Origin of the sequence: Capnocytophaga sp. ARDL2, from assembly GCF_041530365.1 — a bacterium.
Lineage (GTDB): Bacteria > Bacteroidota > Bacteroidia > Flavobacteriales > Flavobacteriaceae > Flavobacterium.
The window spans coordinates 2,358,311-2,473,653 of sequence record NZ_CP168034.1; the positions used below are offsets into that span (position 1 = coordinate 2,358,311).

The 115,343-nt window shown below is 35.1% G+C and carries 107 protein-coding genes, 9 tRNA genes and 1 pseudogene (2 of these 117 running past the window's edge); 45 read left to right on the forward strand and 72 right to left on the reverse strand.

What is annotated here, in order from left to right; genetic code table 11:
- The 7 genes in view from AB4865_RS11925 to purH are tightly spaced (at most 52 nt apart) and all read right to left on the reverse strand, a layout consistent with a single transcriptional unit that may run on beyond the window.
- Positions 1–569, reverse strand: partial view of a hypothetical protein gene (locus tag AB4865_RS11925; protein ID WP_372473519.1) — the 5' portion only. The gene continues 316 nt to the left of window position 1, outside the view; the window shows 569 of its 885 coding nt (coding positions 1–569); its start codon is at positions 567–569; the stop codon falls past the left edge of the window.
- A 52-nt stretch (positions 570–621) separates the two neighbouring features.
- On the reverse strand, positions 622–1,878 hold the full coding sequence (rodA, locus tag AB4865_RS11930) for a rod shape-determining protein RodA (protein WP_372474915.1): 1,257 nt from the start codon (positions 1,876–1,878) through the stop codon (positions 622–624).
- Between the two features lie 20 nt (positions 1,879–1,898).
- Positions 1,899–3,794 (reverse strand): penicillin-binding protein 2, encoded by a 1,896-nt coding sequence (gene mrdA / locus AB4865_RS11935; protein WP_372473520.1) that lies wholly within the window; start codon positions 3,792–3,794, stop codon positions 1,899–1,901.
- 3 nt (positions 3,795–3,797) lie between these two features.
- Positions 3,798–4,301, reverse strand: a complete 504-nt coding sequence (locus AB4865_RS11940) for a rod shape-determining protein MreD (protein ID WP_372473521.1) — start codon at positions 4,299–4,301, stop codon at positions 3,798–3,800.
- Positions 4,294–5,124, reverse strand: coding sequence for a rod shape-determining protein MreC (gene mreC, locus AB4865_RS11945; protein ID WP_372473523.1), 831 nt, complete (start codon positions 5,122–5,124; stop codon positions 4,294–4,296). The genes AB4865_RS11940 and mreC overlap by 8 nt, the downstream gene beginning before the upstream one ends.
- 3 nt (positions 5,125–5,127) lie before the next feature.
- Positions 5,128–6,156 carry a rod shape-determining protein gene (locus AB4865_RS11950; RefSeq protein WP_372473524.1) on the reverse strand — a complete coding sequence of 343 codons (1,029 nt, stop codon included), beginning with the start codon at positions 6,154–6,156 and terminating at the stop codon, positions 5,128–5,130.
- A 21-nt stretch (positions 6,157–6,177) separates the two neighbouring features.
- Positions 6,178–7,704 (reverse strand): bifunctional phosphoribosylaminoimidazolecarboxamide formyltransferase/IMP cyclohydrolase, encoded by a 1,527-nt coding sequence (gene purH / locus AB4865_RS11955; protein WP_372473525.1) that lies wholly within the window; start codon positions 7,702–7,704, stop codon positions 6,178–6,180.
- Positions 7,705–7,961: 257 nt separating this feature from the next.
- On the opposite strand from purH, the gene AB4865_RS11960 reads away from it, so the two are divergent.
- Together AB4865_RS11960 and AB4865_RS11965 are read left to right on the forward strand one after the other, a co-directional pair.
- Positions 7,962–8,582, forward strand: coding sequence for a bifunctional nuclease family protein (locus AB4865_RS11960; protein ID WP_372473526.1), 621 nt, complete (start codon positions 7,962–7,964; stop codon positions 8,580–8,582).
- 1 nt (position 8,583) lies between these two features.
- Complete coding sequence (locus AB4865_RS11965) at positions 8,584–9,408, forward strand: thymidylate synthase (RefSeq protein ID WP_372473527.1); 825 nt, start codon at positions 8,584–8,586, stop codon at positions 9,406–9,408.
- 40 nt (positions 9,409–9,448) lie between these two features.
- On the opposite strand, the gene AB4865_RS11970 is transcribed toward AB4865_RS11965, so the two are convergent.
- From AB4865_RS11970 to rlmD, 4 genes are all read right to left on the reverse strand, one after another.
- Entirely contained in the window at positions 9,449–10,093 is a 645-nt protein-coding gene (locus AB4865_RS11970) for a protein-L-isoaspartate(D-aspartate) O-methyltransferase (protein ID WP_372473528.1), read from the reverse strand.
- A gap of 38 nt (positions 10,094–10,131) precedes the next feature.
- Positions 10,132–10,632, reverse strand: a complete 501-nt coding sequence (tpx, locus tag AB4865_RS11975) for a thiol peroxidase (RefSeq protein ID WP_372473529.1) — start codon at positions 10,630–10,632, stop codon at positions 10,132–10,134.
- Positions 10,633–10,716: 84 nt separating this feature from the next.
- The gene (locus AB4865_RS11980) at positions 10,717–11,382 is read right to left on the reverse strand and encodes a YceI family protein (protein WP_372473530.1); all 666 of its coding nucleotides are present in this window, start codon (positions 11,380–11,382) and stop codon (positions 10,717–10,719) included.
- Between the two features lie 142 nt (positions 11,383–11,524).
- On the reverse strand, positions 11,525–12,946 hold the full coding sequence (gene rlmD, locus AB4865_RS11985; protein ID WP_372473533.1) for a 23S rRNA (uracil(1939)-C(5))-methyltransferase RlmD: 1,422 nt from the start codon (positions 12,944–12,946) through the stop codon (positions 11,525–11,527).
- A 407-nt stretch (positions 12,947–13,353) separates the two neighbouring features.
- Between rlmD and AB4865_RS11990 the strand changes: the two genes are divergently transcribed.
- Complete coding sequence (locus tag AB4865_RS11990) at positions 13,354–14,676, forward strand: DUF58 domain-containing protein (RefSeq protein ID WP_372473534.1); 1,323 nt, start codon at positions 13,354–13,356, stop codon at positions 14,674–14,676.
- Between the two features lie 21 nt (positions 14,677–14,697).
- On the opposite strand, the gene AB4865_RS11995 is transcribed toward AB4865_RS11990, so the two are convergent.
- Genes AB4865_RS11995 through ribD form a run of 4 tightly spaced genes read right to left on the reverse strand, consistent with a single transcriptional unit; the run spans position 14,698 to position 18,048 of the window.
- A complete protein-coding gene (locus AB4865_RS11995; RefSeq protein ID WP_372473536.1) occupies positions 14,698–15,486 on the reverse strand; it encodes a TrmH family RNA methyltransferase in 789 nt (262 codons plus the stop codon).
- A 2-nt stretch (positions 15,487–15,488) separates the two neighbouring features.
- Positions 15,489–16,394, reverse strand: coding sequence for a site-specific tyrosine recombinase/integron integrase (gene xerA, locus AB4865_RS12000; protein ID WP_372473537.1), 906 nt, complete (start codon positions 16,392–16,394; stop codon positions 15,489–15,491).
- 11 nt (positions 16,395–16,405) lie between these two features.
- Complete coding sequence (locus AB4865_RS12005; protein ID WP_372473538.1) at positions 16,406–17,008, reverse strand: YigZ family protein; 603 nt, start codon at positions 17,006–17,008, stop codon at positions 16,406–16,408.
- Positions 17,005–18,048 (reverse strand): bifunctional diaminohydroxyphosphoribosylaminopyrimidine deaminase/5-amino-6-(5-phosphoribosylamino)uracil reductase RibD, encoded by a 1,044-nt coding sequence (gene ribD / locus AB4865_RS12010; protein WP_372474916.1) that lies wholly within the window; start codon positions 18,046–18,048, stop codon positions 17,005–17,007. Before ribD ends, AB4865_RS12005 begins: the two co-directional genes overlap by 4 nt.
- A gap of 348 nt (positions 18,049–18,396) precedes the next feature.
- Between ribD and prmC the strand changes: the two genes are divergently transcribed.
- From prmC to AB4865_RS12025, 3 genes are all read left to right on the forward strand, one after another.
- The gene (gene prmC / locus AB4865_RS12015) at positions 18,397–19,236 is read left to right on the forward strand and encodes a peptide chain release factor N(5)-glutamine methyltransferase (protein ID WP_372473539.1); all 840 of its coding nucleotides are present in this window, start codon (positions 18,397–18,399) and stop codon (positions 19,234–19,236) included.
- 86 nt (positions 19,237–19,322) lie between these two features.
- Positions 19,323–20,069, forward strand: coding sequence for a hypothetical protein (locus AB4865_RS12020; RefSeq protein WP_372473541.1), 747 nt, complete (start codon positions 19,323–19,325; stop codon positions 20,067–20,069).
- A 24-nt stretch (positions 20,070–20,093) separates the two neighbouring features.
- Entirely contained in the window at positions 20,094–22,214 is a 2,121-nt protein-coding gene (locus AB4865_RS12025; RefSeq protein WP_372473542.1) for a prolyl oligopeptidase family protein, read from the forward strand.
- A gap of 140 nt (positions 22,215–22,354) precedes the next feature.
- Here the strand turns inward: AB4865_RS12025 and ctlX are convergent, their stop codons facing one another.
- From ctlX to AB4865_RS12070, 9 genes are all read right to left on the reverse strand, one after another.
- Positions 22,355–23,302, reverse strand: a complete 948-nt coding sequence (ctlX, locus tag AB4865_RS12030) for a citrulline utilization hydrolase CtlX (protein ID WP_372473543.1) — start codon at positions 23,300–23,302, stop codon at positions 22,355–22,357.
- A 17-nt stretch (positions 23,303–23,319) separates the two neighbouring features.
- On the reverse strand, positions 23,320–24,234 hold the full coding sequence (locus tag AB4865_RS12035) for a dimethylarginine dimethylaminohydrolase family protein (RefSeq protein ID WP_372473544.1): 915 nt from the start codon (positions 24,232–24,234) through the stop codon (positions 23,320–23,322).
- A 66-nt stretch (positions 24,235–24,300) separates the two neighbouring features.
- The gene (locus AB4865_RS12040; protein ID WP_372473545.1) at positions 24,301–24,777 is read right to left on the reverse strand and encodes a thermonuclease family protein; all 477 of its coding nucleotides are present in this window, start codon (positions 24,775–24,777) and stop codon (positions 24,301–24,303) included.
- 166 nt (positions 24,778–24,943) lie between these two features.
- Positions 24,944–25,738 (reverse strand): SPFH domain-containing protein, encoded by a 795-nt coding sequence (locus AB4865_RS12045; RefSeq protein ID WP_372473548.1) that lies wholly within the window; start codon positions 25,736–25,738, stop codon positions 24,944–24,946.
- Positions 25,739–26,047: 309 nt separating this feature from the next.
- Positions 26,048–27,934, reverse strand: coding sequence for an LTA synthase family protein (locus AB4865_RS12050; RefSeq protein ID WP_372473549.1), 1,887 nt, complete (start codon positions 27,932–27,934; stop codon positions 26,048–26,050).
- 16 nt (positions 27,935–27,950) lie between these two features.
- The gene (locus tag AB4865_RS12055) at positions 27,951–29,810 is read right to left on the reverse strand and encodes an ABC-F family ATP-binding cassette domain-containing protein (protein WP_372473550.1); all 1,860 of its coding nucleotides are present in this window, start codon (positions 29,808–29,810) and stop codon (positions 27,951–27,953) included.
- Between the two features lie 60 nt (positions 29,811–29,870).
- A complete protein-coding gene (locus tag AB4865_RS12060) occupies positions 29,871–30,104 on the reverse strand; it encodes a hypothetical protein (RefSeq protein WP_372473552.1) in 234 nt (77 codons plus the stop codon).
- Positions 30,105–30,214: 110 nt separating this feature from the next.
- Entirely contained in the window at positions 30,215–31,612 is a 1,398-nt protein-coding gene (locus tag AB4865_RS12065) for an MATE family efflux transporter (RefSeq protein ID WP_372473553.1), read from the reverse strand.
- Positions 31,613–31,875: 263 nt separating this feature from the next.
- Positions 31,876–32,136, reverse strand: a complete 261-nt coding sequence (locus tag AB4865_RS12070; RefSeq protein WP_372473554.1) for a hypothetical protein — start codon at positions 32,134–32,136, stop codon at positions 31,876–31,878.
- Between the two features lie 164 nt (positions 32,137–32,300).
- Between AB4865_RS12070 and mutS the strand changes: the two genes are divergently transcribed.
- Positions 32,301–34,901 (forward strand): DNA mismatch repair protein MutS, encoded by a 2,601-nt coding sequence (mutS, locus tag AB4865_RS12075; protein ID WP_372473556.1) that lies wholly within the window; start codon positions 32,301–32,303, stop codon positions 34,899–34,901.
- Between the two features lie 50 nt (positions 34,902–34,951).
- On the opposite strand, the gene panB is transcribed toward mutS, so the two are convergent.
- The 4 genes from panB to hutH all read right to left on the reverse strand — a co-directional run bounded on the left by panB (position 34,952) and on the right by hutH (position 39,558).
- The gene (panB, locus tag AB4865_RS12080; protein WP_372473557.1) at positions 34,952–35,770 is read right to left on the reverse strand and encodes a 3-methyl-2-oxobutanoate hydroxymethyltransferase; all 819 of its coding nucleotides are present in this window, start codon (positions 35,768–35,770) and stop codon (positions 34,952–34,954) included.
- 114 nt (positions 35,771–35,884) lie between these two features.
- Positions 35,885–37,306: an L-serine ammonia-lyase gene (locus AB4865_RS12085; RefSeq protein WP_372473558.1), complete on the reverse strand. Its 1,422-nt coding sequence runs from the start codon at positions 37,304–37,306 to the stop codon at positions 35,885–35,887.
- 23 nt (positions 37,307–37,329) lie between these two features.
- Complete coding sequence (locus tag AB4865_RS12090; protein WP_372473560.1) at positions 37,330–37,890, reverse strand: hypothetical protein; 561 nt, start codon at positions 37,888–37,890, stop codon at positions 37,330–37,332.
- 171 nt (positions 37,891–38,061) lie between these two features.
- Positions 38,062–39,558: a histidine ammonia-lyase gene (gene hutH / locus AB4865_RS12095; protein WP_372473561.1), complete on the reverse strand. Its 1,497-nt coding sequence runs from the start codon at positions 39,556–39,558 to the stop codon at positions 38,062–38,064.
- A gap of 261 nt (positions 39,559–39,819) precedes the next feature.
- On the opposite strand from hutH, the gene AB4865_RS12100 reads away from it, so the two are divergent.
- Positions 39,820–40,455 (forward strand): hypothetical protein, encoded by a 636-nt coding sequence (locus tag AB4865_RS12100; RefSeq protein ID WP_372473562.1) that lies wholly within the window; start codon positions 39,820–39,822, stop codon positions 40,453–40,455.
- A 288-nt stretch (positions 40,456–40,743) separates the two neighbouring features.
- On the opposite strand, the gene AB4865_RS12105 is transcribed toward AB4865_RS12100, so the two are convergent.
- The 20 genes from AB4865_RS12105 to AB4865_RS12200 all read right to left on the reverse strand — a co-directional run bounded on the left by AB4865_RS12105 (position 40,744) and on the right by AB4865_RS12200 (position 57,596).
- A complete protein-coding gene (locus AB4865_RS12105; protein ID WP_372473564.1) occupies positions 40,744–41,595 on the reverse strand; it encodes a glycosyltransferase family 2 protein in 852 nt (283 codons plus the stop codon).
- The gene (locus AB4865_RS12110; RefSeq protein ID WP_372473566.1) at positions 41,595–43,052 is read right to left on the reverse strand and encodes a polysaccharide biosynthesis C-terminal domain-containing protein; all 1,458 of its coding nucleotides are present in this window, start codon (positions 43,050–43,052) and stop codon (positions 41,595–41,597) included. Before AB4865_RS12110 ends, AB4865_RS12105 begins: the two co-directional genes overlap by 1 nt.
- A gap of 11 nt (positions 43,053–43,063) precedes the next feature.
- On the reverse strand, positions 43,064–44,065 hold the full coding sequence (lpxK, locus tag AB4865_RS12115; RefSeq protein ID WP_372473568.1) for a tetraacyldisaccharide 4'-kinase: 1,002 nt from the start codon (positions 44,063–44,065) through the stop codon (positions 43,064–43,066).
- A gap of 6 nt (positions 44,066–44,071) precedes the next feature.
- A complete protein-coding gene (gene bshC / locus AB4865_RS12120; protein WP_372473570.1) occupies positions 44,072–45,661 on the reverse strand; it encodes a bacillithiol biosynthesis cysteine-adding enzyme BshC in 1,590 nt (529 codons plus the stop codon).
- Positions 45,662–46,525: 864 nt separating this feature from the next.
- Positions 46,526–48,325: a translational GTPase TypA gene (gene typA, locus AB4865_RS12125; RefSeq protein ID WP_372473572.1), complete on the reverse strand. Its 1,800-nt coding sequence runs from the start codon at positions 48,323–48,325 to the stop codon at positions 46,526–46,528.
- Between the two features lie 72 nt (positions 48,326–48,397).
- Complete coding sequence (gene rpsT / locus AB4865_RS12130) at positions 48,398–48,649, reverse strand: 30S ribosomal protein S20 (RefSeq protein ID WP_372473574.1); 252 nt, start codon at positions 48,647–48,649, stop codon at positions 48,398–48,400.
- 157 nt (positions 48,650–48,806) lie between these two features.
- Positions 48,807–48,878, reverse strand: a tRNA-Glu gene (locus AB4865_RS12135).
- Positions 48,879–48,908: 30 nt separating this feature from the next.
- Positions 48,909–48,983 (reverse strand) — tRNA-Glu (locus tag AB4865_RS12140).
- A 31-nt stretch (positions 48,984–49,014) separates the two neighbouring features.
- A tRNA-Glu gene (locus AB4865_RS12145) sits at positions 49,015–49,089 on the reverse strand.
- A gap of 30 nt (positions 49,090–49,119) precedes the next feature.
- Positions 49,120–49,194: transfer RNA gene (locus AB4865_RS12150), tRNA-Glu, on the reverse strand.
- A 31-nt stretch (positions 49,195–49,225) separates the two neighbouring features.
- Positions 49,226–49,300 (reverse strand) — tRNA-Glu (locus AB4865_RS12155).
- Positions 49,301–49,855: 555 nt separating this feature from the next.
- A tRNA-Thr gene (locus AB4865_RS12160) sits at positions 49,856–49,929 on the reverse strand.
- Positions 49,930–49,993: 64 nt separating this feature from the next.
- A tRNA-Thr gene (locus AB4865_RS12165) sits at positions 49,994–50,067 on the reverse strand.
- Between the two features lie 62 nt (positions 50,068–50,129).
- A tRNA-Thr gene (locus AB4865_RS12170) sits at positions 50,130–50,203 on the reverse strand.
- 63 nt (positions 50,204–50,266) lie between these two features.
- Positions 50,267–50,340: transfer RNA gene (locus tag AB4865_RS12175), tRNA-Thr, on the reverse strand.
- Positions 50,341–50,901: 561 nt separating this feature from the next.
- Positions 50,902–52,293, reverse strand: a complete 1,392-nt coding sequence (gene lpdA, locus AB4865_RS12180) for a dihydrolipoyl dehydrogenase (protein ID WP_372473576.1) — start codon at positions 52,291–52,293, stop codon at positions 50,902–50,904.
- Between the two features lie 85 nt (positions 52,294–52,378).
- Entirely contained in the window at positions 52,379–53,914 is a 1,536-nt protein-coding gene (locus AB4865_RS12185; RefSeq protein ID WP_372473578.1) for a YifB family Mg chelatase-like AAA ATPase, read from the reverse strand.
- Positions 53,915–54,054: 140 nt separating this feature from the next.
- Positions 54,055–56,700, reverse strand: a complete 2,646-nt coding sequence (locus tag AB4865_RS12190; RefSeq protein WP_372473579.1) for a valine--tRNA ligase — start codon at positions 56,698–56,700, stop codon at positions 54,055–54,057.
- A 164-nt stretch (positions 56,701–56,864) separates the two neighbouring features.
- Positions 56,865–57,140: an NINE protein gene (locus tag AB4865_RS12195; protein ID WP_372473581.1), complete on the reverse strand. Its 276-nt coding sequence runs from the start codon at positions 57,138–57,140 to the stop codon at positions 56,865–56,867.
- A 138-nt stretch (positions 57,141–57,278) separates the two neighbouring features.
- Positions 57,279–57,596: a PadR family transcriptional regulator gene (locus AB4865_RS12200; RefSeq protein ID WP_372473582.1), complete on the reverse strand. Its 318-nt coding sequence runs from the start codon at positions 57,594–57,596 to the stop codon at positions 57,279–57,281.
- A gap of 98 nt (positions 57,597–57,694) precedes the next feature.
- Between AB4865_RS12200 and AB4865_RS12205 the strand changes: the two genes are divergently transcribed.
- Positions 57,695–58,729 (forward strand): 2Fe-2S iron-sulfur cluster-binding protein, encoded by a 1,035-nt coding sequence (locus AB4865_RS12205; protein ID WP_372473583.1) that lies wholly within the window; start codon positions 57,695–57,697, stop codon positions 58,727–58,729.
- Positions 58,730–58,880: 151 nt separating this feature from the next.
- Here the strand turns inward: AB4865_RS12205 and AB4865_RS12210 are convergent, their stop codons facing one another.
- Entirely contained in the window at positions 58,881–59,219 is a 339-nt protein-coding gene (locus AB4865_RS12210) for a hypothetical protein (protein ID WP_372473584.1), read from the reverse strand.
- A gap of 471 nt (positions 59,220–59,690) precedes the next feature.
- Between AB4865_RS12210 and AB4865_RS12215 the strand changes: the two genes are divergently transcribed.
- The 3 genes from AB4865_RS12215 (at position 59,691) to AB4865_RS12225 (ending at position 63,655) form a co-directional block, all read left to right on the forward strand.
- Positions 59,691–60,017, forward strand: a complete 327-nt coding sequence (locus AB4865_RS12215; protein WP_372473585.1) for a PadR family transcriptional regulator — start codon at positions 59,691–59,693, stop codon at positions 60,015–60,017.
- Between the two features lie 6 nt (positions 60,018–60,023).
- Positions 60,024–61,505, forward strand: coding sequence for a PspC domain-containing protein (locus AB4865_RS12220; protein WP_372473587.1), 1,482 nt, complete (start codon positions 60,024–60,026; stop codon positions 61,503–61,505).
- 86 nt (positions 61,506–61,591) lie between these two features.
- Positions 61,592–63,655 carry an outer membrane beta-barrel protein gene (locus AB4865_RS12225; protein ID WP_372473588.1) on the forward strand — a complete coding sequence of 688 codons (2,064 nt, stop codon included), beginning with the start codon at positions 61,592–61,594 and terminating at the stop codon, positions 63,653–63,655.
- A 74-nt stretch (positions 63,656–63,729) separates the two neighbouring features.
- Here the strand turns inward: AB4865_RS12225 and AB4865_RS12230 are convergent, their stop codons facing one another.
- Positions 63,730–64,536, reverse strand: coding sequence for a M48 family metallopeptidase (locus AB4865_RS12230; protein ID WP_372473590.1), 807 nt, complete (start codon positions 64,534–64,536; stop codon positions 63,730–63,732).
- Positions 64,537–64,578: 42 nt separating this feature from the next.
- On the reverse strand, positions 64,579–66,057 hold the full coding sequence (gene proS, locus AB4865_RS12235) for a proline--tRNA ligase (RefSeq protein WP_372473591.1): 1,479 nt from the start codon (positions 66,055–66,057) through the stop codon (positions 64,579–64,581).
- A gap of 320 nt (positions 66,058–66,377) precedes the next feature.
- On the opposite strand from proS, the gene AB4865_RS12240 reads away from it, so the two are divergent.
- Positions 66,378–67,202, forward strand: coding sequence for a hypothetical protein (locus AB4865_RS12240; protein WP_372473592.1), 825 nt, complete (start codon positions 66,378–66,380; stop codon positions 67,200–67,202).
- Positions 67,203–67,224: 22 nt separating this feature from the next.
- Positions 67,225–68,754, forward strand: a complete 1,530-nt coding sequence (locus tag AB4865_RS12245; RefSeq protein WP_372473593.1) for an OmpP1/FadL family transporter — start codon at positions 67,225–67,227, stop codon at positions 68,752–68,754.
- 50 nt (positions 68,755–68,804) lie between these two features.
- Here the strand turns inward: AB4865_RS12245 and AB4865_RS12250 are convergent, their stop codons facing one another.
- From AB4865_RS12250 to AB4865_RS12260, 3 genes and pseudogenes are all read right to left on the reverse strand, one after another.
- Positions 68,805–69,233 (reverse strand): hypothetical protein, encoded by a 429-nt coding sequence (locus AB4865_RS12250; protein ID WP_372473595.1) that lies wholly within the window; start codon positions 69,231–69,233, stop codon positions 68,805–68,807.
- 83 nt (positions 69,234–69,316) lie between these two features.
- Positions 69,317–69,777 (reverse strand): annotated as a pseudogene (locus AB4865_RS12255) (hypothetical protein).
- A gap of 145 nt (positions 69,778–69,922) precedes the next feature.
- The gene (locus AB4865_RS12260; protein WP_372473597.1) at positions 69,923–71,536 is read right to left on the reverse strand and encodes an MFS transporter; all 1,614 of its coding nucleotides are present in this window, start codon (positions 71,534–71,536) and stop codon (positions 69,923–69,925) included.
- A 313-nt stretch (positions 71,537–71,849) separates the two neighbouring features.
- Here AB4865_RS12260 and AB4865_RS12265 point away from each other — a divergent pair, with 313 nt between their 5' ends.
- The 23 genes from AB4865_RS12265 (at position 71,850) to frr (ending at position 90,192) form a co-directional block, all read left to right on the forward strand.
- Positions 71,850–72,785, forward strand: a complete 936-nt coding sequence (locus AB4865_RS12265) for a hypothetical protein (protein ID WP_372473598.1) — start codon at positions 71,850–71,852, stop codon at positions 72,783–72,785.
- 48 nt (positions 72,786–72,833) lie between these two features.
- Positions 72,834–73,799, forward strand: coding sequence for a Gfo/Idh/MocA family protein (locus AB4865_RS12270; RefSeq protein WP_372473600.1), 966 nt, complete (start codon positions 72,834–72,836; stop codon positions 73,797–73,799).
- 4 nt (positions 73,800–73,803) lie between these two features.
- Positions 73,804–74,301, forward strand: coding sequence for a DUF6452 family protein (locus AB4865_RS12275; RefSeq protein ID WP_372473602.1), 498 nt, complete (start codon positions 73,804–73,806; stop codon positions 74,299–74,301).
- On the forward strand, positions 74,267–74,968 hold the full coding sequence (locus AB4865_RS12280; RefSeq protein ID WP_372473604.1) for a DUF6048 family protein: 702 nt from the start codon (positions 74,267–74,269) through the stop codon (positions 74,966–74,968). Before AB4865_RS12275 ends, AB4865_RS12280 begins: the two co-directional genes overlap by 35 nt.
- 148 nt (positions 74,969–75,116) lie before the next feature.
- Positions 75,117–75,560: an RNA polymerase sigma factor gene (locus tag AB4865_RS12285; protein ID WP_372474917.1), complete on the forward strand. Its 444-nt coding sequence runs from the start codon at positions 75,117–75,119 to the stop codon at positions 75,558–75,560.
- A 299-nt stretch (positions 75,561–75,859) separates the two neighbouring features.
- A complete protein-coding gene (locus AB4865_RS12290; protein WP_372473606.1) occupies positions 75,860–76,093 on the forward strand; it encodes a hypothetical protein in 234 nt (77 codons plus the stop codon).
- Positions 76,094–76,132: 39 nt separating this feature from the next.
- Complete coding sequence (locus AB4865_RS12295; RefSeq protein WP_372473607.1) at positions 76,133–76,405, forward strand: hypothetical protein; 273 nt, start codon at positions 76,133–76,135, stop codon at positions 76,403–76,405.
- Positions 76,386–76,574, forward strand: coding sequence for a hypothetical protein (locus tag AB4865_RS12300; RefSeq protein WP_372473610.1), 189 nt, complete (start codon positions 76,386–76,388; stop codon positions 76,572–76,574). The genes AB4865_RS12295 and AB4865_RS12300 overlap by 20 nt, the downstream gene beginning before the upstream one ends.
- A 217-nt stretch (positions 76,575–76,791) precedes the next feature.
- On the forward strand, positions 76,792–77,307 hold the full coding sequence (locus AB4865_RS12305) for a nucleotide exchange factor GrpE (protein ID WP_372473612.1): 516 nt from the start codon (positions 76,792–76,794) through the stop codon (positions 77,305–77,307).
- Positions 77,308–77,328: 21 nt separating this feature from the next.
- Positions 77,329–78,453: a molecular chaperone DnaJ gene (gene dnaJ / locus AB4865_RS12310; protein WP_372473614.1), complete on the forward strand. Its 1,125-nt coding sequence runs from the start codon at positions 77,329–77,331 to the stop codon at positions 78,451–78,453.
- Positions 78,454–78,667: 214 nt separating this feature from the next.
- Positions 78,668–79,141: a 23S rRNA (pseudouridine(1915)-N(3))-methyltransferase RlmH gene (gene rlmH / locus AB4865_RS12315; protein ID WP_372473616.1), complete on the forward strand. Its 474-nt coding sequence runs from the start codon at positions 78,668–78,670 to the stop codon at positions 79,139–79,141.
- A gap of 1 nt (position 79,142) precedes the next feature.
- Positions 79,143–79,628 (forward strand): 2-amino-4-hydroxy-6-hydroxymethyldihydropteridine diphosphokinase, encoded by a 486-nt coding sequence (gene folK / locus AB4865_RS12320; RefSeq protein ID WP_372473617.1) that lies wholly within the window; start codon positions 79,143–79,145, stop codon positions 79,626–79,628.
- A 74-nt stretch (positions 79,629–79,702) separates the two neighbouring features.
- Positions 79,703–79,882, forward strand: a complete 180-nt coding sequence (locus tag AB4865_RS12325) for a hypothetical protein (RefSeq protein ID WP_372473618.1) — start codon at positions 79,703–79,705, stop codon at positions 79,880–79,882.
- 277 nt (positions 79,883–80,159) lie between these two features.
- Entirely contained in the window at positions 80,160–80,306 is a 147-nt protein-coding gene (locus AB4865_RS12330; protein ID WP_372473619.1) for a hypothetical protein, read from the forward strand.
- A gap of 92 nt (positions 80,307–80,398) precedes the next feature.
- Positions 80,399–81,145, forward strand: a complete 747-nt coding sequence (locus AB4865_RS12335; protein WP_372473620.1) for an electron transfer flavoprotein beta subunit/FixA family protein — start codon at positions 80,399–80,401, stop codon at positions 81,143–81,145.
- A gap of 20 nt (positions 81,146–81,165) precedes the next feature.
- Complete coding sequence (locus AB4865_RS12340; protein ID WP_372473621.1) at positions 81,166–82,131, forward strand: electron transfer flavoprotein subunit alpha/FixB family protein; 966 nt, start codon at positions 81,166–81,168, stop codon at positions 82,129–82,131.
- A 92-nt stretch (positions 82,132–82,223) separates the two neighbouring features.
- A complete protein-coding gene (locus tag AB4865_RS12345; protein WP_372473623.1) occupies positions 82,224–84,362 on the forward strand; it encodes a M3 family metallopeptidase in 2,139 nt (712 codons plus the stop codon).
- A gap of 130 nt (positions 84,363–84,492) precedes the next feature.
- On the forward strand, positions 84,493–85,422 hold the full coding sequence (locus tag AB4865_RS12350) for an ABC transporter ATP-binding protein (protein WP_372473624.1): 930 nt from the start codon (positions 84,493–84,495) through the stop codon (positions 85,420–85,422).
- Positions 85,423–85,426: 4 nt separating this feature from the next.
- Positions 85,427–86,734: an ABC transporter permease gene (locus tag AB4865_RS12355; RefSeq protein WP_372473625.1), complete on the forward strand. Its 1,308-nt coding sequence runs from the start codon at positions 85,427–85,429 to the stop codon at positions 86,732–86,734.
- 15 nt (positions 86,735–86,749) lie between these two features.
- Positions 86,750–87,925 carry a sigma-54-dependent transcriptional regulator gene (locus tag AB4865_RS12360; RefSeq protein ID WP_372473626.1) on the forward strand — a complete coding sequence of 392 codons (1,176 nt, stop codon included), beginning with the start codon at positions 86,750–86,752 and terminating at the stop codon, positions 87,923–87,925.
- Positions 87,926–88,203: 278 nt separating this feature from the next.
- Complete coding sequence (locus AB4865_RS12365) at positions 88,204–88,833, forward strand: DEAD/DEAH box helicase (RefSeq protein ID WP_372473627.1); 630 nt, start codon at positions 88,204–88,206, stop codon at positions 88,831–88,833.
- Positions 88,834–88,912: 79 nt separating this feature from the next.
- Positions 88,913–89,617 (forward strand): UMP kinase, encoded by a 705-nt coding sequence (pyrH, locus tag AB4865_RS12370; RefSeq protein WP_372473628.1) that lies wholly within the window; start codon positions 88,913–88,915, stop codon positions 89,615–89,617.
- An 11-nt stretch (positions 89,618–89,628) separates the two neighbouring features.
- Positions 89,629–90,192: a ribosome recycling factor gene (gene frr / locus AB4865_RS12375; RefSeq protein ID WP_372473629.1), complete on the forward strand. Its 564-nt coding sequence runs from the start codon at positions 89,629–89,631 to the stop codon at positions 90,190–90,192.
- Between the two features lie 90 nt (positions 90,193–90,282).
- Here frr and AB4865_RS12380 read toward each other — a convergent pair whose 3' ends face one another.
- From AB4865_RS12380 to hemE, 3 genes are all read right to left on the reverse strand, one after another.
- A complete protein-coding gene (locus AB4865_RS12380; protein WP_372473630.1) occupies positions 90,283–91,239 on the reverse strand; it encodes a M20/M25/M40 family metallo-hydrolase in 957 nt (318 codons plus the stop codon).
- A gap of 55 nt (positions 91,240–91,294) precedes the next feature.
- Positions 91,295–92,290 carry a porphobilinogen synthase gene (gene hemB / locus AB4865_RS12385; RefSeq protein ID WP_372473632.1) on the reverse strand — a complete coding sequence of 332 codons (996 nt, stop codon included), beginning with the start codon at positions 92,288–92,290 and terminating at the stop codon, positions 91,295–91,297.
- A gap of 273 nt (positions 92,291–92,563) precedes the next feature.
- Positions 92,564–93,589, reverse strand: coding sequence for a uroporphyrinogen decarboxylase (hemE, locus tag AB4865_RS12390; RefSeq protein ID WP_372473633.1), 1,026 nt, complete (start codon positions 93,587–93,589; stop codon positions 92,564–92,566).
- 147 nt (positions 93,590–93,736) lie between these two features.
- Here hemE and AB4865_RS12395 point away from each other — a divergent pair, with 147 nt between their 5' ends.
- The gene (locus tag AB4865_RS12395) at positions 93,737–94,255 is read left to right on the forward strand and encodes a HugZ family protein (protein WP_372473634.1); all 519 of its coding nucleotides are present in this window, start codon (positions 93,737–93,739) and stop codon (positions 94,253–94,255) included.
- A 45-nt stretch (positions 94,256–94,300) separates the two neighbouring features.
- Here the strand turns inward: AB4865_RS12395 and AB4865_RS12400 are convergent, their stop codons facing one another.
- The 5 genes from AB4865_RS12400 to AB4865_RS12420 form a co-directional block, all read right to left on the reverse strand.
- On the reverse strand, positions 94,301–95,143 hold the full coding sequence (locus AB4865_RS12400; protein ID WP_372473635.1) for a DUF3078 domain-containing protein: 843 nt from the start codon (positions 95,141–95,143) through the stop codon (positions 94,301–94,303).
- Between the two features lie 264 nt (positions 95,144–95,407).
- Complete coding sequence (locus AB4865_RS12405; RefSeq protein ID WP_372473636.1) at positions 95,408–95,914, reverse strand: DUF2480 family protein; 507 nt, start codon at positions 95,912–95,914, stop codon at positions 95,408–95,410.
- Between the two features lie 3 nt (positions 95,915–95,917).
- Positions 95,918–96,241, reverse strand: coding sequence for an SUF system Fe-S cluster assembly protein (locus AB4865_RS12410; RefSeq protein WP_372474918.1), 324 nt, complete (start codon positions 96,239–96,241; stop codon positions 95,918–95,920).
- A gap of 4 nt (positions 96,242–96,245) precedes the next feature.
- The gene (locus AB4865_RS12415; RefSeq protein ID WP_372473637.1) at positions 96,246–96,671 is read right to left on the reverse strand and encodes a SufE family protein; all 426 of its coding nucleotides are present in this window, start codon (positions 96,669–96,671) and stop codon (positions 96,246–96,248) included.
- A 79-nt stretch (positions 96,672–96,750) separates the two neighbouring features.
- Positions 96,751–97,968, reverse strand: coding sequence for an aminotransferase class V-fold PLP-dependent enzyme (locus tag AB4865_RS12420; protein WP_372473638.1), 1,218 nt, complete (start codon positions 97,966–97,968; stop codon positions 96,751–96,753).
- A gap of 121 nt (positions 97,969–98,089) precedes the next feature.
- On the opposite strand from AB4865_RS12420, the gene AB4865_RS12425 reads away from it, so the two are divergent.
- Positions 98,090–98,821 carry an SIMPL domain-containing protein gene (locus AB4865_RS12425; protein ID WP_372473639.1) on the forward strand — a complete coding sequence of 244 codons (732 nt, stop codon included), beginning with the start codon at positions 98,090–98,092 and terminating at the stop codon, positions 98,819–98,821.
- A 120-nt stretch (positions 98,822–98,941) separates the two neighbouring features.
- Here the strand turns inward: AB4865_RS12425 and hpf are convergent, their stop codons facing one another.
- From hpf to AB4865_RS12445, 4 genes are all read right to left on the reverse strand, one after another.
- Positions 98,942–100,153, reverse strand: a complete 1,212-nt coding sequence (gene hpf / locus AB4865_RS12430) for a ribosome hibernation-promoting factor, HPF/YfiA family (protein ID WP_372473640.1) — start codon at positions 100,151–100,153, stop codon at positions 98,942–98,944.
- A gap of 166 nt (positions 100,154–100,319) precedes the next feature.
- Positions 100,320–100,514 (reverse strand): 30S ribosomal protein S21, encoded by a 195-nt coding sequence (gene rpsU / locus AB4865_RS12435; RefSeq protein ID WP_372473642.1) that lies wholly within the window; start codon positions 100,512–100,514, stop codon positions 100,320–100,322.
- A gap of 553 nt (positions 100,515–101,067) precedes the next feature.
- Positions 101,068–102,213, reverse strand: coding sequence for an acyl-CoA dehydrogenase family protein (locus AB4865_RS12440; protein ID WP_372473643.1), 1,146 nt, complete (start codon positions 102,211–102,213; stop codon positions 101,068–101,070).
- A gap of 29 nt (positions 102,214–102,242) precedes the next feature.
- Positions 102,243–103,103, reverse strand: coding sequence for a ComEA family DNA-binding protein (locus tag AB4865_RS12445; protein ID WP_372473644.1), 861 nt, complete (start codon positions 103,101–103,103; stop codon positions 102,243–102,245).
- Positions 103,104–103,205: 102 nt separating this feature from the next.
- On the opposite strand from AB4865_RS12445, the gene AB4865_RS12450 reads away from it, so the two are divergent.
- Positions 103,206–104,009 (forward strand): hypothetical protein, encoded by an 804-nt coding sequence (locus AB4865_RS12450; RefSeq protein ID WP_372473645.1) that lies wholly within the window; start codon positions 103,206–103,208, stop codon positions 104,007–104,009.
- A gap of 711 nt (positions 104,010–104,720) precedes the next feature.
- Here the strand turns inward: AB4865_RS12450 and AB4865_RS12455 are convergent.
- On the reverse strand, positions 104,721–106,073 hold the full coding sequence (locus AB4865_RS12455) for a pyridoxal-phosphate dependent enzyme (RefSeq protein ID WP_372473646.1): 1,353 nt from the start codon (positions 106,071–106,073) through the stop codon (positions 104,721–104,723).
- Positions 106,074–106,226: 153 nt separating this feature from the next.
- On the opposite strand from AB4865_RS12455, the gene argS reads away from it, so the two are divergent.
- The 5 genes from argS (at position 106,227) to purL (ending at position 113,645) form a co-directional block, all read left to right on the forward strand.
- Positions 106,227–108,002, forward strand: a complete 1,776-nt coding sequence (argS, locus tag AB4865_RS12460) for an arginine--tRNA ligase (RefSeq protein WP_372473647.1) — start codon at positions 106,227–106,229, stop codon at positions 108,000–108,002.
- Positions 108,003–108,097: 95 nt separating this feature from the next.
- On the forward strand, positions 108,098–108,409 hold the full coding sequence (gene rplU / locus AB4865_RS12465; protein ID WP_372473648.1) for a 50S ribosomal protein L21: 312 nt from the start codon (positions 108,098–108,100) through the stop codon (positions 108,407–108,409).
- Between the two features lie 45 nt (positions 108,410–108,454).
- Positions 108,455–108,721, forward strand: coding sequence for a 50S ribosomal protein L27 (gene rpmA, locus AB4865_RS12470; protein WP_372473649.1), 267 nt, complete (start codon positions 108,455–108,457; stop codon positions 108,719–108,721).
- 134 nt (positions 108,722–108,855) lie between these two features.
- Entirely contained in the window at positions 108,856–109,848 is a 993-nt protein-coding gene (gene dusB, locus AB4865_RS12475; protein WP_372473650.1) for a tRNA dihydrouridine synthase DusB, read from the forward strand.
- A gap of 131 nt (positions 109,849–109,979) precedes the next feature.
- Complete coding sequence (gene purL, locus AB4865_RS12480; protein WP_372473651.1) at positions 109,980–113,645, forward strand: phosphoribosylformylglycinamidine synthase; 3,666 nt, start codon at positions 109,980–109,982, stop codon at positions 113,643–113,645.
- A gap of 398 nt (positions 113,646–114,043) precedes the next feature.
- On the opposite strand, the gene AB4865_RS12485 is transcribed toward purL, so the two are convergent.
- The 5 genes from AB4865_RS12485 to AB4865_RS12505 all read right to left on the reverse strand — a co-directional run.
- Positions 114,044–114,217: a hypothetical protein gene (locus AB4865_RS12485; protein ID WP_372473652.1), complete on the reverse strand. Its 174-nt coding sequence runs from the start codon at positions 114,215–114,217 to the stop codon at positions 114,044–114,046.
- Positions 114,218–114,375: 158 nt separating this feature from the next.
- Entirely contained in the window at positions 114,376–114,744 is a 369-nt protein-coding gene (locus tag AB4865_RS12490) for an ATP-binding protein (protein ID WP_372474919.1), read from the reverse strand.
- 71 nt (positions 114,745–114,815) lie between these two features.
- Complete coding sequence (locus AB4865_RS12495; protein ID WP_372473654.1) at positions 114,816–115,049, reverse strand: hypothetical protein; 234 nt, start codon at positions 115,047–115,049, stop codon at positions 114,816–114,818.
- 63 nt (positions 115,050–115,112) lie between these two features.
- Complete coding sequence (locus AB4865_RS12500; protein ID WP_372473655.1) at positions 115,113–115,304, reverse strand: hypothetical protein; 192 nt, start codon at positions 115,302–115,304, stop codon at positions 115,113–115,115.
- Positions 115,273–115,343, reverse strand: partial view of a hypothetical protein gene (locus AB4865_RS12505; RefSeq protein ID WP_372473656.1) — the 3' portion only. The gene runs 115 nt beyond the window's last position; the window shows 71 of its 186 coding nt (coding positions 116–186); the start codon falls outside the window, past its right edge; it ends in the stop codon at positions 115,273–115,275. The genes AB4865_RS12500 and AB4865_RS12505 overlap by 32 nt, the downstream gene beginning before the upstream one ends.

The window sequence follows — 115,343 nt, forward strand, 5'->3', positions numbered from 1 at the left end:
TCAGCTGCTTTTGCTTCTTCTTTTGCTTTTTTAACTTTTGCTTTTTCTTGCTTTGCCAACTCCTTTTCTCTTTTCAAAGCTTCTTTTTCTTTTTTAGCTTCAGCTTCAGCGATTTTTTGTTGGGCTTTTTCTCTTTGCTTAGCAACCTCTTGCTCTGCTTTTATTCTTGCTTGCTCTGCTTTTATTCTTGCTTGTTCTTCATTTGCTTTAGTTTGCTCTGCTTTTATTCTTGCTTGTTCTGCTTTTATTCTTGCTTGTTCTTCATTTGCTTTAGTTTGCTCTGCTTTTATTCTTGCTTGTTCTGCTTTTATTCTTGCTTGTTCTTCATTTGCTTTAGTTTGCTCTACTTTCAAACGTGTTTGCTCTGCATTATATTCTTCAGACGAATGTGTTTGTACAGATGGTGACGTTTGAGTATCTTCTGACAAATATGCCTCGATAGTTTCAATTTCCTTTTCTTGACCTGTAACGTCTTTAACAATTACTGTTTGTGATTGCGTTGTTACTTCTTGTGCATTTACCATTCCTACCGCAAACAAGGTACATAAACTTACAACTATTTTTTTCATGTTACTTTTTTATTATTTTTTATAAAAGTTTGTTTTCAAAAACTATACCAAACTACCACTCATTCACTTTATTTGCATCTAATTTTAAAAAGATAAACAACATAATCGTAAATGCTATCAAACTCGAACCTCCGTAAGAAAAAAACGGTAAAGGCACTCCAATCGTCGGAAACAATCCTATCAACATGGTGATATTTAGGAAAAAGTGCATAAACAATATAGAGGCGACACTATAGCCATATACTCGAGAAAATACACTTCGTTGTTTTTCGGCTAAATAGACGATGCGTAAAAGCAATCCTGTAAATAATACTACTACAACCAAACTTCCGACAAAACCAAACTCCTCTCCTACTGTGGTAAAAATATAATCTGTGTGTTGTTCTGGAACAAATCCGCCTTTTGTTTGTGTACCTTCAAGCCATCCTTTTCCTAACCAAGCCCCCGAACCTATAGCTATCATCGACTGATTGAGATTGTATCCCTCCTTTTTCATATCGACATTTTCGCCCAATAATACATTGACACGATCTTTTTGGTGTGGTTCTAATACATTTTCAAATACATATTCTACTGAAAAAATAAAAGTTGCCGTTGCTATTGCCAATCCTGCATAGACAAATATATTTCTTGTGATTTTTTTATTTCGCCAATAATGTATTCCAAAACACACAAAAACCAAAGGCAATAATATAGACAAAGGTACTATCAATGCCAATATAAATGCCAAAATTGCTATGGCTCCAGTCCACAAATACCAAGTAGGAAATTCTTCTCTATTCAAGGCTAAAAATAAGCTAAAGAATATCATTGCCGACCCCGCATCGGGTTGCAACAAAATAAAAAATACAGGGATAAAAATAATCGCCAAAGCAGCAATTTGCTCTTGTATTTTGACAAATGTTGGTTGCACATCTGAAATATATTTTGCCAACAACAAAGCGGTTCCGATTTTGGCAAACTCAGAAGGTTGCATACTGATTCCTCCAAATTGATACCAGTTGGTCTGTCCTTTACTTGTTTTACCAAAGACAAATAACCCCATCAATAATATGATTCCGATTATGTAAAAAATCAGAGAATATTTATCAAAAATCTTTGCATCGACAAACAACAATATCGATATTACAGGAACACACAATCCCATAAACAATAATTGCTTTCCAAAAATTTGATTCAAATCGAAAATTGAACTTGGTTCTAACGGCAATGAAGCTGAATAAATACTCATCCAGCCAAAAAACACTAAACAAATATAGATAAAAACAGACAGCTTATCAATATTTGCCAGTACACTTTGATTTTGCATTTGGTTGTTCGTTGCCATGTTTACTTTATATTTTTCAACTTTTCTTGTTCTCTTTTCAATCGCTCTCTTTCTGCTTTTTGTCTCTCAGCCTTGTCTTTGGTTACATAATTTGCACTCAAATTTGCATTGAGCATACGCGTTTCTAAATCGGTACGCGAGATTTCTTTTTTCAAATATTTTTCTATCATCAACGAGGCAATAGGCCCTGCGTAAGATGCTCCCCAACCTCCGTTTTCGATAAACACAGCAATTACAATTTTTGGATTTTCTTTCGGTGCAAATGCCAAAAACGAAGAGTGATCGGTGAGTTTCACTCGATTTCCATCTACATTTACAAAATTTTCTACCGTTCCTGTCTTACCACAAATATTAATTCCTGGCACTCTCAATCTACTCGCAGTACCTGATTGATACACTTCCAACAATCCTTCGATTACAGGTTTGAAATGTCGTGAATCAATCGTTGTTTGTTTTTTCTGAACGAATGATTTATCAATTTCTTCTCCTTCGATTTTTTTGATGATATGAGGAGTGTAATAATATCCTTCATTGGCTACAGCACACATAACATTTGCCAATTGTATAGGCGTCATTTCCACCTCTCCCTGACCAATGGAGTTGGAGACAATCGTTGTACTACTCCATCCTCCATTTGGAAACCATTTTTGATAAAACGTCGAATTGGGTATTCTTCCTTTTTGTCCCGAAGGTAAATCGTACCCCATATAATTATCCAATCCAAAACTTGCCAAATGTTTGTACCAAGCATCAACACCTTGAGCTGGCGTTGGATATTTATTGACAGTCTTCATAAAGGTTTGTGCAAAATAAGTATTGCACGATTTGGCAATCGCTGGATGTAAATTCCATGCACCTACATCGTGGCATCCCATAAACCCTCCTCGTGAATAATAAAATCCTCTTGCACACGAAAATCTCGTTTGTGTATCGATTACGCCTTCCTGCAATCCTACCAATCCAGTGAGAATTTTGAACGGAGAACCAGGAGAAAACTGCCCTTGTAATACTTTGTCAAAAAACGGTTTCCCAGGGATACTATCGATCGCTATATAGTTTTTTGAACGATTTTTTCCTACCAACAACCCTGGATCATAACTCGGAGCCGTAACTAAAGCGAGAATCTCCCCTGTTTTGGGTTCGATAGCAACGATACCCCCTCGTTTGTTTACCATCAACTGTTCGCCGTATTTTTGCAATTCGGCATCGATGGTTATGGTCAAATCTTTTCCTTTTTTTGCTAAAGTGTCATATTTCCCCTCTTTGTACGACCCAATTTCTTTGTTGTGTTTATCACGCTGAATGTAAAAAACGCCACGCACACCTCTCAACTGTTCTTCATACGCCTGCTCTACTCCACGAATACCAATCAATTCACCCGATTTGTAATAGGGTCTTCGCTCTAATTCTGCCTCGTTAATTTGTCGAATATAACCAAAAACATTGGCTGCATAATCGACTTGATAATCTCGAAGACTACGTTTTTGAATATAAAAACCTTTGTAATGTCGTTGTTTTTCTTGAAAAGCTGCAAATTCTTTTTTTGACAATTGAGCCATAAAAAGCGATGGTAATCTCGGTGAATACACCTTTGCTTTTTCTATTTTTTTGATAAAATCTTCTTTGGTTATTTCCAATATTTTGCAGAGTTCCAAAGTATCGATATTTTTTACTTCACGAGGTATCACCATGATGTCATAACTCGGCTGATTGGCTACCAACAATTCGCCATTTCTATCAAAAATATACCCTCGTTCAGGATATTCATAAACGATTTTGATGGCGTTGTTTTCCGATTTAATCAAATACGAACCGTCAACTATTTGCAAATAAAATAGTCGAGCAATGATGATGATAGCACCAACAATAATTAATGATGGAAAAAATAATTTTCTCATTGTCTATCGGTCAGATTTTGATAAAGCAATCAACAATAGTGAAAATAAAAAGGTTACTGCCAATGAAGAAACCGTTTTTAGCAAAACATCTATTATCAATAATAAGCTAAATGCTTCTAATGTGTAAAATACTAAATGATGAAAAAGAATCGATACAAATAAATAGCTAATCAATTCTTTTGAAATTTTACTAGATATTTTGAGCATGTGGTATTCATAACTGATACCATAAGATATTTTGATAAAATATTCTCTAAAATATGCTACTGATAGACAGGCTGTTGCATGCACACCACCCGAATCATTGAAAATATCCAAAATAATTCCCATACAAAAACTGGCAATCAACAACCATTTTCTATTGACTTGTAAAGGAAACAAAAGGATAAATAAAATGTAAGGATATGGCACGGCATATCCTAGAAAATGTATATAATTGAACAGCACTACTTGCAAAATGAGCAATGATACAAATCTAAAAAGTGCCAATAAGGTTGTATTATTCATCTTGAGTAGTTTCTTCTAATTCTTTAATTTCTTGATAGTTGATATTTTCAATCACATACACTTGATTGATACGCGTCATATCATTGAACAAACGCACATTGATGGTGTAAAAGTTTGAGGCTTTTGATGTATAAACTTTATCCACCACTCCGATTGGAATATTTTCAGGAAAAATGGTCGATATTCCTCCTGTAACTATCGAATCTCCTTTGGTCAAATTTGCCAATTTTGGTATATCTGTCAATTGTACAAAACCTGCGTTCTTTGCATCCCAAACGATCGTACCAAAATGTTCGGTATTTTTTACTTTGGCAGTAATCTTTGTTTTTGTATTCAAAATACTTTGAACTGTAGCAAAATTTTTAGACACATTTTCTACTATACCTACTACTCCTTTGTCATTGATTACCCCCATATCTTTTGTAAACTGCTGATTTACACCACCTCTTATTGTCAAATAGTTGTTTCTTTTGCGATAACTATTGTTGATAATGTGTGTATTAAAGACTTTAAATTCACTAATAGGTACACGAGTTGATTGTGCATGAAAAGCCGAGTCAATAGTATTTTGACTATTGTACAACAATTCTTTCAATCGAGCATTTTCTTCTGCAAGTAGTTCGTTGTCTTTTCGCAAATGCAAATATTCTTCCATTGCATGCGTTTTTTCATATACCGAACCGCTCATTTGATTGGCGGACGAAAGGAATTTACTACGATGGTACGAATGATTTTGAATGGTCAACGAAACCGAAACTATTAAAAGCACCAAAAACAGTAACCTCGTACTGTTTTTAGATAAAAAATAAAATATTTGTTGCATCGCTTATTTAATAAGGATGTTTTTGTATTTTTCCAAGTTTTTGATCACAATACCTGTACCTCTTACTACTGCTCTCAATGGATCTTCGGCAATAAATACTGGTAAATCTGTTTTTTGTGAAATACGCTTGTCCAAACCTCTCAACATAGAACCTCCACCTGCAAGATAAATACCTGTATTGTAGATATCTGCTGCCAATTCTGGTGGTGTTTGAGAAAGTGTTTCCAATACAGCATCTTCAATTCGTTGGATCGATTTATCCAATGCTTTTGCAATCTCGCGATAAGAAACTGATACCTGTTTTGGTTTTCCTGTCAACAAATCACGACCTTGTACCAACATATCATCTGGTCCTTGCTCTAAATCGTCGATTACAGCACCAATTTCTATTTTGATTTTTTCTGCTGTAGTTTCTCCTACAAATAAATTGTGTTGCGAACGCATGTAGTAAACGATATCATTGGTAAATACATCTCCCGCAATTTTCACAGATTTATCACAAGCAATATCTCCCAATGACAATACAGCAATCTCTGTAGTACCGCCACCGATATCAATAATCATATTTCCTTTTGGTTGCAAAATATCAATACCGATACCGATAGCCGCTGCCAAAGGTTCGTGAATCAAATATACTTCTTTACCGTTTACACGCTCACATGATTCTTTTACGGCACGCATTTCCACCTCTGTAATACCAGAAGGAATACACACTACCATACGCAATGAAGGTGTAAACAATTTCTTTTTCAATGCAGGGATGCTTTTGATAAACAAGTTAATCATTTTTTCAGAAGCATCAAAATCCGCAATTACTCCGTCTTTTAAAGGACGGATGGTTTTGATATTATCATGAGTTTTTCCTTGCATTAGAGCTGCTTCATGCCCTACTGCAATTACTTTCCCAGTTTTTCTATCTCTTGCTACAATAGAAGGGCTATCTACCACCACTCTACCGTTGTGAATGATTAGAGTATTCGCTGTACCTAAGTCCATCGCGATTTCCTCTGTCATAAAATCAAAAAATCCCATAGCCTATTTATCAGTTTTTTTTTAGTGTTTGAAATGGCGAACTCCAGTAGTTACCATTGCAATATTGTTTTCGTTACAATAATCGATTGTCAATTGATCTTTCAAAGATCCACCTGGCTGAATTACCGCTTTGATTCCTGCTTTGTGTGCGATTTCTACACAATCTGGGAATGGGAAAAATGCGTCACTCGCCATTACAGCACCGTTCAAATCAAAATTGAAACTGTTTGCTTTTTCTATCGCTTGTCTCAACGCATCTACACGCGAAGTTTGTCCAGTACCTGACGCACACATTTGACCACCTTTTACTAAAACAATCGTATTTGATTTGGTGTGTTTACAGATTTTTGAAGCAAACAACAAGTCTTCGATTTGAGCATCTGTTGGCACTTCGTTCGTTGTGCTTTTCAAAATATCTTTGCTATCTGTGATGTTGTCTTTGTCTTGAACCAACACACCATTTAAACAAGTACGCAATTGCTGAGCAGGTAATTCTACCTCGTTTTGTACCAAGATGATTCTGTTTTTCTTTTCTTTCAAAATTTCAACAGCATTTTCATCATAAGCAGGAGCGATTACAATTTCACAAAACAATTGATTGATTTCTACTGCTGTAGCTTCGTCAATTGTACCATTTGCAATCAATACTCCACCAAAAGCTGAAGTTGGATCACCAGCCAAAGCGTCTAAATAAGCCTCTTTCATCGTTGGTCTTTGAGCCACACCGCAAGCATTGTTGTGTTTCAAAATAGCAAATGTAGGAGCCTGACCTTTGAACTCATTCATCAAATTTACAGCGGCATCAACATCCAACAGGTTGTTGTAAGACAATTCTTTTCCGTGCAATTTGTCAAACATTTTGTCTAAATCTCCAAAGAAAGTTCCTTTTTGGTGAGGATTTTCACCATATCTCAAGGTTTGTCCTTGGGCAATGCTCACTTTCAACACATTTTCGTCTTGGTTGAAATAGTTGAAAATTGCACTGTCGTAGTGAGAGGATGTATGGAATGCTTTGGTAGCCAAAGTTTTCCTTTGCTCTAAAGTAGTAGCTCCATTACCTTCTACCAAATAAGACAAAAACAAATCGTATTCGTTTACTGAAGCTACAATTACCGTGTCTTTAAAGTTTTTAGCAGCTGCACGAATCAAAGAAATACCACCGATATCGATTTTTTCGATAATCGCGACCTCATCAGCACCTGAAGCAACTGTTTTTTCAAAAGGGTATAAATCTACGATAACCAAGTCGATTTGTGGGATTTCAAATTCTTTCATTTGTTCCACATCCGATGGATTGTCTTGTCTGTTCAAGATACCACCAAAAATTTTTGGGTGTAATGTTTTTACACGACCTCCCAAAATCGAAGGGTATGAAGTAACATCTTCTACCGCCACTACAGGAATTCCCAAGTCTTTAATAAAAGTTTCGGTACCACCTGTCGAATATATAGTTACCTGATTTTTATGCAATTCTCTAACAATTGGCTCCAAACCCTCTTTGTCAAAAACCGAAATTAATGCCGATTGAATTTTCTTTGTTGTGCTCATTATTTTTACTACTTGTTTTTTAAGCTACAAAAGTACTATATGTATTTGAAATTTGAAAATATTATTTAGATAAATTATTCAACAAACTGTAAACATTTTTTCAAGGCAAAAAGTAATTTAGCTGTTGATAAAAATATTTTCCTTATAGTTAAATATTTCTACATGGTAAAAAATGATTTTACCTAAAAATTTATCAAAAAAGCATACAATTTCAATACAAATAAAATTGTATCTTTGTCGTTAAATTGATTTTTATCATGAACTTAATCGAATTATTTGTACAAGGAATTTCATATACCCATACACAAAATAGTGCGTATGCATTACTTTTGTCAACAGTAAAAACCAACAGAAAATTACCAATAATCATTGGTGCTTTCGAGGCTCAATCAATTGCTTTGGCTATGGAAAAAGACTTGGTAGCTTCAAGACCGTTGACGCATGATTTGTTTAAAAATTTTGCAGAATCATTTTCTATCAATGTAGAAAAAGTAATCATTCACAAACTAATAGATGGTGTATTTTATGCCAATGTGGTTTGCGAATCCTTTGAAAGACAAGTAATTTTAGACGCTCGTACAAGTGATGCAATTGCTCTTGCTTTGAGATTTAAAGCCCCTATTTTTACATACGCACACATTTTGGAAAAAGCGGGAATTACTTTGGATGAAACGGAATTTATGGAAGATGAAAACGAAAGTATCGATGAAATCAATAAAGAAATCGACGATATACTTGACAATCTTTCAAATAAATCGACCAACCCTTATGCAAACTATTCGATAGAACAACTAAACGAATTGATTGAAAAAGCAATTTTGGACGAAAATTATGACGAAGCTGCAAAAATTCAAGAAGTAATCAACCAGAAAAAATAACATGAAACAATATAAAGATTTGGTCAACAGAGTTTTGACCGAAGGTGTTGACAAAGCAGACCGCACGGGTACAGGTACTCGTAGTATCTTTGGACACCAAATGAGATTTAATCTTCAAGAAGGATTTCCATTAGTAACAACAAAAAAAGTACACCTAAAATCGATTATTCACGAATTGTTGTGGTTTATCAAAGGAGAGACCAACATCAAATACCTTAAAGACAATAACGTACGCATCTGGAACGAATGGGCAGATTCCAATGGAGACTTAGGACCCGTTTATGGTCATCAATGGAGAAATTGGAATAGTGAGGACATCGACCAATTGAAAGAAGTGATACAATCTATTAAAAACAACCCTGATAGTAGGAGATTATTGGTTTCTGCTTGGAATCCATCTGTTTTACCAGACACATCAATTTCGTTTGCAGAAAATGTTGCCAATGGAAAAGCTGCTTTACCTCCCTGTCATACTTTTTTTCAATTTTATGTAGCTGAGGGCAAACTTTCATGTCAACTATATCAACGTTCGGCAGATTTGTTTTTAGGAGTACCTTTCAATATTGCCTCTTATGCACTTTTGACACAAATGATAGCCCAAGTGTGTGATTTGAAAGTAGGTGATTTTGTTCATACTTTTGGAGATGTGCATATTTACAAAGACCATTTCAAGCAAATCGAAGAGCAACTTTCGAGAGAGCCACGTACCTTGCCTACAATGAAAATCAATCCGAATGTAAAAGACATCGACGCATTTGTTTTCGAAGATTTTACTTTAGAAAACTACGACCCGTATCCTGAAATCAAAGGAAAGGTTTCGGTATAACAAAAAAAACTCATTTTCAATTGAAAATGAGTTTTTTTTGTTATCTACTTTTGTTTTCCAACATAGGTACAAATCGAAAATCACCTAATTCGTGTTGCTGAAATCGTGTTTCAGAAACTCTAATAATCAGATTCATTACTTGCTTATCTTCGCCAACTGGAATAACCAATCTACCTCCTACTTTTAATTGAGCCAACAAAGGCTTTGGAACAAACGGAGCACCTGCCGTAACGATTATTCCGTCAAAAGGTGCATCATTTTCCATTCCTTTATATCCATCTCCATAGGTCATGAGTACAGGTTTGAATCCTAATTTGGGTAAAAGTACAGAAGTGGTTTTATACAACTCTATTTGTCTTTCTACTGTATATATCTTTGCACCCATTTTACACAAAACAGCCGTTTGATAACCAGATCCTGTACCTATTTCTAAAATTTTTTGATTAGGTTTTACTTCCAACAATTGCGTCTGATAGGCAACAGTATATGGATGAGAAATGGTCTGACCTGCTCCAATAGGAAACGCCTTGTCTTGATAAGCGAAATTTTCAAAACTCGAATCCAAAAACAAATGTCTTGGTATTTGAGATATTGCATTTAATACCGTTTTATCTGAAATTCCTTTTTTAATGAGTTCTTGTACCAAATGATTGCGTAGTCCTTGATGTTTTGCTGTATCTTTCACGTTTAAAATGTTTTTTACTAATTGACAAATAATCGAAACTATTTTTTCAATACGTCCAAAACATTTTGATAATTAGGTTCATCTTTTATTTCAGGTACTTGTTCTGTATAAACTACTTCATTATTTTCGTTTACAACAATAATTGAACGGCTCATCAAACCTTTAATAGGACCATCCACCATTTCTACTCCCACTTGTTTTGAAAAATCAGTTCTAAAATCAGATAAATTAACCACATTTTTCAATCCTTCTGCAGCACAAAAACGAGAGAGTGCAAAAGGCAAATCTTTTGAAACATTAACTACAATAGTGTTTTCAAGAGCAGATGCCTCTTCATTGAAACGTCTTACAGAAGCTGCACACGTCCCTGTATCTACACTTGGAAAAATATTAAAAACTACTTTTTTTCCTGCAAAATCATTATTAGTTTTCACGGACAAATCTTCTGCTACCAAATTAAAATCTACTAATTTTTCACCATTTTGTGGTAGAGTACCTACCGTTTGGATTGGATTTCCTCCTAAAGTTATCGTTGCCATATTATGAATAATTTATTTTTTAGTAAAGATAAAAAAAGCTGTTCAAAAATCGAACAGCTTTTATAGTTATTTATGAAACAATTATTATTTCGTAGCTTTTACAGACAATTTTACTTTTACCTCATCTTTGATAACTTTGTCACCTAAGTCTTGGAAAAGTTTTCCAGAGTTGTAGTTTACGCCAAACTCAGTTCTATCAAAAGCAAATTCTTCTGTTGTGATTAATACATCATTATCAGTTACAGTAACTACTGCGTCAAATTTTACTGGTTTAGTAGTTTCTTTCAAAGTCAAGTTTCCTTCGATGGTTACTTTACCTTCGTTTTCAGTTTCAGTTACATTTGCGATTTCAAATTTAGCTGTTGGATATTTTGCTACATTGAAAAAGTGATCTTGGTTTTCTTCGTTGCTACCTTTCAAGTGTCCAACCAAATATCCGTTGTTTTCGTCATCAGCAGGAATATCAGTAACTGTGATAGAGTTCATATCGATTACAAACACACCGTTTGTCAATTTTCCATCAACTACAGAAACAGCACCTTCGCTCAATTTCAAATCTCCTGTATGGTTGTCTCCAGACATTTTTTCACCTTTCCAGTTGATTACAGACTCTTCAGTTGCTAGATTATAGCTTACTGCGTTTTGTGGAGTTTCAGAAACCTCTGTTGGGTTTGAAACAGGAGCGTCTTTTTTACAAGAAGCAAAAGTCAAAGTGGCTAAAGCCAATACTGCTAATACATTTTTTTTCATGGTATTATTTTTTATTTAAAATTTTGAATGGCAAATGTACATTAATTAATTTAATATTTTGCCAAATTTCAGATTTTTATTAAATTATTTAGAATGATTTAACAATGAAATATGGGGTGATTCCAACAAGTCAATTTGCAATTTACTCCCCCTTTCTCTTCTCCAACAACACCACATTTTCTACATGGTGTGTTTGTGGAAACATATCTACTGGGCGAACTTTTACAACTTGATACATTTCGTCCATCAAAGCCAAATCTCTGGCTTGTGTTGCGGAATTACAACTTACATACACCACTCTTTTGGGTGCAATTTTCAAGATTTGTGCTACCACATCTTTGTGCATTCCATCTCGAGGTGGGTCGGTAATAATCACATCGGGTTGACCGTGAGTGGCTATAAATTCGTCGTTGAAGACATTTTTCATGTCGCCCACAAAAAACTCACAATTGGTAATATTGTTGTGTGCAGCGTTGATTTTTGCATCGGCAATCGCTTCTGGCACCGCCTCTACACCGATAACTTTTTTGGCTTTTTTAGACACAAATTGTGCAATCGTTCCTGTACCTGTGTATAAATCATATACCAATTCCTTGCCTGTCAATCCTGCAAAATCTCTGGTGATACTGTACAACTGAAACGCCTGTTCCGAATTGGTTTGATAAAATGATTTGGCATTGATACGGAATTGCAAACCTTCCATCTCTTCCAAAATATAATCTCTACCGTGGTAGCAAATCACTTCTTGATCGTAAATGGTATCGTTAAACTTTTCATTGATTACATATTGTAATGAGGTAATTTGTGGAAATTTTTCCAAAATATGATTCAACAATAATTCTCGTTTTTCTTTATCTTCCTTAAAAAACTGAATCAATACCATCGTTTCGCCAATCGAAGTCGTACGAATCATCAAAGTTCGCAACAATCCACTGTTTTCTCTCGGGTTGAAAAACTCCATATTGTGAGCATTGGCAAACGCACGGATTTCGTTTCTCAACTGATTTGAAGGGTCTTCTTGCAACCAGCATTTTTTGATATCCAAAATTTTATCCCACATTTTCGGAATATGGAAACCAAGAGCATTTTCTTTACCCAATTCTTTGCCCGAGCTGATTTCTTCTGGCGTAAGCCAACGAGCATTAGAAAACGAAAACTCCATTTTATTGCGGTAAAACAATTGTTTCTCTGACCCTAAAATAGGCTCAAATTCTGGAAGTTCGATTTTTCCTATGCGTTTCAAGTGATTATAAACCTCTTGTTGTTTGTAGTGCAATTGCTGACTGTATTGCATATTTTGCCATTTGCAACCACCACATGCACCAAAATGTTCGCACACCGCATCGGTTCTATGAGGAGAATAACAATGAATTTTTGTAGCACGCCCTTCGTAGTAGGCTTTGCGTTTTTTTACGGTTTGCACATCTACCACATCGCCCGGAACCACATTAGGAATAAAAATCACTTTCCCATCAGGAGCTTTTGCTACACATACACCTTTAGCACCCGCATCGAGTACTTCTATATTTTCAAATACGATTTTTTCAGATTTTTTTCTTGCCATAATGCAAAAGTACAACTAAAGACGCAAAAGAATAACACTTAAAATAATTTGGAAAGAGTGTAAATAAAACAATCTATTTTACTTTACAAATACAACTCTTGTTCAACTCATTGGTAAGTATTTTCAAAATAATCGTTACTTTTAAACCTTGTTTAAAAACAACTTCTGTAATAATTACTGTTATTGACAAATTTTATGAAACAATAAAAAGAAATTGAAAATTTTGAATTGTTTGAATCCCTTTTTTAATTGATGAGATTAATAGACATCAAAATTGATATACGTTAGTTAGGTGGCAGACAATCCCTTTTTCAAACTACCTTTTCCGTAAATAAATCTAAATTTTGAAAATTATAATGTACTTTTGTGGTTAATTACTACTGATTTTTCCTTTTAAATTTTAACCTATGAAAGAACTCTACATAAATCATCGATTTTATTTTACACTCTTTTTAGTGGGTGTGTGCTATGTTTTGGCGTTTTTTTTCCAATCACTTTTACCTTTAGCACATATCCTTTTGTTGCTTACTACTTTGGTGTTTGCTCTTGATTTTTTATTTCTTTTTGTTCAGAAAAATGGAATAAAAGCTGAGCGATTGCTTCCTGAAAAATTGTCAAACGGAGATGAAAATCTTATTCAAATTCGCATAAAAAATCATTATCCTTTTTGGGTTACTGTCGATGTGATAGACGAAATCCCTTTCCAATTTCAAAAGAGAGATTTTTTAATAAAACAAAGAATAAAACCTTCAAAAGAAATACTTTCAAATTACCAACTAACTCCAAAGGAACGAGGCGAGTACAGTTTTGGCGGACTGAATATTTTTACCAAATCTCCCATTGGTTTTGTTTCAAAAAGATATGCGTTTCAAAAAGGAGTAACACTTCCCACTTATCCTTCGTTTATTCATTTAAGAAAGTATGAATTGATGGCGTTGCAAAACGAATTTCTCTTGGGCGGGGTAAAAAAAATCCGTCGATTGGGACACACAATGGAGTTTGAACAAATCAAGGAATATGTGCAAGGCGACGATATTTGCACGATTAATTGGAAAGCAACTTCTAAACAAAACAAACTGATGGTCAATCAGTACCAAGACGAAAAATCGCAACGCATCTATATTCTCATAGACAAAGGTCGCACGATGCAAATGCCTTTTGATGGGTTGAGTTTGCTGGATTATTCCATCAATGCGGCAATGGCTCTTTCTCACATTATTTTAAAAAAAGGCGACCGTGTGGGGATTATGACATTTTCTCGAAAAACAGAAAACAAGGTTCCTGCCGACAATAAAAATGCTCAGTTGAGAAAAATTTCAGAAGCTCTCTACAATGTGCAAACCGATTTTGCAGAAACCGATTTTGGCAGGGTATATCAAGATGTAAAAATGCAGATTACACAGAGAAGTTTGGTTTTGCTTTTTACCAATTTTGAAACCTTAGATGCTGTAAAACGACAGTTGAATTATTTGAGAGGAATCGCTCGAAATCATTTATTGGTAGTAATTTTCTTTAAAAACTCGGAATTGCAATCAATGATACAATCTACCCCCAACAATCTACAAGGAATCTATGACAAAATCATTGCAGAAAAATTTGAATTTGAGAAAAACCTCATCATTCAAGAACTGAAAAAATACGGTATTTATTCGGTTTATACCGCTCCAGAAAATCTCAATACCAAAGTAATTAATAAATATTTACAAATTAAAACACGAGGAATTTTATAAACCATAAAAAAGAGGAACGTTTTACTCTCTCCTCTGTCTTTTGGCTTCAAATAGCAAAACTGCTGCGGCTACAGAAACATTCATAGAATCAATTTCTCCTTCCATAGGAATGATGATGTTTTTGTGAGAATGTTCTCTCCATACTTGTGTCAAACCTGTAGCTTCTGTTCCTACAACTATTGCCGATGATGAAGTATAATCTTGCGTGTAATACGGTACTGCCTCTTGTAAAATAGCACTATAAATAGAAATGTTGTTTTTCTTTAAATATGCAATTACCTCATCAGTTGTTGCTATTGCAATTTTATTGGTAAACACACAGCCTACACTACTTCGTATCACATTGGGATTGTACAAATCAGTTGTGGGATTTGCAATGAGTACTGCATCAATATTTGTTGCATCTGCTGTACGTAGTATGGCTCCCAAATTACCTGGCTTTTCTATCGCTTCTACGACCAAAACCAATGAATTTTCTGGTAATTTCAAATCGTTTAACTGATGTGATTTTTCCTCTACTAAAGCAATAATTCCCTCTGTAGTATCTCTGTAAGCCAATTTTTGATAAATTTCTTTAGAAATCAAAATCAATTCCTTTGCAATTTGAGAAAATTTAGTAATTTCTCCTTCAGAATGATATTCCTCACATATAAAAATTTTTTCAATTTGATAGTTTCCTTTTTGAGCTAAAAACACCTCTCTTTTTCCCTCAATTATAAAACGTTTAAGTTGTTTTCGTTTACGAGATTTTTCATGCAATTGTATGAGCTCTTTTATCAATGGATTTTTCAAACTTTCTATTTTTTTCATTTTTATTCTTGATTTTTAATATTCCATGGATGAAAATTTTCTATCACATTTTTCAAAGCAGATTGCTCTATATGGGTATAAATTTCAGTCGTTGTAATCGACTCATGTCCCAACATAGCCTGAATAGCAAACAAATTGGCTCCATTTTCCAATAAATGTGTGGCAAATGAATGTCGAAATGTATGCGGACTTACCTCTTTGGTAATTCCTGCCAGCTGTGCATATTTTTTTACTAAGATAAATATCATCGCGCGTGTCAAAGGTTTTCCTCTTCGATTGAGAAACAATACATCTGTTGAAAATAATTGATTGACCATTTTTCCTCTTAATTCGCTCAAATAATAAAAAATTGCCTCTTGAGTATGTGGTGCAATAGGTACCAATCGTTGTTTATTTCCCTTTCCTATCACTCTGACAAAGCCTTCGTCAAAAAACAAATCAGAAATTTTTAGACTTATCAGCTCTGAAACACGAAATCCACAGCTGTAAAGAGTTTCCAACATTACCTTATTACGTTGTTCTTCAAGAGTTGTATCTGGTATAGTATCTATGATTTTATATATTTCATCCAAAGTTAGTACAACGGGTAATTTACGTTCCATTTTTGGATGTTCGATAAATTTTACTGGATTGTGTCTGATTCGTTCTTCCAATTGTAAGTATGTAAAAAACGAATTTAACGAAGCCAAAAATCTCGCTTGTGTGGCTGTACTATAAAAATTTCCTATTGAATAAATAAACGCTCGTACTTCCTCCTCCCCTACTTGATCAATGGATTGAATTTCTACGGCTAAAAAATTGAGAAATTTTTCAATATCTAATTGATAATTAATCAATGTGTTTTCTGACAATCCTCTTTCCAATCGCAAATAGACCGAAAAATCTTTGATTAATTTTTCTTTATCCATCGTTTCTTACTTTAAACTTCCTCTATTTTCACCTCAAACAAAGGTTCGAATGCCGCCAAAGTTTGCGGAATGTTTTGCAATCGAACACGAATTTCTATCTGACAATTCATTTCCATTTTTTGATTGACAATGCTTATATTTTTTTCCTTTAACACACGCATCACCTTATTCATATCCTTATAATTAAATGAAATCAAATAATGTTGGTCGATCGTTTCTTCTACAATTTCTGCTACTTCCAAAGCCATCTGTGCTGTCTGACGATATGCGGTAATCAAGCCACCAACGCCCAATTTTATTCCGCCAAAATAGCGAACGACAATCACCAAAACATTGGTCAAATCAAACGATTGAATCTGTCCATAAATCGGCATTCCCGCAGTATTGTTGGGTTCGCCGTCGTCATTGGCACGGTACTGAATGTTTTTTGTACCTATTTGATAGGCATAGCACCAATGTCTCGCTGTGTGATGTTGCTTTCTGATCTCTTCCAAATGTTGTTTGATTTCTTCCTCTGAAATTACAGGAAAGGCATAACCAAAAAATTTGCTGTTTTTTTCCTTAAACAACACTTCTTCTGTGGGAAACGCTATCGTTTTGTACGTATCTTTCATAGATTGGGTTGAAATATCGTGAGAAAATTATCTTCTATGGTCAATCGTTTTTCTATTGCAAAATTGGTCAATTGGGGAGCTTTTATTCCGTTTTTCCAACGAATATTAGAGAAAAAAACTCTTGCTTCGTCCCAATAATTTGCTTGAATAAATTGTTCCAAAACCGTGGTTCCGCCCTCGATGATGATAGATTGCAAACCGTGTTTCAAGCATACACGAGCCACTTCGCTGGGCAATTTATTTTTGTCAATCAATTCGTAAATTACGGCTGGGATAGGATTTTTGGGTAAAGACTCTGTCAAACAAATGGTAGGAGCTATTCCGTTTGTAATTGCAAATTTTTCATCAATTTTATGCGAAAAATCTATATACAATCTCGTCGGATTTTTTCCGTACCAATTTCTTGTCGTAAGGTATGGATTGTCCTGTAAAACGGTGTTTGTGCCAACTAAAATCGCTGCTTCTTCGCTTCGCCATTTGTGCGTAAGTTGCAATGAGTACTGATTGGAAATCCATACTGGTTGCTTGGTATCTTTTTCCGCAGGAGCAATAAAACCATCGGCGGTTTCTGCCCATTTTAGTATGATATACGGACGATTTTTGGTCTGCTGAGTAAAAAATCGGCGATGACTCTCTATGCATTCTTTTCCCAAAACACCTACAATCACTTCAATACCGTGATTTCGCAGATGTTCAATACCTTTTCCAGCCACTTCTACAAACGGATCAGTACAGCCTACCACTACTTTTTTGATACCACTTTCTACTATCAAATGAGAGCAAGGTGGCGTTTTTCCAAAGTGATTGCACGGCTCGAGTGTTACATAAAGTGTACTCTCCGACAGCAATTCTGGGTTTTGAACCGAACGAATCGCATTTACTTCGGCGTGATTTCCACCAAAGGCACTTGTAAAACCTTCGCCAATTATCGTATCTTTACACACCAAAACAGCACCTACAGAAGGATTGGGGATCGCGTATGGCAAACCGATTTGTGATAATTGCAAAGCTCGTTGCATATATTTTTCGTCTGTAATCATCATTTTTGAAATATTTTATCACTTTCCCCTTCCTTTTAGAAAACCCTTTAGGGTTCATCGAATCCATATTCTAAAAATAAACACGATGAGATAATGGGTGCCTTAAGTCTGGGGTAGGTTTTTCACGCAGATTTTCAGAGATTTTTTCTAAAATGAATTTTAAGAAAACTGCACTAAAATAACGATTAAACCTACGGTTTAAAGCTGATTACCGCATTTTTTTTTGATAAATCAAAAAAAATCATCACAATCAATAATATCCGCGTCATCTGCTAAATCAAAGTAAGCGTAACGAAGATAATGAATAAAATCTACGTGAAACAATAAAAACACAAAAATACTAAAATTATGACCGTATCCGAATACAAAAAGAAATTTATACAAGAGCTCTCTCCGATTTATGGACAAGAGGAAACACTTTCTCTCTATTATTGGGCAATGTCTGAAAAGGGATTTTCCAAAACTGATTTGATTTTGAAAGAAAATGAAGAGTTTGTAAAAGAAATTGAAAATGATTTATTAGCAATTATCAATCAATTGATTGCTCAAAAACCTTTACAATATATTTTTGAAAAAGCCTATTTTTTTGGATACGAATTCAAAGTTTCTCCAGCTACTTTAATTCCGAGAACCGAAACCGAAGAATTGGTTGAATGGATTTTACAAATACTTCGTTCACAACCTCACAAAAAATGGAAAATCCTCGACATAGGGACGGGTTCGGGCTGTATTCCCATTACGTTGAAAAAAGAATTTCCCAATGCCACGATTCACACGATAGACATTTCAGCGGAAGCAATTGCGATTGCAAAGGAAAATGCACAGCATTTACAAGCCGATATACATTTTATTCATCAAGATATTTTACAAACCGAAACCTTAGAAACTTATGATTTGATTGTGAGCAATCCACCGTATGTGAGAGAATTGGAAAAAGCTGAAATTCAAAAAAATGTATTGGAATACGAACCCCATTTAGCGTTGTTTGTTTCAAATAAAGATCCGTTGATTTTTTATCGTAAAATCACACAATTGGCAAGTAAATATTTAGCAGAAAACGGTTATTTATTCTTTGAAATCAATCAATATTTAGGAAAAGAAACAGTGGAAATGATCCAAAATTATTTTTCAGCTATAGAATTGCGAAAAGATTTGAAAGGAAATGAAAGGATGGTTAAAGTCTATTAACTTGGTACAATATTTGATGTTTTATACTTAATTTGTTTAACTTTAAACAAATTAGTATTTTTGTGGCTTAAATAATTATTTTAACAATGAAAAAGAACATTTTAGCATTAGTAGCTATTGCATCAAGTATGATGATAGCTTGTGATGAAAACAACAATGGTGGATCTGATACTACACCTATTCAAGGAACAGTATTTTTGCCGAAGAAAATGGTTGAAAAAAATGGAGGAGACACCATAACATACACTTTTACTTATGATAACGAAAACAGATTAATTAGCGAAAAATCAGAAGAGGTAAAAACTGGTCAGCCAACGGAAATCACTGAAAAAACTTTTTCCTATTCTGGGAATTTCTTGACAGGTTTTGTTGAAAAAACGACGATTAATGGAAATGTAACTACAAAAAATTACTCATTTGAAAAACAAGGGAATAGTATAATAGCAAAAGAAGATGGTATTTATGATTTTTCATTAAACATCAATGATAAGAACCAAGTTGTTTCTATCGGAGTAACCAATTTCACTTATGACACATACGGAAATATTACAACAATCGAAAGTAATAGTGATAAAACGACTTTTACTTATGATAATAAAAATGGTATTTTCAAAAATGTCGCAATGCAACCATGGATGAATGTTATTATAGACGATTCCTTTTACCCTTTTTATATGATAAACAATATTATAAAAGTTCATTTTTTAGAAAAAGACGATAATACAGAAGAAACACGAAACATATCTATTCAATACAATACAAATGGTTATCCTGTAAAAATGACTCTGATTGAAGAAAATAGCACAGTTGAAATCGAATATCAAGTAAAATAATAATAATAATAATAATAAGACAAAATGAACAGAATAGCACTGAGTTTTGTGGCTGTATCGTCGTTGATTTCTTGCAATCAATCGGCTACAAACACAAACGAACCTATCAATTACCCTGAGACAAGAAAAGATTCTGTAGTTGACACCTATTTTGGCGAACAAATCAATGATTATTACCGTTGGTTGGAAGACGACCGTTCGGAAGAAACCGCAGCTTGGGTAAAAGCTCAAAACGAGGTGACTTTTGCTTACTTAGACAAAATTCCTTTCCGTGAAAAATTGAGAAAACAATTGGAGGAAAAATGGAATTATGAAAAAATCGGTGCTCCTTTCGTAGAGGGCGATTATACTTACTATTACAAAAACGACGGATTACAAAATCAATCGGTATTGTATAGAAAAGATAAAGATGGAAAAGAAGAGGTTTTCTTAGACCCTAATACTTTCTCGAAAGATGGTACTACTTCGCTTTCGTCGGTTTCTTTTACAGAAGACGGAAATTTAGTGGCTTATTCTATTTCGGAAGGTGGTAGCGACTGGAGAAAAATCATCGTTTTGAATGCTAAAGATAAATCGGTAATCGGTGAAACTTTGGTTGATGTGAAATTCTCTGGAATTTCTTGGTACAAAAACGAAGGTTTCTTCTATTCTAGCTATGATAAACCTGAAGGTAGCGAATTGTCTGCTAAAACGGATCAACATAAATTGTATTACCACAAATTGGGTACTTCACAAAAAGAAGACAAAGTGATTTATGGTGATAAAGTAAAACGCAGATATGTAGGTGGATATGTTACAGACGACCAAAAATATTTGGTGATTACTGGAGCCAATGCCACTTCTGGAAATGAATTATCTATCAAAGATTTGACAAATCCAAACGCTTCTATTCAAACAATTGTTACAGGATTTGACAACGATTACAGGATCGTAGATTCTAAAGATGGTAAATTTTATATCGTAACCAACTACAATGCTCCTAATCAAAAATTGGTAGTAGCAGATGCTGCAACTGTTGCCAATAGAAGTACTTGGAAAGATGTAATCCCTGAAACTGAAAATGTATTGTCATTGTCAAATGCAGGTGGTTATTTCTTTGCTCACTATATGAAAGATGCGGTTTCTATGGTAAAACAATACGATTACGACGGAAAACTCATCCGTGAAATCGAATTACCAGGATTGGGAACAGCTTCTGGTTTTGGAGATAAAAAAGAGGCGAAAGAATTGTACTATTCTTTTACCAATTACATTACACCAGGTTCTATTTACAAAATGGATATTGCTACGGGTAAATCTGAAATCTATCAACAGCCAAAAGCAAAATTCACCCCAGAAGATTATGAGTCAAAACAAGTATTCTATACTTCAAAAGACGGTACAAAAGTTCCAATGATTATCACTTACAAAAAAGGTATCCAATTGGACGGAAACAACCCTACAATGTTGTATGCTTACGGTGGATTTAATGTATCATTGACACCAACATTTAGCATTGCCAACGCGGTATGGTTGGAAAACGGTGGTGTATATGCCGTACCAAACTTGAGAGGTGGTGGAGAATACGGAAAAGAGTGGCACAAGGCAGGTACACAAATGCAAAAACAAAATGTATTTGACGATTTTATCGCTGCAGCTCAATATTTAATTGACAACGGATATACTTCATCTGAAAAATTGGCGATCAAAGGAGGGTCAAACGGTGGATTATTGATAGGTGCTACCATGACACAACGACCAGATTTGATAAAAGTAGCGTTGCCAGCGGTAGGTGTATTGGATATGTTGAGATACCACACATTTACAGCAGGTGCTGGTTGGGCGTATGACTACGGTACAGCCGAAGATTCGAAAGAAATGTTCCAATATTTGAAAGGATATTCACCATTGCACAATGTAAAATCAGGAGTTTCGTATCCGGCAACTATGGTAACTACTGGAGACCATGACGACCGTGTAGTACCGGCTCACAGTTTTAAATTTGCCGCAGCTCTTCAAGCCAACAACAGCGGAAACAACCCAATGTTGATTCGCATTGATGTAAACGCAGGTCACGGAGCTGGTAAATCTGTACAACAAATCATCAACGAAAACGCCGATATCCAAGCGTTTACACTTTGGAATATGGGAATTAGTAAGTTGTAGTACAGGAAAGCGTTAAGTACAAAGTATTAAGTACGAAATAATAAGTACTAAGTGTTAAGTAAAAATCCCGAGAAACTCGGGACAGGGTATAAATGAAATAAGGCTGTCCGATTGGACAGCCTTATTTATTTACTCTATAATTATTCTGCTTTTGGTAAAAACACTTCTGCAAGCATACATCTTGCACTTCCTCCCCCACATGCTTCGATGGTGTAAAGCGGTGCGTGAAGTATTGCACAATGCGACTCGATTTGCTTGATTTGAGCATCCGTCAAACTTTCATAAGCCTGTGTACTCATTACCAAATACAATTTTCCTTCAGCTCCTTCTACTTGCAACATATTTCCTGCAAAGTGATTTACTTGCTCTTCGGTAATGTAAACAATGTCTTTTCCATCTTCTTTCAACTTGTTGAGCACCAATTTTCTCTCAGCCTTATCGTCGATACTATCTGCACAAATCACTGCAAATGTTTCTCCAATACTCATCATCACATTAGTATGATAAATAGGCAATCGTTCTCCATCTGCTGTGGTTTGATATGCCTCGAAAATCACAGGGTCTAAATCGTTGTCTTCGCAAAACTCTATCACTAATTCTTCGTCTGCACGAGGCGAAAGTGCCACATAACAACGATCGTTTTCTCTGTCTAAAATCATACTTCCTGTACCTTCCAAAAACACATTGTCTTCTTCTGCCGAAGTATAATCCAAAATTTCGTCATTGATATGAAATCCCGCGTCTTCCAAAATATCAAACACATCTTCTCGACGTTCCAAACGACGATTTTCGGCAAACATTGGATACAATACTACCGTTCCGTCTTCGTGAAACGAAATCCAATTGTTTGGAAAAATACTATCTGGAGTATCAGTGTCTTTGGTATCTTGTACCACTACTACATTTACTCCTACCGAACGCAAGCGTTCTACAAAACCATCAAATTCTTCAACAGCTTTTGGGTTTACATTTTCTGGAGTTAATCCCTCCAATTTCTTTTGATAATAATTATTTACTGCCGTTTGTTCGTTCATGCGAAACTGCACAGGACGAATCATCAATACGGTATTAGATGCTTGTTGGCTCATGATTTTTTTGTTTTTACTTACTTCTCTCTAATCAACGGTAAAGTTGAACATCTCAACAATCCTTCTTGTTTTGCGATTTCTGCATAAGGTATTTCCTCTACGATAAATCCTTGTTCTCTCAACCAATTGTTCAATCGAGTGAAATTTTTCTCAGAAACCACCACATTTTTATCAATTGAAAACACATTTGAATTCATATGATACATTTCTTCTCTTTCAATGTGGAATAAATTTTCTTTTCCAAACAAATTTACCAAATACATATAATCGGATTCTTCTCTAAAACCTGATTTGTAAATGATCCCTTTATTTTTTCCTACAGGTTGAAAACAACAATCTAAATGCAAAGCGTTGTCTCTTGGTTCTATTTTCGATTTTACCAAGTCAAATTCTTTTACAGTCTTGTGAGGAAACAATTCTTTGATAAATTGTACTCCTGCCATATTGGTACGAGCCGTTAAATATTCTTTATAATCGCTCCCTTTGTATGTTCCGATAAAAATATGGTCGCCCCAAAGCATCACATCTCCCCCTTCGATATGTACTTCTTCTGGTGGAGTTACTACTTTTTCAGGATCCATTTGATCGATTACATACTGAATAGCGGTCAATTCTCTGGCTCTATCTGGTAAAATATTGGCTTTGATAAAAATATCATCAATCACAAAACCAATATCTCTACTAAAAATTTGATTGTAATCTTCGATTATTTCAGGACGATATACTTTCACACCGTATTTTTCAAATACTTTATTGAAAGCTTCCATTTCCTCAACCATATCTTTTTCAACAGGATATGTTCCTGCTTTTATATGTTCTAATGACTTTGGATCATACGCTTCTTCGACAGTTGGAGTTGGTCCATTGCTCACAGCAGTTCCCAACACTACAGCTTTTAAACGAGAAGTTTCATCTGTTACATGTAAATTCATAAAATTGAAATATTTTTAATAACCTTGCAAAGGTACAAAAGAAAAAACTATTGACACATATTTTCGTTAATATCTCACACCCTTTCTCCAATCCCAAGGTGCAATGGGATTTTTCATACTCCAAACACCTACTTTTCTTATTTGGGCATTTTCTTCCAATAGGGAGTAATCTGTATCCTTTGAAAATTTTTTGTAATGCCATGCCAATCCTTCTTCCACCAGTATTTTATTTACATTCCATCGGTTGTTGACAATGATTTCGCCCAATATCCTACCATTGCGGTCTTTTTTTCCATTGCTTTGCACCCAAACGGTTTTTTCAAAGCACAAATCAGAAGTTCGTTGTTTGGCTTTTGTTCCGAAATCTTGCTTTTTTTCAGGACAATCGATATGAGACAGTCGCACAGTGTATTCTTGTTTTTCGTACAAAACTTTTACCGTATCGCCGTCTTTTACTGCGGTTACTTTGGCATAAAAATCTTTCGGTTGAGCAAAGATTGTCAATGAAAGCAATGAGAAAAATAATAAAATCGCTTTCTTCATTGTTTGAGCGATTTATAATCCCATTTTAATAAAAATAACAAATGTACACTTAGCGTAAATATGGTGATAATAGGTTGGTATTGAAATGCCCAACGATGCAACACAATCAAGCAAATATTGAGCAATATGAAAAGAATTAATCTCTTAGTTGGATTTTTCATAATCTTTATTGTGTAAGCATTATAGGTGTTTTACCATCGGTGATGATTACTTTATTGTTGGTATTTCTAATAGCCTCAATCCATTGTTCTTGTAAAATACGATTGTCCAAACCTTGTGATTTTACACGATTGGCTTCAGCTTCGATTTTAGCTTTTTCCAATTCCATTTTGGCTACATTTAGCTCGTTTTTTACTCTTTCGGCTTGTTGTATGGCATTGTTTCTATCTTCAATTGCCTGTGCCATACTTTTAGGAGGCTTTAATCCCGATGTAAGATTTTTCAAAGTAAAGAATTTCGCCTCGAATTCCTCCGACAATCGCCTTTCAACTTGTTTTTCAAAAGTATTTAAATTGTTCATTAAGCTATCGGTTGAGTAGTTTCTCGCTTCTTCTCGAAATGCATTGATTACCAAACGATTTAAGATAGCATTTTCTACATTATCCATCATAACGGTTGGCTCATTAATACCCAAGTGTTTGTAGTTGAATACAATATCTACACCTTTTCCTCTTATCGGTTGGTATTGATACGATGGATCTACGGTAAATTCACCCGCATCTTTTGCATTTACCATCACAGCTGACGGATCTCCACTGGTTTCGTACATAGGCACTTGATACAATTCCACCCCAGGAAACAAAACCCATTGTCTTCCCGTTACAGTTTTGAAATCGTCCTTCCCATTTCTACCGTAATTTTCCATCAATACTCCTTCAAAGTTTGGTTCTACTCGCGAACAGTTGAACATTGAAAGTCCTGCAATAGCCATAAAAGCGATAGGTAAAAATCTTTTTCTCATATATTTTTCATTTTTTTTGTGAAAATAATAAAAATTTTTGATAAAAACAAATAATTTTGTAAAAATTTCTACGAGATTTAATAAAAATATTGAAATTTTTACAGATAACCACAAATTACACCCCCAGTTTTTACTACAAAGCATCTCAATTTTGTTTTTAAACGATGTGGAGATTTATTGCATACAGTTCACTTAGCTTGAGTTCTTTGGAGTGACAAGGATTGCGTACTGTTTTTAAAATAATTTTAAAAAACTTATTGGTATAACTATACTTGTGGTATAATTAATTCGTGAAAGATCCTCAACCTACTACATCAAATTTCCCAATTGAATACTGTGTTTCGACAGTTGATAATTGGCTCTAAAATATCGATTCATTTCCTTTGCCAATTCTGGATAATCTGAAAGATAATTGTTTGTGTCTTTGGTGCGGTATTTATACAACGCCTCACTGCCGTCTTTTTTGTAGATGTAATAAAATTCCTCATTGATTACTCCCACTTTGTCATTGGCTGAAAAATAAGCAAATGGTCGAGTGTTTTTCCATAAATCAATTCCCATATTTTGTTTGGTATAATCAATGGAAGTTAGCCCCAAAATACTTGGCATTACATCGATTTGTTGGGCAAAATCTGACTTTATTTCTGATTTTGTAAAAAGTTTTGGAGCATAAAAAATCAGTGGTACGCTGTGGTAACTCAAAGACATTTCATAAGTTGTATCCCATGCATTGCCATGATCGCCAATAAAAACAAAAATCGTATTGTCAAACCAAGGTTGTTTTTCGGCTTCTTGCAAAAACTGTCCAATTGCCCAATCTGAATATTCAATGGCTTGTAGTTGAATTTCTTTTTGCTTAGGTGAAAAATGTTCTGGAATGATAATAGGTGCATGATTACTCGCCGTCATCAATGTACAGAAAAACGGTTGATTGTTTTTGTGTAATTCGTTCATTTTTTCTATGCTAAACGAAAACAAATAATCATCAACAACTCCTAAATTGCTTTTTACTTCACTCGTAGGATAATCTTTCTGAGAATATACTTTTTGAAAATCATTCAACAAAAGAAACCCCTCTACATTGTCGAATTGTGAATCGTGGGTAGTAAAATAAATCGTTGAATAGCCATTTTTATTCAAGGCAAGAATCGTATTATTGGGATATGATTCCATTTGCTTCAAGGCGTGTTTGTTCCACAAAGCGGGATAGGAATACAATGAACTAAAAATCCCATTATGCGTATGAATTCCAGCGGAATACGCATTTTCAAAATAAATACTTTTTTCTATCAACGCATCTAAATTGGGCGTGAGTTGTTGTGTATTGCCGTGATGTTTTAGATTTTGAGTAGTCATCGACTCCATCAACACTAAAACAATGTTGGGTTTTCCGAAATTTTCAGCTTTGGCATATAGCTGAGTTTGTACGCTAAAGTTTTCAGAAACAGGTAAATCCATATATTTACTCACTTCGACAAAAGCTTCTTTATTTGTCATCAAATCAATCCAAAAATCTTTTTTTGAAGTAAGGCTATTTAGCAAGGTAAAATTGGGGTTTAAGCCTAATTTATTGTAAAAAGCATGATTGCAAAAAAAGGCAGTTCCTACTCTTATGGGAGATTTTCCTTCGATTCTTCCTCTTATTCCTAAAAATGTTCCACCTAAAATCAAAACAGCAATTACCGATTTGACAGACCAATGAAATGAAGGAAAATCAATTTTTTGATTAAAAATTTTTCGCAATACTACATGAAAAACAATCATCAAAACAATAAAAGGAATCGCATATCCCCACAATCTAAAATCTTTCACCGCCATTTCTACAACAAACGCAGGATTTTCTATCCATTGAAAGGCAGTTGCATCCAATCGGTTGAAAAATTGATTGAAAAACGGAATGTCAAATGCACTCACGGTATATGCCAATGTGAAAAATACGGCACAATACCAATAAGTAAACTTTTGAATCATCTGATTGTTTTTTCCAACGACAAAAAGTATCATCCTCTGCAAAGTAGGCAATGCCAAAATGTATCCATTGATTACCGTATCAAAGCGAATTCCCATCACAAAGGCTTGAAGTAATTCTGATGAAAAACCTGTCCAATGTTCGGTATTGGAAAACAAAAGTAACAATCTGAATATAAAGAAAATACTTAATGAAAGTAGATGTATTTTTAGTAATTGTTTGATCATTTTCTACACCATTTGATTATTCTTCCATCTTTGCTGATAGTTCGAACCAGCGTTCCTCTTTAGTTTCTATTGATTGCAAAATATCTTGCAATTCGTTGGCTTTGGTTTCGATTTCCTCTGCGGAAACTTCACCATTGGAAAAAGCATTTTCTATTTCCACTTTTTTAGCTTCCAAATCTTTCAATTCTCTTTCGAGTTTTTGCAATTCCTTTTGTTCTTGAAAACTCAAGCCGTTTTTTACTTGCTTTTCTTTCCAGTTGTTTTTTTCTTTGGGCGTGTCGTCTTTTTCTGGCAGAACCGAATCTTCGTACGCTCTGAAATCACTGTAATTTCCTGGGAAATCTTCTATTACACCCTCACCTCTAAACACAAACAAATGATCGACGATTTTGTCCATAAAATAGCGGTCGTGCGACACCACCAACAAACACCCTGGATAATCGAGTAAGAAATTTTCCAACACATTCAGGGTTACAATGTCCAAATCATTGGTTGGCTCGTCGAGTATCAAAAAGTTGGGATTTTGAATCAAAACGGTACACAAATACAAGCGTTTTAGCTCTCCTCCACTCAGTTTTTCTACAAAATCGTATTGTTTTTTGCGGTCAAACAAAAAACGTTCGAGCAACTGAGCCGCAGAGATGGTTCGCCCTTTAGTCAGTGGAATGTATTCACCAAATTCTTTGATGACATCGATTACCTTTTGTTCAGGCTTTGGCGTAATACCGTTTTGGGTGTAATAACCGATTTTTATAGTATCACCGATGACAACTTTTCCAGTATCTGGTTGAAGATTTTTGGTCATAAGATTGAGAAAAGTAGATTTTCCTGTTCCATTTTTCCCAATAATACCGATGCGTTCGCCACGGTTGAAAATGTAGTTGAAATTTTTCAAAATCACCTTATTTCCCCACGAAAGCGAAAGATTGTGCATCTCCACAATTTTAGATCCCATGCGTTCCATGTTGATTTCCAATTCCAACTGATGCTCTTTTCTACGCGAATGGGCTTTTTCTTTGATTATATAAAAATCGTCTTGACGCGATTTGGATTTGGTTGTACGAGCTTTGGGCTGACGACGCATCCAGTCGAGCTCTTTTACATAAAGGTTTTTCGCCTTGTCGATAGAGGCGTTTTCTGCAGCAATTCGCTCTTCCTTTTTCTGCAAATAGTAGGAATAATTCCCTTTGTATTGATAAATTTTACCGTTTTCGAGTTCGATGATTTCGTTGCATACACGTTCGAGGAAAAAACGGTCGTGCGTAACCATAAACAGCGTAATATTTTCTTTTATAAAATAGTCTTCCAACCACTCAATCATCTCCAAATCAAGATGATTAGTAGGTTCGTCGAGAATCAAAACATCGGGTTTGTTGATGAGTACAATTGCTAATGCTAAACGCTTTTTTTGTCCCCCCGAAAGATTTTTCACCTTTTGTTTTAGGTCTTCCAATTTCAGTTTGAACAAAATCTGCTTGTATTGAGTTTCAAAATCCCAAGCATTGAAAAGCTCCATTTGTTCAAAAGCCTTTTGATATTCTTCGATATCCTCTGGATTTTGCAAAGCCGCTTCGTAGCGTTGAATAACTTTCAACACTTCGTTGTCCGATGCAAAAATACTTTCCTCTATCGTAAGGCTGTCTTGTAAATTGGGGTCTTGTGAAAGAAACTCCAAACGCAAACCTTTACGCATAACGATTTGTCCTTGATCAGGAAAATCTTTTCCCGTAAGGATATTGAGCAAAGTAGTTTTTCCTGTTCCGTTTTTGGCTACAAAGGCTATTTTTTGGTCTTTGTTGATTCCAAAAGAAATCCCTTCGAATAGCGTTCTCGCTCCGAAGGATTTTGCAATATTTTCAATTGAAAGATAGTTCATATAGCTACTATTTTGCACTTTGTGCGTTTAATGTTTCCCTTCAGAAGGGGCTAGTAAATATTATTCCTCAGAAAGAGCATCGATTTCGGCATTGTAAAATTTCTCAGCCATATCGATGAGTTTTTCCATTTCTTCTTTCAATTCTACTTCTTCAGATTCGTCGATTTCTTCCAAAAACTCCAATCCTTCTGGGTCTTCTAAATCGATAATAAATCTTGGATACTCTAAGTGTATCACAAATAAACTGTCTGGATATTGGCTATTGTCTGCCAATACAAATTTTGGTAATATCATTTTTTAGATGTTAGATGTTTGTATTGAGATATTAGAAATTTTCAAATTCTGAAATTAATCCATTTTCAAATTATAAAAGATTTCTCCTTTCGTCGAAATAACAAAATTTTTCAAATCTCCAAATTAGTTCCCCCTTCGGGGGTTAGAGGGCTTCTCAATCTTTTAATTACAATCGCATACCTCCAATAAAGCAAAGATGCAGCTGTGGTGAGTCCTCCTACCAATCCGTACCAGATCCCTTCGATTTTTAGTGGTGTGTAAAATGCTAAAAATATACTCAAGCCAAAGCCTACCACCCAATAGGAAACAAAGGTAATATACATTGGGATTTTCATATCTTGTAATCCTTTTAAAATTCCTAAAATGACTACTTGCACTCCGTCAACAATCTGAAAGAGCGAACCTATCAGTAATAATTTAGCTCCGATGAATACCACTTCTTCGTTCATTGCCCATTTACTTGTATCGTTTTTATCTAAAAACCACCAAGGTATATCGTAGCAAAACAAAAACAACAATAGTGCAAAAAACACATACATTCCCAAAGTCAAAATCAACGAAGATTCTGTGACCAATTGTATTTTTTCATAGTCTTTTTTTCCCATCAAACTCCCCACGCGTATTACCCCAGCAATACTCAATCCAAAACCAAACATAAAGGGAAACGAAACTATAGACAAAGCTACTTGATTGGCGGCTTGTGACTCGGCTCCCAACATACCCGAAAGCCACACAGTACCTGTAAACAACCCTACCTCAAACAATGACTGCATAGAAGCGGGGAAACCTAAATTGAAAACCTTTTTCATCCATAAACTGTCCCATAAACGACGAGAAATATTTTGTACATATATTCTGAATTTTTCTTGCGAAAACAACACAAATACTATATATGCCAACATGACAAATCGAGAAAGTAATGTACCATAAGCGGCCCCCATCATTCCCATTTTTGGTAAAAACCAAATACCGTAAATCAATACATAGTTGAAAAATACATTGACTACATTGGAAATCAAAGTAGCATACATAGAATATTTGGTCAAAGACAATCCTTCAAAAAATTGTTTAAACCCTTGAAAAACACCCAACGGAATTAATGAAAATGCAATTACATCAAGAAAAGGAAGTGCTAATTCTTCCACCTCTTTTGTTTGATTCATCACATACATAAATGGTTTGAATCCGTAGAGCAGAGCAAACATCAAAAGTCCAGAAAGCGTACACAAAATTACCGAATTGTACAATATTTTTTGATTTTCATCAGCATCTCCTTCCGCGTGTGTTTTGGCTACCAAGGGTGTAATTACCGATGAAAATCCTGCAATCATCGACACACCTAAAAACACCATACTACTTGCGAATGAAGCAGCTGCTAATTCCTGAGCTCCTACTTTTCCCACCATTATACTATCTATAACACTAACGAGCGTATGCCCCAACATCGACAAAACGATCGGATACGCCAATTGAATGTTATACTTGAACTCAGGTAGATATTTTTTCATAAAATATGATTTTTTGAAACAAAGGGCAAAGGTACGGTTTTTAAAGTTAAATTTTCATTGAAATATTTTTGATGTATCAATAAAAATACCGCCCAAAACAAAAGTGGGCGGTATGCATTAATAATTTTTTTTCTTTTTTCTAAATAATAAATTGTATCTTGAACTGAATTAGAAATCATTGCTTTGGATTCGTCAAAATTGAAAATAACGAGAAAAGATTTATTGGTTTCATTGATTTTCATTTGATAAAAATCACCATTATCCTACAAAGTAAATGTTTGTTTTTCTTCAATAAAATTTCCATTTTTTGTCTTATAAAACACATTCCTTTTAAAATGAAACATAATCGTTTCGGGCGGAATATGACCTAGAGGAGGAGGCAATTCCAATATTGAAAACTTTTCGCCAATATATGTCTCTATTAAAAACCAATCCCCTTCCAAAATGGTTTTATTAGCATCATCATCACTATTACAACTTGCAAAAATGAAAAATGTGTTAATAAATAAGAATAGATTTTTCATAGTTTAATGTTTTTACAGATTCATAACAATCTAATTTACAAATAAATACAATAAAAATAAAAAATCATTCTCGAAAAAAATTATTCTTTTACTCTTACCTGTCGGATTTCATCATATTGCGTATCTTTGCAACTTATCATTTTTAAATAAAAAATAGAGAAACCATGGCAAAAGAAAAAGCGAAAAAAGAAACCCCTTTGATGCAGCAATACAATCAAATCAAATCGAAATATCCCGATGCTTGTTTGTTGTTTCGCGTAGGAGATTTTTACGAAACTTTTGGTGATGATGCTGTGCGTACTGCCAAAATCTTGGGGATTACTCTTACCAAAAGAGGTGCAGGTTCGGATAGCGAAACCGAACTCGCTGGTTTTCCTTACCATTCGCTGAATGTCTATTTGCCAAAATTGGTTCGTGCGGGACTTCGCGTGGCGATTTGCGACCAACTCGAAGACCCAAAATCTGTAAAAGGTATTGTAAAAAGAGGCGTTACCGAATTAGTTACTCCCGGGGTTGCTATTAACGACGAAGTACTGCAATCTAAAAGCAATAACTTCCTCGCTTCTTTGCACTTTAGTAAAAAACTAATCGGTATTTCTTTTTTGGATATTTCCACTGGGGAATTTTTAACTTCGCAGGGAAATGAGGAATATATTGATAAATTACTTCAAAATTTTAAACCAAGCGAAATTCTTATTCAAAAGGGAAACAAACCTCTTTTTGAAAACGCCTTTGGAAAGGATTTTAACTTATTTTTTCTCGAAGATTGGATTTTCAAGGAAGATTATGCAAATGAAAGTTTACAAAATCACTTCAAAACCAATTCATTAAAAGGTTTTGGAATTGACGATTTATCAGAGGGAATCATCGGTTGTGGTGCTATTTTATATTATTTATCAGAAACACAACACAATCGTATTCAACACATTACCAATATTCAACGCATATCAGAAGAATCGTATGTGTGGATGGATCGCTTTACCATTAGAAACTTAGAATTGTACGCTTCTTCCAACGAAAATGCGGTTACTTTATTGGATGTTATCGACAAAACACTTTCACCAATGGGAGGACGATTGCTCAAACGCTGGTTGGCTTTGCCGTTGAAAGAACGAGATGCTATCAACAAACGCTATGATGTGGTGGAAGAATTTATCCAAAATCAAGAGGAATTACAATTTTTCCAACAGCAAATCAAGCGAATTTCTGACTTGGAGCGATTGCTTTCAAAAATGGCTACCAACAAAATTGTTCCCAGAGAATTTATCATTTTAAAGGAAAGTTTAGATGCCATATTACCTATAAAAGGAAAAGCACTTTCGGCAAAAAACGAGGCTTTGAAAATCATTGGAGACAACCTAAACAGCTGTGATTTACTCCGTGAAAAAATTACTCAAACCATAAACGAAGATGCTCCTGTGGCATTGGCAAAAGGAAATGTAATTGCTGCAGGTATTAATGCCGAATTGGACGAATTGCGTTCGATTTCTACTTCTGGAAAACGCTATTTAGAGGAAATCGAGGCTCGTGAAAGTGAAAATACAGGCATTCCTTCGTTGAAAGTGGCTTTCAATAATGTATTTGGATATTATATTGAGGTTCGCAATACGCACAAAGACAAAGTGCCAGAATCGTGGATTCGTAAACAAACTTTGGTAAGTGCCGAGCGATACATTACCCAAGAACTCAAAGAATACGAAACCAAAATATTAGGTGCGGAAGAACGCATAGCCAAAATCGAAGCCGAATTGTACGAAAAATTTGTTGCTTGGTGTTCGCAATATATTCAACCTGTGCAATTAAACGCTCAGTTGATTGCTCAGCTCGATTGTTTGCAATCTTACGCTCAATTGGCAATAGACAATCAATATGTGCGACCAGAATTGGAAGACAATTTTGTTTTAGATATAAAAAATGGTCGCCACCCTGTGATTGAAAAACAATTGCCCGTAGGTGTGCCGTACATTGCCAATGATGTTTATCTCGATAACGAAACCCAACAAATCATCATGATTACAGGTCCGAATATGTCGGGTAAATCTGCTATTTTACGTCAGACAGCATTGATTGTTTTATTGGCTCAAATGGGAAGTTTTGTTCCTGCTGATGCGGTAAGAATGGGTGTTATCGACAAAATTTTTACCCGAGTAGGTGCTTCGGACAATATCTCTATGGGAGAATCTACTTTTATGGTAGAAATGAACGAAACCGCCTCAATCCTCAACAATTTGACCAACCGTAGTTTGGTACTTTTAGACGAAATCGGACGCGGAACTTCGACTTACGACGGTATTTCCATCGCTTGGGCAATAGCCGAATACATACACGAACATCCACAAAAAGCAAAAACCCTATTTGCTACACATTATCACGAATTGAATGATATGTATCAAAATTTTGCAAGGATAAAAAATTACAATGTATCGGTAAAAGAAACCAAAGATAGCGTATTGTTTTTAAGGAAATTAGTTCCTGGAGGTAGTGCTCATAGTTTTGGTATTCATGTAGCGAAAATGGCAGGAATGCCACAAATGGTTATCAATAAAGCTCAAAAAGTTTTGAAAAAATTAGAAAGTACAAGCAAAGCCGAAACTACCCAAGATGCTCTGAATAAAGAAGATGTGCAGTTGAGTTTTTTTCAATTAGACGACCCAATTTTAGAAGATATTCGCGAAGAAATCTTACACATAGACATCAACACACTCACACCTGTTGAAGCCTTAATGAAGCTCAATGAGATACAAAAAATGGTGCGAAAGAAATAACAAAAAATCTCCCTTTGCTCGATGCAAAGGGAGATTTTGCTTATTGTAGTTTAATACCTCTCATTTTCATTTGGAAAATCTTTCGATTTCACATCCGAAACATATTGACCGATAGCATTGGTCATATCTTCATACAAATTCATATAGCGACGCAAAAATTTAGGACTAAACTCATGCGTCATTCCTATCATATCGTGTACAACCAACACCTGACCGTCCACCTCTGCTCCTGCCCCAATTCCGATTACTGGAATCGAAACTTCTTTGGCAACTCTTTCGGCTAATTTTGCTGGTATTTTTTCCAAAACCAAAGCAAAACAACCTATTCTTTCCAACATTTTGGCGTCTTCCAATAGTTTTGCAGCTTCTGCATCTTCTTTGGCACGCACGGTGTAAGTTCCAAATTTGTAAATCGATTGTGGTGTCAATCCCAAATGCCCCATTACTGGAATCCCTGCTTCCAAAATACGCTTGATTCCTTCTTTGATTTCTTTACCACCTTCGAGTTTTACCGCATGTCCTCCACTCTCTTTCATAATACGAATGGCAGAGTTCAACGCCTTTTTCGGGTCGGATTGATAGGTTCCAAAAGGTAAATCTACCACCACCAACGCTCGTTGAACGCCACGCACTACACAAGATGCGTGATAAATCATTTGGTCTAAGGTAATAGGTAAAGTCGTTTCGTGTCCTGCCATAACATTACTTGCAGAATCACCTACCAAAATTACATCTACACCAGCCGAATCTACAATTTTTGCCATTGTATAATCGTAAGCTGTAAGCATAGATATTTTCTCTCCGTTTTGCTTCATATCAAACAGAGATTTCGTTGTTACTTTCTTATAATCTTTTTTTGCTACTGACATTTTTCACTGTATATATGAAAGTATAATGTATTATTGCTTTATTTATTGTAAAAATGTTTCATTTTCATTTAAATTGACAATTTACAGTTCTACAATATACATTATACAAAAAAACTAACAATCCGCCATATTCACGGCTACTGCCAACCCTCCTTCTGAGGTTTCTTTGTATTTATTATTCATATCCAATGCGGTTTGCCACATCGTATGAATTACTTTATCCAATGGCACTTTGGCATTTTTCGGGTCTGAATCCAATGCCAATTCTGCTGCGTTGATTGCCTTGATGGCTCCCATCGTATTGCGTTCGATACATGGTATTTGCACCAAACCACCGATTGGGTCGCAAGTCAATCCCAAGTGATGTTCCATAGCGATTTCTGCCGCCATCAACACCTGCTCTGGAGTTCCGCCCATCAATTCGCACAAGGCTCCGGCTGCCATTGCAGACGAAACACCAATTTCTGCCTGACATCCACCCATTGCTGCCGATATCGTTGCTCCTTTTTTGAAAATACTGCCGATTTCTCCTGCTACTTTCAAAAATTGTTGAATTTCTTTATCTCCTGCTTTGTGGTTTTCTATGACCATATAATACATCAAAACCGCTGGTATTACTCCCGAGCTTCCATTGGTTGGTGCTGTAACCACTCGACCCAACGAAGCATTTACCTCATTGACAGCCAATGCAAAACAACTTACCCATTTCAATATTTGTCGGAAATAAACTTTGGTTTTTCGTATGGTTTGCAACCATTCCTGAGGATTTTTATAAGGAAAATCGCCTTTTAGTTTTTGATACATATCAAAGGCTCTGCGACGTACATTCAACCCTCCTGGCAATATTCCTTCAGTATGACAACCGATATAAATACATTCGAGCATCGTGTTCCAAATTCGCATCAATTCTCTTTCCACTTCTTCTTCAGTGCGGATAGAAGTTTCATTGATATGCACAATTTCAGAAATACTCTTTCCTAAATCATTGCAATGTTTCAACAATTGATCGGCTGTTTCTACTGGATAGGGAAATGATTTTTTATCTTCAGTAGTCAACTCTTGAGTAGAAGTTTCCTCTTTTACCACAAATCCTCCACCGATTGAATAAAAAGTAGAAGTATAAATTCCTTCCGAATGTTTGGCATTGAATGTCAAACCATTGGCATGAAAAGGCAAAAAGTTTTTATGAAAAACAATATCTTTTTCAGGAGAAAATTCGATTGGAAATTGATTATTGAGCTGTAATTGTTGGGTTTTATTGATTTTTTTTACAATTCCTTGAATGTCTTCCACAGGCACATATTCTGGATCCGCACCGCTCAACCCAAGCATTACTGCCAAATCGGTTGCGTGACCTACTCCTGTCAATGACAGCGAACCGTACAAATCTACCGAAACATACGTAGTCTTTTCCAACAATTGCAAGGATTGTAACTCTTTGATAAAAGATTCCGCAGCTCTCCATGGTCCTAAAGTGTGCGAACTCGATGGTCCTACACCTATTTTCAACATATCAAAAACCGAAATACATTCCATGATTTTTCTATAATAAATTTTTCCTATAAAATACTCCCTATAAAATTGTCTTTTTTCAATGTACGCCAAACTTCGATATTACTAATGTATTTATCTTTATACGGTAAACTCTTGCAATTGAGTTGGATTTTTTCCACTTTGTTCAAATCCACCAAAAAATAGTTATCCTCCCAAAAATAGCAATACAAAGGGGCAACATCTGGATATATTGAGATAAATTTTCCAAAAACTTTCACTCGCCCTTTTACCTCTTGTTTATGCAATACTTCAAACGATTTTTTTTCGTAATAAGTAGTTACCACGGTCAAAGTTTTGCCGGATTTTGATTGAACTTCTTTGTAAGATTTCAAATAAAAATCCGTGGTTAGCTTTTGGTTTACATACTTAGTAGCAGGTTCAAATTCAAAGACAAACAACTTGTCTTTCGATTTGTCCCACTTGATAATATCTTTAGACAACAACAAAATATGATTGATATTATTGTAGAAATTATAGACTACCAATACCTCATAATAATTGATTTTTTTGTCGTCTCGATAATACGCCTTATGCGTAATTTTTTCAATTGTTCCTGTTATAATCATTACTTATAATTGATGCAGTTTTAATACATCAGTTTGGCAAATATAGTGATAAAGAATGGTATTTTTCTTTCTAAAGCCTATAGATTTATTTTTTTTCAAACTTTACTTTCTTAGACAAACAAAAAAGCCATTTGTACTTGCCAAATGACTTTCTTATTTTTCTTATTTTTCCTATTCTTCTACTTCCACAGTCAAACTTTCTATAAAAGCAATGGTTTTTTCTAAATCATAATGCAATACTCTATCTTCTTGTACCATTTGTACTTCCTCTCGGTAATTTTTCACGAAATTTTCGATAAATTCACTAGATTTCAATGGTCTTCTAAATTCTAATGCCTGAGTTGCATTAAACAATTCGATTGCTAAAATTCTCGTAAGATTATCTACAATTCGCAAAGTTTTTGTAGCCGCATTGGCTCCCATCGACACATGGTCTTCTTGTCCGTTACTCGATACAATACTGTCTATCGATGCAGGTACTGCCAATTGCTTGTTTTGACTCACAATACTTGCCGCAGTATATTGCGGAATCATAAATCCTGAATTCAAGCCTGGATTGGATACCAAAAACGCGGGTAAGCCTCTCAATCCTGAAATCAATTGGTAAGTTCTTCGCTCCGAAATATTTCCTAATTCTGCCAAGGCTATTCCTAAGAAATCTAAGGCTAGTGCCAAAGGTTGCCCATGGAAATTTCCTCCTGAAACAATCAAATCCTCATCAATAAAGATATTGGGGTTATCGGTTACAGAATTGATTTCGGTTTCGATTACTTGGACCGCATAACGAATCGCATCTTTCGATGCTCCATGTACTTGTGGAATACAACGAAATGAATAAGGATCTTGTACATTTTCTTTAGGTTGAGCAATCAATTCGCTTCCTTCCAACAACTCGGTAATATATGCTGCTGTTTCGACTTGCCCTTGATGAGGACGTACATCGTGAATCAAATGATTGAATGGATCGATGCGTCCGTCAAACCCCTCCAATGAAACCACTGAAATAATATCAGCCAAAATACTCAATTTCAGAGATTTCATCAAGTTATAACAACCGTACGCACTCATAAATTGAGTTCCATTGAGCAACGCCAAGCCTTCTTTCGATTTTAATTGTATCGGTTCCCAACCTTTTTGTTCCAACACTTTCTCAGACGGCTGACGGTAGCCATTGTAATACACTTCGCCCTCGCCAATCAACGGCAAACACAAATGAGCCAACGGAGCCAAATCTCCCGATGCACCCAATGAACCCTGGGTATAAACCACAGGGTAAATTTCTTCATTGAAAAAATCTATCAATCGTTGAACGGTTTCCAATTGCACCCCCGAATTTCCATAACTCAACGACTGAATTTTCAAAAACAACATAATACGAACAACCTCTTCTGGCACTTCCTCTCCCAATCCACAAGCGTGAGATTTCATCAAGTTTTCTTGCAAGGTAGTCAATTCTTTATCGTCGATTTTTACATTACAAAGAGAACCAAAACCTGTATTAATTCCATAAATCGGCGTTTTTTGCGATTCCATACGAGTGTCTAAATACTCTCTACACTTCAATATATTCTGTTTCGACTCCTCTGACAAACCCAATTTATACTTCTCAAATACAATGCGTTGTACATCCTGAATAGACAAACGCTCTGAACTAATATAGTATATCATACCCTTAATTTTATTATGATTTTTTTTAAAACACGAAGTTACTATTTGTAAATGAAATTTGAAAATAAATAATTGATAAGTTTTTACAATTATATAAAAGAAAGCTTTAGAAAATAAACTTCAACAAGCAATTAGAGAAAACCGATCTCCCTTCTAAATTAACTATAATTTTCACACTGCTAAAAAATAAATATAATTTTCTTTTGTTTTTTTGATTGAGAACCTCTACCTTTGATCATGTTTTAACTATATATTTTTTTTATGAAAAAAGGAGTTGTTTTTGGAATAGCATTGGCTACTGTTTTAGGAAGTATAATCTCTTGCAACAAAGTAAAGGAGATGAAAAATGCGGTAACACAAGCCGCTGAAGCTGCAAAAGGTGTAGAAGACATTGAATTTCAGATGTTCTCTAAACCAGAAGAAGTGCAAAAATGGTACAATCTTGTCATAGAAAAGGCAGGAGCAGAAAACGCTAAAGTGATGGATGAAGTAAAATTTACCATTAATGGGTCTTCTCCAGAAGGAAGTGATAAATACTACCTTCTTACACAGATTGTTTATCAGGATAATGTGGATAAAAGGAGAGTACAAGAAATTCTTTATCACGGACTAATAGGAGGTTGGCAACCAGCAGAAACAAAGGAAATAAATGTGATAGGGATAGGAGCCGAAAATTTCCGATTAGAAGACGAATTATTTGATTTTACAAAGTTAACTTCAGAAATACTCAATAAGGCTGTTGCTGATGCTTGGACAAAATATAAAGATGATCAAAAGTATGAAGAACAGTACATTAGAAGTATTGAAGTAAGAAAAGGGGAAATAGAAATTGTAGTTAAAGGAAAAATAAAAGCCAACGGCGTAGAGAAAATAGAGATTTTTAGAACTTCGTGGTAATTTTCTTATTTAACAATAATAAAGAGCAAGTTTTTTTATTTGCTCTTTATTATGATATTTTTTTATTATTTCAATTAACAACGATAGAAAATCAACACCATTTTTTCTAAATTTCAATGAAGAACCTCCTCATTATGCATTATGGAGTAACACAAAAAACACATTTTACTAAAAATCAAAATATTTATTATAATTTAAAACAAACAAGGACAAATATGGTAAGAATAGATCATATTAGAAATTTTTGTCATCTTTGCAAATATAGAATCCAATACTAATTGTTGATTTTTATAAAAAAACTTTCTTCAAAATCTTCCTCCAACGATACTTTCGTACAAAATGTTCTTGTTCTTTGTTTACCAATTTCTTCACACCTTTTTTTGGAGCATTGATATAACCAATCGCATAATCAACAAACAGCAAAGGGCGTTTTTTTCGTATTGCCAATTTCATTCCGGCAATGGTAGTCAAAAGCAACCCATACCCCAAAGCATAAAAGGCCTCTCCTTGTTTATACCTTACCGTCTTATTGTAACTTGCACCTGTAGGTTTTAGGTGTTTTACATGTAGATTTGAAAGTGTTTTTACTTCCCAACCATAGTATTTTGCCAACAATTCATCAACTGTATCCCACCCCATCGCTGCTTTCACCCCTCCTATTTGTCGAAAGCATTTTTTAGAGTAAACTTTAAAAGCTCCACGCACATGATCATCATCGGTCAATCGTTCTTTGACCCATTGTTGGTCTTTTTCTATATAGGCAAAACCACCAGCCAATCCCAATTGTGGATTAGATGCAAAAGCCTTTTCTATTTCTTCAAAATAAGTAACTGGAAAAATCAAATCTGCATCTATTTTTCCAATCAAATCGTACGAATCATCGACTTTTGACAGCCCATATTGAAACGCACGAATAACTTTACTTCCAGGCAAATGTAGAGCTTCGGATGTATGACGATAATATTTGATAAAAGGATATTTTTCAGCGTATTTCTTAGCAATCTCAGACGTTTTATCAGTCGAATTGTCATCAACGATTACAATTTTATCTGGTACTTTGGTCTGATTGAGTATCGAATCCAAGGTTTGAGACAAAAATTGTTCTTCGTTATAAGCTGGTAGTATGGTGTATAATTTCATTATTTTTTCAAAAATTTATCAACCAAATTAGTAAAAAACGGAATGTGATTTTTTCGATAAACCCACAAACAGTACAAACTTACAAACAGTGCAATTTTCAATACAAATCCAAAACGATACACATCTAAAAAATGTAGTTTCCCAAACAATACAATACAAGCAAATGCCATCACCGCCAACCAAAAATAACTATCAGAAAAGGGATGTATATTCCACTTTTTGTATATGTAATACATTTTTATTGCGTTGTATAGCGTCATAGAAATCAAGGTGGAAATGGCTACTCCTATGATTCCCCAATTGGTAGATGTCAACAAAATATAATTGAGTGATACATTGCTAATAGCTAATAAGAATATCAAATAAAGGTTGAATGAAAATTTATTGGAAAAAGCAATAATTTCTGTGTTAAAGCCCGTTGCCATATTCAGTAAAACACTTCCTCCCAAAAGGTAAATAATCCAAATAGAATTTTGCAATTGATCTGCTGTAGGCAATTGCTCAAAAAACGATTGTATTCCGATAATCAAACTTCCAAAAAACAATATGCCTACAAAAAACAATCCTTTGGCTACTTCCTTATAATCACTTTCCAATTTTCCCCATTGATTATTTTTGATATATTCAGAAATTTTTGGACTATACAGGGTAAAAATCCCAGTGGCAGGTATCATCAAAACATTGGCAATATTTACTCCCAAACGATATTCTCCATTGGCAGTATTAGTCAAAAATTCCGGAATCATCACCGAATCGATGCGAAAAGCAAAAAATGCCCCCAAACTTGCACTCAATGCATACAGACTATAGACATAATAGTGCTTTTTGTCTATTTTTTGAAACAAATCGTTGTATTTTGTAGTAAAAATGGGCGAAAATTGTCTGAAAGTGTATTTCAAAACAATCAACATAGCAATCGACATACAACCAACAAACACCCCCAATGAACTCTCATAAGATATCCCGACAAACAACCCCAATGCAAACACCACAGGTAAAATGATTTTTGGGACAATTTTTTCAATAGCGGTAGGAAAGGCAATTTTTTGCAACAAAGACAATTGTTTTTTCGACAAATCGATGTATGCCAACGTGACGGCAAGCACCACTCCATAAAAGTAATACTGCCAATTTTCAAACCATTGCAATTGATAAAAAACACCGACCACAACGCCTACCAACAATGCAAAAACAGCAATGGACAACAAACTGTAACTAAACAATTTTCGCTGAAAAACCTCAGACAATTGCGGTTGAAAATTGACCAATGCCATCGAAGTTCCCATCATCATTACAGGATATAAAATCTGAGCAAAACCCTCTACAAAACTAAAAATCCCCAGCAAATACTTGTCTTGAGGATAGATAAACAGTGTAGAAAACATACCCAAAAACACCCCTACATAATTGATAAGGGTGTAACTAATGGCTTGTATGGATAGATTATTAGATTTCAATGATTTTACAATTATTTATTTGCAACAAAAGATTGTAACAATTGGTCGAACTGCTCTCCGTTGTTTAAAAACTTGGTTTTAATAGGCAGGTAATACAATTGTTGCTCAGCAATCAATCCTTTCAATCGCATAAAATCTTTTTCGGTTGTAAGGATTTTTTTACCTTGGGCTTTATCCAAAATTGATTGAATATCTTGAGTAGAAAACGGATGATGATCTGGAAAAGTCATCGCATTTTCAGAAGCAACTCCCAATGTTTCATAAAAATATTGAGGCTTGGCAATACCAGCAACCGCAACAAACTCCACAACCAACTCATTTCTTGTTATCGACTCCTTTCCATTACTCACAAAATCAGCATATTCAATAGTGGAGAAAAATACTTTATCCGATGCAAAATTCAATTTCCTTTTGATAGCATTTTGCTCATCTACAGACAAATTTACAGGACATTTAGTTACTACTACCACATCGGCTCTTTTAGCACCAGCGGCAGATTCACGCAAATTTCCCATGGGCAACAGCCAGTCCCTGATATACAAATCATCGTAAGCAGTGAGTAGCACATAAAATCCCGCCTTGATCGCTCTGTGCTGAAACGCATCATCCAAAATTACCAATTCATTTTTGGGAAACAACTGTTGCAAAGCGTTTACACCTGCTACCCTACTCTCACAAACTGCTACTTTTACATAAGGAAATTTGATTGCGTACTGAAAAGGCTCATCACCAATTTTTTGAGCCGTACTTTCGCCATCAACCAACACAAATCCCTTGGTTTTTCTTCCATACCCACGACTCAAAATAGCGGTATCATATTTCTGCCCCAACAATCGCACAATGTATTCTGTCATAGGCGTTTTTCCCGTACCACCCACCGACAAATTGCCCACCGCAATAATAGGCATCTCAAACGAAGTCGATGAAAAAAACTTGATATCGTACAACCAATTTCTAATGGTCATAATCACATAATACACCACCGAAAAAGGAAATAATAGTTTTCTAAGCATGATTGGTTATTTTATTATTTTCACCATAAACTCATCATTCAGCGGATCTAATTCTTCCAATAAAGTATTGATAAACGATGCTCCGTATTCTACATACATACTCGAAAAATTGTCGCTTCGCTCTTGTAAGCCGTCGTTGGGAAACAACTGTAGTTTCAACTCCAATAGGCGTTGTAATTGGTCTTGATGACGGATTTTTTCGGCTTTGAAATAGCTTTTTTCGAGCTTTTCCAATCCTTTCAACTGCTTCGCTTCTTGTGCCAAAACAGCTCCTTCAAAACTTTTGTCGGTTTTCAACACTTGATTTTTCAACTGCGAAAATTGCTCTTGCAACTGAGTTTTCAATTGTGAAAAATCTACACTTTTATCAGACAATTGAGCTGTTTTTTGATTGATTAGTTGGTCTTTTTTCAAAAACATTTTCTCCCAACTCAATTCCAATTTCTCTCGTTTTTGATTTTGCTTTTCACTGGCTATCAACACCGAATTGCGCAACAACAACATAGGAAAGACTACCTTGTGCAAGGCAAAAACTTCTTTTAATTCCAACCAATACGCCAATTCTCCACCTCCGCCAATATAACACAAATTGGGTAGTATTTTTTCCTGATACAACGGTCGCAATATCACATTCGGGCTAAATTTTTCGGGTGTTTGCTCCAAAATTTCCAATAATTCATCGGTTGAAAATTGCAAATCTGTATTCAACACACGATATTTTCCCCCTTCTTTTACAATGCGTTCTCTCAGATTTGTATCTAAATAAAATAGATTGATTTCTCGCGGATTTACCTGAATTTTGTCCGTTTGCAATACTTCAAAACTCTTTTCTACAGCAGGTTTTACCGATTGATATAGCAATTCTTCTCGCATCAAAGGGGCGAATTCTCTTTTCAACACTCTGCTGTTTCCATCGATGATAACCAAACCGTTTTTGCTAAACAATTCATTGACCAAATAGCGTGTAGCATCTGCCAAATTTGAATGTTGTAAATAGGCTTTTGAAAACAATTCTTTCAACTCTGTAGCGGCTATTCCTTGAGGTAAAATCGATTCCAAACATACAGCAATCGACTCCAATCCCTCGGTTGATATTTCGCCTACAGCACCAGAAAATTCTTTATTCCACTGGATTTTTTTTCCCTGAAAAGAAAAGTGATTAATTTCCTCGAAATCGTGATCCTCAGTTGCCATCCAATACACAGGTACAAACTGATTTTCAGGATATTTAACTTGTAATTGTTTACACAAATTGATGGTAGAAACGATTTTGTAAATAAAATACAAGGGACCTGTAAACAAATTCAACTGATGCCCTGTGGTAATGGTAAACGCAGTATCCTGCAATAACGAATTGATATTTTTTTTCGTAGCCCCACTCATTACAACCGATTCATACTGACGGTGCAATTCATCAACCAAAAGTTGTCGCTGTTTTTTAGTAAATTCCGATTGTTTTTCTTGAATTTGTGAAGGAAAATTTTCCAATGTAGGAAAACGATGATACAGTGATTTCAATCGACTATTTTGTTGTAAATAATCAATCATCAAAGAAGAAAAATAACCCGTCGAAGTATAAGGAATTTGAATTTTCATTGAAAAAATTTTCCCAAAAATACGGATTTTTTCACAGTAAAAATACTGTTTTCACACAATTAGATCTGTTTTATCATAAAAATAGTTTCAGTTTTTATCAAACCAATTAGCATATAACCAATATAAAATCAATTGATAAAATTTTTAACTTTGAATAATCATTTCATCTAAATGGATCTAATTTTAAGTTTAAATTCTTTTCTTTAACTTAAAACATTAATTATGAAATATTTAATCATCCTTTTCACTTGTTTATTTTTTATAGGGTATTCTAAAAAAAGAAATCTTAAATTTACTGACATCGACAAAGATTTTAATAAAAATATAAATATGTAAGCAAAGACGATCATTATAGAGCTTATTGTACTCAATATTATTATATTTCAAATTACGAAGATATTCCTTATCCTGATTTAAAAGATAGTGTACTTATTTTTATAAATTCTCAAATTGATGAAAAACTATTTGAAAAAGAAAAACTGTTGATTATCAAATTTCATGAAAAAAGTTTGTTCACGCATTATAGTTACAGTGAATTGGTAGAAAAATCAAAAGAGGAATGGTCCTTTTTGAAAACAAAAGAAAATTTGGTTTTCGATTCATAATCACTCCTTTAGAAAGAAATCCTACTATTTATGATAGGGATTTGGTCTTTTATAAAGATAATAAAATTCATTTTTCAAAAATGATTATATTCTAAATAATCAAGGAGAAATTACTATAAAAAAGCATTTGACCAAAGAAGAAAGTAAAGATCATGTGGAAAGAAGACCTCTATATGATAATGAAGATGACTTTTCTATATGGCGTTTTTGATAAAATAACAACCCCACTATCGCTCAGACAGTGGGGTTATTTTTTTGATTAGTCAATCTTGTTTCGTTTTCTATCGTTTTCGCTTAGGAAAATTTTTCTCAAACGCAATGATTTTGGCGTAACTTCTACATATTCATCTTTTTGAATATATTCCAATGCTTCTTCCAATGAAAACTTAATTGCTGGTACGATTCTCGCTTTGTCATCGGCTCCAGACGAACGCACATTGGTCAATTTCTTGGTTTTAGTAACATTTACTACCATATCATCTCCACGAGAGTTTTCTCCAATTACTTGTCCTTCGTAAACATCTTCATTTGGATCGATAAAGAATTTTCCTCTTTCTTGCAATTTGTCAATTGAGTAAGGAATAGCTTTTCCGTTTTCCATAGAAATCAAAGAACCATTGATACGACCTGCAATTTCTCCTTTGTAGGGTTGATACTCGATAAAACGGTGCGACATAATTGCCTCTCCTGCGGTTGCTGTCAATAATTGATTTCTCAATCCGATGATTCCTCTCGATGGAATGTGGAACACGATAATCATGCGTTCTCCTCTCGGCTCCATAGACAACATTTCTCCTTTTCTCAAGGTTACAAATTCTACTGCTCTACCTGAAAGATTTTCTGGAATATCAATGGTCAATTCTTCAACTGGCTCGCATTTTACTCCGCCAATCTCCTTTATAATCACCTGTGGCTGACCAATTTGCAATTCATACCCTTCTCTTCTCATGGTTTCAATCAACACCGACAAGTGCAATACACCGCGACCAAATACCATAAATTTATCAGCCGAATCTGTTTCTTGCACTCTCAATGCCAAATTTTTCTCCAATTCTTTGGTCAATCTTTCTTTGATATGGCGAGAAGTTACAAATTTTCCTTCTTTTCCAAAGAATGGCGAATCGTTGATTGTAAACAACATACTCATTGTAGGCTCGTCGATTTTAATAGTTTCCAATCCTTCTGGATTTTCAAAATCTGCGATACAATCTCCGATTTCAAACCCTTCGATTCCTACTACCGCACAGATGTCTCCTGCTTTTACTTCTTCTACTTTCTTACGACCCAATCCTTCGAAAGTATATAATTCTTTGATTTTTGATTTTACTACACCACCTTCGCGTTTGATCAAAGAAATGTTCATTCCTTCTTTCAATACGCCACGGTGCAAACGACCAATGGCAATACGACCTGTAAATGATGAATAATCCAACGAAGTAATCAACATTTGAGGCGTACCTTCGTTTTGCTTAGCTGCCGGTACATGGTTGATAACCATTTCCAACAATGATTCCATAGAGTCTGTCGGTTGTTTCCAATCTGGACTCATCCAGTTGTTTTTTGCCGAACCATACACTACTGGGAAATCCAATTGCCATTCTTCTGCACCCAATTCAAACATTAGGTCAAATACTTTGTCGTGTACATCGTCCGGTGTACAGTTTTCTTTATCTACTTTGTTGATTACCACACATGGTTTCAATCCCAATTCGATAGCTTTTTGCAATACGAAACGCGTTTGAGGCATTGGACCTTCAAAAGCATCTACAATCAACAATACACCGTCTGCCATATTGAGCACTCGCTCTACCTCTCCACCAAAATCGGCGTGTCCGGGAGTATCGATGATGTTGATCTTTGTTCCTTTATATTGTACCGACACATTCTTTGACACGATAGTAATACCGCGTTCTCTTTCGATATCGTTGTTGTCCAAAATCAATTCGCCTGTGTTTTCGTTTTCTCTAAACAATTGACAATGGTACATAATTTTATCTACCATAGTTGTTTTTCCGTGGTCAACATGGGCGATAATGGCAATGTTTCTAATTTCTGACATAATTTTGCATTTCTTTAATCGAAAAAAGCTCTCATAAAGAGAGCTTATATTGTTTAGTTGTTGGTCTTGTTCTTACAACGCATTTACATGCTTTGTCAATTTAGACTTTAAGTTAGAAGCTTTATTAGCGTGGATGATGTTTTTCTTAGCTAATTTGTCAATCATTGAAGTTACTACTAGCAATTTTGCAGTTGCTTCTGTTTTATCTTCGATCAAACGAAGAGCTTTGATTGCGTTACGAGTTGTTTTGTGTTGGTATTTGTTTAATACTCTTTTTTTCTCGTTGCTTCTAATTCTTTTTAAAGCTGACTTGTGATTTGCCATTTTTTAATTCGTTTTTTAATTGTAATAATTATTATAAAAATATTAGTTAAAAAAGAAAAACCTCCCACAATTGTAAACAATCACTTTGGTTTTAACTAATAAAATAATGATCGAGACACTTACCATTATTTTATAAAACTTATTTACAACTAATTTGTACTCCGTAGGGGAATCGAACCCCTGTTACCAGGATGAAAACCTGGCGTCCTAACCCCTAGACGAACGGAGCGTAATTTTTGAAAAGTATTACTAAACTTTTTGGTACTCCGTAGGGGAATCGAACCCCTGTTACCAGGATGAAAACCTGGCGTCCTGACCCCTAGACGAACGGAGCGTAATTTTTGTAAAGATATTACTAAACTTTTTGGTACTCCGTAGGGGAATCGAACCCCTGTTACCAGGATGAAAACCTGGCGTCCTAACCCCTAGACGAACGGAGCGTAATTTTTGAAAAGTATTACTAAACTTTTTGGTACTCCGTAGGGGAATCGAACCCCTGTTACCAGGATGAAAACCTAGCGTCCTAACCCCTAGACGAACGGAGCGTAATTTTTGTAAAGATATTACTAAACTTTTTGGTACTCCGTAGGGGAATCGAACCCCTGTTACCAGGATGAAAACCTGGCGTCCTAACCCCTAGACGAACGGAGCAATTTTCATTGAGTTTGCAAAAATAAAAAATATTTTGAAATATCCAAAACCAACTTTCATTTTTCTTCCTCTGAAAAGAGAGTGCAAATATCGAATTTTTTTTTTATTCTACAAACAATTTGGGAATATTTTTTTACCAAAACTTGAAAATCAACTTTATTATTTTCTAACTAAAGTTTCGAAAATAAAATAAATCGACCAATATTTTTATCAGTACCATATTTTGTACAGGATATAGACATTTGTGATATTTACCCAAAGCTGACGTATTAGATTACACATTGCTCAAATCTTCGAGTTGCATTGTGGAATTTTAACATCACTAAATCCCTTTTTAGATAGTCATACATACTCTCTTGCATATTTTTTTTTGAGATTTAACTCCGTTGGAAACATGAAAAAACTATTCCTATCCTCAAGTGTAGACTTGAGGACAAGAAAATTTACCCAAAATGCTGCTCGAGGCATCAGAAACTATAACTTTAAACTTTTCAAATTCAAAGTATAGTTCAAAAAAAAGACATAGTTTACACTATGTCTTTCTTCCAGTTTAAGAGCCTCTGGAGGGACTTGAACCCACGACCTGCTGATTACAAATCAGCTGCTCTAGCCAGCTGAGCTACAGAGGCAATAAAACCTTAAAAACCAATTACTATGAAAACATTAAATCCACCTTATCAATGAACCTAATAGAGCCTCTGGAGGGACTCGAACCCACGACCTGCTGATTACAAATCAGCTGCTCTAGCCAGCTGAGCTACAGAGGCAACATAACCTTAAAATCAATACTATGAACAACGAAAACTCATCTAATTAAATGAATCTTCAGAGCCTCTGGAGGGACTCGAACCCACGACCTGCTGATTACAAATCAGCTGCTCTAGCCAGCTGAGCTACAGAGGCAACATAACCTTAAAAATCAATACTATGAACAACGAAAACTCATTTAATTAAATGAATCTTCAGAGCCTCTGGAGGGACTCGAACCCACGACCTGCTGATTACAAATCAGCTGCTCTAGCCAGCTGAGCTACAGAGGCGACTTTGATTTCGATGCAAATATACAACAGTTTTTTATTGATACAACTTTTTTCTACTATTTTTTTTGATTTTATTGCATTTTTAAAGTCCTCATTTTCCCAAACTCCTAATTTTCAAATAGATATTTTATAAGATTTTTTAGGTATTTTCTTTGTACTTTTTCATTTTTCAATAAACTAATCTTTCGAATACTAATACCTCTTTTTGAATTCAAAAGATTTATTGAATGATTTACCTTTGTAAAACCTAATAAATTATATGAGATACAACACTCCTGTCCTTTTCTCAAATTATAAATATTTACCTATTGATGTATTTAAAAAAAATAGTTTCTATTAAGAATCAAATTTAAATAATCACATAAAAATAAAAAAGAGGAAACCAAAGTAATTCCCCCTTTTTAATAAACTAAAAATAACTAACAACAATAATATATGTAACTACTCGCATGTAATTCATAATTACCTTGCAAATATAAAAACAAATATTATTTAGAACAAATTAATTTTAAATATTTTTCACAATAAAAAAACTGTCGCATTTACGACAGTTTTTTTTTATTATAAATGGATTACTTCATCGTAAGCCGCAGCTACTGCTTCCATTACCGCCTCACTCATAGTTGGGTGTGGGTGTACAGCTTTCAAGATTTCGTGACCTGTAGTTTCTAATTTACGTGCTACAACAGCCTCTGCAATCATATCTGTTACTCCCGCTCCAATCATATGGCAACCTAACCATTCACCGTATTTTGCATCAAAGATAACTTTTACAAATCCGTCTGGTGTTCCAGCGGCTTTTGCTTTTCCAGATGCAGAGAACGGGAATTTTCCTACTTTGATTTCGTACCCTGCTTCTTTCGCTTTTTTCTCTGTCAAACCTACTGATGCGATTTCTGGAGTTGCATACGTACATCCTGGGATATTTCCATAATCCAACGGCTCAACATGCAATCCTGCGATTTTTTCCACACACAAAATTCCTTCTGCTGATGCTACATGGGCCAATGCTTGTCCTGGTACTACATCTCCAATAGCATAGTATCCTGGCACATTGGTTTGATAAAATTCATCTACTAAGATTTTATCTCTGTCCACATTGATTCCTACTTCTTCCAAGCCAATGTTTTCAATATTTGACTTAATTCCTACAGCCGACAATAATACATCTGCTTCCAAGATTTCTTCTCCTTTGGCTGTTTTTACAGTAGCTTTTACTCCTGCTCCTGTTGTATCTACTTTTTCTACTGACGAATTAGTCATAATGTTAATACCAGCTTTTTTCAACGAACGCTCAAATTGTTTTGATACATCTTCGTCTTCTACAGGTACAATATTTGGCATAAACTCAACAATCGTAACCTCTGTACCCATTGAGTTGTAGAAATGTGCAAATTCCACTCCGATAGCTCCAGAACCTACTACAATCATTTTCTTTGGTTGCTCTGGCAAAGTCATCGCTTGACGGTATCCGATTACTTTTTTACCGTCTTGTGGCAAGTTTGGCAACTCACGAGAACGTGCTCCTGTTGCTATGATAATATGTTGTGCAGAAATTTCTGATTTTGTACCGTCACCTTTAGTTACTTCAACTTTTTTACCTGGTAATACTTTTCCAAAACCGTCAATTACTTCGATTTTGTTTTTTTTCATCAAGAATTGAACACCTTTGCTCATTCCTTCTGCAACAGAACGCGAACGAGCAATTACAGCGTTGAAATCTTTATCAACCGAACCGTTGATTGTCAAACCATAATCAGAAGCATGTTTTAAATAATCAAACACTTGTGCAGATTTCAACAAAGCTTTTGTAGGAATACATCCCCAGTTTAAACAGATTCCTCCTAAATTTTCTTTTTCTACTACGGCTACTTTAAAGCCCAATTGTGAAGCACGAATAGCGGTTACATAACCTCCTGGTCCACTACCTAAAATTACGATATCGTAAGACATAAGATTTATTTTTTCTAATTTCTTTCAATTAATTCGGCTAAATTACTCATTTCTCTCCAATCTATCAAAAATATACAATGGATTTTTACCGAATCCACCCTTCTCTATCTAAACTTCGGTATTGAATTGCCTCTGAAATATGATGAGGTTGAATATCTTGTGAATTGTCTAAATCTGCAATAGTCCGTGATACTTTCAATATTCGGTCATAGGCTCTGGCTGACAATTGTAACTTATTCATAGCTATTTTTAATAACCCTAAAGATTCGTCGTTTAACACACAAAACATTTTCATCAATTTATTATTGAGCTGTGCATTGTAATGAATGCCTTTGTAAGGTGCAAATCGTTCGGATTGAATTTTTCTTGCATTGATTACTCGTTGTCTGATCGACTCACTACTTTCTGATGCGGAAATTTCAGCCAACTTTTCAAAAGGCACAGGATTTACTTCAATATGCAAATCTATCCTATCGAGCAATGGCCCTGAAATTTTATTTAGATAACGTGCCATCTCTTGAGGTGTCGATTGCGACAGTCCTTTTTCATCTGTAAAATATCCACTGGGACTTGGGTTCATACTTGCTACCAACATAAACGATGATGGATAGGAAACAGTGAACTTTGCTCTCGAAATTGTTACTTCTCTATCCTCTAACGGCTGACGCATTACTTCCAACACTTCGCGTTTAAACTCGGGCAATTCGTCTAAAAACAACACACCATTATGTGCCAAAGAGATTTCTCCCGGCTGAGGATAACTCCCTCCTCCTACCAAAGAAACAGACGAAGCCGTGTGATGTGGTGAACGAAAAGGTCTTTTTTTGATCAAACCGATGTTTTGAGCTTTCCCTACTATACTATGTATTTTAGTAGTTTCCAAGGATTCTTCTAAAGTCATAGGAGGCAAAATACTTGGAATACGTTTTGCGATCATGGTTTTTCCAGATCCTGGAGGTCCTATCAACAGGATATTATGTCCACCTGCTGCGGCAATTTCCATTGCCCTTTTGATATTGTCTTGACCTTTTACTTCCGAAAAATCTAAGGTTGCAAAATCATCTTCTATTTGAAACAATTCTTCTTGATTCAATACTGTAGGTTCTATATTTGCTCCTCCTTCAAAATGATTGATTAAATCCAAAATATTTTCTACTCCGTACACATTAATACCATCAACGATAGCTGCTTCGCACTCATTCGCCTTAGGTAAAAAAATATGTTTAAATCCATCTTCTTTTGCTTGAATGGCAATTGGTAAAGCTCCTTTTATAGGTTGAACTGTTCCATCCAAAGACAACTCACCCATAATCACACATTCTGAAAAATCATCTTCTTTGATTTGTCGAGTTGCAGATAATATTCCCATCGCGATGGACAAATCATAAGCTGAACCTTCTTTTCTCAAATCGGCGGGTGCCATGTTGATGATTATTTTTTTTACTGGAAGTTGATAGCCAACATTGGACAAAGCGGCTGCTATTCGATAGCTGGATTCTTTAATGGCACTATCAGGCAAGCCTACTAAATGGTAACCTACCCCTTTATCTATATTTACTTCGATTGTTATGGAAGTGGCATTTATTCCAAACACCGCACTTCCGAATATTTTTACTAACATAACGGTTTCAATGTTTGAATTTCGTAAATATAGTTAAATTTATTTCATTATCAAAAAATTAAGAAATAAAAATGAGGTAACATTATATTACCTCATTCCTGTCCCGCCTTACACGGTATTCAAATTTTAAAATCTGTTATTTATAAGCTCGCCAACTTCTCCTCTAACAAGGCAATTTTCTCTTGGGCGTCTTTTTGCTTTTTGCGTTCGTTTTCTACGATTTCGGGTTTGGCGTTGGCTACGAATTTCTCGTTGCTCAACTTTTTCTCTACTGAAACCAAGAAGCCTTTGAGGTAGTTGAGTTCCTCTTCGGTTTTCTTTTTCTCTTCCGCCAAATCGAGGTTTTCACTGAGTGGAATGGAAATTTCTGTTGCTCCTACAAGGAAAGTAAAACTCGGCTTATCGGTTTTCGCTGAGAAATGTACGGCTGAAACATTGGCCAATTTTTGTATCACGGCTTCGTTTTCAAACGCTGTAGCATTGGTGTAGATTTCTACGGCTTCCCTTGGCGAAATCCCTTTGCTTTGGCGGTAGTTTCTCACACCGGAAATGAGTTCTTGGGCAAAGGCAAAAGCCTCAATCGCTTTTGAGTCAAAGGCCTCGGCTGTTTTCTGTTGGGCAATGACTAGAGCCTCTTCATGCGTGCGTTCTGCCATATTTTGCCACAATTCTTCGGTCAAGAACGGCATAAACGGATGTAATAATTTCATCAGCTCACCAAAGAAATACATGGTTTTATCATACACTTCTTGCGAAATAGCCTCGCCATAATTTGGTTTTACAGCCTCCAAATACCACGCACAGAAATCGTCCCAAATCAACTTATAGATGAGGTGCAACGCATCGGAAATTCTGAATTTTTCAAATTGCTCATTGATTTCTGCAATGGTTTTATCCAACTGATTACCGAACCACTCAATAGTTTGTTTTTCCGCTTCGCCCATTGGTTTTTGCTCTTTGTTCCACCCTTGTGTGAGGCGGTAAGCATTCCAAATTTTCGTAGCGAAATTTCGTCCTTGAAGCATCAAATCTTCGTCAAACAGCAAGTCGTTTCCAGCGGCAGAGCTCAACAAAATTCCTACCCTTACACCATCGGCTCCGTATTTGTCCATCAGCTCGATAGGGTCTGGAGAGTTCCCTAAAGATTTAGACATTTTGCGTCTTTGCTTGTCGCGAACGATTCCCGTGAAATACACATTTTTAAACGGCACTTTGCCTTTCCACTCCAATCCTGCCATAATCATACGGGCTACCCAAAAGAAAATAATATCGGGCCCCGTCACCAAATCGGCGGTTGGGTAATAGTAATTGATGTCTTTGTTTTCAGGGTCCAAAAGTCCGTCGAATACCGACATTGGCCACAACCAAGAGGAGAACCAAGTATCGAGGGCGTCTTCGTCTTGACGAAGGTAGAATCCTCCCCTAACCCCTCCCAAGGAGGGGAATTTTTCGAGGGCTAATTCCCTTGCTTTTTCCTCATTTTCAGCAACGACATACTTGCCTTCAAACTCCTTTCCTTCGGAAGGGTCGGAAAAGGATATATAATAGGCTGGGATTTGCTGTCCCCACCACAGTTGGCGAGAAATATTCCAGTCGCGGATGTTTTCCATCCAGTGTTTGTAGGTGTTTTTGAATTTTTCGGGATGAAATTTTACCTCATCGTTCATCACCACATCAAGTGCTGGTTTGGCAATTTCAGCCATTTTCAAAAACCATTGTTGAGAGATTTTGGGCTCAATCACCGCTCCTGTTCGCTCTGAAGTTCCTACTCTGTTCACATAATCTTCGGCTTTGAGTAATAAGCCCTTTTCTTCCAACTCTTTGGCGATTTCCTTGCGAACCACGAATCTATTTTTCCCAGCATAGTGCATACCATGTTCGTTTAGATTTCCATCGTCATCTAAGGAATCAATAATTTGCAAATTATGTTTTTGCCCGATTTCATAGTCGGCAATATCATGTGCTGGTGTAATTTTCAATACTCCCGTTCCAAACTCAATGTCTATATATTCATCTTCGATAATCGGAATCACACGATTGACAATCGGTACGATGACCTTTTTCCCTTTCAGATGGGCATAGCGTTCGTCATTGGGATTGATGCAAACCGCCACATCGCCAAAAATCGTTTCGGGACGCGTGGTAGCTACAGTAAGGAATTCTTCCGAATCTTCGATTTGATATTTTAAGAAATACAATTTTCCGTTTTGCTCTTTGAAGATTACTTCTTCATCGGAAATATTGGTTTTGGCTTCCGGATCCCAATTGACCATGCGGTACCCTCTATAAATCAATCCTTTGTTGTACAAATCTACAAACGACTTAATCACTTGCTCGGACAATTTCGGTTCCATAGTAAAACGGGTCCTGTCCCAATCGCACGAGCAACCGAGTTTTTTCAATTGTTCCAAGATCGTCCCACCGTATTTGTGCGTCCATTCCCAAGCGTGTTTTAGGAATTCCTCACGAGTAATATCGGATTTATTGATACCTTCGCCTTTCAATTTTGCTACTACTTTTGCTTCGGTAGCAATGGAAGCGTGGTCAGTCCCAGGTACCCAACAAGCATTGAAGCCTTGCATTCTGGCACGGCGTACGAGTACATCCTGAATAGTATTATTGAGCATATGCCCCATATGGAGAATCCCCGTAACATTAGGAGGTGGAATTACAATAGTGTATGGGGGTCTATGGTCGGGAGTAGATTTAAAATATTTGTTGTCCAACCAGTAGTTGTACCATTTTTGTTCGGTATCTAAAGGATTATATTTTTCTGAAAGTTGCATATTATTAAAATTTTAGCTACAAAAATAAAGGTTTTTTATCAAACTCAATTACTAATGTCATATAAAAAATGCTTAGAGAGAAGAGATAATAAAAAAATCCGTCAAAACTACTAAAATAGTAAACTTTGACAGAGTTTGTTTTATGGTTCTATTAGAACCATTTTTTATTGTTGATTCAAGTTATGATTTACACTATTAGCAACCGTTCTTGCAGTTTCTGTAGCCTTAGCTCTAAGAGTTTTTAATTCTTCTTGAGTATTGTATTGATCTAACTGCGAACCTAAAGTAAACAAATCAATCAACAACCCTACACCTAAAACTCCTCCTGTGAAAAGCCACAAAAGTCCTATTCCAATTTTTCCAAAATAAAATATGTGCAAACCTAAAACTCCAAAAATTCCTAAAAGCCACAATACATAAGCAATTTCTTTTGATTTCATTTAACAAATTATTTTAATTAAACATTTTTATACAGCTATTTAGCTTTTAATTTTTCGCAAAGAAAAAAAAATCATAACAAAATAAAATGTACAAACGATGTGTTTTTCAGTATGAACGGAATTATGAGAATAGAATTTTTAAATAAACTGCTGAAGATTTCGTATAAAATTTGACAACTCCTCTATACGAATGAGTACTTCTTTTTCTCCTTGCATAGTCAATTCGTAATATTTTCGCAATCTGCCATCTACGAAGTAATTTTCATCTTGCAAAAAACCTTCTTCTTTCAATTTGTGTAACGCAGGATACAACGCTCCCTCGGTAATGTTCAAATCTCCTTGAGTCATTTCTTTTACTTTTACAACAATTTCATAACCATACATTTTGCCGTGTCGTTCCAACAAAATCAACAATAATGTACTGATGCATCCTTTGTATAATTGAAATTTTATCATATGAAAATCAACTTTTTTTGAAATAAATGGGAAAGGTATGATAATTATTAGTAAAAATGCAACTTAAATGTAGTATTTTTGCCCAAAATTTTACTCAAATGGTATTTCACAAACTAAAAATAATCGACAAAAAACAAGAAACTCCTCAAGCGGTTTCGATTGCATTTGACATTCCCAACGAGTTGAAAAACGATTTCAAATTTGAAGCGGGACAATATGTAAACTTGAAAACTTTTATCAATGGAGAAGAAATCAGAAGGTCGTATTCGATTAGTTCGGCTCCACATGAAAATGATTTTAGAATTGTAGTTAAAGCTATCGAAAACGGGATATTTTCAAATTTTGCTGTAAATGAATTGAAAATTGGCGACGAAATCGAGGTGTCTATTCCTGAGGGAAAATTTTTCTTGGAAAACAAAGAGGCTAAAATCATTGCAGGAATTGCATCAGGTAGTGGTATCACACCGATTATTTCTTTGGCTAAAGATATATTGCAAAATGAAAATAAAAAATTTATCTTGATTTATGGAAATAAAACGGTTGTTGACACGATTTATCACAACGAAATACAAGAATTAAAGGCACAATATCCCAATAGATTGTTTGTGTATCAAACCTATTCAAAAGAAATCGTACAGGAGGCATTGAATGGCAGAATCGGTCGATCAACCATCAATTTTGTGTTTTTAGCAAAACAAAGTGATAAAAAAGTGGATGAATTTTTCATCTGTGGCCCAGAAGAAATGATAATGCATGTAAAAGAGGCTCTGGTTGAAAACAAAGTAAATGAAGAACAAATTCACTACGAATTGTTTTATACCGCAGCAGCCGAAGATACGATTGAAGCCAAAGGTACGGTAAAAGTAACGGTATTGGTCGATGGTGTAGAATCTTCGTTTGAAATGGATCGTAATACGGATATCCTTACCGCTGCTTTGAAAAACGGCATCGACGCTCCGTATTCGTGCCAAGGTGGAATTTGCAGTTCATGCATGTGTAAGTCAAGTAAAGGTTCGGCGATGATGAAAGTAAACCATATCTTGTCGGAAGATGAAATCGAAGAAGGATTGCTTTTAGCATGTCAGTCATATGTGATTTCGGATGAAATCTATGTAGATTTTGACGATGTATAAACTTTTTTAAAATATACTGGATGTCTGAAAAGTAGGTTTTCTGTCTATCTGATGAAGTAATCTTTTTATATTACTGATTTGTAAAGATTTATTCTTTCGTCGAAATGACAAATAATTTTAATAATTTACTTTACAGACATCTCATTTTTTTTCACACCATTTCAACAACTCCTTCGTAAAACTCTTTTACAAATTCTTCGTAAGTTTCACTTTTTAAGATAAAATATTTCATCAATTGAAAATATTTTTTCTTTTCGACCACATACAACTGATAGTCCAACATCTCTTCAATTGCATTTTTTATCAAAAGTAATCCAACCAGTGCCACAGGAATTAAAAATATAGCAACAAGAAGCGAAGTTTTATGTTCTTCCCAAGCAGATTTCTCTACTGGAATCAATGTAAAATCTTTATCACTTTGCAATCGCTCTTTATACTTATAAAATTCTTCGGCTGTAATTCTGTTTTTGTAATCGTATTTTTTCATCATTGAAATAACTTTTTAACTTTCGTAAAAATAATTAACAAAATTAATTTTTCAACGGCTAACATCAATCGTTCTTTAAAATTACTGAATTCATCTTGACTTTTTTTTCTCACGCATTTCCCCTCTACTGAGAGGGTGCCTGAAAGTAACGCTCATAATCACAGATTTTCTTCTAAAAAGATATAAGAAAATGGTTCTTAAAAACGATTAAACCTACGTTTTAAAGCAGATTACCACAAATTTTGTTTTTTTGATAAATCAAAAAAACATCAGCGAAAATCAAATCAGAAATAAAAATTATATAAATCTATTTTTATCAGCGTGAAATAAAACCAAAATTTAAAAGTCGAGATAACCTCAATAACAAAAGATTAGTAAAAAAACAAATATGTTAATTATTTATTAAATATTAATACCTTGCATTGCATAGTACTATCTTTTTACCATATCTTTGCCATATAAAATAATAATCAGATGAATATAGAAAACACCAAAGCACAAATGCGAAAAGGAATTTTGGAGTTTTGCATACTATCGATTTTGAAAAAACAAGACTGCTATACTTCAGAAATTTTAGACGCATTGAAAGAAGGAAAGTTGGTGGTGGTAGAAGGCACAGTATATCCCCTACTAACGCGATTGAAAAACGACGAATTGTTGAGTTACCGTTGGGAAGAATCCTCATCGGGACCTCCGAGAAAGTATTACGCTCTCACCGAAAAAGGTGATGATTTTTTGAAAGAACTCGAAATTACTTGGAACGAATTGGCAAATGCCGTACATCAAATTACTAAAAACTAAAGCATCATGAAAAAGACTATATCTATCACACTCGGAAAGCAATTTTTTCACATTGAAGAATCTGCTTTTACAAAATTGGACACCTACCTCAATGCTGTAAAAAACTCGTTGGACAACGAAGGCAAAGAGGAAATCATCAACGACATCGAAGACCGAATTTCGGAATTGTTCTTTGAAAGATACAACGAAAATCTTCACACAATTACAGACGAAGATGTGGACTATATCATTTCGGTAATGGGACAACCTGAAGATTATGCATTGGGCAACGAAACCGATAACACCCAATCTCAAACTACTCAAAACCAAACAGAAAACACCTTTGAACAAATCAAAAGAAAAAAATTGTACCGCGACGGTCATTCTCGTGTATTAGGAGGGGTTTGTTCGGGTATGGGACACTATTTTGGCATAGACCCCGTGTGGATTCGACTGATAGTTTTGGTTTCAGTTTTCTTCCTCGGTTTGTCTATTTTGGTTTATCCGTTGTTGTGGTTGATCATTCCCAAGGCGGTAACTCCCTCGCAAATTTTAGAAATGAAAGGAGTGCCTGTCAACCTTGACAACATTAGCGAAGAGGTAAAAAACAGCATGGGAAAGTATATTGAAATTGGCAAAGAAAAAAGTAGTGAATTTTTGAATGTTTTGAAAAAAATCGCAGGAGTTTTTACTGTTTTGCTAAGTGTATTTTACATTTTTGGAGTAATTGCAGGAATATTTGCGTTCCTGTTAGACTACAATGCAAACAACGAAGAATTTATCAACAATGAAGTCTTTTCATTGTCACCATCCATAGCTGCTATTATTTTTGCTATTACTGCATTACTTCCAGCAGTTTGGATTTTATTATTGGGAATCAAGCTAATTAATGGGAATTTTAGAATTTCAGGAAAATGGACGTTGGCTTCGATTATCCTTTGGATAGGATTGTTTATTTTTTCAGCATTGTTGCTAAAAACTTCTATTGATACTTACAGAAGGGAGTACCACGATGTTTTTACCAAAACAAGTAAAATCGAACAAAAAAGTTTTACAATAGATGCTGATAAGGAACAGCCACTCAATATTCAATTACTTGACAATGAAAACGATGATAATTATGAATACAACGACAATGTAAAAATCAATTTTCATCAAACAGAAGAGGCTCCTTATGTGTCAATTACAGAAAACAGGTACGATGTAAAAGCATTGCAAAAGAAAAGTCGAAATCTAACAAAAGTTAAGGTGAAATTTGCTCTAAAACAAACCAAACCATATTCTTATGATTATACTGAAAACACCTTGAAATTAGACAAATACATTGCCTTTGATTTTGACGGATACGATGATGACGAATACCCTGGTAATGTTACCATTGATATTTATATTAACGAAAACCAACAAGTAAAACTCAACCCTTATGATTCAGATTATTACACAACTCGTTTACAACCTCATCAGACTGATTACATCATGAAAAACGGTGAATTGGTTACTCTAAATTAATTTTTTTACAACACCCCAAGTTTTTTTTAGCTTGGGGTGTAACAAATCCAACAACTCCTCTACTAATAGGTAAATCAAAATAAAGCATGAAAAACAAATTTCTTTTAACGTATACGCTGTTGGGACTTGGTTTTTACGCAACAGCTCAGAACGATAGCATTCCTGCGGTTTCTAAACAAACATCAGATTTACTAACTACAAACGAAGAAGACACGAAAGACACTGCGGAAGAACTCAACACTATCATTATCGACTTTCAGAGGTCTATAAAACTTACACAAAAAGCGAGTAAATACGAAGTGGATTTGCAAGGTACGAATTTCAAAGATTTTCCTACCACTTGGGACGGACTGAAAAACATTCCGCTATTGCATGTGCAAGACAACGAAGCCTTGAAAATCAACCACAAATCGGCTATCGTGGAAATCAATGGTATTCGTACAGAAATGAGCAGTTCGGAATTGGAAACTTTCCTAAAAAACATGGATCCTGCCGACTTGAAAAAGGTAGAAATGACCACCAACCCTGGGGCAATGTACGATTCTAGCGTACAGGCGGTAATCAACATAGTATTAAAACAACCTACTCAACAATACAAATTATCGGCTTATTCTTCTCAATGGGTAGCTACAAAACCGTCCTTGAGTTCGGGTGGTACTTTTTCGCAAAACATCAACAAATGGTTTGTATATACGGGCTATAATTTCAACTACGGAAATACACATCTACACTCAAATACAGATATTTTCACAACGATCAACGATTGGCAACGCTTTAAAACTCATACTCAAATAGAAAATCGAGACCACGATGCAAATTTGCGTGTGTCGTTTCAAGAGAACGAAAAAAACGACTTTCATTTTACAGGAAATGTATCTTTTGACAACAATACCAGCCAAGGTAAAATGACCGCAGATTTTGGCGATAGAAAAACTATCAGTCAATCAAATGGTTTGTCGTATCAATTTTCTCAAATCTGGAAATCAAAATTTTCGGATAAATTGTCTATGAAAATGGGTAGTTACCAAGTTTTCAGTAATTCTAAAGACAATCTTAATGTACTGGAAGGGGTAAATCAACAGCAAAAAACAGAAAATTTCACACCTATTCTCATTGGTTTTGCCGATTTTACCAATCAAAACAAATGGGGACAAACAGATTTTGGCTCGCGTTTTCATAGCATCAAACAAAGCAATGAAAATCGATTGTTTACAGCTAACAACTCGATAGATTCGCCTTTTTATTACAATGAAAAAGTATTGTCTTTCTATGCCAATCATTCGGTAGAATTGGCAGAAAACAAAACACTTTCATTGGGTATTCGCAGCGAAAGTACTTTTGCGGATTATAGCTTCAAAAACAGTGCGTTGAATCAAGAGTTTTCCGATACAAAAAACTACACCAATTTGTTGTATAACATTGGGTATTATTGGAACAATGAAAAATCGTATCATTCATTGGCATTTCGTAAAACGATTTCAAGACCTAATTACAGTTATATCAATCCATTTCAAAGTATTAGCGAAGACATTATTTATACCGCTGGAGATAAAGACATTAAGCCTTCTCTCAATTATGAGTTGTCTTATGAATTGATGTACAACAAATTTACATTTTCGCTCGCAAGTGTTTACAACAATAATTTTATTTCAAGATTTTTTGAAGAAGACAACGGAAATATTGTAACAACTTACAAAAATTTCAAACACATCAATTACACCTATCTCAACACAGAGTACAACGAACGTTTTTTCAACAGAAAATGGAATTTCAGACCGGGAATTTTCTTGGCTCACATCAATGTATGGGACAAATCGTACGATATAAAACCATCTTCGCCGATGATATTTTTCAATATTCACAACAATATCAACTTGGGGAAAGATTTTACGGCGTATGTATTTTTCCAATACACTCCTACATTCAAAGACGGATTGTTGAAGCATCACAGCAAATACAATTCATCTATTAATCTGATGAAAAAACACAAAAATTTCCAATTTACAATATATGCAAAGGACATTTTCAAAGGGAATCGTGTAAAAACGAATACTTTGGTTGATAATTATTTTTATGGTTTCAAGCTCATATTACGACAACAGAAATGTAGGTTTCCAAGTTCGCTATACATTTGTTGGAAAATCGTTTAAAGACAAACGCCAAGAAACGATTAATGATGATGCGATAAATAGACTATAAAAAAAGAGGCATTAGCCTCTTTTTTTTATTTCAAATTCACTCCAAATTGTTTTGCCTCAGATTTTGCTTTTGGCAATAATTTTTGAATTTCTCTAATACGAGTCGAATGACTTGGGTGAGTACTCAAAAACTCAAAAGTTTTAGCTCCACCTGTTTGAGACATTCTTTCCCAAAATGGAACCGCTGTATCTGGATTGTAGCCAGCAATTGCCATTAAAATCAATCCTAAATGGTCGGCTTCTAATTCGTGATTTCTACCATACGCCAATGATCCCAATCCAGAACCTACACCATATGCCATTTGTGTAGCTCTTTGAACCACCTCTTTTGAATTGGCAGTTACTGCTCCTAAGATTTGTGCTCCAAACAACTGTACTTTTGCAGCATCGATTCTACTACGAGAGTGAGCCAATAAGGCGTGAGCTACTTCGTGTCCCATTACTGTAGCCAAACCAGATTCGTTTTTAGTTACAGGTAAAATCCCCGTGAAAACCGCAATCTTTCCACCTGGCATACACCAAGCGTTTACGGCTTTGTCTTCCACCAATGTATATTGCCACTGATAGTCTTTGATGTTTACTCCCATACCTTTAGAGTTCATCCATTTTACCGCAGCATTTTTGATGTTGTTTCCTACTTTTTCAACCAACTGAGCATCAGCAGTACCTTTTACTACCTTGCTTGAACCTAAAAATTCGTTGTATTGTTGAAATGATACAGGCAACAACTCTGTCTCACTTGATAAGGCTAACTGTCTTTTTCCCGTCAATGGGTTTACTGCACACGACATTACAAATGCCAATGCACTACATGCAAATAGTAATTTATTCATTGTATTTCATAAATTTAGTTGCTTCGCAATCTCTCAATCTGATTAATACGCTTTCGCAAAAAGCACTCTACCTTTTGATGGTTTTCCTGTAAAAACACAAACGCCATCTTCCTCTTTTCTATCCATAGGGATGCAACGAATGGTGGCTTTGGTCAATTCTTGGATTTTTTCTTCGGTTTCTGGCGTTCCGTCCCAGTGTGCTGAAAGGAATCCGCCTTTGGTTTCCAAAACTTCTTTAAATTCTTCAAACGAATTTACTTCTGTGATATGTTCGTTTCTGAAATCCAACGCTTTTTTGTACAAATTGTTTTGAATTTCTTCTAACAAATTTTCTACTGTAGTAGCCAATCCTTCTTGAGTAACCACTTCTTTCGTTTGGTTGTCGCGTCTTGCCAATTCTACCGTTTTGTTTTGCATATCTCTTGCTCCGACAGCAATACGCACTGGCACACCTTTCAACTCCCACTCAGCAAATTTAAAACCTGGTCTTTGGGTATCTCTGTCGTCAAATTTTACAGAAATTCCTTTTGCTTTGAATTCTTTAATCAATTCGTCGGCAAAATTTCCAATTTCTTTCAATTCTTCCTCCGATTTATAAATAGGTACAATCACCACCTGAATTGGAGCCAACTTTGGAGGCAATACCAATCCTTGATCGTCTGAATGTGTCATAATCAACGCTCCCATCAATCGAGTAGAAACTCCCCACGAAGTAGCCCAAACGAATTCTTGTTTTCCTTCGTTGTTTACGAATTTCACATCAAATGCTTTGGCAAAATTTTGCCCCAAGAAATGCGAAGTTCCAGCTTGTAATGCCTTTCCGTCTTGCATCAACGCCTCGATAGTATAGGTATCATCGGCACCAGCAAATCGCTCAGATTCAGATTTGTACCCTTTAACAACAGGAATTGCCATAATATTTTTCACTACCTCTTCGTAAACTTCTTGCATTTGTTTTGCCTCTGCAATTGCTTCTTCTTTGGTAGCATGAGCCGTATGACCTTCTTGCCACAAAAACTCTGCCGTTCTCAAAAACAAACGCGTACGCATTTCCCAACGCACCACATTTGCCCATTGATTAATCAAAATAGGCAAATCTCTGTACGATTGAATCCAGTTTTTGTATGTACTCCAAATAATAGCCTCAGAAGTAGGACGCACCACCAATTCTTCTTCCAATTTTGCCTCTGGATCGACCATCAATTTCCCAGGTTGATTTGGGTCGTTTTTCAAACGATAATGGGTAACAACAGCACATTCTTTTGCAAATCCTTCAGCGTTTTTTTCCTCAGCTTCAAATAAACTTTTGGGAACAAACAATGGGAAATAGGCATTGCTATGACCTGTTTCTTTAAATCTTTTGTCCAATTCTGCTTGCAATTTTTCCCAGATTGCATATCCGTACGGCTTGATTACCATACATCCTCTCACTCCTGAGTTTTCCGCCAAATCTGCTTTTACCACCAATTCATTATACCATTTGGAATAATCTTCGGCTCTCTTTGTGATATTTTTACTCATTTTATATATATTTTTGGTATAAATTTTGTTTTCTTCTATCAAAAGATAGCGTTCTTATTTTAATTTTATTTTTAACTGTATTGAAAAAACTGATTTTGTTTTATTTTAAGAGGTCATCTTGCTTTATTTCTCACGCTAATTTCAGTGATTTACACAGATTTTTCTAATCTAAAATGAGTGAACTAAAATTAAAAGTTGAAATAACTTCAATAAATGAAATTTACAAAAATTATTAAATTTCATACAATTTTGAAAAATCAAGATAATTTCGCTACAAAAATACTTAATTTTGTCGTGCTTACAATAAAAAATAGGAAATTATGAAAACAAAAGGCTTACATTCGATAAAAAAACTTATGTTTTTGGGAGTGATTTCCACTGGATTAGTCCTTACATCTTGTAGTTCTACTCAGCAATACGTAGATACGGATGGAGTGTATAACAGTGAAAGACAACTTCCTCAACAAACACATTTCAACAAAGATTATTATTCAAAATATTTTGAAGAAAAAAATATTGATGCAGAACACTTTACCAACATTGATGACTATTCGTCATATCAAGGTGGAGCCGCTCCGTGGGGAGAAGATGTTTCGCAAACAGTGATTTTAAACCACGCTCCTTTTTACAACCATATGGCTTTTTTCCCTCATTGGCATTACAATTGGGGATGGCACAACTCATTTTGGAGTTGGAATTACGGTTGGGGTAGTTGGCATTATCCGTATTTGGGATACAACTACGGTTGGACAGGTTGGTACTATCCTACCTATGGATACTATCACAACAACAATGTTTCGTATGCTACGACAAGAAGATCGGCTACGACGCGTACGATTACGCCTGCCAATCGCTCGACAATCAGCAGAAATCCTCACCGTACGATTAGCAACTCTACACTCGCCAATACACGAAACATCTCTACTGCTCGTATGACTACTCGTGTTTCGGATTATTCTACAAGTCGTCAGAGTACTCGTAGTAACGACAATGTGAGAAGAACCAACGATTCTCGCAACTACAATACTACGCGTACATCAACCAACAGTGGCTCGAGAATCAGTAGCAGAAGTTCTACCTCATCAAGAAGTTTTGGTGGAAGTATGGGCGGAGGACGCTCTATGGGTTCAAGTGGAAGAAGATAATCAATCTAAAAGATAACATACAATGAAAAAAATAATAATTCCTTTATCTCTTTTAATGGGTACACCTATGATGGCACAAGAGATATTACCAGAAACTTATGTTCAGCTTTCTGGAGAACAACTCAATGGTTCGGCTAGATTTCAAGCCTTAGGAGGTTCTATGGGATCGTTGGGTGCAGACCTTTCGGCTATGTCGATAAATCCAGCAGGTGGTGCAATGTTTAACTATAACCACTTTTCAATTTCAGGAAATTTGACGAGTTCAAATGCCGAAAATACTCTAAATGGTAATATGACAAAAGACGGTAAAACGAGCTTTAATATGCCAAATGTAGGTTTTGTAAATGTAATTGATAACAACAAATCAAACGGAATTACCAAAACTACTTGGGGGTTGTCGTATCAAAACATTCAAAATTATAACACGCGTACTTATGCAAAAGGTCTAAACAGCGAATCGGGTATCGAATATTTCTTAGACCAAGCAAACAACGGATTCAACGGTGGCGCAATACCTCATGATAATGTAAACCTACGACCAGGAGAAACTCTTGATTATTTGTATGATTTTTTCAATAGTCAACCTAATGGTTTTGCATCACAACAAGCCCTTTTAGGATATCAAGGGTATTTAATCAACAAGGTAAATGGTGGTGGCTACTCATCTAATTTACAACCAGGAAGTAGCTTGGAACAAACCAATAAAGTGACAACGAAAGGATACCATGGTAAAGTTTCGTTTAACTTGGCAACTGAAATCAACAAAAAATTCTATTTAGGAGCCAATTTGAACTTACACAGTTTCAAAAACGAGCGAATGAGTAGCTTTTTAGAAAGAAATCTTTCGTCTGTAACCTCTGGAGTAAAGGCATTTGAGTTCAATAACTACATGCATACCTACGGAACAGGAGTGTCTTTGCAAGCAGGTGCTATTGCTAAAGTCACAAAAGAATTGAGAGTGGGTGTATCGTATCAGTCACCAATTTGGAAAGAAATGACAGATGAGTTTCAACAAAACTTGGGTGCAAGATACTTTGAATCTGGTGTAGAAAAAGGCGTAGAAGTTGATCCGAATATCTTGACGGTTTATGAGCCGTATAGATTCCGTACCCCAAGCTCTTGGACAGCAAGTGCATCGTACATTTTCGGAAAAGTAGGATTGCTTTCGGTAGATTATCAAATGAAAGATTACAGCAAAATGAAATTTGCTGAAAATAGCGGAGTTTTTGGAGCGTTGAACAATTATTTCAAACAAGAAATGACTACTTCGCACGATTTGAGAATAGGTGGAGAAGTTCGTTTGGATCAATGGAGTTTGCGTGCAGGTTATCGAAACATAACCAGTCCATACAAAACCGTACAGTTTATCGGAGACATGACATCGTACAGCGGTGGTATTGGATACAGCTACGGTAGATCTCGTATGGATTTGAGCTACACAATGACGCAACAAGAGTACAAACAAAGTCCGCTTTCGTCAGGTATGAAAACTTTGGAAAACATCAAGTTTAAAAATAATTTCATCAATTTGACTTATTCAGCGAGTTTTTAATAAATATAAAAAAGAGTTGCCTTGCAACTCTTTTTTATTTAAATTCAAATCTACTCAATTCTTTGCATTATAATAATTTCTCCATCAGAAACTGCCTCTTTGGTAAACACCAAACTCGAGCCATTGATTGAAAATTCATAAGTAACTCCTACAGATGGAAAGTGTACCTTGTTATGACCAACAATTTTATAAGGATAACTTCCATTTTCTTGAAACGGAAATTTTTCTGGAATATTTACTGCATCAAGTGCAGGAAACAACAGAGTCTCGTTAGGTAAGAATACAAATTGAAACGATTCCATTTCCCAAATATGAGGTTGTACCCATCCATTTTCCATAAAACCTGTAATTCGCCATGTTCCTAATAATCGATCTTCATTAATTTCCTCTATACGATCAGAGATTACATAATCATCTTCCTCTGTTGTACACGCATTCAAACTCAATAATGCAACTGTAAGTAATGCTATTTTTTTCATATCTATTTTTAATTTTAACTCATCGAAAATGTATTCAAAAGAAATATTTTTTCAAATATACTCAAATTAACCCATTGTGCATTTTAAATTATACTTGCTTTAATTTTATTTATTTCCTTTTTTAATACAAATTTGTTAATGTATTGAATTAAGGTTAAAGCAGTTATTTTACTGATAATTCGTGTTTTAAAACTGATGAGTGATTTTGCATAATTCCTTTTAATCATAAATTGATCACAAAGTTGAAAAAATAGAGTTTCGATTCTTTTCCTCTTTTTCTTGAATAAGTAAAGTTTTTCCCTAATCTGATTTATATAATAAAAAAGATTTCGTTTTCTTTTGTTATAAACACTTCTTTCTATTTTGTTTTTCAAAGAATTAGGTATTTTTCTAAAGAGTTGTAATTCACTATCAATACTTAAATATTCTGCTGTTAAATTTAAACTCACCAATTCTAAATCACTCATTTTGGCTTTCTCCTTTGATAAGGTAAAAGTTGATGAGAAAAAAAATCTTCTAAAACTTTTAAAATTCTTTCGTATATTTAACTTCGTTGAATCTTCGATTTGTCCTAAGTTGTTCATTTTTTATTTTTTCAGCGAACTAAATATACTGAATTTCAGTTAAATGAACAACTTTTTTTTATTTTATTTCATAATGCACAATGAGTTCAAATTATTTAGCTTACATTATTTTTCAACCAACACTTTTTTGGGTTTAACAATCAATCCATAAACAATCAAATACACAAAACATAACAAAGAAACAATATACGAATTATGAATTCCGATAATATCTGCTAATTTTCCTTGTAAGGGTGGGATAATTCCTCCACCTAAAATCATCAAAATCAAGAAAGCCGAACCTTGAGTGGTATATTTTCCGATGCCCATCAATGCTAAATTGAATATCGCCGACCAAATCACACTACACGCCAATCCTGCACTTAAAAAGGCATAAATTGCTGTGGTACCTGTTGTATTTAATCCTACAAACAATGCCAATGCACCAAACACTCCACTTCCAATCAGCGTTTTGGTTGCCTGGTTTTTTGTAAAAATAATCAATGCGATTTGCAGCAACACACATACTACATACGGAAACATACTTTCTACTTCGTACCCCGCTTGATGGTTGGCAAACAACAACACACCAAAAGCCAACAATGGCAAAGTAACCAAAGCGATAAGTTCTTTTTGTCGTTCCAAAGAAAAAGCATACACCGCACCTGCCCAACGACCGACCATCATACTTCCCCAATACATCGAAATAATCATTGCTATTTCGGTTTGAGGAATATTTCCAAAAGCTTCGGTTTGCAACAGTTCTCCTAAATTACTTCCAACTGCTACCTCTACCCCTACATACATAAAAATCGCCAACATACCCAAACTCAACTGTGGATATTGCATGGCTCCCCAACCTTTTGGAGATTTTTTAGATTGAACTGCTGCATACAAAATCGAAACAACCACTACAACCAAAGCTGCAATCAAAGCATACATTCTAAACATTTCAATAGACTCGAGCGACATATTTTGCAAAAACGACGGCAATTCTTTTTTATAGGTCAAAAACACAGAAACCATTGCCAAAACCAGTAAAACTGTCATAGTAAACAACAATCCCAAGGCTTTGTTTGAACGTTCGATAGGTTCGTCTTTTTGAATATTCGGCAATTTTTTTGAAAAGTAAAAAATCGCAGCAGCGACTGCAAACAACAAAGCAACTATGGCATACAAAACGGTAATCGTCTGTAATGAAAGCGATTGTATTTGCTCGGCAGAAATAGATTTAGGCGAACCAAACAAAAAATAAGCAACAATTAGTGGACCTAAGGTGGTTCCCAACGAATTGACACCACCTCCGAGATTTACACGACTTGCTCCTGTTTTTTCATCTCCCAAAGAAATCGCAAAGGGATTGGCAGCGGTCTGTTGCAACGAAAATCCCAATCCTACTACAAACAAACCTGTGAGCATTCCAAAATACGAATCCGAATTGATTCCCAACAAAATGAGCAAAGCACCAACTACCGACACCAGCAATCCTCTGATGATAGATTTTTTGTAGCCCCATTTCATCACAAAATCTTTCTGAGAAAAAGTACTGGCTGCAAAAAGACCTAAACTTCCGATGAAATATGCGGTGTAAAATGCAAAATCAATCAACTGAGATTGAAATTGATCCAAGTGAAAATATTCCTTGCAAAACGGAATCAAGACATTATTTCCTGAGGCAATAAATCCCCAAAAGAAAAATACGACTATCAAAGTGTAGAGAGCTGGATAATTTGTTTTCATCTTTTTTATGTAAATTTGTCAAATGTATAAAATTTGGCATTAGTAAATTTATTGTAATTTATTTTTTTTAACGTTTCACGCAGATTTGAATAGATTTTCTTCTTCAATTTGATCAGATTTCCACAGATGTTTTTTTGATAAATTAAAAAAAACGAATATCTGCGATAATCTGCTTTAAACCGTAGGTTTAATCGGTTTTAAATGTTTTTAAAGCATTTCAGAAAAATGTCTGTAAAAATTTGCGAAATCTGAGAAAAAAAAACTAATTAAAATTACAAAAAATAATAAATTGCCTAAAAATCTTATCAATTTCATGAAAAACACTAAACAAATATTTCCACTATTGGGACTTTCATTAGCTCTCTTTGCATGTGATGCTGGCGATTTGACATTCGACAAACTAAACTTTGACAATGTTACCATCAAAAACTGCGAAACCATTTATTACAAAATGTCGAAAAACGAATTGTTGCTCGTAAACCTCAACAACGGTTTGGGACAAATCGCCTTGGATACCCTTACTCCTATTGGCGAAACTCGCAGTATCCCAGTAAGCAACACCAACAATATCGTATATCGTACTTATTCCGACAATATTAGTGACCAAGTGATTTGCAATCTCATCCCACCAGCACAACCTGTAGTGATCTCAGAATATGTATCGGCTTTGGGTGGAAAAATAAATTATACACCTGTAGTAGAAACTGGTTTTGTAAACAACAGAGCGACTATCAATTACTTATTTCAGGTTACTTTTCAAAACATTATGCTAACCAACGGTAGTAACAACATCAAATACGAATCTTACAATTTTGGAACGATTTTGTATAAATCCAATGCATTGAATTTTGTATTTACACAACCTGTGAGTTATTGCGATAACGAGGTAAGGTTTTTAAACAATTTAAGTCAAGCATCCAACGGAATTGTATCCAATGAATTGATTTTCAAAAAAAGTAACATTTTATCAGAAACAACACAGGCTGGAGAAAAATCATTCCCATTGAGCAACGACAATTATTTGGAATATCTTTTATACAACGGCAATTTGACCGACCAAGAGCCTTGTGAAATCAAAGGAAATACCGTTAGAGAATTGTGGAAAGCTACGGAAGGAAGTTTGATTGTAACCACAGTTGTAAGCCCTATCAATGGAGCGGTACAGCGAACTTTTACACTGAAAAATGTGATATTCAAAAAAGACAATCATCAATTTTTTATCGAAAATTTAGATATAAAAACGGAATAAAGCAAAAAAAAATCTAAAACCATTATCTTTGCCCAAACAAAATTTACTATGTTAAAAATTGGCGTTTTAGGTGCTGGACACCTCGGAAAAATACACATAAGATTGTTGATGCAATCTGAAAAATACGAATTTGTTGGTTTTTACGACCCTATCAAAGAAAATGCCGAAAAAGTAGCAAGCGAACTCAACTGTCGTTCGTTTGAAAGTATCGATGCCTTGATACAAGAGGTTGATGTAGTGGACATTGTTACCCCTACCCTATCTCACTACGACTGTGCGGTACAAGCTATCAAAGCAAAAAAACACATTTTCTTGGAAAAACCCATTGCCAACACTCTCGAAGAGGCAAATCACATCATCGAATTGGCAAAAGAATACGGCGTAAAAGGCCAGGTGGGACATATCGAAAGATTTAACCCTGCGTTTAAAGCCGTAAAAGACAAAATCAATCAACCAATGTTTATCGAAACACACCGTTTGGCAGAATTCAATCCGCGTGGGACAGATGTACCCGTGGTGCTGGATTTGATGATTCACGATATTGATGCGATTTTGAGCGTAGTAAAATCTCCGATTGTCAATGTTCACTCGAACGGAACTTCAGTTATCAGCGATTCGCCAGACATTGCCAATGTACGCTTGGAGTTTGAAAATGGTTGTGTAGCCAATATCACTTCGAGCCGTATTTCTTTGAAAAATATGAGAAAATCTCGTTTTTTCCAAAAAGACGCTTATATTTCTGTAGATTATCTCGAAAAAACATGCGAAGTAGTAAAAATGAAAGAAGCACCTGAAACACCAGGTGATTTTGATTTGATTTTACAAAATGCCGAAGGAGTACGCAAACAAATTTATTTCGACAACCCAACGGTTCCTGCAAATAACGCCCTTTTGGATGAATTGGAGTCTTTTGCAGATGCTATTTACAACGACACCACACCCGTTGTTACCCTTCAAGATGGCACCAATGCTCTAAAAGTAGCGTATCAAATCATTGATTGTTTTAAAAAGTAAAAAAATGTCTCAATTTTTAAAAATATTAATTACATTTTTATCACTATTCACAATATTCAGCTGTGAAAAAAACGATTTATGCGACGGAGAAAGTCAAACCCCAAGGTTTCGAATAGAATTGCACGATTTATTTGCTCCTGAAAATAAAAAAGCTGCAAAAATCATTCGAATGTATTTTGCAGATACCGAGCAATACATCGAATATAAAAACACGCCTACCTTGTACATTCCGCTTTCGCCTGTGCAAAATTCTGCCGAATGGACGCTAAAATTGTATGATGTAACTTCTTCAAATGAAGAAATACTTTTAGGTGAAGAACAATTTCTTTTTACCTATACACCCAAAAACATCTATATAAGCAAAGCCTGTGGTTTTCGTACACAATTCGAGGCGTTTTCATACCAAAGAAAACAGAACAACACCCAATGGATTAGAGGATTAGACCTTACCACAAACACGATAAGTAATGAAACAGACACACATTTTATACTCTATTATTAGTCTATTGATTGGAGCTTCGACGGTTGCACAAACTACCGAAACCACAGCTGTAAAAACTGTAGGAAAGGTAAAACCTCTTCGCATAGGGATAGATGCTTTTTCACTCAGCAGAAATGTATGGGATAAAAACTATAAGGGTATCGATGTTTCGGCGGATTATCTGTATAAAAAAGACCATTATGCCGTAGTAGAAGCTGGTTTTGTGGACAAATATACTCGCGAAGACCGTATGGATTTTTCAACAATGGGAAGCTACCTCAGATTGGGAATCGACAAAAACCTTCACCAAAATTGGCAAGGCATAAGCAATATGATTTTTGTAGGCGGACGATATGGTTTCAGTCTGTTTAAGCAAAAACTCATCAGTTATGACCTAACCACCATAGGAGGCATTTTTGAAGAAGAAAAAGTAATAGTCAATCGTACATACAATGATTTGCAAGCTCATTGGTTGGAATTGGTATTGGGAACCAAAGTCGAAGTACTTTCTGGCTTGTATTTAGGATTTAATTTCCGTACACATTTATTACTGTACAACAGCAAATTGGAGCAATTTGAAAACCTCTATATGCCAGGATATGGAAAAAAATACAGCGGAAGCGTCGGTGCGAGTTTCAACTATACGATTTCATACAGTTTGCCAATGAAAAAGAAAATAAAGTTTTAATTCCTTACAAAATACGATTGCTAATGTAATAATCCGTGTTTTTGCAGTCTTATAAAAAACATAGAATAAAAACACCCTGAAACTAAAACTACAATCAACATCTGTTAATTATAAGAAATGTCATACATTATCTAATGAGGAATTGGTAGTGTTGTTTATAGAAACAAAAGACACCAATCTCTTTTCGTATATATACGATCGATACGCAAAATTTGTATACAACAAATACATACAAACTGTCAGATGCAAAGAAAACTCAAAAGATATAACGCATGATATATTTATCAAAATATACATCAATATCTCAAAGTTTAGGTTTGAATCAAAAATATCCACATGGATTTATTCTGTAACCTACAACGCTTGTATGGATTTCTTGCGAGGTCAACAAGAAAATGTTGTAAATATAGATAACGAAGCCATTGAGGAAGAATTAGACCCAGGCGAACAAGAAAAACTCGAAAGAGAAATTTTCGCCTTGATCTATCAACGTTTGTTAGAAGTTTTAGAACTTTTGACCGTAACCGAAAAAAACATTCACTTAATGAAATATCAAGAAGACCTTTCGATAAAAAAAATTCTACCATATTAGAAATCAATGAAAGTGCTGTAAAAATGAGATTATTAAGAGCTAAAAAGAAAGTAGTAGAATTGAACTAATTATAGAAAATCCCTTTAAACAAATCATAGAAGACAAGCATCTCCCTGATATCATAAAGGAAAAAGTTCTCAATGATATTCATATGATCAAATTGTCCATAGATATTTCGGAAGTTTACTTGATAGGTTTGCCAGATCCAATCCTAAGTACGATGAAATACAAATCATCAATAAATACAATCAACACAAACAATCTAAACGTAAAAAACATCAATTAACAGTAATAAAAAAATGAATTTTACATCAATAGACTTTGACCTTCGGTTGGACAGAGCCATCGACGGATTAATATACTTCGAACAATTGGTTGGGTATGTTTTGGCTAGTTTATTTATCTATAAAATGATAGTAAAACTGACAACCAAATTGGTTTCTCATCCAAAAATTGAAAAAGTAAACGATTTATTCAAAAATTCAATATTTTTGAACAATGCTGGCATCAAAATCGACATAAAAAAATACTAATTACCGCTATACAAAGTAATAGTTGCTCTTTTATTGGTAATGATCAGTACCGAAATCTTTAATTTCAATGATATTACCAATGCTTTAAATAAAGTTTTTGCCTACCTACCACAATTGATTACCTCTATTACAATATTATTGGCTGGAGTATTTATTACTGACCAAGTAAAATCAAAATTATCAAGCTTGCAAGGTGCATTCGGCAACAACAGTATATTCAAAATTATTTCCAATGTAGTGATTATGGAGATGATGTTTTTCTTCATCCTGATGAGTTTGGGACAGGCAGGCGTTGATAACCGACAACATTAGTATCATTTTAGGAGTATTATTAGCATCCTTTTCAATTTCATTCGGATTGGGTTCGAGAAAAATGATGCAACATTTATTGCATAGTTATTACCTAAAGAAAATCATTTCCATTGGAACTCACATCTTATTAATTGACGAAAAAATCGAAGGAAAAAATCATTGCAATTGACAATATTGATATAAAACTTTTATCCGAAAATAAAATTCTATTGATTCCAACCAATACTTTGGCAAACGCTAAAATTGGAATAAAATATTATTAAATAAAACAAAACAGTTGATAATCCTCAACTGTTTTGTTTCATAATAAATGACATCTTGTCATAACTTGGAAATTGGCAAAACAATTGCTTAATAAAGAATCGAAAACTAAACAACTAAATATCATGTCAGAAGAAAATATCACACCAAACGAAGAGCAAGAAATCGTACAAGAAACTCAAGAAACGGTTGCATCTATTGAAGAACAGTTGAAAGAAGAATTGCAACAAGAAAAAGATAAATACTTGAGAATGTATGCCGAATTTGAAAACTATAAAAAGCGTACTACAAAAGAACGTTTGGAATTATATACAACAGCAAGCGAAAGCGTTTTGATCGCACTTTTGCCTATAATCGATGATTTTGAAAGAGCTATTGCACAGTTGGAAAAACAAGAAAATACAGAGCAACTACATGGAGTACAACTCATTTACAACAAATTTAAAGACACTTTGTCATCAAAAGGATTAGAGGATATCGTTATAGAAAAAGGAAGTGCTTTTGACGCAGATTTTGCTGAAGCTGTAACACAAATTCCCGCAGGAGATGATATGAAAGGAAAAATTGTAGATGTAATCGAAAAAGGATACAAACTGGGAGAAAAAATCATTCGTTATCCAAAAGTAGTTACAGGACAATAATCAAAACACATAAAAATTTCAATGAAACAAGATTATTACGAAATATTAGGAATAGACAAATCTGCAAATGCAGCAACCATAAAAAAAGCCTATCGCAAAAAGGCCATCGAATTTCACCCTGATAAAAATCCTGGTGACAAAGAAGCTGAGGAAAAATTCAAATTGGCTGCAGAGGCATACGAAGTTTTGAGCGACCCTGATAAAAAAGCACGTTACGACCAATATGGACACGCAGCCTTTGAAGGTGCTGGTGGAGGTGGCTACGGAGGTGGCTTTGGTGGCATGAATATGGAAGACATCTTTAGACAATTTGGTGACATCTTTGGAGGAGGTAGCTTTGGAGGTTTCAGCGGATTTGGCGGAGGTGGAAGAAATCAAATCAAAGGTTCAAACTTGCGAATCAAAGTAAAAGCCACTCTCGAAGATATTCATTCCGGAGTTGAGAAAAAAATCAAAGTAAAAAGAAAAGCAAAAGCACCTGGTGCTACATACAGCACGTGTACTACATGTAATGGACGTGGACAGATAACACGCGTACAAAACACAATATTGGGTGCAATGCAAACTTCATCACCATGTCATGTATGTAGTGGTGTAGGAGAAAAATTGACCAACAGACCAACAGGTGCTGATGCTGACGGATTAATTACTACCGAAACTCAAATCACCTTCAAAGTACCAGCAGGGGTACAAGATGGAATGCAAATGAAAATCACTGGAAAAGGAAATGACGCTCCAGGAAATAACGGTATTGCAGGAGATTTGATTGTAATTTTTGAGGAAATTCCTCATGATACCATTACTCGCCAAGACGACAACCTACACTACGATTTGTACATCAGTTTTGCTGAAGCAGCATTGGGAACTCAAAAAGAAATTGATACTCTCAATGGAAAAGTTCGCATAAAAATCGAAGAAGGTACACAATCTGGTAAAATATTGCGATTGAGAGGCAAAGGTATGCCAAGTGTACAAGGATATCAAACAGGAGATTTCTTAATACATGTAAACGTTTGGACTCCAAAAAATCTATCGAAAGAAGAAAGAGAAATTTTTGAAAAAATGAAAGACTCTAAAAATTTGGAGCCAAACCCACAAAAAGAAGAAAAATCTTTCTTTGAAAAAGTCAAAGAAATGTTTTCATAAGACAAATTATTTTTTTTAAATTTGCAAACCCCAAAAGGGTAATTTTTTCTTTTTCATAGCAATTTTTCCCATTCTTAGTTCCCAGCTAAGAATGGGTTTTTTTTACTACCCTTTACCTATAAGAAACTAACTTTTAAAAAAGTCACTTAAAATAAGATTTTTTTTTATTTTTTTTAAATCACACAGTATTTTTGCTCAACCAAATCAGTTTCTCATGACCATAAAACTTTTAGCCATAGGCAAAACCGACAACAAGCACCTAATTCAATTAATCGAGGAATATACCAATCGTTTGAAACATTACATCAAATTTGAATTGGATATAATTCCCGATATAAAAAACACTAAAAACCTTTCGCAAGAACAACAGAAACAAAAAGAAGGCGAATTTATTTTAGCCAAGCTCTCTCCTACCGATCATTTGATTTTGTTGGACGAAAGAGGAAAACGATTTACCAGTGTAGCCTTTGCCGACGAATTACAAAAAAAAATGAATGCAGGATTGAAAACCTTGGTATTTGTCATCGGAGGTCCTTATGGATTTTCGCAACAAGTTTATGACAAAGCTTATGGGAAAATCTCGTTTTCAGATATGACATTTTCTCATCAAATGATTCGTCTGTTTATCGTTGAGCAGATTTACAGAGCATTTACCATTTTGAGAAACGAACCTTATCATCATCAATAATATGAATACCGTTTTTTTATCATTAGGAAGTAATATTTCGCCAAGAAAAAATTATTTAAATCAAGCGTTGAAAGAAATCAATCAACGATTGGGGGAAATTACAGCACAATCTAAAATCTATGAAACCCCTGCTTGGGGATTTGTCAGCGAAAACTTTTACAATATGGCAATCGCTGTACAAACCGAAAAATCAAGTAAAGAAGTCATAGACGGTTGTTTGAAAATTGAAAAAGATTTAGGTAGAGTACGACTTTCAAAAAATGGATATTCCGCTCGTGTCATAGATATAGATGTATTGTTTTTCAACGAAGAAATTATTCAAACAGAAAAATTGATTGTCCCCCATCCGTTGTTGCATCAAAGAGATTTTGTTTTATTGCCCTTACAAGAAATAGCCGCTAATTTTGTACATCCAATTTATAATCAAACCATCACTCAACTGAGAAATCAATTGAGTGACAAAATTGAAGAAATTGTTGTAAGATAATTTTTTCAAATAGTAATTATCTGAATGTAAGATTTTTTCATTATATTTGAATTCAACAATAAAATCAAGAAACCATGGAAGCAACAAAAAAAAACAAAGAAAAAGAGTTCAAAAGCAAAAAAAAAATCAAAGAAGAATTATTTTACGCCCCTGAAAATGGCAAAAGAACTTCGAGGGTAGGATATTATATAAAAAAAATAAAAGCTGAAGGAGGCGGAGTAAAGATTATAGATATGGAAGCGGTTCTTAACTAAAAAAAATGAGATATTTATTGGACACTAATATAGCAATTTTTCTATTTTCAGAAGATTTTGATAATCTTTCAAATAATGTAAAAACTTAGTGGAAGATTATCAAAATTTGCTGTATGGGAGTTCATTGTCTTTAGTGAATATAAAATATCTTTTTGAAAGAGGAAAATTGAAAAAACTTAAATTTAAAACTACTGAATAAATTTATAGTTTTATAATTAACGATTTAGGCTTAAAAGTCTTACACACCAAAGACGAACACCTAAAAAACCATTCAAAATTGAATGTAATAGAGGAAAAAACCGACCTAATAGACCGTATTATTATTTCACAAGCCATAACAGAAAAACTTCACTTGATTAGTTCAGACCGTGCGTTTGAAAATTACGAATCTCAAAATCTTCAATTTGTATTCAACAAACGATAAAACCACAAATACTTTTTTTCTTTTGTTTAGAATGATTTTTTTTCATACCTTCGTAACTGTTTATTAAAATAACATAAAAAAATATATTCGAAATGAAAATATTAGTTTGCATCAGCCATGTGCCTGATACTACTTCAAAAATCAACTTTATCAATGATGATAAAGAGTTCGACACAAACGGAGTTCAGTTTGTAATCAACCCTAACGACGAATTTGGATTGACTCGTGCCATTTGGTTTAAAGAAAAACAAGGTGCACACATCACTGTAGCCAATGTTGGCGGAAACGATACCGAGGCTACAATCCGCAAAGCTTTGGCTATCGGAGCTGATGAGGCAATCCGCGTAAATGCAAACCCAACAGACGGTGCTTTTGTGGCTGAGCAATTGGCTACAGTTGTAAAAAATGGAAACTACGACTTGGTAATCTGTGGTAAAGAATCATTGGACTACAACGGTGGTATGGTTCCTGGAATGTTGGCTGCTCATTTGGGGTACAACTTTGTAAACTCTTGTATCGGTTTGGAAATCGACGGAGGAAATGCAAAGGTAACTCGTGAAATCGACGGAGGAAAAGAAACTTTATCTTGTGCAACTCCTTTGGTTGTAGGTGGACAAAAAGGAATCGTTGAAGAAAAAGATTTGAAAATTCCTAACATGCGCGGAATTATGGCAGCTCGTACAAAAGCGATTCAAGTAATAGAGCCAACTGCAAATAGTAACAAAACGACTGTTGTAAAATTTGAAAAACCAGCTCCAAAATCTGCTGTGAAATTGGTAAGCCCAGACAACTTGGACGAATTAATCCAATTGTTGCACAACGAAGCAAAAGTAATCTAATCCTAAAAATCTAAGAAAAAATGTCAGTTTTAATATATCCAGAATTTTCTGAAGGAAAATTTAAAAAAGTAGCATTTGAAATCGCTTCTTATGCTAAAAAAGTAGCCGATTCATTGGGAACAACTGTTACTGCGGTAACTGTAAACGCAACAGATGTGTCAGAATTGGCAAAATACGGAGTAAGCAAAGTATTGAAAGTAAACAACGAACAATTGGAATCTTTCAACGCAAAGGCTTATGCAGATGTTATCAAACAAGCCGCTGAAAAAGAAAATGCACAAGTAGTAATCCTTTCTTCTACTACAGATTCATTGTACGCTGCTCCAATTGTAGCAGTAAATTTAAACGCTGGATACGCATCAAATGTAATCGCTTTACCAGTATCTATTTCGCCTTTCCAAGTAAAGAGAAATGCGTTTTCAAACAAAGCTTTCAATATTACTGAAATCGCAACAAATGTAAAAGTATTGGCAATTGCTAAAAACTCTTATGGAGTAGCTGAAGACGCAGTGAGCTTGACAGAAGAAGATTTCTCAGTATCATTGAGCGATGCAGATTTCCAAGTAAAAACAGAATCTCAAGAAAAAACTACTGGAAAAGTATCGATTGCAGATGCAGAAATCGTAGTTTCTGGAGGTAGAGGATTGAAAGGACCTGAAAACTGGGGAATGATCGAAGAGTTGGCAGAAGTTTTGGGAGCTGCAACCGCATGTTCAAAACCAGTATCTGACTTAGATTGGAGACCTCACTCAGAGCATGTGGGACAAACAGGAAAACCAGTAGCGTCAAACATGTACATCGCAGTAGGTATCTCAGGAGCTATTCAGCACATTGCAGGTATCAACGCATCAAAAGTAAAAGTGGTAATCAACACAGATCCTGAGGCACCATTCTTTAAAGTAGCTGATTATGGAGTAGTTGGAGACGCTTTTCAAGTAGTTCCAGAATTAATCAAAAAATTGAAAGAATTTAAAGCTAATAATTAATACATACTAATCCTCAGAAAATTCTGAGGATTTTTTACTTTAACCTTCATATCATCAAGTAAAATTTGTAAATTGCAAAAAAATACATAAATATGAATAAAAAATCTTTAGTTATGCTATCAGCTGTAGTAGGTATGACTATTGGGTCGTGCAACAAATCCAACACTGCTGGAGTATTTGACGACAACAATCCATTGATTGCTAATTGGGAAGGAGAATACCAAGTGCCACCGTTTGAAGATATCAAAATCTCACATTACAAACCAGCTTTTGAATACTCTATCAAGGAACACAAAAAAGAAATCGAAGCAATCGCAAATTCTGAGGAAAATGCAACTTTTGAAAACACTATCGTAGCTATAGAAAACTCTGGTAGACTTTTACAAAAAGTAGCTAAAACCTTTTTCCCATTGACAAGTACTGATACGAACGAAGAAATTCAACAAATTTCTCAAGAAATAGCTCCTGTCCTTTCAGAACACAGTGACAATATCAAAATGAACGACAAATTGTTTGCTCGTGTAAAAAAGGTATATGACGATTACAAAACACCTTCTGTAGAAACACCTTCATTAACTGCGGAACAAAAAACTTTATTGGAAGACACCTATAAAAGTTTTGTAAGAAGCGGTGCAAATCTTTCTAAAGAAAACAAAGAAAAACTAAAAGACATCAACAAAGAATTGTCTGTCTTTTCTCTAAAATTTGGGGACAACTTATTAGCTGAAACTAATAATTATGAACTGATAATCGAAGACAAAAAAGATTTAGCTGGATTGCCAAACGATTTGATTGAAGTAGCTGCTGAAGAAGCAAAAAATAGAAAAAAAGAAGGAAAATGGGTGTTTACCTTAGACAATGCATCTGTAATGCCGTTTTTACAATATGCTGAAAATCGTGAATTGAGAAAACAAATCTGGGAAGCCTACCAAAAAAGAGGTAACCAAGACAATGCGTTGGACAACAAACAAAATGCTTTACAATTGGCAAACTTGCGTTTGCAAAAAGCTCAATTATTGGGATATAATAACCATGCAGCTTATGTTTTGGAAGAAAGTATGGCAAAAACTCCAGAAAATGTGACGCGTTTGCTACAACAATTATGGACTCCTGCTTTGCAAAAAGTAAAAGCAGAAGCCACTGATATTCATGCAATGATGCAACGCGACGGAATCAACGAAACGGTACAGCCTTACGATTGGAGATACTACGCAGAAAAAATTAGAAAAGAGCGTTACAACTTAGACGAACAAGAGTTGAAACCATATTTTAGCTTAGAAAATGTGCGTCAAGGTATCTTTGATGTTACCAACAAATTATGGGGATTGAAATATGCTGAGTTGAAAAACATGCCAAAATATCACGAGGATGTAACTGTATGGGAAGTAAAAGACAAAGACGATAAAAAAATCGGTTTGCTGTATATGGATATGCACCCAAGAGCTTCAAAAAGAGGTGGAGCTTGGATGACTTCTTTTACAGATCAATACATTCAAAATGGTAAAAATGTAATGCCAGTAGTTTCGATTGTTTGTAATTTTACAAAACCTACGGCATCGGCTCCATCACTTTTGACTTTTGACGAAGCGACAACATTTTTCCATGAGTTCGGACATGCTTTGCACGGATTATTGTCAAATGTAAACTACCTAAGTTTGTCAGGTACAAATGTTCCGAGAGATTTCGTAGAATTGCCTTCGCAAGTTTTAGAAAACTGGGCTTCAGACCCTGAAGTAATCAAAATGTACGCAAAACATTACCAAACAGGCGAAGTTATCCCTGATGCATTGATTGAAAAAATGAAAGCAGCAGGTACTTTCAACCAAGGATTTGCTACGATTGAATATTTGGCAGCATCGTTTTTGGATATGAAATTCCACACAATCGACCAACCGATAAAAACAGACATCAATTCGTTTGAAAAAGATGCTATGTCTAATGTAGGATTGATTGAGGCAGTAATCCCAAGATATAGAGCTACTTATTTCAGTCATATCTTTGCAGGTGGATATTCTGCAGGATACTATAGCTATATTTGGAGTGAAGTTTTGGATTCGGATGCCTTCCAAGCCTTTAAAGAAACTTCGTTGTTTGACCAAGAAAAAGCTACATTATTCCGCACAAACATCCTTGAAAAAGGAGGAACAGAAGACCCTGCAGAATTGTATAGAAAATTTAGAGGAGCTGATCCTAAAATCGAACCGCTTTTAAAGAAAAGAGGATTGTTATAATCGCACAAATCCACCTCAACTTTGAGGTGGATTTTTTTTATATATAATCACAGTACAAAATTACATCGTGCAAGGATGAATGCGATAGCTATTTTTTCACTACCTTTGAAAATTGTAAAAAAACAAATCTATGAATCACATACTACAAGTAAAAGATGTTGTAAAAAAATACGCCGATAAAACGGCCTTAGACAAGGTGTCGTTGGAAATTCCAAAGCAAAGTATTTTTGGACTTTTGGGTCCGAATGGAGCTGGAAAAACGACACTCATCCGCATGATTAATCAAATTACTTATCCAGATAGTGGAGAAATTTTTCTCAACGGTAGAAAACTTTCGCCCGAAGATGTAAAAATCATCGGATACATGCCCGAAGAACGCGGATTGTACCGCTCGATGAAAGTGAGCGAACAGGCATTGTATTTGGCTCAGTTAAAAGGACTTTCTAAAAAAGAAGCTTTGACACAACTCAAATATTGGTTCGAAAAAATGGATATCACCCATTGGTGGGACAAAAAAATCCAAGAATTGTCAAAGGGAATGGCACAGAAAATTCAATTTATTGTTACGGTGCTTCACAAACCACAATTGTTGATTTTCGACGAACCTTTTTCTGGTTTTGACCCTGTAAATGCCAACCTTATCAAAGATGAAATCATTCAGCTAAAAGAGCAAGGTAGCACAGTGATTTTTTCTACGCACCGCATGGAATCGGTAGAGGAAATATGCGACCATATTGCCTTGATTCATCAATCGAAAAAAATCATCGATGGAAAACTCAACGATGTAAAAAAGGCGTTTCGTTCGTATATGTATTCGTTGGTGTTGAAAACAGAAAGAAAAGACGAATTAAAAGCCAAATTGCAACAATTGGGAGCCGATGTTACGGAAGACAACACTATAAAAACTTTAGACGAAACCGATGTGCAATTGAATATCCATTTGCCAAATGCCGATGTCAATTCCTTGCTACAAACTGTTTTTACTTATGGAACGATTGTGCATTTTTCGGAAAAAATTCCAAGTATCAACGATATTTTTATTCAAGCGGTAAAAAAATAACAACATGAGCATATTATCATTAATTATAAAACGAGAGTTTATTTCCAAAGTGCGAAATAAATCCTTTATTGTAATGACTTTTTTAAGTCCGTTGTTGATGGCAGCATTGGTGGGATTGGTAGTGTTTTTAAGCACTCAAGACCCTACCGACAAAAAAAACATTGCCATTTGCGACGAAACGGGGTGGTTTCAAACCTCATTTGAGTCAGACGATGCGTATCATTACACCTATTTTCCTACTTATGAAAAAGAAGTAATGAAGCAAGGGTTGGAAGAAGAAACCTATCAAGGGATATTGCATATTCCAAAATTTGACGATTTGAAAAAATACGAAAACGGCGTAGAGTACATTTCAGAGGAAAGTCCCTCTATGCGTTTTATCGACGATGTAGAATATGAATTATCGAAAGTATTTTCAGCGAAAAACTACTTAGCCAACGGAATCGATACAATGGCAATGCATCGTTCAAAAGTAGATGTTTCTATGAATATGCAAAAGTCTTCTGGAGAAACTACCGTAAAGGGAATCAACGAGATAAAAGGTGTATTAGGTAGTATTTTGGGCTATATGATTATGATGTTTATCATCGTGTATGGAAATATGGTAATGCGTAGCGTAATCGAAGAAAAAGTAAATCGCATCATCGAGGTCATCATTTCGTCAGTAAAACCTTATCAATTGATGCTGGGTAAAATCATCGGAGCTTCTTTGGCTGGTATTTTACAATTTATCATTTGGGGAGTTTGCGGTGGAATCTTGATGTTGATACTTTCGATTTTTATGCAACCTACTACACCACCTGTAATGCCTGTGGGAGCAGGAGAAGAATTGGTTGGATTGGCAGAAAATCAAGATACCATTCAAATGTATATCGCCGAAATCTTACAATTACCGTTTTTAGAATTGGGATTGAGTTTCTTGGTGTTTTTTATCTTTGGATACTTTTTGTACAGTGCCATCTATGCAGCCATAGGAGCCGCAGTGGACAATGAAACCGATTCACAACAGTTTTTAATGCCAGTCATAGCTCCGTTGATTTTAGGAGTGTATATTGGAGCATTTACGGTAATCAACGACCCACACGGAACCACAGCAGTAGTATTTTCGATGATACCATTTACATCGCCGATAGTAATGATGATGCGTATTCCGTTTGGTGTACCGTTTTATCAAATTGCCTTATCTGTATTGATTTTGATAGCAACTTTTGCAGCAATCGTGTATATTGCAGCCAAAATTTACCGAGTAGGAATCTTGATGTATGGTAAAAAAGCCTCTTGGAAAGAAATGTTGAAGTGGTTGAAATATTAATTTTAAAATTAAGTTATGTCAAAAATATTAATCGTAGAAGACGAACAAGCCATTCGTCGCGTATTAGTGAAAATATTAGCGGAAGAAAATGAAAGTTTTCAACTTTTTGAGGCTGGAGATGGCGAAGAAGCTCTAAAAATCATCGAATCTGAAGATTTGGATTTGGTGATTTGCGACATTAAAATGCCCAAAAAAGACGGTGAAGAAGTATTGAAAACCGCAAAATCTATCAAAAGCGAATTGCCGTTTATCATGATTTCTGGTCATGGCGTCTTGGAAACTGCCGTAAACACCATGCGTTTGGGGGCGTTTGATTATATCTCAAAACCGCCAGATTTAAATCGCTTGTTGACTACCGTTCGCAATGCCCTGGACATCAAATCTTTGGTGGTTGAAAACAAACAATTGAAAAAACAACTGAAAACTCAAGTACAAAAGAAATACGAAATCATCGGAGAAAGCGAACCTATCCAACAAATCAAAGAGTTGATAGACAAAGTAGCCGAAGCCGATGTACGCGTATTGATTACAGGTGGAAATGGTACAGGAAAAGAACTCGTTGCTCACAATATTCACCAAAAGAGCAAAAGAGCCTCAGCTCCTATGATTGAGGTAAACTGTGCAGCAATTCCATCAGAATTGATTGAAAGCGAATTGTTTGGTCATGTAAAAGGAGCCTTTACTTCGGCAGTGAAAGACCGTGCAGGAAAATTTGAAGCAGCCAATGGCGGTACATTGTTCTTGGACGAAATCGGTGATATGAGTTTGTCTGCACAAGCAAAAGTTTTGCGTGTGTTACAAGAAAACATTGTCAATCGTGTAGGAGCTGAAAAAGACATCAAAGTAGATGTGCGAGTAATAGCCGCTACCAACAAAGATTTGCGAAAAGAAATCGAAGCTGGTAGATTTAGAGAAGATTTGTACCATCGTTTGGCGGTGATTTTAATCAAAGTACCTGCATTGAACGAACGCCGAGATGATATACCAATTTTGGTAGAACACTTCTTGACAAAAATCGCCGAGGAAAACGGTACTGCCAAAAAATCTATCGATGCCGAAGCTATGAAATTATTGCAAGAATACGACTGGACAGGAAACATTCGTGAATTGCGAAACGTAGTTGAAAGATTGACGATTTTGGGCGAGCAAGTGATTTGCAAAAGAGATGTACAATTGTTTGCTACAAAATAGTTTTGTCTCACGCAGATTTTCCAGGCTACGCTTTTAGGGTTAGCCACGAAATACAAGGAGTTTTTTATGAATTATTTTCACGAATTAATTATTCGTGTTAATTTACGGCGTACAGTCGGCAGATCCTCGAGTCGTGGCTAAAAAAACTACACCTAAGGTGTAAAAAAAGTCAAGATGAATTCACTATTTTCAAAAGTAAAACAACACAAAAAAATGTAATTAGTGTAATAAAAAATTAGTGCTAATTTGTGGCTATAAAAAGTGGCTAAATTAAAAAAATGAAACTAAAAAAATTAAACCCATTATTAGCAGAGCAAATCGAAGAATTGCAAATCGAAATCACTCCTCTTATCAAAGAATCGTTTAGCACGATAAAAAGCGGAAGTGATATTGTGATTGTATGCGAAAACACCGACGAACGAGAAGATTTGCTGGTACTTTCTACCATTCAACGATTGGAAAAACCAGATATGCTTTCGCCTCGTGCGTTGATTATTGCACCAGATAAAGAAACCGTTTTGCGATTGGTAGAAAAATTTGAAAATTACGGCAAGAAAAACGATTTGCGTATTTTTTTCACCCATGAAAAAACCAATCTCGACGAGGATAAAAACCTCATTTCGTTAGGAATCGATGTCTTGATTGGTACCCCCGAACGCCTCAATTTGATGTTCAGTGTAGCAGGATTTGATGTCAATCAGTTGAAAATGTTTTCGTTTATTTCAATCAATCAAATGCTCAAAGCACGAATGGATGGAAGGTTACAACGCCTATCGGAAAGTATCGGAAAAACTCAACGCTTATTTTTTGCTGAAGATTATTACGAAAAAACAGATTTCTTTGTCGAACGCATCGCCATCGAGCCGTATTGGTTTGATGATCATGATGTGGAAGAAGAGGAGGAATAAAATTCATCTATTTTTTTTGGAAATATCCATCAAAAAACTTGAAAAAATCAACTATATTTGCAAATAAAATTAGGGTAAAATGAAATACAAAAGAATACTTTTAAAATTAAGTGGAGAGTCATTAATGGGCGATAACGAATACGGAATTGATTCAAAACGCTTGACAGAATATGCCACAGAAATCAAAAAAGTAGTTGATTTAGGAGTAGAAGTAGCCATCGTAATCGGTGGAGGTAACATCTTTAGGGGAGTTGCAGGTGCGAGCAAAGGAATGGACAGAGTACAAGCAGATTATATGGGAATGTTGGCAACGATGATCAACGGTATGGCATTGCAAGGTGCTTTGGAAGATCAAGGAATGTACACTCGTTTACAAACAGCCTTGAAAATCGAAGAAATTGCTGAGCCGTATATCAAACGAAGAGCCACTCGCCACTTGGAAAAAGGACGTATTGTAATCTTTGGTGCAGGTACAGGAAACCCTTATTTTACTACTGATACAGCAGCTGTTTTGAGAGGTATTGAAGTGAATGCTGATGTAATTTTAAAAGGAACGCGCGTGGATGGTGTTTATACAGCAGACCCTGAGAAAAACCCTAATGCTACAAAATTTGAAGAAATCACATTTGCGGATGTGCTTACAAAAGGCTTGAATGTAATGGATACAACCGCTTTTACATTGAGCCAAGAAAACAATCTTCCAATCGTTGTTTTTGACATGAACAAAGAAGACAATTTATTAAAAGTATGTAAAGGAGAAACAATCGGAACTACGGTTTATTAAAAAATATCATCATGACAGAAGAAATCAATTTTATTATCGACGAGGCAAAAGAATCTATGGAAGGTTCGATCAGCCACTTAAATAAATCTTTGTTGAACATCCGTGCTGGAAAAGCAACCCCTCAAATGTTGGGAAGTGTTTTTGTGGATTATTACGGATCACAAACTCCACTTTCACAAGTAGCAAACATCAGTGTACCAGATCCTCGTACATTGTCGGTTTCGCCTTGGGAGAAAAGTATGTTGCAACCTATCGAAAAAGCTATTATGATTGCAAACTTAGGATTGAACCCAATGAACAATGGAGAAACAATTATGATTAATATCCCAGCTCTCACAGAGGAGCGTCGTAAAGAATTGGTAAAACAAGCTAAAGCAGAAGCAGAAGACGCAAAAATCTCTGTGAGAAATGCTCGTAAAGATGCCAACAACGACATCAAAAAACAAGAAAAAGACGGAACTTCTGAAGATATTTGTAAAGACGCTGAAGATCGCATTCAAAAATTGACAGATGCGTACATCAAAAAAATTGACAATATTTTAGCTGAAAAAGAAGCTGAAATCATGAAAGTATAATGATTTTTTCATTTGTTTAATTTATGTTATAAAAATCCTTAGGCTGTCCCAAAAAAGGGGCAACCTAAGGATTTTAATTCACTTTGCTATTTAATAATCGTCATTCGCCATTTCCCAAGAAATGAGATAGGCTACTTTGGTTATTTCTACCAATTTTTCCCAATTGATTTTATGTAACTCATCACTCGTTTGATGATAATCTGTATGTCCATCGGTGTGAAACCACAAAATCGGCACTCCTCGTTTAGCAAAAGAGGCATTGTCACTTCCTCTTATTGGATTGTCCCAAGGTTTATATATAGGTTGTAATGACATTTGTTTTTCTTCTGTTGATTTTCTTACCCAATTTTCAAACATTTTGTTTGCTTTGGTATATAGAAATGTAACTGTATGAGGGTTGTTTTCGTCAGTGTTGCGACCAATCATATCAAAATTCAGATAACTTTTTATAGAATATGCCGATGAACGCATAAAATATTCCGAACCCAACAATCCTTTTTCTTCTCCATCCCAAAAAGCAAAAATCACAGTACGCTTAGGTTTATTACCGTCCAATTGCATAGCTTTTGCAATTTGTAAAACAGCCGAAACGCCCGATGCATTATCATCTGCTCCATTAAAAATCTTATCTCCTTCTCTATTTTCATCCATACCTAAATGATCGAAATGAGCTCCAATGACCAAATATTCCGCCGTATTTTCACCTGGAATCATCCCGTAAACATTGGTCAATTGCACTTTGTTTTCATCAGGAATTTCTCCATCAAGCGACCATCTTTTTCCTTTATTTATTGCTAAAAAACTTTCTGTATAATCTGTTTTTAAAGGAGAAATTCCTATTTCCTTTAACTTTGAAACAAGATATTCAACTACAATTTTATTTTCTTCACTACCTGCATTTCTACCTTTTAGTGCATCTGATGCCAAAAAACCGACTATCGCCTGTGCATTTTGCTTGTCAATACTTCCCCATCCTCTATCAGTGGATTGAGCCACTGACATACAAACACTTAGCAGTAGTAAAATTGCAAAAAATATTTTTTTCATATTCAAAAAAACAAAAAACTGCCTTATAATATAGACAGTTTTATTTATCAATTATTTACTTCTGTAACAATTTTGCTGCTTCTTTTGCAAAATAAGTCGAAATCAAACTTGCTCCTGCTCTTTTGATACAGTACAATTGTTCCATCATAATCTTGTCGTGGTCGAACCAACCTTTTTCAGCGGCTGCCTTAATCATGGCATATTCACCCGACACATGGAAAACCGCAACAGGAATATTTACCGCATCTTTTACTTCGCGTACTATATCGAGATAAGCCGTTCCTGGTTTTACCATCACAATATCCGCTCCTTCTTCAGCATCCCAAACTGCTTCTTTGATTGCCTCGATACGGTTGGCATAATCCATTTGGTAGGTCTTTTTATCCTTTGGAACTACTTTGCCTGTTTCTTTTGGTGCTGAATCCAAAGCATCTCTAAACGGTCCGTAAAATGCAGAGGCATATTTTGCCGAATAGCTCATAATTCCTACATGTGGAAAACCTGCTTTGTCCAATCCTTCACGCAATCTCAAAATACGACCGTCCATCATATCCGATGGAGCTACGAAATCTGCTCCTGCTTCGGCATGCGAAAGTGCCATTTTTACTAAGGCTTCTACCGTTTCGTCATTGACAATATCACCGTTTTTGATGATTCCGTCGTGTCCATACATCGAATAAGGGTCAAGAGCTACATCGGGCATCACAATCATTTCTGGAACTGCTTTTTTTATCGCACGAATAGCTTGTTGCATCAATCCATTGGGATTCCAAGCTTCTTTTCCTGTATTGTCTTTTAGGTCGTCATTTACTTTTACATAAATATTGACTGCTCTGATGCCTAAATCATACAATTCCTGTACTTCTTTTACCGTCAAATCAATGGTACGACGATAGATACCTGGCATAGAAGGTATTTCAATCTGTTGATTCTCACCTTCTATAATAAACATCGGAAACATAAAATCTGCTGGAGAAAGACTGGTTTCTCTTACCAAACTTCTCACAGATTCGTTTACACGTAATCTTCTGCCTCTGTGTAGTGGGAACATAATTTTTATTTTAAAATTAAATTTTAACTTTTGTCTTGACACAAAAGTTACAAAAAGTCAAGACCTAATAAAATTAATGACCCTTTTAAAACTTATGTGCTAAATCATTTAAACTCGTTCGTTTCCTCACTCAAAAAGAAAATGATTTTACGCACATTTCGTTTAAAGTGTCTCCATTAATTTTAAAAAGTCGTTTTACATAATTGAATATTTTATCAATAAAAACATCAATTATTCCTTTAGACTTTAATTCTATTATTTTTCTCGAAAATATTATCTCGAATACTCTTTTACTGCTTCGATAAATGCTTTGGCGTGATCTACTGGAATGTTTGGCAAAATACCGTGTCCTAAATTTACAATGTATTTGTCTTTTCCAAATTCGTCGATCATCTGATGCACCATTTTTTTAATCGTTGGAATAGGTGAAAGCAATCTCGATGGGTCGAAATTTCCTTGCAAAGTGATGTTTCCTCCTGTCAATTTCCTCGCTGTTTTTGGGTCACAAGTCCAATCTACTCCCAATGCTGAAGCTTTGGACTGTGCCATAGTTTCCAAAGCAAACCAACATCCTTTTCCGAAAACGATTACTTTGGTTTCGTCTGCCAATGCATCTACTATTTGCTGAATGTATTTCCACGAAAACTCAGCGTAATCTGTAGGCGACAACATACCTCCCCAAGAATCAAATATTTGAATGGCGTTTACTCCTGTTTTTACTTTTTCTTTCAAATACAAAATGGTTGTATCTGTGATTTTTTGCAACAAAGCGTGGGCTGCTACAGGCTCTGAGAAGCAAAATCCTTTGGCTTTGTCATACGATTTCGAACCTTTCCCCTCTACTGCATAACAGAAAATCGTCCAAGGCGATCCAGCAAAACCAATCAATGGTACTTCGTCATTGAGCATTTCTTTGGTCATTTTGATAGCGTCCATCACATAGCCCAATTTGTCATTGATTTCTGGGATATATACTTTTTCCACATCTGCCATCGAGCGAATCGGATTGGGAATGATTGGACCGATATTGTCTTTCAATTCCACATCGATTCCCATGGCTTGAGGAACCACTAAAATATCAGAAAACAAAATCGCAGCATCGGGTTTTACAATACGAATGGGTTGAACAGTGATTTCCGATGCCAATTCTGGAGTTTTACAACGCGTAAAAAAGTCGTATTTGTCTCTCAAGGCACGAAATTCTGGTAAATATCTACCTGCTTGACGCATCATCCATACAGGTGGTCTTTCTACAGTTTCGCCGTTTAAGGCTCTTAGAAATAAATCGTTTTTAATCATGATTTAATGAAAATTTCCGCTAATTTACGAGTATTTTTAGGTTTAACCAAGTGAAATCAACAGGTTGTGAAAATAATTATTTTTTCTTTTGGTTAATTGTTATTTTTATGTAATTTTGTTACAAATATAAATTACACTTAAAAAAATATGACAAATCACACTGAAACAAACAGACAGGCACGTCCGATTGCTCCTAAAGTAAACGAATTAATCTCTTCAACTAAATCAATAATTTTAGGAACTATAGACTCTGATGGAAATCCAACGGCAAGTTATGCCCCTTATGTACGAGTAGGGAATGATTTTTATATATTGGTTTCTTTTATGGCAAGACATACCAAAAACTTATTAAATGGTAAAGCATCTGCCCTATTTATTGAAGACGAATCGACAACTAAGCAGGTTTATGCTAGAGAACGTTTAACGTTAGATACTATTACAGAACAAATTGACAGAAATAGTGCAACATGGAACGAGGTAGTTTCTCAATTGAAAAATACTCATGGAAAAGTAGTGGAAATGATAAGTGAAATGCAAGATTTTATTTTAATTAAATTAAAGCCTACTAAAGGAAGTTATGTAAACGGATTTGGTAGTGCGTATTTTGTAGATGAGAATTTAGAAATCACTCAACATAGAAATGATGTAAACCATCAAACGAAATAAAAAGAAAAGGGGCATATTTTTGAAATTTGCCCCTTCTTTTATCTATTAAAACAAAACGTTTAATCCTACACCAAAAGTGTGCCTTGTTTGAAATCCTTTGAACGCATTGTCATCATACAAAGCTTGGAATGTCAAGTTTGTAGAAATATATTTGTTTACTTTCAATACTGCATTCATTTGATAATCGATATCCACGTTTTGTGGTTTGTCTAAATAGTTTGAATACAAACTCAAAATGTTTTCAACTACAAAGTTTTCCATCAACTGTACTTTGTAGTACCCATTTACAGATGCTCCAAACTCAAAACGCATAGATTCTCCTTGCTCTACACCAAACGATGGTCCAAAATCTGTGAAATGCTTGTGTACAAAGATAAATCTTGCTGCTGCAGGCGAAATATTCACACGCAAATTATCGTCTTTTTTCCACAACATACTCGGACCAAACTGCAAATATGCAGGCGACATAAAGTGTGAAATAACATTTGTTGGTTTTTTTGGATCATAACCTACATCAAATTGAGTTTTGAAGTTTCCGAAGAATGAGTATGACCATCTGTCTGTTGCTTGTAAACCTGCTACTGAATTGATCTCAATACGATCGTCTGTTTTTTGTTGTTTTTGACCTTTCAATTTATTGATACCATACGATGCAATAAATTTGTTGTCCCAAGTCCATTTGTCTTTTTTGTAGTTGAGGTCGTAGTTCAACGCTCCACTCAATGCTATGTTGTTTGAACCTCCTGATTGCCAATTAGAAAAACTTGACTGACTCCCCAATACAGTAATATTTCCTGTTCTTGTCCAGTTGCTTTCTGGCTCTGTTGTTTCTTGTGCTGACACAGCTTGAAATCCCAAACATGCCGCTAAAAGTAAAACTTTTTTCATAAAAATTTAAATTTGTGTTATTAATTTTTTTTATATATACTATAATCTTTGCAATATTATTTGTTCTTTTTCACGCAGATTGAAATCGATTTTTTATGATTTTCTTTGTTTCAATTTGATTATCGAAGATATTTTTTGATTCATCAAAAAAATAATCAACGCAACGAATATTATCTGCACCATCTGCTAAAATAAAAGTAAGCACAACGAGGATAATAAAAAATCTGCGTGAAACCATAAAATTCAAATTTACCAATGATTGTATTATTTCTTTCTTTTATAAATCGGCACAGCCGAACATGCCTCTCCAAACATAATCGAACGAGCATAATCTTGCATTTTTTTCAATGCCATCACATAGCATTCCTCAGGGATAGGCTTTTTTGCACATCCTTTGATGATAGTTGGTTTGTCTTGAAATACCGAAAAATCTATTTCATTGATTTTGTTTTGATAATATGACAGCAATAATTGCTCTTTTGTCCCCTGTACAATTTCTTTGGCGTAAGGTTGCAAATAAGAGGCTACCAACATCATTGCCCACGACGGAATGATAGCATCTGTACTGCAATGCAATGCTACCAAATGCTGGTCGTACTGATTCCAGTCTATCTCTGCAAGTGCTGACCTGAATTCTTTTTCTCTCAAAACAATTCCTTCGTATAACCATTGACTTATATCGATAATAGCGATGGTTTCGTTTGGATAATAATCTTCTAAATCAAAGATTTCCAAGCTACTATTAGCTACTTTGTTTACGATTTCTTCCATAGCCTACAACATTCCCAATTCCAATTTTGCTTCTTCGCTCATCATTTCTTTGTCCCAAGGTGGATCGAATGTCAATTCGATTTCTACATCATTGACAAAATCGATTGAACTCACCTTTTCTTTTACTTCCATTGGCAAAGTTTCAGCTACTGGACAGTTGGGCGAAGTCAAGGTCATAAGGATTTTTACATCGCGGTCTTCGTTTACAAATACATCGTAAATTAAGCCTAATTCGTATATATCTACCGGAATCTCTGGGTCGAAAATCGTTTTGAGTACTCGTACGATATTTTCTCCCAAATCTTGCATATTGATTTCTTCTTGCATGTCTTTATTCGTTTGATTGTAGGGCGATTGCATATAATTTTATTTGTTTAATCATTGATACTAATCCATTGGCTCTCGTAGGTGACAGATGTTCTTTCAGTCCTATTTCATCAATAAATGAGGTGTCTGCCTCGAGTATATCTTTTGCTGTCTGATTGGAAAAAGTGCGAATCAACAAGGCGATGATTCCCTTGGTCAAAATCGCATCGCTATCTGCTGTAAAAACTACTTTATCATTTTCATTTTCAGCATGCAACCATACTTGCGATTGGCATCCTTTGATTAGATTTTCTTCTTTTTTATATTTCTCATCTATCAAAGGCAGAGTTTTTCCCAATTCGATAATGTATTCGTAACGTTGCATCCAGTCGTCAAACATTGAAAACTCATCAATGATTTCTTCTTGTATTTCTTGTATTGATAAACTCATTATTATTTGTTTTTTTTTTGCTAAACTAAAATCCTTGTATAACAATTTATTTTTTTTACAAAAATTTTACTAATGCCTTTTACTTCAACATCATAACTGCTTTTTTCACAGCATCTACAAAAACATCAATTTCTTCTTTGGTATTGTAAAATGCAAATGAAGCTCTCACTGTACCTGGTATTTCAAAATAATCCATAATCGGTTGAGTACAATGATGTCCCGTGCGAACAGCAATTCCGAGTTTATCTACAATCGAACCAATATCATATGGGTGAATTCCTTTGCAATTGAAAGAAACTACAGCTGCTTTATGAGGGTGATTTGCATAAATTTCTACCTCTTCGATTTCAGACAATCGTTGGGTTACGTATTCGAGTAATTCTCTTTCATGTTGCTCGATTATATCAAATCCTATTTGGTTGAGATAATCAATAGCAACTCCCAAAGCAATACCTCCTGCGATATTTGGCGTTCCTGCTTCAAACTTGTGTGGCAAACAAGCGTAGGTAGTCTTTTCAAACGAAACTTTTTCAATCATCTCCCCTCCTCCTTGATACGGTGGAAGTGTGTTGAGCCAATTTTCTTTTCCGTACAAAACCCCCGTTCCTGTAGGTCCACACATCTTATGCCCCGAAAAAACATAAAAGTCACAATTTATTTTTTGCACATCGGGTTTTAAATGCGGAACAGCCTGTGCTCCATCTATCAAAACAGCAGCTCCTACTTCGTGAGCCAATGCCGTGATTTTCTCTACTGGATTGATGGTTCCCAATGCATTTGACACATGATTTACTGCAACCACCTTGGTATTTTTAGTCAATAAATTTTTGTATGCCTCTATGTCCAAAATCCCCTCTTTGGTCATCGGAATTACTTTGAGAGTAGCCCCCGAACGCTCACAAGCAAATTGCCATGGAACAATATTGGAATGATGCTCTAAATAGGAGATAATCACTTCATCATTAGGTTGTAACAACTGAACAAATCCGTTGGCTACCAAATTGACACCAAAGGTAGTTCCTGCTGTAAAAATGATTTCGTGAAGTTTTTCTGCATTGAGGTGTTTTTGTACTTTTTGACGAGCAATTTCGTATTCATCAGTCGCTTTCTGACTCAATGTATGTACGCCTCGGTGAATATTTGCATTGTAGTGTTCGTAGTAATATTTTTCCGCGTCGATGACTACTTGTGGTTTTTGCGAAGTAGCCCCATTATCGAAATACACCAATGGTTTACCATTGACCGTTTCGTTTAATATGGGAAAATCTTTTCGAATATTTTGAATGTCTAATTTCATTTTTTACTTAAAAATAAATGGATATAAGGTTTTAGGGTGCAAAAATACTAATTTATTTTTATTTGATTTGCTTTGTAAACATTGTAATATATCATTAACTTTGAGAAAAATTTCAATTTATATGAACAAAACATTTATCCTTTCAAGTTTTGCCATAGCGGGAGTATTGACTTCTATGTACATTTTGGGAGATGCCATCAAAAATAGAAATCAGGCAGATGAAACAATTACCGTTACGGGGTTGGGTACTAAAAAATTTACTTCGGATTTAATCTCTTGGTCGGGAAATTTTACCAAAAGCAATTACGATTTAAAATCGGCGTACAAAGAACTGCTTTCAGACAAAGAAGAAATACACAAATACCTGCTTTCCAAAGGAATCAAATCAGACGAAATCATTTTTTCGGCGGTGGATATTTCCAAAAATTACAATTACAACACAGATACCAATGGAAATTCGTATGCTGTTTTTTCGGGCTATTTATTGACGCAAAGTATTTCTATTGAAAGTAAAGAAGTAGAAAAAATCGAAAACATCTCTCGAAACATTACCGAAATCATCAATTTGGGAGTGGAATTTACCTCATCACCGCCGCAATATTTTTACACCAAACTGTCTGATGTAAAACACGAAATGATTGCCACGGCAACGCAAGACGCAAAAGAGCGAGCAGAAAAAATTGCCTCAAATGCAGGTGCTAAATTAGGAAAATTGAAAAAAGCAAATATGGGAGTAATCCAAATTACCGCTCCAAATTCTAATGAAGATTTTCACTACGGTGGAGCGTTTAATACATCTTCCAAAGAAAAAGAAGCAAGTATTACGATGAAATTGGAATATAAAATTAGGTAAACATCTACAATTTTATATACGAAACGAAGATTATAAAAAAAGGCTGTCCGATTGGGACAGCCTTTTTACAACATTAAAAAATCACTCTATGAAAAAAAATTTTATCAACATTCTAAAAAATTAATTTCCTTTTGCTTTTTCTTTTCTTTTTACAAGTAGCCTTTCCAAAGCATCTCCACAATTATCAGCTGCTTCTTCAAAAGATTTGGCTATTTTCTTTACAATCAAATCGTCTCCTGGAATTTTTACCAATACATCTACTTGCTTGTTTTCTTTATCTGAAGTATTTTCTACATGTAAGTTTACATCGATACCTACGATTTTGTCATAATATTGTTCTAATTTTCCTAATCGCTCATTTAAAAAATCTACCAATTTGCGATCTGCACTAAATCCTACTGCTTGAACATTAATTTTCATATCTGTACTGTTTTTAAAATTAGTTGTTATACTTTGTACTCGGTTCAAAGGATGAGCTTGTGCATATATTTTTTTCAACTCCTCTACACTATTATTGACATAAACCTGCGTCGAACTCAAACTTGCATGTCCCATGAGTTGTTTCACGGCATTAATTTCAGCTCCGTTTTCTATCAAATGGGTGGCAAAAGAGTGTCGTAAAATATGTGGACTCGTCTTCTCCTTTGTTGTGATTGGTCTAAAGTAGTCATTTATTAATCGATATACAAATGTTTGATTGATTTTTTTTCCATTTTTCATTAAAAAAAAATAATCCTCGCCTTCTGATTTTTGTTTTTTTCTTAAAATCAAATAGTTGGAAATTTGCTCTTGTAAAGATGCAGAAATGGGGATTCTTCTCTCTTTAGTACCTTTTCCAATGATTCGAAAACTATCGATCATATAATCCTTCATTTGCAATTGTATCAATTCGGATTTTCGCAAACCCAAATGATAAAACAGTGATAAAATGAGTAGATTTCTACTGGTTTCGTAGTCTTCTGTCGGTTGAAAATGCAAATCGATCACTTCCTGCATCTCTTTTGCTGAAAAGGGAATCTGAATTTTTTTCTCCACTCGTAGATTTTTCAACAAGTCTAAAGGGTAATTTTCTACTACTTGTACGATATACAAAAACTTGAAATACGATTTCAGCGAACTCAGCTTACGATTGATGGTCTTATTGGCAACATCAGTAGTAGACAAATGAGCCACCCATCGACGAATAAAAATAGCATCGATTTCTCTCACATCTACCTCATCGCCGATAAACGACCAAAAACTCTCCACATCTCGGTAGTACGCACGAGCCGTATGCAAAGAATATTTTTTTTCTTTGAGCAAGTAGTCGATATATTCAGAAAGGTAGTGCATTTGTAAATTTTATTATTATACAATAATAAGCATCAATATGCAAATATAGGATTAAATAAGATTACAATCATACTTAATACTTTGTACTTAATACTACAACAAAGCGTATAAAAAAAGCCAACAAGGGGATACCTTGTCAGCTTTGTATTTTGTAAGCAACATCGTATTAGATTTCGAAAGAATCTTTCAATCTTTGGATATATTGTGCTTTTTGCAATTGCGCTCTTTTAGTTACAGATGGTTTTGTAAAGTTTTTACGCTCTCTCAACTGACGCAATGTACCTGTTCTATCGAATTTTCTTTTATAACGCTTTAACGCTCTATCGATGTTTTCTCCGTCTTTTACTGGAATGATCAACATAATTTATACACCTCCTTTCATTTAACGAGTGCAAAGGTAACTCTTTTTTTTGAACTGCCAAAGATTTTTAAAATTTTTATTTACTTCAAGTTTGTTTTGCCGTAGGAATCTCAATACAGGTTAGTTTCAACCACATAGGCACATAGAATATTTTTTGACAACTGATAATCATAGATTTAATTTATAGAAAACAGAAACGCTCAGTTTTTTTTGATTTTTACCACAATAGGACACATAAGAAACATAGAAATATCTATACGTTTCAAAACCTAATTGAAGAAATAAAACTTCTCAGAAGTTCATCACGAGACTTGTATAAACTTCTGAGAAATTGAAAACTGACCGTATCGTTATTCACAACGGAGATTCAGAGACACTCCGACTTTAGAGTTTACCTTGTTGAATATGAAATTATTCTACAGGAAATCATTGATAAATGGGGTTAGTAAAATCTATGTGCTCTATGTATCTATGTGTTTTAAAAAAAACAAAAAAACTCCTCAGAAGTTTTGAACTTCTGAGGAGTTGTATTCCTTAAGATATCAAGCGTTAATTACGCTTCCTTCAAAATATTTCTTGAGATTACCAATTTTTGGATTTCGGTTGTTCCTTCTCCAATCGTACACAATTTTGAATCTCTAAAGAATTTCTCTACTGGGAAATCCTTAGTATATCCATACCCTCCGTGAATTTGAATCGCTTCTGTCGAAACTTTTACACACACTTCTGATGCGTACATTTTTGCCATAGCTCCCAATTTGGTTACTGGCAAATGGTTGTTTTTCAAATACGCTGCTTTGTGCAACAACAATTCCGAAGCTTCGATTTCTGTTGCCATATCCGCCAATTTGAATCCAATCGCTTGGAATTCAGAAATTGGTTTCCCAAACTGTACTCTTTCTTTTGAGTATTTCAAAGCGGCTTCGTACGCTCCTTTTGCGATTCCCAAAGACAAAGCTCCGATAGAGATACGACCTCCGTCCAAAATCTTCATCGCTTGGATAAATCCTTCGCCTACTTCTCCTAAACGGTTGGCATCTGGCACTCTACAATCTTGGAATATCAACTCGGCTGTTTCCGATGCTCTCATTCCCAATTTGTTTTCTTTTTTTCCTGAGAAAAATCCTTCTGTTCCTTTCTCAATCACAAAAGCTGTCATACCACGAGAATCTCCTTTTTCACCTGTACGAGCAATTACTACCGCTACATTTCCAGAAATGGCGTGTGTGATGAAGTTTTTCGCTCCGTTCAACACCCAAAAATCTCCGTCTTTTACCGCTGTAGTGTTCATTCCACCTGCGTCAGACCCCGTATTGTGCTCAGTCAATCCCCAAGCTCCGATCCACTCTCCTGTTGCCAATTTTGGAATCCATTTTTTCTTTTGCTCTTCGTTTCCGAATGTCAAAATATGGTTTGTACACAATGAGTTATGAGCTGCAACCGACAATCCGATTGACGAATCTACTTTTGAAATTTCTTCTACTACGGTGATATATTCGTGGTATCCCAATCCAGAACCTCCTAATTCTTCTGGTACCAAAACACCCATATATCCCATTTCACCCAATTTTCTAAACAATTCTACTGGAAATGTTTGCTCTTCGTCCCATTTCATGATATTGGGTCTAATTTCTTTCTCAGCAAATTCTCTTATGGATGATGCAATCATTTTTTGCATCTCGTTTTGTTCAAAATTCATGTTGTATGCTTTTTTTGTATTTATAATAATCAGAATGTCAAATATAGTAAAATTATTTCTATTTTTTCCAAAGGCAATCCTTTTATTTTTTGAAATTGTTGTTTTGTAAGCGGTTCGTCTTGTTTGCTTCGCTCAATGACGATTTGCCTTGCCATGGTTTTGGTCAAATACGGAACCCTTGCCAATTCCTCTATAGATGCCGTTTGTAGGTTGATTTTTTCAATTGCAGGTTTGCTTTTCAACTTAAAGGATTGTTTGAGATTTTTCAAGGCTTCGGACGAAATTCCATAAATAAAATCCAATTGTTTCACAGACACAAATCCGCCTAATTTTTCTCGTTCATTCAAAAGTTTCATTGCCGTAGCCTCCCCTACTCCTTTTATAGCTAAAAAATCTTCTTTGGTTGCCCGATTGAGGTCTTTTACAACAATGGATATTTTTTCAACTTTTGACGGTTGCTCCGCTTGAGATTTTTTATTTACCCAATCAGGAAATTTGAAATATTGAACATATTTTTTCATCCATTCGTCCGAAACTTGGGTAATTTGTTGAAATTCTTGGTTGGAATTGACAAATTTCCCTTGATTTCGCAATAGTTGCAATCGTTCAAATTCCTCCAAACTCATTTCCAATTGAAAGGATTTTTCTTTGGTTAAATAATTGGGATTGAAGGGATAAATTTTCAATTGTTGTGATTGGGCATACAAACTATCCATTTCCTTTTGTATGCGATTCATTTCCTCTTGATTGACAATATATTCAACTTTTGCAGGTTGTTTTTCAACGAGATAAACCACTACTTTTAGCACAATCAACACCAAAGCAACAATTCCGATTGAGAGAACTTGCCTTGGGGTAAATGACCAATAGTTAGTGGGTGTTTTTTTCATTTTGATAAAAATTTATCTACCAATTTACTGATTTTTTACTGAAATATGTAACATTTATCCAACTTTTTCTACTAATGTCATAAAACCAAAACATTCTACATCATGAAAAAACTCATTCTTTCATTATTGTTGTTTTGTAGCATTCCGACATTTGCACAACAGGAACAAGGCGAAGTTCTTGAAGAAATCGTTATCGACATGGTGAAAACTCGCCGTACACTCATCGACAAATTGAAAAAATCTAAAAAACTTTACGACAAACACGCCAAGAAAAATATTTATGAAATTTCTCAAGAATTGACTAATAGTAAAAATGAAATAATTGAAAGTTTTTCTGCCTATGCTCGTTATAAATCTATAGGCTATCATTTTTACGATTATAAAATGAATTTTACAGAAAATAAAGATGATTTAAAATCTCTATTGACTGTTTCGTCTTTTCCATTTCTTAGTCCAAACAAATACAATTATTTACAAGCAAGTGATATTTTCAAAAAATTGATTGACCTCATCAACGATTCAAATGTTTTTGAAGAAAACAATCATTATTATGTATATAATAGCAAAAAACTATCGAAAGATTTGGTATTTATTTTTGACAATGAAACTCAATTATTATCAGAGGTAATCAATCAAGATATTACGTATGCTTTTAAAATTGAAAAAGAAAAACTAAATTCAGCAAATGCTCACACAAAATATTCAAATAAAAACGGAATTTATGTGTTGAGCGAAATGAACGTACATGAAAGTCTCACTTTACACAACAAAAATTATTATTTGAACTTTAAGGGGATTATTTCTAACAAAAGTAAAAAAGAAGTTGAAAAACTTCCTTCAAATGGATTTTTTAGACTATTAATCATTCGCACTCAAGAGTTAATTGAATTACAGGATAAAATGTAACAAAAAAAACGTCCAATGTGGACGTTTTTTTTCTATTTTGGTAGTATTTCATACTTCCATTTCTCTTTTTTGATATCCCAAACCATCGATTTTATCATTTTGACTATATAAAGTATAAATTATTTTAACTTTTTTTTCAAAAACAGCATCACTAAAATTTACTTCTATCGGTATTACAGAATCTTTCACCTCTATTTCTCCTCTAAAAAGTAATTCAATGTCATTCCTTTTTTTACTCCCCCACTATCATCAAAAGAAAACCCATCGTGTGTTTTATCTTTGTTATTTGAAGAAACTTGATAATATATATCATACTCAAATACAATTTCCTTTGTATTATATTCTGGATCTTTTCTTAAATATTCAAGAAAATGAAAAAAACAACTTTATGCTCTAAAGATTGATTATTTCTCCAAAAATCATCCACATAATATTTTTCATCTTTATATTTTAAAAAATCTTTATATATCAATAAAAATATGATTAAAACTAAACTTTAGGAGATTAATGCCGATTATAAGGAAGTATTCTTTTTACAATACTATTAACACGGCTACAATACAAAGGCATTTACACTTTCATAAATAAATGTAAATCAAGCATTTAATTTAATACAAAAAAAATTCCGTCGGGGTAATAATATAAAAAGATTTCTCCTTCCGTCAAAATGACAAGTAACCTAAACAATTAAATTTTCAACTATTCTATACCTTACAACACATTCACCACATCACTTTTGGTAATCAAGTGCTGTTTTCCGTTGTCTAATTGTACCACTACGGCTGATGAATTTTTCAACAATTGAGAAACCTCGGCAATCTTAGCATCGGCTTGTACTTCTGGAAAGGCTTGTTGCATCACTTGACGAACTGGCAAATCGGCAATGTTTTGATTTTCGAGCATAGCTTCCAACAATTGTTGTTTTCCTACTGCTCCTACAATTCCTGTTTTATCAATCACTGGCAATTGCGAAATGTGATACACCTTCATTTTGTCGATGACATGCGAAACCAATTCTTCGGTTTTTACTACTACCAACTCTTGTTTTTTGTTTTTTACCAAGTCGAGAGTGGTTTTTATTTCGTCTTGTAAATAACCTTTGGCTCTCATCCAATCGTCATTGAAAATTTTTCCTATGTATCGCGAACCCGAATCGTGAAACAATACCACTACCACATCATCTGGTTTTAATTCGTCTTTCATTTGCAACAATCCTTTTATTGCTGACCCCGAAGACATACCTACAAAAATCCCTTCTTCCAACGCTAATTTTCTACAATATACCGCAGCATCTTTGTCGGTAACTTTGGTAAAATGGTCTATTACCGAAAAATCTACATTTTTTGGCAAAATATCTTCTCCAATTCCCTCGGTTACATACGAATACACCTCATCTTCGTCGAAAATTCCTGTTTCGTGGTATTTTTTAAAAACTGAACCGTAAGTATCTACTCCCCATATTTTTACATTCTGATTTTGTTCTTTCAGGTATTTTCCAACGCCAGAAATCGTTCCTCCTGTACCTACTCCCACGATAAAATGGGTAATTTTTCCTTCGGTTTGTTGCCAAATTTCGGGACCTGTTTGTTCGTAATTTGCTTGTGCATTCGACGGATTGTCGTACTGATTTACATACCAACCATTGGGCGTTTCTTCTGCCAATCGCTTTGATACCGAATAATACGAACGCGGGTCTGTCGGCTCTACATCCGTAGGACACACAACTACTTCTGCTCCAACCGCTCGTAAAATATCCATTTTTTCTTTAGACTGCTTGTCGGTCAATACACAAATCAGTTTGTATCCTTTGACAATCGCTGCCAATGCCAATCCCATTCCTGTATTGCCGGAAGTTCCCTCGATGATGGTTCCTCCTGGTTTCAACCGACCGTCTTTTTCGGCATCTTCTACCATTTTCAAAGCCATTCGATCCTTGCACGAATGCCCTGGGTTGAAATATTCTACTTTTGCCAATACTTTACATGGCAAGTCTTTTACTATGTTGTTTAACTGTACCAGAGGCGTGTTTCCGATGGTTTCTAATATGTTTTTTGCAAAATTCATAATCAAACTGTTTAGTCCACAAAATTAAACCATTCCCTTTGGTTAAAAAATTTATTTTAAATGAAAATTTCAATGGATGATTTTTCGCATACATTTCTCTTAAAAATTCATAATTAATCTTTAATGCTTATCTTTGCAAAAATTTTATAAGAAATGTCAATCAATCATACATTAATTCCGTTTGTAAAAGAAGCGGTTTCATCTATATTTCAATTAGATATTGAAAATTTTGAATTTCAATCTACGAAAAAAGATTTTGAAGGGGATGCTACTTTGGTCGTTTTTCCATTGGTGAAACAAATCAAGGGAAATCCTGCGGCTATTGCTACTCAAATTGGTGACTATTTAAAGAAAAAATGTCCTTTGGTTACAGATTTTAATGTGGTACAAGGATTTTTGAACATTTGCATTAAAGATTCTTATTATGCCGAAGTTTTCAAAGATATATATTCGGTTGAAAAATATGGTTATGTACAACAACCATCAAATGAAGCGGTAATGGTTGAATATGCTTCTCCAAATACCAACAAACCTTTGCATTTGGGACATATCCGCAATGTATTGTTGGGATATTCTGTGGCAGAAATCTTGAAAGCAGCTGGAAAAAAAGTTTATAAAACACAGATTATCAACGACAGAGGTATTCATATTTGTAAATCGATGTTGGCTTGGCAAAAATTTGGAAACGGACAAACTCCTACTTCAGAAAACTTGAAAGGCGACAAATTGGTGGGAAATTTTTATGTTGCATTTGACAAGGCATACAAAGAACAAATCGACCAGTTGAAAGCCAACGGAATGGAGGAAGAGCAAGCGAAAAAAGAAGCTCCGATTTTGTTGGAAGCTCAAGAAATGTTGAGAAAATGGGAAGCCAACGACGAAGAAGTGGTAAACCTTTGGAAAACAATGAATCAGTGGGTTTATGACGGATTTGATGTTACCTATAAAAACATTGGAGTAGATTTCGACAAAAATTATTACGAAAGCGAAACTTATTTATTGGGGAAAGATTTGGTGGAAGAAGGATTGCAAAAAGGCGTATTTTTCAAAAAACCAGACGGTTCGGTTTGGATTGATTTGACAGACGAAGGTTTGGACGAAAAATTGGTTTTGAGAGCCGATGGAACTTCGGTTTACATCACTCAAGATTTGGGTACAGCCACACAACGCGTAAAAGATTTTTCGGATGTAAGCGGAATGGTTTACACTGTTGGAAATGAGCAAGATTACCACTTCAAAGTATTGTTTTTGATTTTGAAAAAATTGGGGTATTCTTGGGCGGAAAATTTGTACCATTTATCTTATGGAATGGTAGATTTGCCATCAGGAAAAATGAAATCTCGCGAAGGAACGGTTGTAGATGCCGACGATTTGATTGCCGATATGTGGACAACGGCGAAAGAAATTTCGGAAGAATTGGGCAAACTAGACGGACTGTGCGAAGACGACAAAGACAAATTGTACCAAACCATAGGATTGGGAGCGTTGAAGTACTACATTTTGAAAGTAGATCCGAAGAAACGTATCTTGTTTGACCCAAAAGAATCGGTAGATTTCAACGGAAACACCGGTCCTTTCATTCAATACACTTACGCTCGTATTCAGTCGATTTTAAGAAAAGCATCGTTTGATTATTCGCAAGTAGTAATTGCAAACGAATTACATCCAAAAGAAAAAGAATTAATCAAGGTATTGACGGGGTTTCCAGATGCAATACAATTGGCTGCAAAAACATACAGTCCAGCCATCATAGCCAATTACACTTACGATTTGGTAAAAGAATACAATTCATTCTATCAATCGGTATCGATTTTGGGAGAAATCGACGAAAACAAAAAAATATTCCGAGTACAATTGTCAAACAAAGTAGCACAAACGATTGAAAACGCATTCAGATTGTTGGGAATCAATGTTCCTGAGAGAATGTAATTTTCATTTAAAAAAATATAATCAAAATACATTTGTATAACTAAAATAAAAATTGTACATTTGCAGTCTTAAATCATTTAGTTAAATTTATTGTTATGTACGCAATCGTAGAGATAGCAGGGCAACAGTTTAAAGTTAGCAAAGATCAAAAAGTGTATGTACACCGTTTGGCAGTAGAAGAAGGTGAAAAAGTAACTTTCGACAAAGTACTTTTCGCTGACAACAACGGAAGCATCGCTATTGGCGCCCCAGCTATAACAGGAGCTTCAGTAGAGGCAAAAGTTTTAAAACACCTAAAAGGTGACAAAGTAATCGTTTTCAAAAAGAAAAGAAGAAAAGGTTACAAAAAGAAAAACGGACACAGACAAGCATTGACTCAAATCGTAATCGAGGGAATCAACTTGTAATCGTCTAAAACGAAAAAAGTATTAACAATTTAAAACCACAACATCATGGCTCACAAGAAAGGTGTAGGTAGTTCTAAGAACGGTAGAGAATCAGAATCGAAACGCTTAGGTGTAAAAATCTTCGGTGGACAAGCTGCAGTTGCAGGTAATATTATCGTAAGACAAAGAGGATCTAAACACAACCCAGGTGAAAATGTTTATATGGGGAAAGATCACACTTTACACGCGCAAGTAGATGGTATCGTGAAATTTACTAAGAAAAGAGACAACAAATCATTCGTATCTGTTGTTCCTTTCGAAGTAGAAGCATAATCCTTCTTAGATAAAACAAAACAAAAAGCTGTCTGCATTAGACAGCTTTTTTCTTTTAGTATTGAGATGCGAGTAGTGAGAAATTAGATTTATCTAACCTAATCACTAACCACTAACCCCCAAAAACTAAAAATATGATAAAAATAGGCAACATAAATCTTCCAGAACATCCGCTTTTGTTGGCACCAATGGAAGATGTCAGCGACCCTCCTTTTCGTAGGCTGTGCAAAATGCACGGTGCAGATATGATGTATTCGGAATTTATTTCCTCCGAAGGATTGATTCGTGATGCTATCAAAAGTAAAATGAAACTCGATATTTTTGATTATGAGCGTCCTGTGGGTATCCAAATTTTTGGCGGAGATGAAGAAGCTATGGCAATGTCTGCAAAAATTGTAGAAACCGTTCAACCCGATTTGGTGGACATCAACTTTGGTTGTCCTGTAAAAAAAGTGGTATGTAAAGGTGCAGGAGCTGGCGTATTGAAAGACATTGATTTGATGGTACGATTGACCAAAGCCGTCGTAAAAAGTACCAACCTGCCTGTAACAGTAAAAACGCGTTTGGGCTGGGACGAAAGCAGTATCAACATAGACGAAGTAGCCGAAAGACTGCAAGATGTAGGTGTACAAGCCTTGACCATTCATGCGCGTACAAGAGCTCAGATGTACAAAGGGCACAGCGACTGGACACATATCGAACGCATTAAAAATAATCCGAGAATACAAATACCTATTTTTGGAAATGGCGATATCGACAGCCCAGAAAAAGCCAAAGAATACAAAGAAAGATTTGGTTTAGACGGAATGATGATAGGCCGTGCAGCGATTGGTTACCCATGGATTTTCAATGAAATCAAACATTATTTGGCAACTGGCGAATTTTTAGCTCCACCTACAATGAGTCAGCGATTGGAAGCTGCAAAAAATCACTTACAGTGGTCTATGGAATGGAAAGGCGAACGCGTAGGAATCGTAGAAATGCGAAGACATTATGCCAATTATTTCAAAGGAATTTCTGGATTTAAACCACACAGAATGCGATTGGTTACAGAAGACAATCCAGAAGTTTTGCTAAAAATATTCGACGAAATAGAAGACTTTTACAAGCATAATCCTTTAGGATAATTAACAGATAAACAGGTAAATTTGAACTTCAAGTTTATCTGTTTTTTTTAACTCAAAATATTTCTTTTTTCCTTAGATTTTCGTTATTTTTGCATATTAAACATTTGATTACATTCAAAATACAAGACATTATGATCTATTTTTTTGAGAATCCTGCTCAAAAGGTGTACGCTGTACAATCTTTAGTAGCACTTACTTCTGAAGATACTGAAAAACTTAACTGGCTTTTTGGTAATGCTTCGCTTATAGAACAACAAGACATTAAAAAATCTTTTGTGGGTCCTCGTGCGGCTATGGTTACGCCATGGTCAACAAACGCGGTGGAAATCACACAAAACATGGGAATCAACGGTCTAATTCGCATCGAAGAATTTGAGCCTCTTTCGGAAGAAAATGCTCAGTTTGACCACATGATTTTCCAAAAATTTGACGAACTCAACCAAAATATTTACAACATCAATATCGAACCTCAAAAAATATTGGAAATTGAGGACATCTCTGCTTACAACCAACAAGAAGGTTTAGCTTTGAGCGACGAAGAAGTGGTGTATTTAGAAAAACTTTCTCAAAAAATAGGTAGAAAATTGACGGATTCTGAGGTATTCGGATTTTCGCAAGTAAACTCTGAACACTGCCGTCATAAAATTTTCAACGGTATCTTTATCATCGACGGAGTAGAACAAGATTCTTCTCTTTTCAAAATGATTAAGAAAACTTCTGAAACCAATCCAAACGAAATTGTTTCGGCTTATAAAGACAATGTGGCTTTTATCAAAGGTCCAAAAGTTACTCAATTTGCTCCAAAATCTGCCGACAAAGCTGATTTTTACACAGAAAAAGAGTTTGATTCTGTATTGTCATTAAAAGCTGAAACACACAATTTCCCTACTACTGTTGAGCCATTTAGTGGAGCAGCTACTGGTTCGGGTGGAGAAATCCGCGACCGTTTAGCAGGTGGACAAGGTTCGCTTCCTTTAGCTGGTACTGCTATCTATATGACAGCATATTCTCGTTTGGAAGACGACCGCCAATGGGAAAAAGGAATGGAAGAGAGAAAATGGTTGTACCAAACACCAATGGATATTTTAATCAAAGCGTCAAATGGTGCTTCTGATTTCGGAAATAAATTTGGACAACCGTTGATTACGGGTTCTGTTTTGACATTCGAACACGAAGAAAACGGAAGAAAATTGGGTTACGATAAAGTAATCATGCAAGCCGGTGGTATCGGTTATGGTAAATTGGAACAAGCTAAAAAACAATCGCCAAAAGCGGGTGATCAAATCGTAATCTTGGGTGGTGAAAACTACCGTATCGGTATGGGTGGTGCTGCGGTTTCTTCAGCAGATACAGGTGCTTTTGGTGCCGCTATCGAGTTGAACGCTATCCAACGCTCAAACCCAGAAATGCAAAAAAGAGCTGCCAATGCTATCCGTGGAATGGTAGAATCTGACGAAAATACTATCGTTTCTATCCACGATCACGGTGCAGGTGGACACCTCAACTGTCTTTCGGAATTGGTAGAAGAAACAGGTGGTTTGATTGATTTGGACAAATTGCCAGTGGGAGACCCCACCCTTTCTGCTAAAGAAATCATTGGAAACGAATCGCAAGAGCGTATGGGATTGGTAATCGGTAAAGACAATATTGATACACTACAAGCTATTGCTACTCGCGAAAGAGCTCCAATGTACACAGTTGGTGAAGTAACAAACAACCATAGATTTACTTTCCAGTCGAGTACAAAAGGTGACAAACCTATGGACTTTGATTTGGCGGATATGTTTGGTTCTTCGCCAAAAACAATCATGAACGACGAAACGATTGTTTACGAATACGCTCCTTTAACTTACGAAAAAGAATTGCTTGACCAATATGTAAACAATATATTACAATTGGAATCTGTAGCTTGTAAAGACTGGTTGACCAATAAAGTGGATCGTTGTGTAGGAGGTCGTGTAGCAAAACAACAATGTGTAGGTGCTTTACAATTGCCATTGAACAATGTGGGAGTTATGGCATTGGATTTCAAAGGAAAAGAAGGAGTAGCTACTTCGGTAGGACACTCACCTATCACAGCATTGGTAGATCCTGTAGCAGGAAGTAGAAACGCGATTGGAGAGGCATTGACCAACTTGCTTTTTGCTCCTATCAAAAACGGGTTAGCAGGGGTTTCGCTTTCGGCAAACTGGATGTGGGCGGCAAACAACAAAGGAGAAGACGCTCGTTTATACCAAGCTGTAAAAGGTTGTTCAGACTTTGCTATCGAATTGGGAATCAATATTCCAACAGGAAAAGATTCATTGTCTATGAAGCAAAAATATCCAAATGGTGATGTGATTGCTCCAGGTACAGTAATTATTTCAGCCGTTGGAAACTGTACAGATATTACCAAAGTTGTTGAGCCTGTATTGAGCAAAACAGCAGGTTCTATCTACTATTTGAATTTATCTCAAGACAATTTCAAATTGGGCGGTTCGGCTTTTGCACAAACTTTAAACAAAATCGGAAACGAAGTACCAACAATCAAAGATGCGGCGTACTTCAAAAAAGCATACAACACCATTCAACAAATGATTGTAAATAACCAAATTGCAGCAGGACACGATGTAGGTTCGGGTGGTTTGTTTACAACTATTGCAGAAATGTGTTTCGCAGGATACAATTTAGATGCGGAAATTGATTTGAATGGTTTCAAAGAAAAAGATTTAATCAAAATTTTATTCAACGAAAATATCGGAGTTGTTCTTCAAGCCAATGACGACAAATCGTTTGAAGCTACTTTGAAAGAAGCTGGTGTTGATTTCGTAAAAATCGGTGTACCTTCAGAAGGACATGATTTGAATATTACATTTGAAAAAGAAACTTTCAATTTCAACATCAACGAATTGAGAGATACTTGGTTTATCACTTCGTACTATTTAGATAAAAAACAATCGAAAAATGGTACAGCTCGTGAGCGTTTGATGAACTATAAAAAACAACCGTTGAACTTTACTTTCCCAGTAAATTTTGACGGTAAAAAACCTGTTGTTCCGACGAATAGACCAAAAGCGGCAATCATCCGTGAAAAAGGTTCGAATTCGGAAAGAGAAATGGCAAATGCGATGTACTTGGCAGGATTTGATGTAAAAGACATTCATATGACCGACTTGATTTCAGGTAGAGAAAACTTGGAAGATGTACAATTTATCGGAGCTGTGGGTGGATTCTCAAATTCAGATGTTTTAGGTTCGGCAAAAGGTTGGGCAGGTGCTTTCTTGTACAACGAAAAAGCGAAAAAAGCCCTTGATAACTTCTTTGCTCGTCCTGATACTATGTCGGTGGGAATTTGCAACGGATGTCAATTGTTTATGGAATTGGAATTGATCAATCCAGAGCATGAGGTACACGGAAAAATGCACCACAACAATTCACAAAAACACGAATCGAATTTCGTATCTGTAAAAGTACAGAAAAACAATTCGATTATGTTGTCTGGATTGGAAGGAACTACATTGGGAGTTTGGATTTCGCATGGAGAAGGAAAATTCAAATTGCCGTATAGCGAAGACCAATACAACATTGTAGCAAAATACGCATACAGCCAATACCCAGCAAATCCAAATGGTTCGGACTACAACACAGCGATGATGTGCGACAAAACAGGAAGACATTTGGTAACGATGCCACACATCGAGCGTTCAGTATTCCCTTGGAACTGGGCTCACTATCCTGCAAGCAGACAAGACGAAGTAACACCATGGGTTCAAGCCTTTGTAAATGCTCGTCTGTGGATTGAACAGCAAAATAAATAATTTCATTTTGCTTTATATTTACTAAAAATCGCCAAAGTTTAATACTTTGGCGATTTTTTATATCATAATTCATTTCATATTTTTTTTCTTATTAAATTTAATAGAAGAATTATTTCTGACTTTGTGTAAATAATATTCTCAGGCATATTGATATAAAAAAAGTTAACTTTCGCCTAAAACCTAATTTAAACTATAGCTGTTTTTTATTATCACTATTTTTAGACACTTATCTTCAATAAACATTTTACTGCTAAACCGCTCTTAAATATTTTTTATTTATTAAATTCACGAACCTCACATCTACATATATATCAACCATTTACACTATTAAATATTCAAGAACCGCTCTTAAATTTCTCTTTTATTTTTATTTAAGAGTACTCTTTTCTTTAATACAATTAATCTACAGCAGAAACCCAATTAGATTCATTACCTCTTTTCGTTTGATTTTTGATTTTCCCTGCTTTTCGCAATTCTGTCAAATAATTACCTATTCTATTTTTCATTTGAATATCAGACAAAATTTGGGGTAATATATCCCAAAGCAATCGATCAATATCATTACGGCTCATTTCTCTATGTTATACTATGGATTTGAGTATTAAATCCAAATAATATTGCTTGTCAAATCCTTTGCTTTTGGTGTATTCCGCTTTTTCACCTGTTAGTTTGGCTACTTTGGCAGAAATGTAATAATTGGGCTTTCGTCCTCCTATTAATTTTTTACCTTTTAAAGTTTTGCCTCTTCGTCGGTAATGGATTTAGATTTTGAAACTTTGTACATTAATATAATTTCATCTAAGGACAAATTGGGCATTTCGGCATTTTTTTTGGAATAATCCATATCCAAAATTTTCCCGTGCAGGATCATTTTTACTTTATTGTCAGTCAAATCGTAGTCAGGCATTGGGAAAAACCTTGCTCTTTGATAGTTGAATATCTTTTTAATTCCACCACCAGCGGTATCCACCATTTTTAGATTAAACATCACTGTTGCTAAAAATCTATTGTGATAGTATTCCTCATGGGCATCTTCGAACACTACTTTTTCCACATTACCAGGAATAAAATCCCCATAATTGCAAAAATCAATTGGTATAGAATTTCGATTATATTGATTCTAGCAGCTTTGGTATAATCCTGATGTGCGATACAATTATTTATAGCTTCTCAAATAGAAAAGGGTTCGTATTGAAGCACTTCGGTAGGAAAATAGTTCCATTCTGAAGGTATCTGTATTTCAAATTTCGGATTTTTGCAAATACCTTTTCTACCGAAAATAAAACGGTATTCAAAAATTTCATAGTCCAAATCATTATTATAAGCATCGAGTAACTTCCAACGAATTTTTATTTCAGTAGGATTCAAAACATGTTCTGACTCATCTTTTCCTAACAAAATCAATGCTGTACGCGTAATTTTTGCTTTGATAGTAATTTTTGCTTTGTTAAGAAATTTTATATCGTCCTATGTTTGTAATTCTTCAAATTTATCAGGAAATTTCTGTCCAAAATTTTTTCGAACCACTGCAATAGCTTCCTCATCTAAATCCTCAATGGTAGCATCTTCCACAATTTCGGCACTCCAATCTTCTCGCACAGCTTGGTTGCGAATGCGTTCTATTTTCTCAATATTTACGAGGTACGAGACTTTCGCCATTTCTAGAGTAATAATGCCCATCAAAAGCTATAGGAATAC

Excerpts from the sequence above, each read along its gene's own strand:
- dnaJ (WP_372473614.1), top strand. The coding sequence starts at position 77,329 with ATGAAACAAGATTATTACGAAATATTAGGAATAGACAAATCTGCAAAT.
- AB4865_RS12340 (WP_372473621.1), top strand. The coding sequence starts at position 81,166 with ATGTCAGTTTTAATATATCCAGAATTTTCTGAAGGAAAATTTAAAAAA.
- AB4865_RS12210 (WP_372473584.1), bottom strand. The coding sequence starts at position 59,219 with ATGATGAAAAAATACGATTACAAAAACAGAATTACAGCCGAAGAATTT.
- AB4865_RS12455 (WP_372473646.1), bottom strand. The coding sequence starts at position 106,073 with ATGAATTTTGCAAAAAACATATTAGAAACCATCGGAAACACGCCTCTG.
- frr (WP_372473629.1), top strand. The coding sequence starts at position 89,629 with ATGACAGAAGAAATCAATTTTATTATCGACGAGGCAAAAGAATCTATG.
- AB4865_RS12225 (WP_372473588.1), top strand. The coding sequence starts at position 61,592 with ATGAAAAACAAATTTCTTTTAACGTATACGCTGTTGGGACTTGGTTTT.
- AB4865_RS12305 (WP_372473612.1), top strand. The coding sequence starts at position 76,792 with ATGTCAGAAGAAAATATCACACCAAACGAAGAGCAAGAAATCGTACAA.
- AB4865_RS12085 (WP_372473558.1), bottom strand. The coding sequence starts at position 37,306 with ATGGAATGTATTTCGGTTTTTGATATGTTGAAAATAGGTGTAGGACCA.
- AB4865_RS12100 (WP_372473562.1), top strand. The coding sequence starts at position 39,820 with ATGAAAAAAGGAGTTGTTTTTGGAATAGCATTGGCTACTGTTTTAGGA.
- AB4865_RS12065 (WP_372473553.1), bottom strand. The coding sequence starts at position 31,612 with ATGAAAAAATATCTACCTGAGTTCAAGTATAACATTCAATTGGCGTAT.
- AB4865_RS11960 (WP_372473526.1), top strand. The coding sequence starts at position 7,962 with ATGAACTTAATCGAATTATTTGTACAAGGAATTTCATATACCCATACA.
- mutS (WP_372473556.1), top strand. The coding sequence starts at position 32,301 with ATGGCAAAAGAAAAAGCGAAAAAAGAAACCCCTTTGATGCAGCAATAC.
- AB4865_RS12230 (WP_372473590.1), bottom strand. The coding sequence starts at position 64,536 with ATGAATAAATTACTATTTGCATGTAGTGCATTGGCATTTGTAATGTCG.
- AB4865_RS12195 (WP_372473581.1), bottom strand. The coding sequence starts at position 57,140 with ATGAAATCAAAAGAAATTGCTTATGTATTGTGGCTTTTAGGAATTTTT.
- rlmD (WP_372473533.1), bottom strand. The coding sequence starts at position 12,946 with ATGGCAAGAAAAAAATCTGAAAAAATCGTATTTGAAAATATAGAAGTA.
- AB4865_RS12425 (WP_372473639.1), top strand. The coding sequence starts at position 98,090 with ATGAACAAAACATTTATCCTTTCAAGTTTTGCCATAGCGGGAGTATTG.
- AB4865_RS12415 (WP_372473637.1), bottom strand. The coding sequence starts at position 96,671 with ATGAGTTTATCAATACAAGAAATACAAGAAGAAATCATTGATGAGTTT.
- AB4865_RS12335 (WP_372473620.1), top strand. The coding sequence starts at position 80,399 with ATGAAAATATTAGTTTGCATCAGCCATGTGCCTGATACTACTTCAAAA.
- AB4865_RS12040 (WP_372473545.1), bottom strand. The coding sequence starts at position 24,777 with ATGAAGAAAGCGATTTTATTATTTTTCTCATTGCTTTCATTGACAATC.
- AB4865_RS12500 (WP_372473655.1), bottom strand. The coding sequence starts at position 115,304 with ATGGCGAAAGTCTCGTACCTCGTAAATATTGAGAAAATAGAACGCATT.
- pyrH (WP_372473628.1), top strand. The coding sequence starts at position 88,913 with ATGAAATACAAAAGAATACTTTTAAAATTAAGTGGAGAGTCATTAATG.
- ctlX (WP_372473543.1), bottom strand. The coding sequence starts at position 23,302 with ATGAGCCAACAAGCATCTAATACCGTATTGATGATTCGTCCTGTGCAG.
- AB4865_RS12345 (WP_372473623.1), top strand. The coding sequence starts at position 82,224 with ATGAATAAAAAATCTTTAGTTATGCTATCAGCTGTAGTAGGTATGACT.
- rlmH (WP_372473616.1), top strand. The coding sequence starts at position 78,668 with ATGACCATAAAACTTTTAGCCATAGGCAAAACCGACAACAAGCACCTA.
- bshC (WP_372473570.1), bottom strand. The coding sequence starts at position 45,661 with ATGAAAATTCAAATTCCTTATACTTCGACGGGTTATTTTTCTTCTTTG.
- AB4865_RS11980 (WP_372473530.1), bottom strand. The coding sequence starts at position 11,382 with ATGAAAAAAAATGTATTAGCAGTATTGGCTTTAGCCACTTTGACTTTT.
- AB4865_RS12350 (WP_372473624.1), top strand. The coding sequence starts at position 84,493 with ATGAATCACATACTACAAGTAAAAGATGTTGTAAAAAAATACGCCGAT.
- mreC (WP_372473523.1), bottom strand. The coding sequence starts at position 5,124 with ATGCAACAAATATTTTATTTTTTATCTAAAAACAGTACGAGGTTACTG.
- AB4865_RS12090 (WP_372473560.1), bottom strand. The coding sequence starts at position 37,890 with ATGATTATAACAGGAACAATTGAAAAAATTACGCATAAGGCGTATTAT.
- rodA (WP_372474915.1), bottom strand. The coding sequence starts at position 1,878 with ATGCAAAATCAAAGTGTACTGGCAAATATTGATAAGCTGTCTGTTTTT.
- AB4865_RS11965 (WP_372473527.1), top strand. The coding sequence starts at position 8,584 with ATGAAACAATATAAAGATTTGGTCAACAGAGTTTTGACCGAAGGTGTT.
- AB4865_RS12060 (WP_372473552.1), bottom strand. The coding sequence starts at position 30,104 with ATGATATTACCAAAATTTGTATTGGCAGACAATAGCCAATATCCAGAC.
- AB4865_RS12360 (WP_372473626.1), top strand. The coding sequence starts at position 86,750 with ATGTCAAAAATATTAATCGTAGAAGACGAACAAGCCATTCGTCGCGTA.
- rpmA (WP_372473649.1), top strand. The coding sequence starts at position 108,455 with ATGGCTCACAAGAAAGGTGTAGGTAGTTCTAAGAACGGTAGAGAATCA.
- AB4865_RS12355 (WP_372473625.1), top strand. The coding sequence starts at position 85,427 with ATGAGCATATTATCATTAATTATAAAACGAGAGTTTATTTCCAAAGTG.
- AB4865_RS12410 (WP_372474918.1), bottom strand. The coding sequence starts at position 96,241 with ATGCAAGAAGAAATCAATATGCAAGATTTGGGAGAAAATATCGTACGA.
- AB4865_RS12265 (WP_372473598.1), top strand. The coding sequence starts at position 71,850 with ATGAAAAACACTAAACAAATATTTCCACTATTGGGACTTTCATTAGCT.
- hemB (WP_372473632.1), bottom strand. The coding sequence starts at position 92,290 with ATGTTCCCACTACACAGAGGCAGAAGATTACGTGTAAACGAATCTGTG.
- rplU (WP_372473648.1), top strand. The coding sequence starts at position 108,098 with ATGTACGCAATCGTAGAGATAGCAGGGCAACAGTTTAAAGTTAGCAAA.
- rpsU (WP_372473642.1), bottom strand. The coding sequence starts at position 100,514 with ATGTTGATCATTCCAGTAAAAGACGGAGAAAACATCGATAGAGCGTTA.
- AB4865_RS12105 (WP_372473564.1), bottom strand. The coding sequence starts at position 41,595 with ATGAAATTATACACCATACTACCAGCTTATAACGAAGAACAATTTTTG.
- AB4865_RS12420 (WP_372473638.1), bottom strand. The coding sequence starts at position 97,968 with ATGAAATTAGACATTCAAAATATTCGAAAAGATTTTCCCATATTAAAC.
- AB4865_RS12205 (WP_372473583.1), top strand. The coding sequence starts at position 57,695 with ATGGTATTTCACAAACTAAAAATAATCGACAAAAAACAAGAAACTCCT.
- typA (WP_372473572.1), bottom strand. The coding sequence starts at position 48,325 with ATGTCAGAAATTAGAAACATTGCCATTATCGCCCATGTTGACCACGGA.
- proS (WP_372473591.1), bottom strand. The coding sequence starts at position 66,057 with ATGAGTAAAAATATCACAAAGAGAGCCGAAGATTATTCCAAATGGTAT.
- AB4865_RS12245 (WP_372473593.1), top strand. The coding sequence starts at position 67,225 with ATGAAAAAAATAATAATTCCTTTATCTCTTTTAATGGGTACACCTATG.
- AB4865_RS12220 (WP_372473587.1), top strand. The coding sequence starts at position 60,024 with ATGAAAAAGACTATATCTATCACACTCGGAAAGCAATTTTTTCACATT.
- AB4865_RS12275 (WP_372473602.1), top strand. The coding sequence starts at position 73,804 with ATGTCTCAATTTTTAAAAATATTAATTACATTTTTATCACTATTCACA.
- AB4865_RS12450 (WP_372473645.1), top strand. The coding sequence starts at position 103,206 with ATGAAAAAACTCATTCTTTCATTATTGTTGTTTTGTAGCATTCCGACA.
- prmC (WP_372473539.1), top strand. The coding sequence starts at position 18,397 with ATGACCGTATCCGAATACAAAAAGAAATTTATACAAGAGCTCTCTCCG.
- AB4865_RS12070 (WP_372473554.1), bottom strand. The coding sequence starts at position 32,136 with ATGAAAAATCTATTCTTATTTATTAACACATTTTTCATTTTTGCAAGT.
- AB4865_RS12035 (WP_372473544.1), bottom strand. The coding sequence starts at position 24,234 with ATGAATTTACATGTAACAGATGAAACTTCTCGTTTAAAAGCTGTAGTG.
- AB4865_RS11995 (WP_372473536.1), bottom strand. The coding sequence starts at position 15,486 with ATGAAAAAAATAGAAAGTTTGAAAAATCCATTGATAAAAGAGCTCATA.
- AB4865_RS12005 (WP_372473538.1), bottom strand. The coding sequence starts at position 17,008 with ATGAAAGATACGTACAAAACGATAGCGTTTCCCACAGAAGAAGTGTTG.
- AB4865_RS12280 (WP_372473604.1), top strand. The coding sequence starts at position 74,267 with ATGAAACAGACACACATTTTATACTCTATTATTAGTCTATTGATTGGA.
- ribD (WP_372474916.1), bottom strand. The coding sequence starts at position 18,048 with ATGATTACAGACGAAAAATATATGCAACGAGCTTTGCAATTATCACAA.
- purH (WP_372473525.1), bottom strand. The coding sequence starts at position 7,704 with ATGAGCACAACAAAGAAAATTCAATCGGCATTAATTTCGGTTTTTGAC.
- mrdA (WP_372473520.1), bottom strand. The coding sequence starts at position 3,794 with ATGAGAAAATTATTTTTTCCATCATTAATTATTGTTGGTGCTATCATC.
- AB4865_RS12050 (WP_372473549.1), bottom strand. The coding sequence starts at position 27,934 with ATGATCAAACAATTACTAAAAATACATCTACTTTCATTAAGTATTTTC.
- dusB (WP_372473650.1), top strand. The coding sequence starts at position 108,856 with ATGATAAAAATAGGCAACATAAATCTTCCAGAACATCCGCTTTTGTTG.
- AB4865_RS12260 (WP_372473597.1), bottom strand. The coding sequence starts at position 71,536 with ATGAAAACAAATTATCCAGCTCTCTACACTTTGATAGTCGTATTTTTC.
- AB4865_RS12405 (WP_372473636.1), bottom strand. The coding sequence starts at position 95,914 with ATGGAAGAAATCGTAAACAAAGTAGCTAATAGTAGCTTGGAAATCTTT.
- hpf (WP_372473640.1), bottom strand. The coding sequence starts at position 100,153 with ATGCACTACCTTTCTGAATATATCGACTACTTGCTCAAAGAAAAAAAA.
- purL (WP_372473651.1), top strand. The coding sequence starts at position 109,980 with ATGATCTATTTTTTTGAGAATCCTGCTCAAAAGGTGTACGCTGTACAA.
- AB4865_RS12025 (WP_372473542.1), top strand. The coding sequence starts at position 20,094 with ATGAACAGAATAGCACTGAGTTTTGTGGCTGTATCGTCGTTGATTTCT.
- lpxK (WP_372473568.1), bottom strand. The coding sequence starts at position 44,065 with ATGCTTAGAAAACTATTATTTCCTTTTTCGGTGGTGTATTATGTGATT.
- AB4865_RS12200 (WP_372473582.1), bottom strand. The coding sequence starts at position 57,596 with ATGATAAAATTTCAATTATACAAAGGATGCATCAGTACATTATTGTTG.
- xerA (WP_372473537.1), bottom strand. The coding sequence starts at position 16,394 with ATGGATAAAGAAAAATTAATCAAAGATTTTTCGGTCTATTTGCGATTG.
- AB4865_RS12250 (WP_372473595.1), bottom strand. The coding sequence starts at position 69,233 with ATGAAAAAAATAGCATTACTTACAGTTGCATTATTGAGTTTGAATGCG.
- AB4865_RS12045 (WP_372473548.1), bottom strand. The coding sequence starts at position 25,738 with ATGAGAAAAAGATTTTTACCTATCGCTTTTATGGCTATTGCAGGACTT.
- argS (WP_372473647.1), top strand. The coding sequence starts at position 106,227 with ATGTCAATCAATCATACATTAATTCCGTTTGTAAAAGAAGCGGTTTCA.
- AB4865_RS12240 (WP_372473592.1), top strand. The coding sequence starts at position 66,378 with ATGAAAACAAAAGGCTTACATTCGATAAAAAAACTTATGTTTTTGGGA.
- AB4865_RS12325 (WP_372473618.1), top strand. The coding sequence starts at position 79,703 with ATGGAAGCAACAAAAAAAAACAAAGAAAAAGAGTTCAAAAGCAAAAAA.
- folK (WP_372473617.1), top strand. The coding sequence starts at position 79,143 with ATGAATACCGTTTTTTTATCATTAGGAAGTAATATTTCGCCAAGAAAA.
- AB4865_RS11990 (WP_372473534.1), top strand. The coding sequence starts at position 13,354 with ATGAAAGAACTCTACATAAATCATCGATTTTATTTTACACTCTTTTTA.
- AB4865_RS12440 (WP_372473643.1), bottom strand. The coding sequence starts at position 102,213 with ATGAATTTTGAACAAAACGAGATGCAAAAAATGATTGCATCATCCATA.
- AB4865_RS12020 (WP_372473541.1), top strand. The coding sequence starts at position 19,323 with ATGAAAAAGAACATTTTAGCATTAGTAGCTATTGCATCAAGTATGATG.
- panB (WP_372473557.1), bottom strand. The coding sequence starts at position 35,770 with ATGTCAGTAGCAAAAAAAGATTATAAGAAAGTAACAACGAAATCTCTG.
- hutH (WP_372473561.1), bottom strand. The coding sequence starts at position 39,558 with ATGATATACTATATTAGTTCAGAGCGTTTGTCTATTCAGGATGTACAA.
- AB4865_RS11940 (WP_372473521.1), bottom strand. The coding sequence starts at position 4,301 with ATGAATAATACAACCTTATTGGCACTTTTTAGATTTGTATCATTGCTC.
- AB4865_RS12055 (WP_372473550.1), bottom strand. The coding sequence starts at position 29,810 with ATGAACTATCTTTCAATTGAAAATATTGCAAAATCCTTCGGAGCGAGA.
- AB4865_RS12190 (WP_372473579.1), bottom strand. The coding sequence starts at position 56,700 with ATGCAACTTTCAGAAAAATATAATCCTTTAGATACCGAACAAAAATGG.
- AB4865_RS12295 (WP_372473607.1), top strand. The coding sequence starts at position 76,133 with ATGATCAGTACCGAAATCTTTAATTTCAATGATATTACCAATGCTTTA.
- AB4865_RS12185 (WP_372473578.1), bottom strand. The coding sequence starts at position 53,914 with ATGTTAGTAAAAATATTCGGAAGTGCGGTGTTTGGAATAAATGCCACT.
- AB4865_RS12380 (WP_372473630.1), bottom strand. The coding sequence starts at position 91,239 with ATGAAAAAAATATTTTTTGCAATTTTACTACTGCTAAGTGTTTGTATG.
- hemE (WP_372473633.1), bottom strand. The coding sequence starts at position 93,589 with ATGATTAAAAACGATTTATTTCTAAGAGCCTTAAACGGCGAAACTGTA.
- AB4865_RS12400 (WP_372473635.1), bottom strand. The coding sequence starts at position 95,143 with ATGAAAAAAGTTTTACTTTTAGCGGCATGTTTGGGATTTCAAGCTGTG.
- rpsT (WP_372473574.1), bottom strand. The coding sequence starts at position 48,649 with ATGGCAAATCACAAGTCAGCTTTAAAAAGAATTAGAAGCAACGAGAAA.
- AB4865_RS12485 (WP_372473652.1), bottom strand. The coding sequence starts at position 114,217 with ATGAGCCGTAATGATATTGATCGATTGCTTTGGGATATATTACCCCAA.
- AB4865_RS12290 (WP_372473606.1), top strand. The coding sequence starts at position 75,860 with ATGAATTTTACATCAATAGACTTTGACCTTCGGTTGGACAGAGCCATC.
- AB4865_RS12270 (WP_372473600.1), top strand. The coding sequence starts at position 72,834 with ATGTTAAAAATTGGCGTTTTAGGTGCTGGACACCTCGGAAAAATACAC.
- lpdA (WP_372473576.1), bottom strand. The coding sequence starts at position 52,293 with ATGTCTTACGATATCGTAATTTTAGGTAGTGGACCAGGAGGTTATGTA.
- AB4865_RS11950 (WP_372473524.1), bottom strand. The coding sequence starts at position 6,156 with ATGGGATTTTTTGATTTTATGACAGAGGAAATCGCGATGGACTTAGGT.
- tpx (WP_372473529.1), bottom strand. The coding sequence starts at position 10,632 with ATGGCAACGATAACTTTAGGAGGAAATCCAATCCAAACGGTAGGTACT.
- AB4865_RS12445 (WP_372473644.1), bottom strand. The coding sequence starts at position 103,103 with ATGAAAAAAACACCCACTAACTATTGGTCATTTACCCCAAGGCAAGTT.
- AB4865_RS12215 (WP_372473585.1), top strand. The coding sequence starts at position 59,691 with ATGAATATAGAAAACACCAAAGCACAAATGCGAAAAGGAATTTTGGAG.
- AB4865_RS12365 (WP_372473627.1), top strand. The coding sequence starts at position 88,204 with ATGAAACTAAAAAAATTAAACCCATTATTAGCAGAGCAAATCGAAGAA.
- AB4865_RS12395 (WP_372473634.1), top strand. The coding sequence starts at position 93,737 with ATGACAAATCACACTGAAACAAACAGACAGGCACGTCCGATTGCTCCT.